This is a genomic window from Mesorhizobium sp. WSM3626 (assembly GCF_000513935.1).
GTDB lineage: Bacteria > Pseudomonadota > Alphaproteobacteria > Rhizobiales > Rhizobiaceae > Mesorhizobium > Mesorhizobium salmacidum.
The window spans coordinates 1-112,116 of record NZ_AZUY01000016.1 but is presented as its reverse complement, the minus strand read 5'-3'; the positions used below and the strand labels follow the sequence as shown (position 1 = coordinate 112,116).

112 protein-coding genes, 1 tRNA gene and 1 pseudogene (1 of these 114 only partly in view) are annotated in these 112,116 nt (G+C 63.9%); 67 read left to right on the top strand and 47 right to left on the bottom strand.

The window, feature by feature from the left end; all coding sequences use genetic code 11:
• A protein-coding gene (locus M653_RS0113880) for an AraC family transcriptional regulator (RefSeq protein WP_027143891.1) crosses the window boundary here: on the bottom strand, positions 1–353 show its 5' portion. 583 nt of this gene lie to the left of the window's left edge; the window shows 353 of its 936 coding nt (coding positions 1–353); it begins with the start codon at positions 351–353; the stop codon falls past the left edge of the window.
• 81 nt (positions 354–434) lie between these two features.
• Here M653_RS0113880 and M653_RS0113875 point away from each other — a divergent pair, with 81 nt between their 5' ends.
• Positions 435–1,262: an oxidoreductase gene (locus M653_RS0113875; RefSeq protein ID WP_027143890.1), complete on the top strand. Its 828-nt coding sequence runs from the start codon at positions 435–437 to the stop codon at positions 1,260–1,262.
• 36 nt (positions 1,263–1,298) lie between these two features.
• On the opposite strand, the gene M653_RS0113870 is transcribed toward M653_RS0113875, so the two are convergent.
• Positions 1,299–2,909, bottom strand: coding sequence for a phosphoenolpyruvate carboxykinase (locus M653_RS0113870; protein WP_027143889.1), 1,611 nt, complete (start codon positions 2,907–2,909; stop codon positions 1,299–1,301).
• Between the two features lie 345 nt (positions 2,910–3,254).
• On the opposite strand from M653_RS0113870, the gene M653_RS0113865 reads away from it, so the two are divergent.
• The 13 genes from M653_RS0113865 (at position 3,255) to M653_RS0113805 (ending at position 21,161) form a co-directional block, all read left to right on the top strand.
• The gene (locus M653_RS0113865) at positions 3,255–3,956 is read left to right on the top strand and encodes a response regulator transcription factor (RefSeq protein WP_010912942.1); all 702 of its coding nucleotides are present in this window, start codon (positions 3,255–3,257) and stop codon (positions 3,954–3,956) included.
• Positions 3,957–4,039: 83 nt separating this feature from the next.
• Positions 4,040–5,824 carry a sensor histidine kinase gene (locus tag M653_RS0113860; protein WP_027143888.1) on the top strand — a complete coding sequence of 595 codons (1,785 nt, stop codon included), beginning with the start codon at positions 4,040–4,042 and terminating at the stop codon, positions 5,822–5,824.
• Positions 5,825–5,836: 12 nt separating this feature from the next.
• Positions 5,837–6,295, top strand: a complete 459-nt coding sequence (locus M653_RS0113855) for a serine kinase (RefSeq protein WP_032935302.1) — start codon at positions 5,837–5,839, stop codon at positions 6,293–6,295.
• 164 nt (positions 6,296–6,459) lie between these two features.
• A complete protein-coding gene (locus M653_RS0113850; RefSeq protein ID WP_010912939.1) occupies positions 6,460–6,861 on the top strand; it encodes a PTS sugar transporter subunit IIA in 402 nt (133 codons plus the stop codon).
• Positions 6,858–7,154: an HPr family phosphocarrier protein gene (locus M653_RS0113845; RefSeq protein ID WP_015314359.1), complete on the top strand. Its 297-nt coding sequence runs from the start codon at positions 6,858–6,860 to the stop codon at positions 7,152–7,154. Before M653_RS0113850 ends, M653_RS0113845 begins: the two co-directional genes overlap by 4 nt.
• 172 nt (positions 7,155–7,326) lie before the next feature.
• Entirely contained in the window at positions 7,327–8,727 is a 1,401-nt protein-coding gene (ahcY, locus tag M653_RS0113840; protein WP_027143886.1) for an adenosylhomocysteinase, read from the top strand.
• 187 nt (positions 8,728–8,914) lie between these two features.
• Positions 8,915–11,470 carry a PAS domain-containing sensor histidine kinase gene (locus M653_RS0113835; protein ID WP_027143885.1) on the top strand — a complete coding sequence of 852 codons (2,556 nt, stop codon included), beginning with the start codon at positions 8,915–8,917 and terminating at the stop codon, positions 11,468–11,470.
• An 8-nt stretch (positions 11,471–11,478) separates the two neighbouring features.
• A complete protein-coding gene (tsaE, locus tag M653_RS0113830; protein WP_027143884.1) occupies positions 11,479–12,990 on the top strand; it encodes a tRNA (adenosine(37)-N6)-threonylcarbamoyltransferase complex ATPase subunit type 1 TsaE in 1,512 nt (503 codons plus the stop codon).
• Positions 12,987–13,715: a nucleotidyltransferase family protein gene (locus M653_RS0113825; RefSeq protein WP_027143883.1), complete on the top strand. Its 729-nt coding sequence runs from the start codon at positions 12,987–12,989 to the stop codon at positions 13,713–13,715. The genes tsaE and M653_RS0113825 overlap by 4 nt, the downstream gene beginning before the upstream one ends.
• Positions 13,712–16,846 (top strand): double-strand break repair protein AddB, encoded by a 3,135-nt coding sequence (gene addB, locus M653_RS0113820; protein ID WP_027143882.1) that lies wholly within the window; start codon positions 13,712–13,714, stop codon positions 16,844–16,846. The genes M653_RS0113825 and addB overlap by 4 nt, the downstream gene beginning before the upstream one ends.
• Positions 16,843–20,349 carry a double-strand break repair helicase AddA gene (gene addA / locus M653_RS0113815; RefSeq protein ID WP_027143881.1) on the top strand — a complete coding sequence of 1,169 codons (3,507 nt, stop codon included), beginning with the start codon at positions 16,843–16,845 and terminating at the stop codon, positions 20,347–20,349. The genes addB and addA overlap by 4 nt, the downstream gene beginning before the upstream one ends.
• 74 nt (positions 20,350–20,423) lie before the next feature.
• Positions 20,424–20,747 carry a thioredoxin gene (gene trxA / locus M653_RS0113810; RefSeq protein ID WP_027143880.1) on the top strand — a complete coding sequence of 108 codons (324 nt, stop codon included), beginning with the start codon at positions 20,424–20,426 and terminating at the stop codon, positions 20,745–20,747.
• Positions 20,748–20,879: 132 nt separating this feature from the next.
• On the top strand, positions 20,880–21,161 hold the full coding sequence (locus tag M653_RS0113805) for a cupin domain-containing protein (protein WP_027143879.1): 282 nt from the start codon (positions 20,880–20,882) through the stop codon (positions 21,159–21,161).
• 17 nt (positions 21,162–21,178) lie between these two features.
• Here M653_RS0113805 and M653_RS0113800 read toward each other — a convergent pair whose 3' ends face one another.
• The 5 genes from M653_RS0113800 to M653_RS0113780 all read right to left on the bottom strand — a co-directional run bounded on the left by M653_RS0113800 (position 21,179) and on the right by M653_RS0113780 (position 26,460).
• The gene (locus M653_RS0113800; RefSeq protein WP_027143878.1) at positions 21,179–22,504 is read right to left on the bottom strand and encodes a folylpolyglutamate synthase/dihydrofolate synthase family protein; all 1,326 of its coding nucleotides are present in this window, start codon (positions 22,502–22,504) and stop codon (positions 21,179–21,181) included.
• Positions 22,505–22,672: 168 nt separating this feature from the next.
• Positions 22,673–23,599 (bottom strand): acetyl-CoA carboxylase, carboxyltransferase subunit beta, encoded by a 927-nt coding sequence (gene accD / locus M653_RS0113795; RefSeq protein WP_027143877.1) that lies wholly within the window; start codon positions 23,597–23,599, stop codon positions 22,673–22,675.
• Between the two features lie 48 nt (positions 23,600–23,647).
• A complete protein-coding gene (trpA, locus tag M653_RS0113790) occupies positions 23,648–24,487 on the bottom strand; it encodes a tryptophan synthase subunit alpha (RefSeq protein ID WP_027143876.1) in 840 nt (279 codons plus the stop codon).
• Between the two features lie 2 nt (positions 24,488–24,489).
• Complete coding sequence (gene trpB / locus M653_RS0113785) at positions 24,490–25,710, bottom strand: tryptophan synthase subunit beta (RefSeq protein WP_027143875.1); 1,221 nt, start codon at positions 25,708–25,710, stop codon at positions 24,490–24,492.
• Positions 25,711–25,800: 90 nt separating this feature from the next.
• Positions 25,801–26,460, bottom strand: a complete 660-nt coding sequence (locus M653_RS0113780) for a phosphoribosylanthranilate isomerase (RefSeq protein ID WP_027143874.1) — start codon at positions 26,458–26,460, stop codon at positions 25,801–25,803.
• 112 nt (positions 26,461–26,572) lie between these two features.
• Here M653_RS0113780 and M653_RS0113775 point away from each other — a divergent pair, with 112 nt between their 5' ends.
• The gene (locus tag M653_RS0113775; protein ID WP_027143873.1) at positions 26,573–26,791 is read left to right on the top strand and encodes a hypothetical protein; all 219 of its coding nucleotides are present in this window, start codon (positions 26,573–26,575) and stop codon (positions 26,789–26,791) included.
• A gap of 125 nt (positions 26,792–26,916) precedes the next feature.
• Here the strand turns inward: M653_RS0113775 and M653_RS0113770 are convergent, their stop codons facing one another.
• The 4 genes from M653_RS0113770 to M653_RS0113755 all read right to left on the bottom strand — a co-directional run bounded on the left by M653_RS0113770 (position 26,917) and on the right by M653_RS0113755 (position 30,287).
• Complete coding sequence (locus tag M653_RS0113770) at positions 26,917–27,675, bottom strand: M48 family metallopeptidase (RefSeq protein WP_027143872.1); 759 nt, start codon at positions 27,673–27,675, stop codon at positions 26,917–26,919.
• Between the two features lie 99 nt (positions 27,676–27,774).
• A complete protein-coding gene (locus M653_RS0113765; protein WP_027143871.1) occupies positions 27,775–28,257 on the bottom strand; it encodes a DUF2852 domain-containing protein in 483 nt (160 codons plus the stop codon).
• A gap of 75 nt (positions 28,258–28,332) precedes the next feature.
• Positions 28,333–29,517 (bottom strand): benzoate/H(+) symporter BenE family transporter, encoded by a 1,185-nt coding sequence (locus tag M653_RS01000000132520; RefSeq protein ID WP_084636676.1) that lies wholly within the window; start codon positions 29,515–29,517, stop codon positions 28,333–28,335.
• A 2-nt stretch (positions 29,518–29,519) separates the two neighbouring features.
• Positions 29,520–30,287 carry an alpha/beta hydrolase gene (locus tag M653_RS0113755; protein WP_027143870.1) on the bottom strand — a complete coding sequence of 256 codons (768 nt, stop codon included), beginning with the start codon at positions 30,285–30,287 and terminating at the stop codon, positions 29,520–29,522.
• Positions 30,288–30,504: 217 nt separating this feature from the next.
• On the opposite strand from M653_RS0113755, the gene infC reads away from it, so the two are divergent.
• The 7 genes from infC to M653_RS0113720 all read left to right on the top strand — a co-directional run bounded on the left by infC (position 30,505) and on the right by M653_RS0113720 (position 37,242).
• Entirely contained in the window at positions 30,505–31,041 is a 537-nt protein-coding gene (infC, locus tag M653_RS0113750; RefSeq protein ID WP_010912915.1) for a translation initiation factor IF-3, read from the top strand.
• Between the two features lie 237 nt (positions 31,042–31,278).
• Positions 31,279–31,905: an isoprenylcysteine carboxylmethyltransferase family protein gene (locus M653_RS0113745; RefSeq protein WP_027143869.1), complete on the top strand. Its 627-nt coding sequence runs from the start codon at positions 31,279–31,281 to the stop codon at positions 31,903–31,905.
• Between the two features lie 183 nt (positions 31,906–32,088).
• Positions 32,089–32,292 (top strand): 50S ribosomal protein L35, encoded by a 204-nt coding sequence (gene rpmI, locus M653_RS0113740; RefSeq protein ID WP_006201248.1) that lies wholly within the window; start codon positions 32,089–32,091, stop codon positions 32,290–32,292.
• A gap of 94 nt (positions 32,293–32,386) precedes the next feature.
• Complete coding sequence (gene rplT / locus M653_RS0113735) at positions 32,387–32,788, top strand: 50S ribosomal protein L20 (RefSeq protein ID WP_006201247.1); 402 nt, start codon at positions 32,387–32,389, stop codon at positions 32,786–32,788.
• 300 nt (positions 32,789–33,088) lie between these two features.
• The gene (pheS, locus tag M653_RS0113730) at positions 33,089–34,141 is read left to right on the top strand and encodes a phenylalanine--tRNA ligase subunit alpha (protein ID WP_032935305.1); all 1,053 of its coding nucleotides are present in this window, start codon (positions 33,089–33,091) and stop codon (positions 34,139–34,141) included.
• 43 nt (positions 34,142–34,184) lie between these two features.
• On the top strand, positions 34,185–36,593 hold the full coding sequence (gene pheT / locus M653_RS0113725) for a phenylalanine--tRNA ligase subunit beta (RefSeq protein ID WP_027143867.1): 2,409 nt from the start codon (positions 34,185–34,187) through the stop codon (positions 36,591–36,593).
• Positions 36,594–36,639: 46 nt separating this feature from the next.
• Positions 36,640–37,242 (top strand): nucleotidyltransferase family protein, encoded by a 603-nt coding sequence (locus M653_RS0113720; protein ID WP_027143866.1) that lies wholly within the window; start codon positions 36,640–36,642, stop codon positions 37,240–37,242.
• Positions 37,243–37,448: 206 nt separating this feature from the next.
• Here M653_RS0113720 and M653_RS0113715 read toward each other — a convergent pair whose 3' ends face one another.
• The gene (locus tag M653_RS0113715; RefSeq protein ID WP_027143865.1) at positions 37,449–38,444 is read right to left on the bottom strand and encodes an aldo/keto reductase; all 996 of its coding nucleotides are present in this window, start codon (positions 38,442–38,444) and stop codon (positions 37,449–37,451) included.
• 96 nt (positions 38,445–38,540) lie between these two features.
• On the opposite strand from M653_RS0113715, the gene M653_RS0113710 reads away from it, so the two are divergent.
• From M653_RS0113710 to M653_RS0113690, 5 genes are all read left to right on the top strand, one after another.
• Positions 38,541–39,431 (top strand): LysR family transcriptional regulator, encoded by an 891-nt coding sequence (locus M653_RS0113710; protein ID WP_027143864.1) that lies wholly within the window; start codon positions 38,541–38,543, stop codon positions 39,429–39,431.
• 52 nt (positions 39,432–39,483) lie between these two features.
• Positions 39,484–40,053, top strand: a complete 570-nt coding sequence (locus M653_RS0113705) for a cytochrome b (protein ID WP_027143863.1) — start codon at positions 39,484–39,486, stop codon at positions 40,051–40,053.
• A gap of 69 nt (positions 40,054–40,122) precedes the next feature.
• Positions 40,123–40,698 carry a YceI family protein gene (locus M653_RS0113700; RefSeq protein ID WP_027143862.1) on the top strand — a complete coding sequence of 192 codons (576 nt, stop codon included), beginning with the start codon at positions 40,123–40,125 and terminating at the stop codon, positions 40,696–40,698.
• A gap of 124 nt (positions 40,699–40,822) precedes the next feature.
• The gene (locus M653_RS0113695; RefSeq protein WP_027143861.1) at positions 40,823–41,809 is read left to right on the top strand and encodes a Gfo/Idh/MocA family oxidoreductase; all 987 of its coding nucleotides are present in this window, start codon (positions 40,823–40,825) and stop codon (positions 41,807–41,809) included.
• Between the two features lie 109 nt (positions 41,810–41,918).
• The gene (locus M653_RS0113690; RefSeq protein WP_027143860.1) at positions 41,919–43,577 is read left to right on the top strand and encodes an FAD-binding dehydrogenase; all 1,659 of its coding nucleotides are present in this window, start codon (positions 41,919–41,921) and stop codon (positions 43,575–43,577) included.
• 65 nt (positions 43,578–43,642) lie between these two features.
• Here the strand turns inward: M653_RS0113690 and M653_RS0113685 are convergent.
• Positions 43,643–43,719: transfer RNA gene (locus tag M653_RS0113685), tRNA-Arg, on the bottom strand.
• 250 nt (positions 43,720–43,969) lie between these two features.
• Positions 43,970–45,457 (bottom strand): HAMP domain-containing sensor histidine kinase, encoded by a 1,488-nt coding sequence (locus M653_RS0113680; RefSeq protein WP_027143859.1) that lies wholly within the window; start codon positions 45,455–45,457, stop codon positions 43,970–43,972.
• Between the two features lie 277 nt (positions 45,458–45,734).
• On the opposite strand from M653_RS0113680, the gene rpmH reads away from it, so the two are divergent.
• From rpmH to M653_RS0113635, 9 genes are all read left to right on the top strand, one after another.
• Positions 45,735–45,869, top strand: a complete 135-nt coding sequence (rpmH, locus tag M653_RS0113675) for a 50S ribosomal protein L34 (protein ID WP_008833937.1) — start codon at positions 45,735–45,737, stop codon at positions 45,867–45,869.
• 14 nt (positions 45,870–45,883) lie between these two features.
• On the top strand, positions 45,884–46,237 hold the full coding sequence (gene rnpA / locus M653_RS0113670; protein ID WP_027143858.1) for a ribonuclease P protein component: 354 nt from the start codon (positions 45,884–45,886) through the stop codon (positions 46,235–46,237).
• A gap of 14 nt (positions 46,238–46,251) precedes the next feature.
• The gene (gene yidC / locus M653_RS0113665; protein ID WP_027143857.1) at positions 46,252–48,072 is read left to right on the top strand and encodes a membrane protein insertase YidC; all 1,821 of its coding nucleotides are present in this window, start codon (positions 46,252–46,254) and stop codon (positions 48,070–48,072) included.
• A 380-nt stretch (positions 48,073–48,452) separates the two neighbouring features.
• A complete protein-coding gene (locus M653_RS0113660; RefSeq protein WP_027143856.1) occupies positions 48,453–48,671 on the top strand; it encodes a hypothetical protein in 219 nt (72 codons plus the stop codon).
• 56 nt (positions 48,672–48,727) lie between these two features.
• Complete coding sequence (locus M653_RS0113655) at positions 48,728–50,695, top strand: protein-L-isoaspartate(D-aspartate) O-methyltransferase (protein ID WP_027143855.1); 1,968 nt, start codon at positions 48,728–48,730, stop codon at positions 50,693–50,695.
• A gap of 215 nt (positions 50,696–50,910) precedes the next feature.
• Positions 50,911–51,471: a fasciclin domain-containing protein gene (locus tag M653_RS0113650; protein ID WP_027143854.1), complete on the top strand. Its 561-nt coding sequence runs from the start codon at positions 50,911–50,913 to the stop codon at positions 51,469–51,471.
• Positions 51,472–51,826: 355 nt separating this feature from the next.
• On the top strand, positions 51,827–52,465 hold the full coding sequence (locus M653_RS0113645) for a CatB-related O-acetyltransferase (protein WP_027143853.1): 639 nt from the start codon (positions 51,827–51,829) through the stop codon (positions 52,463–52,465).
• Entirely contained in the window at positions 52,462–53,121 is a 660-nt protein-coding gene (gene yihA, locus M653_RS0113640) for a ribosome biogenesis GTP-binding protein YihA/YsxC (RefSeq protein ID WP_027143852.1), read from the top strand. The genes M653_RS0113645 and yihA overlap by 4 nt, the downstream gene beginning before the upstream one ends.
• A 71-nt stretch (positions 53,122–53,192) precedes the next feature.
• Positions 53,193–53,894: a hypothetical protein gene (locus M653_RS0113635; RefSeq protein ID WP_027143851.1), complete on the top strand. Its 702-nt coding sequence runs from the start codon at positions 53,193–53,195 to the stop codon at positions 53,892–53,894.
• Here the strand turns inward: M653_RS0113635 and M653_RS0113630 are convergent.
• Both M653_RS0113630 and M653_RS0113625 read right to left on the bottom strand, forming a co-directional pair.
• Positions 53,891–54,703: a tetratricopeptide repeat protein gene (locus M653_RS0113630; protein ID WP_027143850.1), complete on the bottom strand. Its 813-nt coding sequence runs from the start codon at positions 54,701–54,703 to the stop codon at positions 53,891–53,893. The genes M653_RS0113635 and M653_RS0113630 overlap by 4 nt on opposite strands.
• Before the next feature lie 140 nt (positions 54,704–54,843).
• Positions 54,844–55,563 (bottom strand): TetR/AcrR family transcriptional regulator, encoded by a 720-nt coding sequence (locus tag M653_RS0113625; RefSeq protein ID WP_027143849.1) that lies wholly within the window; start codon positions 55,561–55,563, stop codon positions 54,844–54,846.
• 127 nt (positions 55,564–55,690) lie between these two features.
• On the opposite strand from M653_RS0113625, the gene M653_RS0113620 reads away from it, so the two are divergent.
• Complete coding sequence (locus M653_RS0113620; protein WP_027143848.1) at positions 55,691–56,881, top strand: HlyD family secretion protein; 1,191 nt, start codon at positions 55,691–55,693, stop codon at positions 56,879–56,881.
• Between the two features lie 74 nt (positions 56,882–56,955).
• Positions 56,956–58,548 carry a DHA2 family efflux MFS transporter permease subunit gene (locus M653_RS0113615; RefSeq protein ID WP_032935299.1) on the top strand — a complete coding sequence of 531 codons (1,593 nt, stop codon included), beginning with the start codon at positions 56,956–56,958 and terminating at the stop codon, positions 58,546–58,548.
• A gap of 530 nt (positions 58,549–59,078) precedes the next feature.
• Here M653_RS0113615 and msrB read toward each other — a convergent pair.
• From msrB to M653_RS0113595, 3 genes are all read right to left on the bottom strand, one after another.
• On the bottom strand, positions 59,079–59,582 hold the full coding sequence (msrB, locus tag M653_RS0113605) for a peptide-methionine (R)-S-oxide reductase MsrB (protein ID WP_027143845.1): 504 nt from the start codon (positions 59,580–59,582) through the stop codon (positions 59,079–59,081).
• Positions 59,583–59,846: 264 nt separating this feature from the next.
• Complete coding sequence (locus M653_RS0113600) at positions 59,847–60,569, bottom strand: anti-sigma factor (protein ID WP_027143844.1); 723 nt, start codon at positions 60,567–60,569, stop codon at positions 59,847–59,849.
• Positions 60,566–61,105 (bottom strand): sigma-70 family RNA polymerase sigma factor, encoded by a 540-nt coding sequence (locus tag M653_RS0113595; protein WP_027143843.1) that lies wholly within the window; start codon positions 61,103–61,105, stop codon positions 60,566–60,568. The genes M653_RS0113600 and M653_RS0113595 overlap by 4 nt, the downstream gene beginning before the upstream one ends.
• A 183-nt stretch (positions 61,106–61,288) precedes the next feature.
• On the opposite strand from M653_RS0113595, the gene M653_RS0113590 reads away from it, so the two are divergent.
• The 3 genes from M653_RS0113590 to argB all read left to right on the top strand — a co-directional run bounded on the left by M653_RS0113590 (position 61,289) and on the right by argB (position 64,378).
• Complete coding sequence (locus tag M653_RS0113590; protein WP_027143842.1) at positions 61,289–61,720, top strand: SgcJ/EcaC family oxidoreductase; 432 nt, start codon at positions 61,289–61,291, stop codon at positions 61,718–61,720.
• A gap of 105 nt (positions 61,721–61,825) precedes the next feature.
• On the top strand, positions 61,826–63,322 hold the full coding sequence (locus M653_RS0113585; protein WP_027143841.1) for an amidase: 1,497 nt from the start codon (positions 61,826–61,828) through the stop codon (positions 63,320–63,322).
• A 162-nt stretch (positions 63,323–63,484) separates the two neighbouring features.
• Complete coding sequence (argB, locus tag M653_RS0113580) at positions 63,485–64,378, top strand: acetylglutamate kinase (protein WP_027143840.1); 894 nt, start codon at positions 63,485–63,487, stop codon at positions 64,376–64,378.
• 26 nt (positions 64,379–64,404) lie between these two features.
• Here argB and M653_RS0113575 read toward each other — a convergent pair whose 3' ends face one another.
• The 3 genes from M653_RS0113575 to M653_RS0113565 all read right to left on the bottom strand — a co-directional run bounded on the left by M653_RS0113575 (position 64,405) and on the right by M653_RS0113565 (position 67,110).
• Complete coding sequence (locus tag M653_RS0113575) at positions 64,405–64,863, bottom strand: RidA family protein (RefSeq protein WP_027143839.1); 459 nt, start codon at positions 64,861–64,863, stop codon at positions 64,405–64,407.
• A gap of 77 nt (positions 64,864–64,940) precedes the next feature.
• A complete protein-coding gene (gene bchE / locus M653_RS01000000132515) occupies positions 64,941–66,524 on the bottom strand; it encodes a magnesium-protoporphyrin IX monomethyl ester anaerobic oxidative cyclase (protein WP_051442674.1) in 1,584 nt (527 codons plus the stop codon).
• Positions 66,525–66,633: 109 nt separating this feature from the next.
• The gene (locus M653_RS0113565) at positions 66,634–67,110 is read right to left on the bottom strand and encodes an Lrp/AsnC family transcriptional regulator (protein WP_027143838.1); all 477 of its coding nucleotides are present in this window, start codon (positions 67,108–67,110) and stop codon (positions 66,634–66,636) included.
• A 139-nt stretch (positions 67,111–67,249) separates the two neighbouring features.
• Between M653_RS0113565 and phhA the strand changes: the two genes are divergently transcribed.
• Positions 67,250–68,086, top strand: coding sequence for a phenylalanine 4-monooxygenase (phhA, locus tag M653_RS0113560; RefSeq protein WP_027143837.1), 837 nt, complete (start codon positions 67,250–67,252; stop codon positions 68,084–68,086).
• A gap of 66 nt (positions 68,087–68,152) precedes the next feature.
• On the opposite strand, the gene M653_RS0113555 is transcribed toward phhA, so the two are convergent.
• Entirely contained in the window at positions 68,153–68,599 is a 447-nt protein-coding gene (locus M653_RS0113555; protein WP_198028776.1) for an Lrp/AsnC family transcriptional regulator, read from the bottom strand.
• 430 nt (positions 68,600–69,029) lie between these two features.
• On the opposite strand from M653_RS0113555, the gene M653_RS0113550 reads away from it, so the two are divergent.
• From M653_RS0113550 to M653_RS0113540, 3 genes are all read left to right on the top strand, one after another.
• A complete protein-coding gene (locus M653_RS0113550; protein ID WP_245262126.1) occupies positions 69,030–69,794 on the top strand; it encodes a transporter substrate-binding domain-containing protein in 765 nt (254 codons plus the stop codon).
• 72 nt (positions 69,795–69,866) lie between these two features.
• Complete coding sequence (locus tag M653_RS0113545) at positions 69,867–71,171, top strand: FAD-binding oxidoreductase (protein ID WP_027143834.1); 1,305 nt, start codon at positions 69,867–69,869, stop codon at positions 71,169–71,171.
• Entirely contained in the window at positions 71,168–72,136 is a 969-nt protein-coding gene (locus tag M653_RS0113540; RefSeq protein ID WP_027143833.1) for an amino acid ABC transporter permease, read from the top strand. The genes M653_RS0113545 and M653_RS0113540 overlap by 4 nt, the downstream gene beginning before the upstream one ends.
• On the opposite strand, the gene M653_RS0113535 is transcribed toward M653_RS0113540, so the two are convergent.
• Complete coding sequence (locus M653_RS0113535; protein ID WP_027143832.1) at positions 72,133–72,645, bottom strand: MarR family transcriptional regulator; 513 nt, start codon at positions 72,643–72,645, stop codon at positions 72,133–72,135. The genes M653_RS0113540 and M653_RS0113535 overlap by 4 nt on opposite strands.
• A 94-nt stretch (positions 72,646–72,739) precedes the next feature.
• Here M653_RS0113535 and M653_RS1000000137285 point away from each other — a divergent pair, with 94 nt between their 5' ends.
• A complete protein-coding gene (locus tag M653_RS1000000137285; protein WP_198028775.1) occupies positions 72,740–72,907 on the top strand; it encodes a hypothetical protein in 168 nt (55 codons plus the stop codon).
• Here the strand turns inward: M653_RS1000000137285 and M653_RS1000000136685 are convergent.
• Both M653_RS1000000136685 and M653_RS0113520 read right to left on the bottom strand, forming a co-directional pair.
• Positions 72,895–73,062: a hypothetical protein gene (locus M653_RS1000000136685; protein WP_156938193.1), complete on the bottom strand. Its 168-nt coding sequence runs from the start codon at positions 73,060–73,062 to the stop codon at positions 72,895–72,897. The genes M653_RS1000000137285 and M653_RS1000000136685 overlap by 13 nt on opposite strands.
• A gap of 10 nt (positions 73,063–73,072) precedes the next feature.
• The gene (locus M653_RS0113520; protein WP_027143831.1) at positions 73,073–73,834 is read right to left on the bottom strand and encodes a GGDEF domain-containing protein; all 762 of its coding nucleotides are present in this window, start codon (positions 73,832–73,834) and stop codon (positions 73,073–73,075) included.
• Positions 73,835–73,995: 161 nt separating this feature from the next.
• Between M653_RS0113520 and M653_RS0113515 the strand changes: the two genes are divergently transcribed.
• Entirely contained in the window at positions 73,996–74,700 is a 705-nt protein-coding gene (locus M653_RS0113515) for a pyrimidine 5'-nucleotidase (RefSeq protein WP_027143830.1), read from the top strand.
• A gap of 92 nt (positions 74,701–74,792) precedes the next feature.
• Here the strand turns inward: M653_RS0113515 and M653_RS0113510 are convergent, their stop codons facing one another.
• Positions 74,793–75,638: an LOG family protein gene (locus tag M653_RS0113510; protein ID WP_027143829.1), complete on the bottom strand. Its 846-nt coding sequence runs from the start codon at positions 75,636–75,638 to the stop codon at positions 74,793–74,795.
• Between the two features lie 143 nt (positions 75,639–75,781).
• Here M653_RS0113510 and dapD point away from each other — a divergent pair, with 143 nt between their 5' ends.
• From dapD to M653_RS1000000135555, 4 genes are all read left to right on the top strand, one after another.
• Entirely contained in the window at positions 75,782–76,636 is an 855-nt protein-coding gene (gene dapD / locus M653_RS0113505; RefSeq protein WP_027143828.1) for a 2,3,4,5-tetrahydropyridine-2,6-dicarboxylate N-succinyltransferase, read from the top strand.
• Between the two features lie 73 nt (positions 76,637–76,709).
• Positions 76,710–77,072 carry a DUF805 domain-containing protein gene (locus M653_RS0113500; protein WP_027143827.1) on the top strand — a complete coding sequence of 121 codons (363 nt, stop codon included), beginning with the start codon at positions 76,710–76,712 and terminating at the stop codon, positions 77,070–77,072.
• A complete protein-coding gene (locus tag M653_RS0113495) occupies positions 77,065–77,448 on the top strand; it encodes a DUF805 domain-containing protein (protein WP_027143826.1) in 384 nt (127 codons plus the stop codon). Before M653_RS0113500 ends, M653_RS0113495 begins: the two co-directional genes overlap by 8 nt.
• Positions 77,449–77,524: 76 nt before the next feature.
• Positions 77,525–78,301 carry a hypothetical protein gene (locus tag M653_RS1000000135555; protein WP_084636673.1) on the top strand — a complete coding sequence of 259 codons (777 nt, stop codon included), beginning with the start codon at positions 77,525–77,527 and terminating at the stop codon, positions 78,299–78,301.
• Here the strand turns inward: M653_RS1000000135555 and M653_RS0113485 are convergent.
• Positions 78,201–79,238 (bottom strand): 2-dehydropantoate 2-reductase, encoded by a 1,038-nt coding sequence (locus M653_RS0113485; RefSeq protein WP_027143824.1) that lies wholly within the window; start codon positions 79,236–79,238, stop codon positions 78,201–78,203. The genes M653_RS1000000135555 and M653_RS0113485 overlap by 101 nt on opposite strands.
• Positions 79,239–79,363: 125 nt before the next feature.
• On the opposite strand from M653_RS0113485, the gene dapE reads away from it, so the two are divergent.
• The gene (gene dapE / locus M653_RS0113480; protein WP_027143823.1) at positions 79,364–80,557 is read left to right on the top strand and encodes a succinyl-diaminopimelate desuccinylase; all 1,194 of its coding nucleotides are present in this window, start codon (positions 79,364–79,366) and stop codon (positions 80,555–80,557) included.
• Between the two features lie 2 nt (positions 80,558–80,559).
• Positions 80,560–81,192 carry a hypothetical protein gene (locus tag M653_RS0113475; protein WP_027143822.1) on the top strand — a complete coding sequence of 211 codons (633 nt, stop codon included), beginning with the start codon at positions 80,560–80,562 and terminating at the stop codon, positions 81,190–81,192.
• Between the two features lie 32 nt (positions 81,193–81,224).
• Here the strand turns inward: M653_RS0113475 and truA are convergent, their stop codons facing one another.
• The 6 genes from truA to def all read right to left on the bottom strand — a co-directional run bounded on the left by truA (position 81,225) and on the right by def (position 84,810).
• Entirely contained in the window at positions 81,225–81,974 is a 750-nt protein-coding gene (gene truA / locus M653_RS0113470; RefSeq protein WP_027143821.1) for a tRNA pseudouridine(38-40) synthase TruA, read from the bottom strand.
• Positions 81,975–81,997: 23 nt separating this feature from the next.
• Complete coding sequence (locus M653_RS0113465; RefSeq protein ID WP_027143820.1) at positions 81,998–82,504, bottom strand: N-acetyltransferase; 507 nt, start codon at positions 82,502–82,504, stop codon at positions 81,998–82,000.
• Positions 82,501–83,454 carry a methionyl-tRNA formyltransferase gene (gene fmt, locus M653_RS0113460; protein ID WP_027143819.1) on the bottom strand — a complete coding sequence of 318 codons (954 nt, stop codon included), beginning with the start codon at positions 83,452–83,454 and terminating at the stop codon, positions 82,501–82,503. Before fmt ends, M653_RS0113465 begins: the two co-directional genes overlap by 4 nt.
• A 40-nt stretch (positions 83,455–83,494) precedes the next feature.
• On the bottom strand, positions 83,495–83,920 hold the full coding sequence (locus tag M653_RS0113455) for a type II toxin-antitoxin system VapC family toxin (RefSeq protein ID WP_027143818.1): 426 nt from the start codon (positions 83,918–83,920) through the stop codon (positions 83,495–83,497).
• Positions 83,917–84,204 (bottom strand): hypothetical protein, encoded by a 288-nt coding sequence (locus M653_RS0113450; RefSeq protein ID WP_027143817.1) that lies wholly within the window; start codon positions 84,202–84,204, stop codon positions 83,917–83,919. The genes M653_RS0113455 and M653_RS0113450 overlap by 4 nt, the downstream gene beginning before the upstream one ends.
• Before the next feature lie 75 nt (positions 84,205–84,279).
• Entirely contained in the window at positions 84,280–84,810 is a 531-nt protein-coding gene (gene def / locus M653_RS0113445; RefSeq protein ID WP_027143816.1) for a peptide deformylase, read from the bottom strand.
• Between the two features lie 103 nt (positions 84,811–84,913).
• Between def and M653_RS0113440 the strand changes: the two genes are divergently transcribed.
• Positions 84,914–86,164, top strand: a complete 1,251-nt coding sequence (locus M653_RS0113440) for a DNA recombination protein RmuC (RefSeq protein ID WP_027143815.1) — start codon at positions 84,914–84,916, stop codon at positions 86,162–86,164.
• A 3-nt stretch (positions 86,165–86,167) separates the two neighbouring features.
• Here M653_RS0113440 and M653_RS0113435 read toward each other — a convergent pair whose 3' ends face one another.
• The 3 genes from M653_RS0113435 to M653_RS0113425 all read right to left on the bottom strand — a co-directional run bounded on the left by M653_RS0113435 (position 86,168) and on the right by M653_RS0113425 (position 88,580).
• Positions 86,168–86,572, bottom strand: a complete 405-nt coding sequence (locus M653_RS0113435) for a GFA family protein (RefSeq protein WP_027143814.1) — start codon at positions 86,570–86,572, stop codon at positions 86,168–86,170.
• A gap of 125 nt (positions 86,573–86,697) precedes the next feature.
• Positions 86,698–87,651 carry a cation diffusion facilitator family transporter gene (locus tag M653_RS0113430; protein ID WP_027143813.1) on the bottom strand — a complete coding sequence of 318 codons (954 nt, stop codon included), beginning with the start codon at positions 87,649–87,651 and terminating at the stop codon, positions 86,698–86,700.
• A 119-nt stretch (positions 87,652–87,770) separates the two neighbouring features.
• Positions 87,771–88,580: a transglutaminase family protein gene (locus tag M653_RS0113425; RefSeq protein ID WP_027143812.1), complete on the bottom strand. Its 810-nt coding sequence runs from the start codon at positions 88,578–88,580 to the stop codon at positions 87,771–87,773.
• Between the two features lie 211 nt (positions 88,581–88,791).
• Here M653_RS0113425 and M653_RS1000000138095 point away from each other — a divergent pair, with 211 nt between their 5' ends.
• Both M653_RS1000000138095 and sugE read left to right on the top strand, forming a co-directional pair.
• Positions 88,792–88,917: a hypothetical protein gene (locus tag M653_RS1000000138095; protein ID WP_023772267.1), complete on the top strand. Its 126-nt coding sequence runs from the start codon at positions 88,792–88,794 to the stop codon at positions 88,915–88,917.
• A gap of 201 nt (positions 88,918–89,118) precedes the next feature.
• A complete protein-coding gene (sugE, locus tag M653_RS0113415) occupies positions 89,119–89,433 on the top strand; it encodes a quaternary ammonium compound efflux SMR transporter SugE (RefSeq protein ID WP_027143811.1) in 315 nt (104 codons plus the stop codon).
• 204 nt (positions 89,434–89,637) lie between these two features.
• Here sugE and M653_RS0113405 read toward each other — a convergent pair whose 3' ends face one another.
• On the bottom strand, positions 89,638–90,066 hold the full coding sequence (locus M653_RS0113405; protein ID WP_027143810.1) for a DUF6481 family protein: 429 nt from the start codon (positions 90,064–90,066) through the stop codon (positions 89,638–89,640).
• A gap of 221 nt (positions 90,067–90,287) precedes the next feature.
• Here M653_RS0113405 and M653_RS0113400 point away from each other — a divergent pair, with 221 nt between their 5' ends.
• On the top strand, positions 90,288–91,349 hold the full coding sequence (locus M653_RS0113400) for an LLM class flavin-dependent oxidoreductase (protein ID WP_027143809.1): 1,062 nt from the start codon (positions 90,288–90,290) through the stop codon (positions 91,347–91,349).
• 58 nt (positions 91,350–91,407) lie between these two features.
• Here the strand turns inward: M653_RS0113400 and M653_RS0113395 are convergent, their stop codons facing one another.
• Together M653_RS0113395 and M653_RS0113390 are read right to left on the bottom strand one after the other, a co-directional pair.
• A complete protein-coding gene (locus M653_RS0113395; RefSeq protein ID WP_027143808.1) occupies positions 91,408–92,220 on the bottom strand; it encodes a helix-turn-helix transcriptional regulator in 813 nt (270 codons plus the stop codon).
• A 124-nt stretch (positions 92,221–92,344) separates the two neighbouring features.
• Complete coding sequence (locus M653_RS0113390) at positions 92,345–92,911, bottom strand: carboxymuconolactone decarboxylase family protein (RefSeq protein WP_027143807.1); 567 nt, start codon at positions 92,909–92,911, stop codon at positions 92,345–92,347.
• A gap of 297 nt (positions 92,912–93,208) precedes the next feature.
• Here M653_RS0113390 and M653_RS0113385 point away from each other — a divergent pair, with 297 nt between their 5' ends.
• The 4 genes and pseudogenes from M653_RS0113385 to M653_RS0113370 all read left to right on the top strand — a co-directional run bounded on the left by M653_RS0113385 (position 93,209) and on the right by M653_RS0113370 (position 97,157).
• On the top strand, positions 93,209–94,378 hold the full coding sequence (locus M653_RS0113385) for an AI-2E family transporter (RefSeq protein ID WP_027143806.1): 1,170 nt from the start codon (positions 93,209–93,211) through the stop codon (positions 94,376–94,378).
• Between the two features lie 71 nt (positions 94,379–94,449).
• Positions 94,450–95,160 (top strand): annotated as a pseudogene (locus M653_RS1000000134395) (arylamine N-acetyltransferase); the annotation flags it as partial.
• A 120-nt stretch (positions 95,161–95,280) separates the two neighbouring features.
• Positions 95,281–96,282, top strand: coding sequence for an LLM class flavin-dependent oxidoreductase (locus M653_RS0113375; RefSeq protein WP_027143805.1), 1,002 nt, complete (start codon positions 95,281–95,283; stop codon positions 96,280–96,282).
• Between the two features lie 80 nt (positions 96,283–96,362).
• Positions 96,363–97,157 carry an inositol monophosphatase family protein gene (locus tag M653_RS0113370; RefSeq protein WP_027143804.1) on the top strand — a complete coding sequence of 265 codons (795 nt, stop codon included), beginning with the start codon at positions 96,363–96,365 and terminating at the stop codon, positions 97,155–97,157.
• Between the two features lie 52 nt (positions 97,158–97,209).
• Here M653_RS0113370 and M653_RS0113365 read toward each other — a convergent pair whose 3' ends face one another.
• Positions 97,210–98,229 carry a LacI family DNA-binding transcriptional regulator gene (locus M653_RS0113365; RefSeq protein WP_027143803.1) on the bottom strand — a complete coding sequence of 340 codons (1,020 nt, stop codon included), beginning with the start codon at positions 98,227–98,229 and terminating at the stop codon, positions 97,210–97,212.
• Positions 98,230–98,448: 219 nt separating this feature from the next.
• On the opposite strand from M653_RS0113365, the gene M653_RS0113360 reads away from it, so the two are divergent.
• The 3 genes from M653_RS0113360 to M653_RS0113350 are packed head-to-tail and all read left to right on the top strand — an operon-like array spanning position 98,449 to position 102,310.
• On the top strand, positions 98,449–100,035 hold the full coding sequence (locus M653_RS0113360) for a sugar ABC transporter ATP-binding protein (protein ID WP_027143802.1): 1,587 nt from the start codon (positions 98,449–98,451) through the stop codon (positions 100,033–100,035).
• Positions 100,032–101,345: an ABC transporter permease gene (locus M653_RS0113355; RefSeq protein WP_027143801.1), complete on the top strand. Its 1,314-nt coding sequence runs from the start codon at positions 100,032–100,034 to the stop codon at positions 101,343–101,345. The genes M653_RS0113360 and M653_RS0113355 overlap by 4 nt, the downstream gene beginning before the upstream one ends.
• Positions 101,342–102,310, top strand: coding sequence for a substrate-binding domain-containing protein (locus tag M653_RS0113350; RefSeq protein ID WP_027143800.1), 969 nt, complete (start codon positions 101,342–101,344; stop codon positions 102,308–102,310). The genes M653_RS0113355 and M653_RS0113350 overlap by 4 nt, the downstream gene beginning before the upstream one ends.
• 46 nt (positions 102,311–102,356) lie before the next feature.
• On the opposite strand, the gene M653_RS0113345 is transcribed toward M653_RS0113350, so the two are convergent.
• From M653_RS0113345 to M653_RS0113320, 6 genes are read right to left on the bottom strand one after another with little or no spacing between them, the layout of a single operon-like run.
• On the bottom strand, positions 102,357–102,818 hold the full coding sequence (locus M653_RS0113345) for a MarR family transcriptional regulator (protein WP_027143799.1): 462 nt from the start codon (positions 102,816–102,818) through the stop codon (positions 102,357–102,359).
• Entirely contained in the window at positions 102,815–103,399 is a 585-nt protein-coding gene (locus M653_RS0113340; RefSeq protein ID WP_027143798.1) for an amino acid synthesis family protein, read from the bottom strand. The genes M653_RS0113345 and M653_RS0113340 overlap by 4 nt, the downstream gene beginning before the upstream one ends.
• Positions 103,392–104,276, bottom strand: a complete 885-nt coding sequence (locus tag M653_RS0113335) for a thiamine biosynthesis protein ApbE (protein ID WP_027143797.1) — start codon at positions 104,274–104,276, stop codon at positions 103,392–103,394. Before M653_RS0113335 ends, M653_RS0113340 begins: the two co-directional genes overlap by 8 nt.
• Positions 104,276–105,811 (bottom strand): hypothetical protein, encoded by a 1,536-nt coding sequence (locus tag M653_RS0113330; RefSeq protein WP_027143796.1) that lies wholly within the window; start codon positions 105,809–105,811, stop codon positions 104,276–104,278. Before M653_RS0113330 ends, M653_RS0113335 begins: the two co-directional genes overlap by 1 nt.
• Positions 105,808–108,561, bottom strand: coding sequence for a molybdopterin-dependent oxidoreductase (locus M653_RS0113325; RefSeq protein WP_027143795.1), 2,754 nt, complete (start codon positions 108,559–108,561; stop codon positions 105,808–105,810). The genes M653_RS0113330 and M653_RS0113325 overlap by 4 nt, the downstream gene beginning before the upstream one ends.
• Positions 108,558–109,412 (bottom strand): xanthine dehydrogenase family protein subunit M, encoded by an 855-nt coding sequence (locus M653_RS0113320; RefSeq protein WP_027143794.1) that lies wholly within the window; start codon positions 109,410–109,412, stop codon positions 108,558–108,560. Before M653_RS0113320 ends, M653_RS0113325 begins: the two co-directional genes overlap by 4 nt.
• 331 nt (positions 109,413–109,743) lie before the next feature.
• Between M653_RS0113320 and pncA the strand changes: the two genes are divergently transcribed.
• From pncA to M653_RS0113305, 3 genes are all read left to right on the top strand, one after another.
• Positions 109,744–110,358 carry a bifunctional nicotinamidase/pyrazinamidase gene (pncA, locus tag M653_RS0113315; RefSeq protein ID WP_027143793.1) on the top strand — a complete coding sequence of 205 codons (615 nt, stop codon included), beginning with the start codon at positions 109,744–109,746 and terminating at the stop codon, positions 110,356–110,358.
• Positions 110,359–110,392: 34 nt separating this feature from the next.
• Positions 110,393–111,811, top strand: a complete 1,419-nt coding sequence (locus tag M653_RS0113310) for a sodium:proton antiporter (protein WP_027143792.1) — start codon at positions 110,393–110,395, stop codon at positions 111,809–111,811.
• Positions 111,812–111,889: 78 nt separating this feature from the next.
• Positions 111,890–112,116: IS5/IS1182 family transposase (locus tag M653_RS0113305; RefSeq protein ID WP_027143791.1), on the top strand; the 227-nt coding region annotated here is incomplete at its 3' end.

The window sequence follows — 112,116 nt, the reverse complement described above, 5'->3', positions numbered from 1 at the left end:
TCGGCTGCCATCTGCATATCGAACTCAACATAGACCGCAAGCAATGGTCGCTCCGGACTGGCCGTCGATTTCATGCGGAATGGAACGGGCACCGAAACCGCCAGATAATGTTCCTCGTCGTAGAGGTAGATTTCCCTTTCGAGGATACCCTGCTTGCTCCCCTGTAATACGAACACCGCGCCTGGCTTATAGAGGACCGGGACGTCGTGAAGCACGGCTTCCGTCCGGAGTATGCGGACGCGGTTGAACGCGGTCGGATTGTAGCCGTGACGAGGGGCGAGAGCTCCGGCCAACTCGGCCAGCTCGTCTCGCCTGGATCGTTCGTGTTTGGTGGGAATAGGATTTGGCAACAAATTCAGAGAATCCGCGATCGAAACGCTGGGTTCCTCATAATATTTGTCAATCCATCACCAATCAAGGAAAGCTTGCGGATCATGTCACAGAAAACCTTCTTTATCACCGGCGCGAATTCCGGCTTCGGCTTGGCCATAGCTTCTGCGGCTATCCAGATCGGCCATAAGGTGATTGGCGCGGTTCGCTCGGAGACATCACGCGCAGCGCTCGCCGACGTTCTCCCCGCAGTTCGACCGGTACTGTGCGACGTAACGGAATTCGACATCATACCCGACGTCGTCGGGCAGGCGGAGAACGAACATGGACCGGTTGACGTGCTGATCAACAATGCCGGCTACGGCCACGAGGGAGTGCTTGAAGAGTCGCCGATCGAAGAGATGCGGCGTCAGTTCGACGTGAATGTCTTCGGCGCTGTCGCCGTCGCCAAGGCTTTCCTCCCCCGGTTTCGCGAGCGACGTCGTGGATTCATCGTCAATGTCACGTCGATGGGCGGCATGATTACCATGCCGGGCATCGCTTACTATTGCGGCAGCAAGTTTGCGCTCCAAGGCATATCGGAAGTGATGCGTTCGGAAATGGCCCCGTTCGGCGTCCGCGTGAGCGCGGTCTGCCCCGGATCCTTCCGGACGGATTGGGCTGGACGCTCAATGGTCCGCACAGAGAGATCAATCACCGACTATGACGCACTTTTTGATCCGATACGTGAGGCGCGACAGGTAAAGAGCGGCAAGCAGCTCGGTGACCCCGACAAACTGGCAGCCGCCGTTCTAAGCCTGGTCGAATCCAGTGACCCGCCGCCGCAGCTTCTGCTTGGCAGCGATGCCCTCAAGCTCGTGTCGGACAGAATCGAACGTCTCCAGCAGGAAATCGAGGTGTGGAAATCCGTCACCGTCTCGACCGACGGCTGACGGCATGCGGTCCGACATCGATGTTCTGCCCGGCGCCTATTCGGCGGCTTCCTGCATGCGGGGCGCCGCGCCCATGACGGTTGCATCGACATGGCTTTCGAATTTCTCGAAGTTGACGGCGAACATGCCGACCAGCCTTGCCGCCTGCCGGTCGTAGGCAGCCTTGTCGATCCAGGTGGAGCGCGGATCGAGAATGGCGCTGTCGACACCAGGCACCGCCACCGGCACCTCGAAGCCGAAGTTGGCATCCGTGCGGAACGCGCCTGCCTTCAGCGAGCTGTCGAGGGCGGCGGCGAGCAGCGCGCGCGTCGCCTTGATCGGCATGCGCTTGCCGGTGCCGTGGGCGCCGCCGGTCCAGCCGGTGTTGACCAGCCAGCAATCGGCGCCATGGCGCGCGATCAGTTCGCGCAGCAGATTGCCGTATTCCGAGGGATGGCGCGGCATGAACGGCGCGCCGAAACAGGTCGAGAAGGTCGCTTCGGGCTCGGTCACGCCCTTTTCGGTGCCGGCCACCTTGGCCGTGTAGCCGGAGAGGAAATGATACATCGCCTGCGCCGGCGTCAGCCGCGCGATCGGCGGCATCACACCGAAAGCGTCGGCGGTCAGCATGATGATGTTCTTCGGGTGATTGGCGCGCCCGGTCTTCGAGGCATTGGGGATGAAGTCGAGCGGATAGGCGCAGCGTGTGTTTTCGGTGAGCCGGCCGTCATTGAAGTCCGGCACGGCGTCGGCGTCGAGCACGACGTTTTCCAGCACCGTGCCGAAGCGCTGCGTGGTGGCGAAGATCTCCGGCTCGGCTTCCGCCGACAGCTTGATGGTCTTGGCGTAGCAGCCGCCTTCGAAATTGAAGATACCATGCGGACCCCAGCCATGTTCGTCGTCGCCGATCAAAGTGCGCGACGGATCGGCCGACAGCGTGGTCTTGCCGGTGCCCGACAGGCCGAAGAAGATGGCGGCATCACCGGCCGGTCCCTCATTGGCCGAGCAGTGCATCGGCATCACGGCCTTCTCCGGCAGGAGGTAGTTGAGCATGGTGAACACCGACTTCTTCATCTCGCCGGCGTAGGAGGTGCCGCCGATCAGCACGATCTTGCGCGTCAGGTCGACGGCAATCACGGTTTCGGTGCGGCTGCCGTGACGGGCGGGATCAGCGCGGAAGGACGGCAGGTCGATGATGGTCATCCCGGGCACGAACTGTTCGAGTTCGGCCGCGTCGGGACGGATGAGCAGGTTGCGGATGAACAGCGAGTGCCAGGCAAATTCGGTGATCACCCTGGTGCGCAGGTTGAGCTCGGCGTCGGCACCGCCGACCAGATCCTGCACGTAAAGGTCCTTGTCCGCGGCATGGGCCTGGAAATCGGCGAGCAAAACGTCGAATTGGGCCGGCGAGATCGCCTTGTTGTTGTCCCACCAGACTCGCGGTTCGGTGGCGCCGTCGCGAACGACGAACTTGTCCTTGGGAGAGCGACCGGTGTGCTGGCCGGTCTCGGCGACAAGCGCGCCATGCGCGGTCAGCCGGGCTTCACCGCGCCGGATCGATTCCTCATAGAGGGCGGCCGCGCCGAGATTGTAGCGCACCATGCCGGAAGTTTTCAGACCGATACGATCGATCGTGCAGGCAGGATTGCGTTTGCCGAATTCCGACATTTGGTGACCCTTCTCAAGATTTGCCGCATCTTTGCCGGCATATTTCCGGCACACCTACTAAGCAGGCTAGATGGTCAGAACCAGAAAAGGCAAATGATATCAAATATTTAATCGATTTAAATATTTTGAAAGTTGTTTAAATCGTTTATATATGCAAAAAGTTCGGTGGTTGCCCAAAGGATTGGCGGTGCTCGTTCGTCCAATCCGTGTCGAGGTAGAATTGTGGCCGCCGGCACGCCGCTCGTGACAGCGGACTAGGCCTATGCCACATTTTGTACCTAATTTGTCCTGCAAAAGCCCCTTCTCTTACGACAGAAGGGACAGCTCATGAGGGAGCCGCTTGAAATGGCAACAATCGCGCTTGTCGATGACGACCGCAACATTCTGACGTCGGTGTCGATCGCCCTCGAATCCGAGGGATATCGTGTCGAGACCTATACGGATGGTGCGTCCGCGCTGGAAGGCCTGGCGGCCCGGCCGCCGAATCTCGCCATCCTCGACATCAAGATGCCGCGCATGGACGGCATGGAGCTTCTGCGCCGGATGCGCCAGAAATCCGACCTGCCGGTGATCTTCCTGACCTCCAAGGACGACGAGATCGATGAATTGTTCGGTCTCAAGATGGGCGCCGACGACTTCATCCGCAAACCGTTCTCGCAGCGCCTGCTTGTCGAGCGGGTGCGCGCCGTATTGCGGCGGGCCAGCGCCCGCGAGGCCGCGGCAAAAGCGCCGAGCCAGCAGGCCCGCTCGCTCGAGCGCGGCCAGCTCGTCATGGACCAGGAGCGCCATACCTGCACCTGGAAGGGCGAACCGGTGACGCTCACCGTCACCGAGTTCCTGATCCTGCACTCGCTGGCGCAACGTCCCGGTGTGGTAAAAAGCCGTGATGCGCTGATGGATTCGGCCTATGATGAGCAGGTCTATGTCGATGACCGCACGATCGACAGCCACATCAAGCGGCTGCGCAAGAAATTCAAGGCTGTCGACGACGACTTCGAGATGATCGAAACCCTTTACGGAGTCGGATATCGGTTCCGCGAAGCGTAATTTGATGTATGTCGAGCAAAAGCGGCCCCCGGCTTGGGGCTGCGACATATTTCAAACCTGGGACTAGCGGGAGCTGCTATTCGATGGCAGTGGAAGCACAACGAAGCAGGCCGACGGGCGCCGCCAGGCGGCCGTCGCGCATCATGCCTTCCTTCGTGTCGAAAATCACGGTGCCGATGCGCCGGTTCCTCGGCCACCACATCTTTTCCAGCCTGACGCGGCGCATCCTCTTCCTCAACCTTGCCGGCCTGGCGGTGCTCGTCACCGGCATCCTCTACCTCAACACCTTCCGCGACGGGCTGATCGACGCGCGCGTCGAAAGCCTGATGACGCAAGGCGAGATCATCGCCGGGGCGATCGCGGCGTCGGCGACGGTCGAGACGGATTCGATCAGCATCGACCCGGAAAAGCTGCTCGAGCTACAGGCTGGCGAAAGTCTGGGGCCTGGCTCGGACCAGCTCGACAACCTCGATTTTCCGATCAATCCCGAGCGCGTGGCGCCGGTGCTGCGGCGACTGATCTCGCCGACCCGCACCCGCGCCCGCATCTATGACCGCGACGCCAACCTGCTGCTCGATTCGCGCCATCTCTATTCGCGCGGCCAGATCCTGCGCTATGACCTGCCGCCGGTGGACGAGGAAGAGCCGGACCTTGTCGAGCGCATCCAGAAGTTCATCTTCGACTTCTTCCGCAACACCGACCTGCCGGTCTATCACGAGCAGCCGGGCGGCAATGGCGCTGCCTTCCCGGAAGTGGTGAAGGCGCTGACCGGCAGTCCGTCGACCATCGTGCGCGTCTCGGAACAGGGCGAGCAGATCGTCTCGGTGGCGGTGCCGATCCAGCGTTTTCGCGCCGTTCTCGGTGTGCTGATGCTGTCGACCGAAGGCGGCGATATCGACAAGATCGTCGCGGCGGAACGCAAGGCGATCCTGCGCGTCTTCGGCATCGCGGCGCTGGTCACGGCCATCCTGTCGATGCTTTTGGCCTCCACCATCGCCAACCCGCTGCGCCGGCTGTCCGCCGCTGCCGTGCGGGTCAGGCGCGGCGTCAAGAGCCGCGAGGAAATCCCCGACTTTTCCGACCGCCAGGACGAGATCGGCAATCTGTCGATCGCCGTACGCGACATGACCAACGCGCTCTATGCGCGCATCGAGGCGATCGAGAGTTTCGCCGCCGACGTTTCGCATGAGCTGAAGAACCCGCTGACGTCGTTGCGCAGCGCCGTCGAAACATTGCCCCTGGCGAAAAACGACACCTCACGCGCGCGTCTGATGGAGATCATCCAGCATGACGTCAAACGGCTGGACCGTCTCATCACCGACATTTCTGATGCCTCCCGCCTCGACGCCGAACTGGCGCGCGAGGACGCGGGAACCGTCGACCTGAAGAAATTCGTTACCGACCTCGTCGCTGTTTCGCGTGAAACGACGCGCAACAAGAAGGCGGTCGAGATCGAGCTCAAGGTTGCCAAGCTGCCGCAGGGCGCCAAGGGCTATGTCGTCGTCGGCCATGATCTGCGCATCGGCCAGGTCATCACCAACCTGATCGAGAACGCCCGCTCCTTCGTGCCGGAGGACCATGGCNACATCAGCCTGTCGCTGGCGCGCGCCGGCAAGTTCAACATCCTGACCGTCGACGACAATGGTCCCGGCATCCGCGCCGACAACATCGACCGCATCTTCGAACGCTTCTACACCGACCGGCCCGCCGGCGAGGCGTTCGGCCAGAACTCGGGCCTTGGCCTGTCGATCTCCAGGCAGATCGTCGAGGCCCATGGCGGTACGCTGACCGCCGAAAACATTCCCGGCACCAAGCCCGGCGAGATCAAGGGCGCGCGCTTCGTCGTGACGCTGCCGGCCGAGGGATGACCGCCGATCGTTATGGATTGCGCCGTGCGGCCTGAGAACATTCATGCGACGGCACTGCTGATGGGCGAGCGCGGCATTCTCATCACCGGCTCACCCGGGTCGGGCAAGACAACGCTGGCACTGACGCTGATCGACCATTGCCTGCAACGCGGATTGTTCTCGCGGCTCGTCGGCGACGATCAGCTCTTCGTCGAAGCCCATGCAGGGCGGCTGGTATGCCGTGCGCCCGCCACCATCGAGGGCCTGGCCGAGGTTCCACGGCTTGGGCCACGACCCCTGCCATTCGAGCCGGCCTGCGTCGTCGACCTGCATGTGCGGCTGCTGCCGGCCGTCGAAATCGCACGCTTCCAGGAGGACGCCAGCGACGAGATCGCCGGCTGCGCGGTGGCGCGCATCGATCTGACCGAACGAAATGTCGCCGCCGCCTTGGCCGCCGTGATGGCGCGGCTGTCAATCGCGCCTTTTCTATGATCCGCCCTGCGTTTTTTGCTGCAATGCGTCAAAATGGCATGGGCCGGCGCAATTTTGGGCTTGTCAACGGGCCTCGCGTCGACAAGATAGCGCTCCCGCCGCCTGGATTGGCTGGCGAGCATAAAATGCGCCTGTGAAGCGGCGATGACGGGAGCCACCAAAGAATGATCGGACTCGTGCTTGTAACGCACGGTCAACTGGCCACCGAGTTCAGACATGCCGTCGAACATGTCGTCGGGCCACAAGACAATTTCGAAACCGTGGCGATCGGTGCCGACGACGATATGGAGCAGCGTCGCCGCGACATCGTCGATGCGGTCGCCCGTGTCGATACGGGGGCAGGTGTGATCGTGTTGACCGACATGTTCGGCGGCACGCCATCCAACCTTGCAATCTCGGTGATGGAGTCCGGCCGCACCGAAGTGATCGCCGGAATGAACCTGCCGATGCTGATCAAGCTGTCGTCGATCCGCAAGGGCGATAACATGGCGGCAGCGCTCGACGAAGCGCAGGCCGCGGGCCGCAAATACATCAACGTCGCCAGCCAGCTTTTGAGCAGCAAATGAGCACGCTGTCGCCTGACAAGGACCAGATCGTCCGGGAGTTTCCGATCGTCAACCAGCGCGGGCTGCATGCGCGCGCTTCGGCGAAATTCGTCCAGCTTGCCAGCGGCTTCAACGCTTCAGTCCATGTCGAGAAGGATGGCGTCAAGGTCGGCGGCACCTCGATCATGGGCCTGATGATGCTGGCCGCCAGCCCGGGATACTCGATCCGCGTCACCGCCAGCGGCCCCGAGGCGCTCGAGGTCATGGATGCGCTGGAGCAGCTTGTCGCCTCCCGTTTTGGCGAGGAGTGCTGACCCCTAAGTTCGGTCTCCGGGACATGCACGAATAAAGATTTCTTTATGTCCCATTGTCGTCTGAGGCCTGATCTGCTAGTCAGGCCGGCAATTCGCGCCCTTGGAAATGTCTTCCGGCACGGCGCATCCGCTAACAATTCGCAAATATGACAATTCGCATCGGAGCACTGCCATGACGGGTAGCAAGGACTATGTGGTCGCCGACATCTCGCTTGCCGGCTGGGGCCGCAAGGAACTCGATATCGCCGAAACCGAAATGCCGGGCCTTATGGCCTGCCGCGAGGAATTCGGCGCCAAGAAGCCGCTCAAGGGTGCGCGCATCACCGGCTCGCTGCACATGACCATCCAGACGGCGGTGCTGATCGAGACGCTGAAGGAGCTCGGCGCCGACATCCGCTGGGCTTCCTGCAACATCTTCTCGACCCAGGACCACGCCGCCGCGGCCATCGCCGAGGCCGGCATTCCGGTCTTCGCCGTCAAGGGCGAGAGCCTCGAGCAGTACTGGGACTACACCGACAGGATCTTCCAGTGGGCCGATGGCGGCCTCTCCAACATGATCCTCGACGATGGCGGCGACGCCACCATGTACATCCTGATCGGCGCCCGCGCCGAGGCCGGCGAGGACGTGCTGTCCAATCCGCAGAGCGAGGAAGAGGAATACTTCTACGCCCAGGTCAAGAAGCGCCTGAAGGCTTCGCCGGGCTTCTTCACCAAACAGAAAGCGGCGATCCGCGGCGTCACTGAAGAGACGACGACCGGCGTCAACCGGCTCTACCAGTTGCAGAAGAAGGGCCTGCTGCCCTTCCCGGCCATCAACGTCAATGACTCGGTCACCAAGTCGAAGTTCGACAACAAATATGGCTGCAAGGAATCGCTGGTCGACGGCATCCGTCGCGGCACCGACACGATGATGGCCGGCAAGGTCGCGGTCGTCTGCGGTTATGGCGACGTCGGCAAGGGTTCGTCGGCCTCGCTCAAGGGTGCGGGCGCCCGCGTCAAGGTCACCGAGGTCGATCCGATCTGCGCGCTGCAGGCCGCTATGGACGGCTTTGAAGTGGTCACGCTGGAAGAGGCGGCCCCGACCGCCGACATCGTCATCACCACCACCGGCAACAAGGATGTCGTTACCCTCGACCACATGCGTTCGATGAAGGACATGGTGATCGTCGGCAACATCGGCCATTTCGACAACGAGATCCAGGTCGCGTCGCTGCGCAATCTGAAGTGGACCAATGTCAAGCCGCAGGTCGACATGATCACCTTCCCGGACGGCAAGCGGATGATCCTCCTGTCGGAAGGCCGCCTGCTCAATCTCGGCAACGCGACCGGCCATCCGAGCTTCGTCATGTCGGCCTCTTTCACCAACCAGGTGCTGGCCCAGATCGAGCTGTTCACCAAGGGTGAGCAGTACCAGAACCAGGTCTATGTGCTGCCCAAGCATCTCGACGAGAAGGTCGCGCGCCTGCATCTCGACAAGCTCGGCGCCCGCCTGACCGAACTATCGGGCGAGCAGGCAGCCTATATCGGCGTCACACCGCAGGGTCCGTTCAAGCCGGAACACTACCGCTATTAACCAAATCCGGATTTACCACTAGATATTGACGCCGGGCGATTGACTTTTCGCCCGGCTTTATTTTTGCACCGAATGATTCTTCACGCCGATTCCGGCAGGCGCTATGTTGTGATTCGCGGGTCCGGGGACGAGGATCGGCGTACGCATCAGGGCGGTCTTGCATTCAGGCGGCGAAGAGGACCAAGACATGCCGGGGGATAACCCGCTTCAGGCGGGAAAGGCCGTTTCCGGCGGCCATGACGAGTCGAGGACCATGGGCTCCGCCCCGCGAGGCGAGCGCCTTTCATGGCGCGCCCGTGCGGGATTGTTTCTTGCCGGCTCCGCTCTCGCCTGCCCCTTGGCGGGCGCGGTCGCGCATGCCCAGACCGCCGGCGCCGCCGTGGCCAGTCTTTCGATCAGCACCATCGAGGTCGTACAACTGGCGGTGTTCGTCGGCGTGACGGGTACGGCATTCCTGTCGGCCATCGTTCTCATCCGCGAACGGGCGCGTACCTCGGCGGAGAATGTCGAGCTGAGAAGCCGCGTCGCCGACGTCAGCGCGGCGTTGCGGCGTTCGGAAGCGCTGCTCAACCTGCGCGATCAGCGTGTCGTCGTCTGGGCCTCGGAAAACAAGAAACCCGAACTCATCGGCACATTGCCGACCGAAAGCGGTGCGCCGGAGGACCGGGCCGCGTTCCTCGCCTTTGGCCGCTGGCTGATGCCGCGTTCGGCGGCGGCGCTCGAACATGCCGTGGCGGGTTTGCGCGAAAAAGGCAGGCCGTTCGACCTGGTGATCGAATCCCAGGCCGGCGCTCCACTGGAAGTGCATGGCCGCAAGAGCGCGGCTCATGTGCTGGTGCGGTTTGTCTCGCTTTCCGAGACGCAGCGCAGCCAGGCCCGGCTCAAGATCGACAACCAGCGGCTGGCCACCGATCATGACACCATGATCGGGCTGCTCGAGGCGCTGAAGATGCCGGCATGGCTGCGTGACGAGCACGGCCGCCTGAAGTGGGTCAACCGGGCCTACGCCGACGCGGTCGAAGCCGAGAGCGCGGAAGCCGCCGTGCGTGACGCCAAGGAATTCCTCGGCGGCCAGGCGCGCGAGGCCATCGCCACGCAGCACAAATCGCATCCGGTCTTCGAGCAGTCGCTTTCGACGGTGATCGAAGGCGACCGCCGCGTGTTCGCCGTGACCGACTTTGCCGGCGCCGACGGTTCGGCCGGCCTTGCCTGCGACACCAGCGCCATCGAGGCTATCCGTGGCGAATATGAGCGGACCGTGCGCAGCCACGCCGATACGCTCGACCAGCTCAACACCGCTGTCGCCATCTTCGACACCGACGAGAAGCTGCGCTTCTTCAACCAGGCTTTCCAGAAGCTGTGGGGGCTCGACAGCGGCTTCCTGCACAGCGCGCCCGACAACGCCCTTTTGCTCGACCGGCTGCGCAGCGAGGGCAAGATCGCCGAACAGCCGGAGTGGCGCCGCTGGAAGGAAGGCCTGCTCAGCGCCTATCGTGCGGTCGAATCGCAGGAACACTGGTGGCACCTGCCGGATGGCAAGACGATCCGTGTCGTCGCCAACCCGCAACCCAAGGGCGGCGTCACCTGGGTGTTCGAGAACCTGACCGAGAAGATGGATCTCGAAAGCCGCTACCGCACCGCGGTTCGGGTCCAGGGCGAAACGCTCGACAACCTCGCCGAAGGCGTCGCGGTGTTCGGCCCCGACGGCCGGCTGCGGCTGTCGAACCCGGCCTTTGCCACGCTGTGGGGATTGGACGCGGAAGCCGCCAAGCCCAATGTGCACGTATCGGCCATACGCGAGCTGTCCGATCGGCAAGCGGTCGAGAGCCCCTGGCCCGGCTTCGTCGCCGCCATCACCGGCTTCGACGACGAGCGCCGCGACCGCCACGGCCAGACCGAGCTCAACAACGGAACCGTGCTGCGTTACGCTGTGATTCCGCTGCCCAACGGGCAAGTGATGATGACCTTCGTCGACGTCACCGACAGCGTCCACATCGAGCGCGCGCTCAAGGACAGGAACGAGGCGCTCGAGAAATCAGACCAGCTCAAGAACGAATTCGTCCAGCATGTGTCCTATGAACTGCGGTCGCCGCTGACCAACATCATCGGCTTCACCGAGCTGCTGTCGCTGCCGGCGACCGGCCCGCTGACGCAGAAGCAGCGCGAATATGTCGAGCATGTCGGCTCGTCCTCATCGGTGCTGCTGACCATCGTCAACGACATACTCGACCTGGCGACGGTCGATGCCGGCATCATGCAGCTCGATATTTCCGAAGTGCATGTCGACCGCACCATCGCGGCCGCCGCCGAGCTTGTCGCCGACCGGCTGGAGGAGCATTCGATCCGGCTCGCGGTCGACGCCGCCGCCGCGCCAAAGACCTTCCATGGCGATGAAACCCGCATCCGCCAGATCCTCTACAATCTGCTGAGCAACGCCGCCAATTACGCGCCGGAGGCCAGCACCATCCGGCTGGCATGCCGCCAGCTGGCGGACGGAGTCGAGTTCTCGGTTCACGACGACGGGCCCGGCATGCCGCCCGACGTGCTCGATTCGGTGTTCCGCCGCTTCGAGCCGCGCGCCAATGGCGGCCGCCGGCGCGGCGCCGGCCTCGGCCTGTCGATCGTCAAGAGCTTTGTCGAACTGCATGGCGGCGCCGTTCGCATCGAAACCGGCAGGGACAAGGGCACGACCGTCATCTGCACCTTTCCCGACATGCCGGGTATCCGCGCAGCGGCCGAGTAGCGCGCTCGATGACGGAACCGGTGCTGGAGCGTTTGCTCGCCGACGAGACCCAGACAGCGCGGCTGGGCGAGGATCTTGCGCTGGCTCTGCGCGTGGGCGACGTGCTGGCGCTCAAGGGCGATCTCGGCGCCGGCAAGACGACGCTGGCAAGAGCGCTCATCCGGACGCTGGCCGACGATGCCGGTCTCGAAGTGCCGAGCCCGACCTTCACCCTGGTGCAGAGCTACGACACGCGCATCCCGGTCCATCATTTCGACCTCTATCGCCTGTCGTCGGCGGCCGAGCTGGACGAACTGGGCTTCGAGGAGACGCTGGCGCAAGGTGCAGCCCTTATCGAATGGCCGGAACGGGCTGACGGCTACCTGCCCAGGACGACGGTGCTGATCGAACTCGTCCAGCATGGCGAGGGCCGGCTGGCCCGACTGTCGGGGCAAGGCGCGACCTTCGACCGTGTCGCGCGCTCGCTGGCCATGCGCGGTTTTCTGGAGAGCGCCGGATGGGGGCAAGCGCGGCGCCGGTATTTCATCGGCGATGCCTCGCCCCGCTCCTACGAGATCGTCTCGCTTGCCGGCGAGGCGCCGCGCGTGCTGATGAACTCGCCGCGGCTGGTGCTCGGCCCTCCCGTGCGCGACGGCAAGCCCTATGCGGTGATCGCCCACACCGCGCAGTCGGTGTCCGCCTTCGTCGCCATCGACCGTGCGCTGCTGGCCGCCGGGGTCGCGGTGCCCAGGATCGACGCGCAGGATCTCGGCCAGGGTTTCCTGCTGCTCGAGCATCTAGGTTCGGAAGGCTTTCTCGACGGCAATGGCGGGCCGGTCGCCGAACGTTACGAGGCGGCAGCCGAACTGCTCGCCATGATGCACGGCAAGGCCTGGCCTCACCGGATGGAGGCGGCTCCCGGCGTCGTTCATGACGTGCCGCCCTTCGATCGCGACGCCATGCTGATCGAGGCGGACCTGCTGATCGACTGGTACGTGCCGGCGATATCGGGCGGCCCGGCGAGCGACGCGCTGCGTTCCGGCTACCACAAGACATGGAACGCGCTTCTCAACCGGCTGCAAGGCAGCGAATACACGCTGATGCTGCGCGACTTCCACTCACCCAACATCATCTGGCGCGGCGAACGGTCCGGCCTCGACCGGCTCGGCATCGTCGACGTCCAGGACGCGCTGATCGGGCCCGCCGCCTATGACGTCGCTTCGCTTGCCATGGACGCCCGCGTCACCATGGCACCCGAGATCGAGAAGCGGACGCTCGATGCCTATCTCGCGGCGCGTCATGCAGCGGGCGACTTCGATGAAGCAGGCTTCCTCGAAGCCTATGCAATCATGGCCGCGCAGCGCAATTCCAAGATTCTGGGCATTTTCGTGCGTCTCGAAAAACGCGACGGCAAACCCTATTATCTCAAGCACCTGCCGCGCATCCGCGACTATCTCAGGCGGGCGCTGTCGCATCCCGCGCTCGCCGACCTGCGGGATTTCTACAGCGCGCACGGGCTGCTGGAGGAACGAGCGCTGTGACAACAAGACCGGAGACCGCCATCGTTCTTGCCGCCGGGCTCGGCAAGCGCATGCGGCCGATCACCGACACCATCCCCAAGCCGCTGGTCCGCATCGCCGGCAAGACGCTGCTCGACTGGGGCCTCGACAGCCTGGCCGCGGCCGGCGTCGGCAAGGCGGTGGTCAATGTCCATTATCTTCCCGAACAGATCGTCGCTCATGTCGCCGCGCGCCGCTCGCCGCTCATCGTCATTTCCGATGAGAGCGACCGGCTGCTCGATTCCGCCGGCGGCATCGTCAAGGCGCTGCCGGAGCTCGGCCAGGAGCCGTTCTACATCCTCAACGCCGATACATTCTGGATCGACCACGGCTCCCTCAATCTCGGGCGGCTTGCCCTTGCATGGGACGCCGCGAAAATGGATATTCTGCTGATGCTGGCGGATCTCCATCAGGCGACGGGACACTGTGGCAGCACCGATTTCCTGGTGGCGCCGGATGGCGCCCTGCGGCGTTCAAAAGGCGATCCTGCCGGCCTGATCTATGCCGGCGCCGCGATCATCCACCCGCGCCTGTTCAAGCACGCACCCGCCGAACCGCATTCGCTCAACACCTATTTCGACAAGGCGATTGCCGGCGGCCGCCTGTTCGGCATGCCGATGCATGGCCACTGGATAACCGTCGGCACGCCCGATGCCATTCCGCTCGCCGAAGACGCGGTGGCCGGTGCACTCATCGGGTCGCAATGAGCGGCTCAAGCCGCGTTTTCTCCATTCCCTCCGGAGCGCCGTTTCTGCCGACGCTGGCCGAGGCGCTGCTTGACGGCCGTCTTGTCCCCGGGTTTCGTGTCGAAGGCGACCCGCTCGCCCTGGCCGATGTCACCATCTATGTGCCGACGCGCCGCGCCGCACGTGCCTTGCGCGGCGTCTTCGTCGACAGCCTGAAGGCGCGTGGCGGCGGTGGTTCGGCGATCCTGCCGGTGATCCGCCCGCTCGGCGAATTCGACGAGGATGAGGCCGCGTTCGATGCCGAGCCAACCGCGGCAATCGATCTCGCGCCACCGATCGCCGCCACCGAGCGGCTGTTACTGCTGACGCCGCTGGTGCGGGCGTGGAAACGCCGGCTGCCCGCCCATGTCGCGGCCCTCTTCGCCGAGGAGATCGTCGTCCCGGCCTCCACCGCCGACGCGATCTGGCTGGCGCGCGATCTGGCCGGGCTGATGGACGAGATCGAGACGGAAGGCACCGACTGGGCCAAACTCGCCGGCCTGGTGAGCGGGAACCTTGCCGGATGGTGGCAGGTGACGCTCGAATTCCTCGGCATCGTCACCGATGCCTGGCCGAGATTCCTCGAAGAGAGCGACCGCTCCAACCCGGCCGCGCATCGCAGCGCCCTGATCCGTGCCGAAGCGGCGCGGCTGCGGCGCAATCCGCCCGCCGGGCCGGTCATAGCAGCGGGGTCCACCGGCTCCATCCCCGCCACGGCGGAGCTGCTTGCGACCATTGCCGGCCTCTCCGGCGGCGCCATCGTACTGCCCGGGCTCGACCGGATGCTGGACGAAGCCTCCTTCCAGGCGCTCGTCGCACCCGGCGCGCGTCCAGCCGTGCTTGGCCATCCGCAATACGGCCTGGCGAAGCTGATCGGCAAGATCGGCGTGCTGCGCGGCGATGTCGAGGAGATCGGTGCGGCCGAGCCGAAGCTTGGGCTCCGCGCGGCCCTTGTCGGCGAGGCGCTGCGGCCGGCCGAGACCACCGAATTGTGGGCCGAGACGCGAAACGGGTTTTCGGCGTCCGATATTGCCGGCGCCTTCGCCGACGTGACGCTGCTCGAAGCGGCCAGCGAGCGCGATGAGGCCGTCGCCATCGCCGTCGCGCTCAAGCGCGCGGTCGAAGAACCGGGCCGGAGAGCGGCACTCGTCACCGGTGACCGCGCGCTGGCACGCCGCGTCAGCGTCGAGCTCAAGCGCTTCGGTGTCGTTGCAAACGATTCCGGCGGCACGCCGCTTTCCAACACCCCGGCAGCCAGCCTCCTCAGGCTGGCGCTCGAAGCGGTGTTCCGGCCGGGCGATCCGGTCGGCCTGTTGTCGCTGCTGAAGCATCCACTACTCGGCCTTGGTCTGGAGAGGTCCGATGTGCGCCATGCGGCGGAACTGGTCGAGCTGGTGGCGCTGCGCGGCGGCACCGGCCGCCCCGACATCGCTTCGCTGCCGGACCTTTTCGAGGCCCGCCTCACCGGGCTCGGCGGTGATAGCCGACCGCCCTTCTGGTTTGCCCGCCTGACCGTGCGCTCCATCGAAGGCGCGCTGAATTTGCTTGGGCGTCTCAAGCAAGCGCTGGCGCCGCTTTCGGGCTTTCGCGGCCAGGCGGAAGCCGACCTTGCCGCGCTGGTCGAAGCCAGCGTGGTCGCCCTGGAGAATCTCGGCCGTTCCGCTGACGGCAGCCTTGGCGAACTCTACACCGGTGACGCCGGCGAAAAGCTCGCCGAACTGCTGCGCGGGTTGGTCGCGGCTTCGGCATCGCTGTCGTTCGCGGCGAGCGAATGGCCCGATGTGATGGAGGCGCTGATCGCGCCCGAGACCGTCAAGCCGGCGCAAGGCACCGACAGGAACATCGCCATCTGGGGTGCACTCGAGGCGCGGTTGCAGGATGTCGATACGCTGGTCATCGGTGGGCTCAACGAAGGGGTCTGGCCGCGCAAGCCGGAGAGCGACCGCTTCATGTCGCGGCTGATGAAGACCGGCATCGATCTCGAGCCGCCGGAGCGGCGCATCGGTCTTGCCGCGCATGATTTCCAGATGGCCATGGGCGCGAGACACGTGGTGCTGGCGCGCTCGGCGCGTGCCGGCGACGCGCCCGCCGTGCCTTCGCGCTGGTTGCAGCGGCTGGTCACCTTCATCGGCAACGACCAGGCGGCGGCACTGCGCCGGCGCGGCGATGAGCTGCTTGCCTGGGCACGCGCGCTCGACACAGGGCCGAAGCGGGATTTCGCGCCACGGCCGCAGCCGAAGCCGCCGCTATCGGTGCGCCCCACGCATTTCTCCGTCACCGAGATCGAGACGCTGCGCCGCGACCCCTACGCCGTCTATGCCCGAAGGCTCCTCGGCCTGATGCCGCTCGATCCGCTCATCCGCGATCCGGGTGCGGCCGAGCGCGGCACGCTTTTTCACGCCATCCTGCATCTCTTCTCGTCCGAGGTGGCCGACCCTCGGGCGCCGGATGCGCTGGTCGGGCTCATCGCCGCCGGCCGCGCCTGTTTTGCCGAGGCGGCGCTTCCAGCCGATGTCGAGGCGGTGTGGTGGCCGCGTTTCGAAAAGCTCGCCGCCAACATCATCGAATGGGAGCGTACGCGCGCCGCCGCGGTGGTCCAGCGGCATGCCGAGGAGCGCGCCGGCAAGACCGTGGTCGGCCAGTCCGGCGTGACGCTGTCCGGCTATGCCGACCGAGTCGATCTGCTGGCCGGCGGCATGGCCGACATTCTGGACTACAAGACCGGCTCCTCGCCTTCCAAGGCGCAGGCGCATACGCTGCTGGCGCCTCAGCTGGCGCTGGAGGGCGCGCTGCTCAGGCGTGGCGCGTTCAAGGACCTGGGCACGCGCGAGCCGTCGCAACTGGCCTTCATCAGGCTGAAGCCGAATGGCGAGGTCTTCGAGGAGTCCATACTCGAACACAACCGCCAGCAACGCACCGCGGCCGATCTCGCCGAGGAAGCCTGGGCGCGGCTGGAGAAGCTGCTGATCCACTATGCCAATCCGGCGACCGGCTATCTGTCGCGCGCGCTGCCGTTTCGCGAAGGCGAAACCGATGGCGACTACGACCATCTCGCCCGCGTGCTCGAATGGTCCGCCGGCGGAGACGCCGGGGATGAGGGAGGGGAGGCATGAAGAAAGCCTATCCGATCCCGACCGATACCGCTTCGAGCCAGGCCCGCGCCGCCGATCCCGGCAATTCCGCCTGGGTGTCGGCCAATGCGGGATCGGGCAAGACCCATGTGCTTGCCCAGCGTGTCATCCGGCTGCTGCTCAACGGCACCGACCCGTCGAAGATATTGTGCCTGACCTATACGCGCGCCGCGGCCGCCAACATGTCGAACCGGGTTTTTTCGACGCTGTCGGAGTGGACGACGCTCAGTGACGCCGACCTGGCGTCCAAAGTCGAGGCGTTGGAGGGACGCCGGCCCGATCGCGACACCATGCGCAGAGCCCGCCGCCTGTTCGCCGAGGCCCTGGAAACGCCTGGCGGGCTAAAGATCCAGACGATCCACGCTTTCTGCGAATCCGTGCTGCACCAGTTCCCGCTGGAAGCCAACATTCCCGCCCATTTCGACATGCTCGACAGCCAGATGGAGGCCTCGCTTTTTGCCGCCGCGCGCCGCGAGATGATCTCCGCCGCCGGCGACAGGACTTTGGCCGAGGCCTTCGCCACTGTGCTGGAACGTGGGGGCGAGGCCGGTCTCGACGCGTTGCTTGGTGAAATCGTGCGCAAGCGCGACGGGTTGCGCCATTTCCTCGATGCCGTCGGGCGTGACGGCTTCCAGCCCTTGTTCGATGAATTCCATTTCCAGCCCGGCCAGGCCGCCGAAGGCATAGCGGCATCTGTATGGCCGCTGCCCGGCTTCCTGCCGGACTATTTTGCCGGCTTTACCCAGGCCGCCGAAGCCACCGACGCCAGATCGGCGCTGAACAACATCCTGCCTTATGCGCGCCTAGCCTTCGCCGAGAGCGACCCCGTTCGCCGGCTGCAGCTGCTGGCAAGAGCCTTCCTCAAGACCGATGGCGATCCCTACGACCCGGCAAAGGCCTTCAAGAAGGCGCTGACCGACCGGCTGCCAGATCTCGCCGAGCGCTATCTTTCGGCGGCCAGCGCCATCATGGAGACCGTCGACCGGCTGGCGCTGTTCCGGATGCTGGAAGGCACACGCGCGGCGCTGACCATCGCCGATTGGTTGATCGCGCGCTACGAAGTGTTGAAACGCAGCCGCGGCTTTCTCGACTTCAACGACCTGATCACCCGTACGGTAAACCTCTTGGCGCGGCCCGATGCCGGCCCTTGGGTGCAGTACAAGCTCGACCAGGGCATCGATCACATCCTGCTCGACGAAGCGCAGGACACCAGCCCGGATCAATGGGAGGTGGTGAAGCGGCTGGCGGAAGAATTCTTTGCCGGCTTCGGCGCCCGCGACCGGGTCCACCGCACGATCTTCGCCGTCGGCGACGAGAAGCAGTCGATCTATTCCTTCCAGGGCGCGGCACCGGATTCTTTCGCCGACAGCCGGTTGTTGTTCGCCGGGCGGGTGCGCGACGCCGAGGCGTCCTTCGCCGACCTCAAGCTGACGTGGTCGTTCCGCTCCACGGACGATGTGCTGGCCGCCGTCGACCGCGTCTTTGCCGATCCAATCGTGCGGCGCGGCATCAGCCACGACCCCGATCCGCTGAACCACAAGGCGATCCGCACCGATGCGCCGGGCTATGTCGAGGTCTGGCCATCGATCGGCGCCGAGGCCGTCGACGAGCCCGACGACTGGGCGCAAGCGATCGACCATGCCCATGCACCGGCGGTGCGCGTCGCCGGGAATGTCGCGGCCACCATTGCCGGCTGGATCGGCAAGGGCGAAATCATCGAGGGCCGTGGCAAGCGGCTGCGGCCGGGCGACGTGCTGGTGCTGGTGCGCAAGCGCGACAGCTTCGTCCATGCGTTGACACGAGCGCTCAAGCGGCGCGACATTCCGGTTGCCGGCGCCGACCGGCTGAGCCTGCCCGGACATATCGCGGTCAAGGACCTGATCGCGCTCGGCCATCTGCTGATCCAGCCGCAGGACGACCTGTCGCTGGCCGCCGTCCTGCGCAGCCCGGTCTTCGACCTGCCGGAGGAGACGCTGTTCACGCTCGCCGCACAGAGGCCGCCCGGCGTGTCGCTGGCGGTATCGCTGCGCCAGCATGCCGGCGAAAGCGAAGCGCTAGCGGCGATCGTTGCGCAGCTCGACGCCTGGGCTGACGAGGCCGCCTTCAAGCCGGTGTTCGAGTTCTATGCCGCCCTGCTGGCGCGCGATGGCGTGCGCCGCAAGATGATCGCGCGGCTCGGGCCGGAAGCCGGCGATATTCTCGACGAGTTCCTGAGTTTCTGCCTTGCCGAGGAGCGGACCGGCCTGCCCGGGCTGGAAGCCTTCCTGTCGACGCTGGAAAACGCCGGCCCCGAGATCAAACGCGAGATGGACCAGACCCGTGACGAGGTCAGGGTGATGACCGTGCACGCGGCCAAGGGCCTGGAGGCGCCGGTTGTGTTCCTGGTCGACGGCGGTTCCGCCCCGTTCAGCGACCAACATTTGCCGCGCCTGATGCCTTTCGACGGCTCGGGTCGACATTGGGACGGTAAGGGCTACCTCTGGCGTTCGGCCAGCGACGTCGCCAACGGCTTTTCGAAAACGGCCGCCGCTCGCGCCCACGAACTCGCCGACGACGAGTACCGCCGGCTGCTCTATGTCGGCATGACGCGCGCCGAGGACCGGTTGATCGTCTGCGGCTATCACGGCAAGCGGGCGCCGAACAGCGGCACCTGGCATTCGATCGTCAGCCGGGCGCTGAGCGGCGCGCCCGAAAGCGAACAGCGTCCGCATCCGGCCGGCGGCGAGCCTGTCTACCGTTTTCACGTCACCAAACTGCCGCCGGTTACGCCAAGCCTGGGCGAGCAGGCGCGGCAGGTCGATGCGTTCGGTCCGTTGCCGGCGACCTTGTTCCGGCCCTTGCCGCCTTTCGAGGACCTACCGCGTCCATTGTCGCCGTCGGGCGCCTCGGCGCTGATCAAGGAAGGCAAGGAAGCGGTGGTCGACAAGGCCTCGCCGGTGCTGGATGTCGATGCCGAGCCGGGTTTTGCCGTGCTGCGCGGGCTCGCCCTCCACAAACTGCTGCAGATGTTGCCCGGCATTGCCGAGAGCGACCGCCAAAGTGCGGCAGAGCGTTACCTCTCGCGAACGGGTGCGGCGTGGCCGCAAGCCGAGCGCCAAAAAGCCCTGGCATCGGTCGTGGCCATCCTTGCCGAGCCCGGCCTCGGTCAACTGTTCGCGCCGTCGTCACGTGCCGAGGTCGCGATCATGGGCAGCCTTGAGGTCAAGGGCAAAATCCGCTCCATCTCCGGCAAGATCGACCGGTTGGCGGTGACAGCGGATACGGTTTCGATCGTCGACTACAAGACCAACAGGCCCGCACCCGCTTCCCTGGCCGAAGTCCCGCCGGCCTACCTGCTCCAACTCGCGCTGTATCGCGCCCTGCTGCAGCCGCTTTATCCCGGGCGGGAGGTCAAGGCGGCCCTGCTGTTCACCGAAGCGCCAAGGCTGATCGACCTGCCGGCCCGGGCCATGGACGACGCCCTTGCCCGACTCACGGGAGCGTGACACAAGAACTGCTTGAAGAAGGGCGCGACAACCACCACATTTGGTGCGGTAAAAAATTTCGAAAGGATTTCCGCATGACCACCGTCAAGGTCGACAAGAACAATTTCCAGGCCGATGTGCTCAATGCCCAGGTACCGGTCGTGGTTGATTTCTGGGCGGAGTGGTGCGGCCCCTGCAAGATGATCGCACCGGCGCTTGAGGACATCGCCGCTGAACTCGGCGCCAAGGTCAAGATCGCCAAGCTGAACATCGACGAGAATCCCGAGCTTGCCGCCCAGTTTGGCGTGCGCTCGATCCCGACGCTGATGATCTTCAAGGGCGGCGAAGTGGCCGACATCAAGGTTGGCGCCGCGCCCAAGACCGCGCTGTCGCACTGGGTCAATGGCAATCTCGCCTGATCCATTCCGAATTTCGGATATCAAGCCCGGCCATCGCGCCGGGCTTTTTGTTGGCGCCATCGGTGCGCCGCCCTGGCACTCACGTCGGGGCTCTCCATGTCTTCTGTTGGCAGCAGAAGCATGGAGAGAGAAATGACCGGATCCGCCAAGGCCACAGTCTTCATCGACAATGAGCGTGTCATCGTCACCGAATACCGCTTCCAGCCGGGCGACAATACCGGCTGGCATCGCCACGGCCACGACTATGTCGTGGTCCCGCTGATGGACGGCAAGCTGAAGCTGGTGACCAACGACGGCGACACCTTCGCCGAAATGAAGAAAGGTTCCCCCTACTTCCGCAAGGAGGGCGTCGAACACGACGTCATCAGCGCCAATGAGGGCGAGTACGCTTTTATCGAGATCGAGCTGAAGTAACCGCGCCGAGGCGAACCTCAGGTTGGCGGCGTGCCGTTCTCGGCGAGAACCGCGCCGGCCAGGTAAAGCGACCCCCCGATCAGGATGCGCGGCGTCGGGCCGTCCCAGGTATCGCGCAGCAGCATCAGGGCGCTGGCGACGGAGTTTACCGGTTCGGCCGTCAGCCCGGCTTCCGTGGCGCGGATGGCAAGTTCGTCGTTTGGCACGCCGGCGTCGCTCTGGCTCACTGGCACCGTGTAGACATGCTTGACCAGGCCCTTGAAGGCGCGGAAATAGCCGCTCTGGTCCTTGGTGTTGATCATGCCCGAGATGAGGAACAGTGGGCGCGGGTTCTTTTCCTCCTGCTCGGCCAGCGCTTCGGCGACGACCACGCCGGCACCCGGATTGTGGCCGCCGTCGAGCCAGATGTCGGCGCCCTTCGGCGCAAGTTCCGCCAGCTTGCCCTGCACCAGCTTCTGCATACGGCCCGGCCAGGCAACGTTGGTCATCGCCTTCTCGGCGGCGCGGTGGCTGATCTCGAAACCGGCGGCCTTGACCGCGGCGATCGCCGCCGCCGCATTCGCAAATTGGTGGCGACCGGGCAGACGCGGTGATGGCAGGTCCATCAGGCCATCATCGTCCTGGTAGACCATGCGGCCGTTTTCCTCGAAAGCGAGAAAATCCTGGCCATAGACCAGGGTCGGACATTCCAGCCGCTCTGCGGTGTCGATCAGCGTCTGCAGCGCGGTCTCGCTTTCCTGCGCGCCGATGACCACCGGGCAGCCGCGTTTCATGATGCCGGCCTTTTCGGCGGCGATCAACTCGACACGGTCGCCGAGATAGGCCTCATGGTCCATCGACACCGGCATGATCACCGACACGGCCGGCCGCGCGATGACATTGGTGGCATCGAAGCGGCCGCCAAGACCGACCTCGATGATGGCGGCATCGGCCGGATGTTCCGAAAACAGGACGAAGGTGACGGCGGTGAGGATCTCGAAGACGGTGATCTTCTGGCCTGCATTGGCCTTGGCGACGCGGGCAATGGCCTCGGCGAAGATGTCATCGTCGACCAGCCTGCCGCCGCCCTCGGCCGCAAGCCTGTAGCGCTCGTGCCAGTTGACCAGATGCGGCGAGGTGTGGACATGGACGAGCCGGCCGGAAGCTTCCAGCAGCGCCCGCGAGAAGGCGGCGCAGGAACCCTTGCCGTTGGTGCCGGCGATGTGGATGACCGGCGGCAGCAGGTCCTGCGGATTGCCCAGCCGCTCCAGAAGCCGCGTGATGCGGTCGAGCGAAAGGTCAAAGCCTTTCGGGTGAAGCGCCATCAGGGCTTCGATTTCGCGGTCGGCGGCAAGCGTCGTCATGGCACAATCCCGGCGCATGGCCCGAGAGCCAGAATCGCTCCCGCAATGACCACGGCTATCAAAAGGCTACAGCGCGCCACGGATACCGCGCAATCGCTGTCCGCGGCGGCCAATGTCGCGTCAGGCCAGTCTCACGTCAGGCCGGAGTCGCGGCCGGCCATTGTAGCGTCAAGCTTGCGGCCGGGCTTCCGCGGCAAGCACGGCCGGCGGCATGATTTCCGGTTCCAGCGGCTTTTGCTCCTCGGGCATCTTGAGCAGCATTTTCAAAAGCCGCGCGATCGTCTGGCGCATTTCCAGCCTGGACACCACCATGTCTACCATGCCGTGCTCCATCAGATACTCGGAGCGTTGGAAGCCGTCCGGCAATTTCTCGCGGATGGTCTGCTCGATGACGCGCGGACCGGCAAAGCCGATCAACGCTCCTGGCTCGGCGATGTGCACATCGCCCAGCATGGCGTAGGAGGCGGTGACACCGCCGGTGGTCGGATTGGTCAGCACGACAATGTAGGGAAGGCCGGCTTCCTTCAGCCGGTCGACACCGACCGTGGTGCGCGGCAATTGCATCAGCGACAGGATACCTTCCTGCATGCGGGCGCCACCGGAAGCGGCGAACAGGATCAGCGGTCGCTTGCGCTGCAAGGCGACCTCGAAGCCATGCACGATGGCATCACCCGCCGCCATGCCGAGCGAGCCGCCCATGAAAGCGAAATCCTGCACCGTCACCACGACTGGCAGGCCCTCGACGGTCCCCAGCGCATTGATGATGGCGTCTTCCAGGCCAGTCTTGGCCTTGGCGTCCTTCAGCCGGTCGACATAGCGTTTCTCGTCGCGGAACTTCAGCGGATCCTGCATGACCTTGGGATTGTCCAGGGTCTCGTACTTGCCGTCATCAAAGAAGAATTTCAGCCGCTCCTTGGCCGAGATCTTCATGTGATGGCCGGAGGACGGGATGACGAACTGGTTGGATTCCAGGTCCTTGTGGAACACCATCTCGCCGGTCTCGGGATCCTTGATCCAGAGATTCTCGGGCATGTCGGTCCGCCGGCCGAGCATCGAGTTGATCTTCGGGCGAACGTAATTGGTGATCCAGTTCATCGCTTCGGCTCCTGTCCTGACGAAGAGTTGGGAAGAGAAGTAGGAAAACTATTCGGCAGCAGCAAGGCGGGCCGAGCGCACGCCTTGCGCAAGGCCGCTGACCAGCGTGGCGACCGCCTCGGCCGGATCAGCGGTCTTTTCGCCCTTCGGCCCCAGCACATTGGCAACCGCATTGACGATCGCCGTGCCGACGACCACGCCGTCGGCGTTGGCGCCGATGACGCGCGCCTGTTCGGCGGTCTTGACACCGAAACCGACGCAGACCGGCAGGTTGGTGTGACCCTTGATACGCTGGACCGCCGTGGCGACCTTGCCTGTGTCGGCAAGCGCCGAGCCGGTGATACCGGTCATCGACACGTAGTAGACGAAGCCGGACGTGTTCTGCAGCACCTTGGGCAGGCGCTTGTCGTCGGTGGTCGGCGTCGCCAGGCGGATGAAGTTGATGCCGGCCTTGAGAGCCGGGATGCAGAGTTCCTCGTCCATCTCCGGCGGCAGGTCGACGACGATCAGCCCGTCAATGCCGCTGGCAATCGCATCCTTCAGGAAGCGGTCGACGCCGTAGATGTAGATCGGGTTGTAGTAGCCCATCAGCACGATCGGCGTTTCATCGTCGCCGGCGCGGAAGTCCGACGCCATCTTCAGCGTCTTGACCAGCGTCTGGCCGCCTTTCAGCGCCCTGAGGCCGGCGGCTTGAATCGCCGGGCCGTCAGCCATCGGATCGGAAAACGGCATGCCGAGCTCGATGACGTCTGAGCCGGCGCCCGGCAGCGCCTTCATGATCGACAGCGAGGTTGCATAGTCGGGGTCGCCACCCATGAAATAGGTGACGAGCGCCGGACGGCCTTCGTTCCTGAGCTTCGCCATACGGCGGTCGATGCGGGTTGCCATGATCAGATCTCCATGCCCAACATCGAGGCCACCGTGTGCACGTCCTTGTCGCCACGGCCGGACAGGTTGACGATGACGATCTGGTCCTTGTCCATGGCGGGTACGATCTTGACGGCATGGGCGATGGCGTGCGCCGATTCCAGCGCCGGGATGATGCCTTCGACGCGCGTCGTCAGCTTGAAGGCCTCCAGCGCCTCGTCGTCGAGGATAGGCACATACTCGACACGGCCCGAGTCGCGCAGCCAGGAATGCTCCGGACCGACGCCGGGATAATCGAGGCCGGCCGAAATCGAATGGCCGTCCATGATCTGGCCGTCGGCGTTCTGCAGGAGATAGGTGCGGTTGCCGTGCAGCACACCGGGAGAACCGGCATTCATCGAAGCGCAATGCTCGATGCCGTCGAGGCCGCGCCCGCCCGCTTCGATGCCGATGATGCGAACGTCCTTGTCATCGAGGAAGGGATGGAACATGCCGATGGCGTTGGAACCGCCGCCGACAGCGGCGATGATGGTGTCGGGCAGCCGCCCCTCCTGTTCGAGGATCTGCGCGCGGGCCTCGGTACCGATCACCGACTGGAAGTCGCGCACCAGCTCCGGATAGGGGTGCGGACCAGCGGCGGTGCCGATCAGGTAATAGGTGTCCTCGACATTGGTCACCCAGTCACGAAGGGCTTCGTTCATGGCATCCTTCAGCGTGCCATGGCCCGCGGTCACCGGCCGCACTTCGGCGCCCAGCAGCTTCATGCGGAAGACATTGGGGCTTTGCCGGGCAACGTCGGTCGCGCCCATATAGACGACACAGGGAAAGCCGAAGCGGGCGGCGACGGTCGCGGACGCAACGCCATGCTGGCCGGCGCCGGTCTCGGCGATGATGCGCTTCTTGCCCATGCGCTTGGCCAGCAGGATCTGGCCGAGGCAATTGTTGATCTTGTGCGAGCCGGTGTGGTTCAGGTCCTCGCGCTTGAAATAGACTTTCGCGCCGCCAAGATGCTTCGTCAGGCCTTCGGCGAAATAGAGCTTCGAGGGCCGCCCGGCATAGTGGGTCGACAGATCGGTCAACTCAGCCCTGAAATCCGGATCGTTCTTGACCTCGTTCCAGTTCTTCTCGAGGTCGAGGATCAGCGGCATCAGCGTTTCGGCGACGAAACGACCGCCGAAAATGCCGAACATGCCCTGTTCGTCGGGTCCGGTGCGGAAGGAATTGGGTGTCGCCGGCTTGTTCATCGCCGATCTCCTAGATCTGTACTTTGAGCATGTCCCTGTCGGAAAACCGGTTCCCACTTTCCGGGACATGCTCAGGGTTCGAAATTTTGTTCAGGCGGCGCGGTCGTCCCGCGCGGCCCTGACGGCCCGGAAAAACTGTTCGATCAGCGCCGGATCCTTGACGCCCGGCACACTTTCCACGCCCGACGAAATGTCTATTGCGGGCGGATTGGCAAGCCGAAGGGCATCGCCGATGTTGGCGGCGTTGAGCCCACCGGAAAGCATGTAATCGATCCCGGCGTCAAGGCCGGCGAGAATGCGCCAGTCGAAGGCGACGCCGTTGCCGCCCGGCAGCTCGGAGCCCTTCGGCGGCTTGGCATCGAACAGGAAGCGGTCGGCAACGCCGATGAACGGCCTTATCCGGTCGAGATCGGCGGCCTCGCTGAGCGGCAACGCCTTCATCACCGGCAGCCCATGGCGGGCTTTCAGTTCGGTCACCCGCTCGGGGGCTTCGGAGCCGTGCAGTTGCAGCATGTCGGGCTGCATCTTTTCCACGATTTCATCGAGGACGGCGTCGCTGGCATCGACCGTGACGGCAACCGCCAAGGCCTTGCCGCGCGCCGCTTCGCGCAGACGGCCGGCTTCGACGGGCTCGACATAGCGCGGGCTTTTCGGAAAGAAAATGAAGCCGACATGGCTGGCGCCGCCGGCCAGGGCCGCGGCCATTGCCTGGTCGGTTTTCAAACCGCAGATCTTGATGTCGAGCGCCATGGCGCGGGAATTGGCACGAAAAGCGCCAAGAGTCGAGAAAAAGCATGCTGTTTGCCGGCAAGGTGAAAGGCGCTACCTATTGATGGACAGCATGCAAGGCGGGAGCACAGCCATGGCCGACCAGACCGTTGCCGAACTGAAGCAGAAGATCGCGCAGGCGCGCGAGGTCATCGCGCATCTGATGGACAAGGCGGCCTTCAACGGCGCCGAGGCGCATCGAGCGCTGGATTATTTCGGCGCCGACGCCTTCGACCGGAACTTTCTGCCCTGGCCGCATCAGGGCGAAGAGGGGCTGCGGCCGGAGGAGTTGAATGCGGCGAATGACGACTAGCGGCCTTCCCTGGGCGCCAACCATGCCTTCGTCACCTTAGGGCGGAGCGACGCGAAGCGGAGCGCAGACCCCGGGATGACGAAGTGGAGAAGCCTTCGCCTGACTCCAGGTGACTCCGCCGCACCCTATTCGAACACGATCGCCTGCAGGGCGCCGCCATTGCGCTTCAGCCAGTCCTTGCAGCGCTCGGTGTCGGGGCAGAGCTTTTCGCACAATTTCCAGAATTTCGGCCCGTGGTTCATCTCCTTGAGATGCGCCACTTCATGCGCAACGAGGTAGTTGATGACCGGCTGCGGCGCCATCATGATGCGCCAGGAGAAGGACAGATTGCCTTCGGAAGTGCAGGAGCCCCAGCGGCTGGAGGTGTCCTTGTAGCGGATCGCCTTGGCGCGCTTGCCGAGCGCCTCGGTGTGCCTGACGACCAGCTTCTCGATTTCCTTCTTGGCCTCGCGCTTCAAGAAATCGGCGATGCGGCGCGGCAGATGAATGCGCTCGCCATGCACGATCAGCAGCGGACCGCGCTCGTCGCGCGATATGGTTACGGTGCCGCGCTTTGACGGCTCGTGGACGATGCGGTGTGGCACGCCGCGCACCGGTATCTTGATGCCGGGCCGCACCTGCGGCCGCGTCGGCACCTTGGCCAGCCGCTGCTCCAGCCAGTCCTGATGGCGGTCGAGGAACCTGTCCACCTCGCCCCGGCGCAGGCCCGGCGGCACGGTGATGCGCAGGCCCTGACCGCCGGAATCGATGCGCAGCGTCAGGCGTTTTGCCCTGGCGCTCTCGACGATCTTGAGCGGCAGGGTGCGGCCGGCGACACAGTATTCCCGCTCCACCGCAGGCGTGGGTTTGGGCTTCGTCAGATTGCGGAAGAACCCGATGGTCATGGCGGGACGATACGCGATTCGAGGAAAACGAATAGAACAAAAAAGAAACGGCGCCGCTCGCGCGACGCCGTCATTACACCTTGGCCCTGTCGCCTGGCCTCAGTCGTCGAGCAGGTTCGAGCCTTTGCCACGCTTGGTGGGAGTCGTTCCGGTGCCCGGATCGGTCTTGGTCGGCGCGGTCGACTTGTTGCGGTTGGCCATGAACCGGTCGAACTCGTCCTGATCCTTGGCGCGGCGCAACTCGCGGGCATACTCGTCGAACTGCGTCAGCATCTCGTCGAGCTTGCGGCGCTCTTCGTTCAGGCGCTCAAGCTCCTTTTCGCGCCAGTCGTCGAAAGCGACGTTGCCGGTGCGGGCGGAGCCGTTGCCCCAGCGTGCGGCCTTGTCGGAACCACGGCGGCAGCCGGCGAAGATGCCGTCGGTTGCGCGGTTGACGTCACGCTTGAAGCCCTCAAGCCGGTCGCCCCAGATGATGTAGGCGAGCATGGCGAAGCCGAGCGGCCAGAACACCATGAAGCCGATCACCATCAACGCGATGGTCGCCGGCGTCCAGGCCGGGCGGATCAATGCAGATGTGTTCATTTTCTCCCATTCCTTCGGTTGGAGACAGCCAGAACCGGCTGCGTGGAACCGAAATGGGAAGGCGAAAACGGCGATTCAAGACAATGTCGGCCAAAACCGGACAAGCTTCTGAAATGATTGTCGCTTTTTGAGCATATCGAGGAAAAGCACGGCCAAACCGGCGATCAGGCCCCAAAATGCCGCACCGACACCGAACAGCGTCAACCCGGAGGCGGTGACGACGAAAGTGACGGTGGCTGCCATCCGGTCGCCCTCATCCCTAAGCGCGATCGCCAGCGCGTTGGCGAGCGAGGCCATCAGCGCGAGACCCGCCACCAGCACGATCAGGCTCTGCGGCAGGACGGCGAAGATCGCCACCAGCGAAGCGCCGAAAATCGCGAAGATCAGATAGGCAAGCGCATAGAACGGGCCGGTCTTCCAGCGTTCGGCCGGATCGGGATGGACGTCCGGCCCGGTGCATATCGCCGCCGAGATCGCCGCCAGATTGGTGGTCGCGGCCCCGAATGGCGCCGATAAGAGCGAAAACAGGCCGGTGACGCCGATCAGCGGGCCGGGCTCGGGGTGGTAGCCGGCGGCGCGCAGCACAGCGAGGCCGGAAAGGTTCTGCGAGGCCATGGTGACGAGATAGAGCGGCAGCGCGAGACCAATGATCGCCTTGGCGGTGAAATGGGGAGCAATGAACGTCAGTGTCGACAGTTCGGGCGCGGGCAAGCCGCCGACACGGCCGGTAAGGAAGGCGGCAAGGCCACCGCCAACCAGCACCGCCAGTACCGATAGCGCCGGATTGAACAGCCGGATGACAAAGAATGCGGCGATCAGCGGCAGCATGAGCCAAGGGTCAGCCGGGATGGCTTTCATGGCGTTGATGGCGAAGGTGACGACGATGCCGGCCAGCATGCCGGAAGCGACCGAAGCCGGTATTCTCGATATCAGCCGGGTCAGCGGCCCAAACAGGCCGGTCGTGACCAGCAGGACGCCGGTGATGATATAGGCGCCGACGGCCTCGCCCATCGAAAAGCCACTCGAGGCGGCGACCAGTGCCAGGCCCGGAGTCGACCAGGCGGTGATGACAGGCATTTTCGTGCGCCATGACAGCCACAGGCACTCGACCGTCATGGCCAGACAGATCGCCGTCACACCGCTTGCCGTCTCGACCTGCGTCGCGCCGACCGCCTTGGCGGCGGCGATGACGATGGCCAGCGTGCCGCCAAAGCCGACGATGGCCGCGACGAAGGCGGAGACCGGGATGGCAAGGCGCATGGTCATTTGCCTCGTCCGGCCATGTCACCGACGGCCCGCACCAGCATGTCGAGATCTTGCGGCCGCGACAGGCGATGGTCGCCGTCAGGAATCAGCGACAGCGTGACATCGTCGGCCGGCAGCAGGCTGACCAGCCTCAAGGCGTGGCTCGACGGCACGTCCGCATCGGCCAACCCCTGCAAGATGTGAACCGGGCAATGCGTGTCGATAGGCCCGGTCATCACCCGGTTATGGCGGCCATCCTCGATCAGCGCGCGCGTGTAGATGTAGGGTTCCGCGGAATAGTCCGACGGCTCCGCGAAGTAGCCCTTTTTGGCGAGGTCGCGCTTCTGCGCCTTTGTCAGCACCGGTTCGACCAATTCACTGGTAAAATCCGGCGCCGGCGCCAGCAGCACCATGCCGACGACGCTTGCGTCGCCCGCCTTGCGCAATTCCTGCACCATGCGCAGGGCGATCCAGGCACCCATCGACGAGCCGACCAGGACCTGATCGCCCCTGGCGAAATTCCGGAAAATCGCAAGGCTTTGCGCAAGCCATGTCGAAATCGTGCCGTCGGCAAAAGCGCCGCCGGATTCGCCATGGCCCGAATAGTCGTGCCGCAGGAAGGCGCGGCCTTCTCGTGCCGCCCAGTCCGACAGCGTCTCGGCCTTCGTGCCCAACATGTCCGACTTGTAGCCGCCTAGCCAGACGATGCCGGGCGTCGAGCCCGCTGAATGGCGCACGGCGATATCGGATCCATCAACATCGAGAAAGATCGGAGCGGCGGTCATGGCTGTGGGACGGTCCTGGTTTTTTTCACGCCTGCTTTTTGCACGGCCAAAGGCAAGGCGGAAAGTGCTCGCGATGTTTCTTTGCTTGGCACAGGCTCGTGATCAGGTGATTTCTTGAGAACGCTGTGCTATTGACTTGCGCCGCGCGCTTCCCACATTGGCGCGTCCACACAGATTTGTACGAACCCCGAACGAAACGGCCAAGGAGACCACGACCATTCGCAGACCTTTCAAAGCAGCGGCGCCGACCAAGGATGGGCCGCGCTCCAACCGTGATATCCGGGTTCCCCGGGTCCAGCTTATCGACGCCGAAGGCCAGAACCGCGGCGATGTTTCCATCAACGACGCATTGCTGCTCGCCGAAGAGGCCGGGCTCGATCTGGTTGAAATATCGCCCAACGCGGTGCCGCCCGTTGTAAAAATCCTCGATCTCGGCAAATTGAAATACGCCAACCAGAAGAAGGCGGCCGAGGCGCGCAAGAACCAGAAGGTCATCGAGATCAAGGAGATCAAGATGCGCCCGAACATCGACAGCCATGACTACGAGACCAAGATGAAGGCGGTCCGCCGCTTCTTCGAGGAAGGCGACAAGGTCAAGCTGACGCTGCGCTTCCGCGGCCGCGAGATGGCGCATATGGAACTCGGCATGCAGCTCCTGAACAAGGTGCGCGAGGAGGTGGCGACCATCGCCAAGGTGGAAGCCGAGCCGAAGCTCGAAGGCCGCCAGATGATGATGGTGCTGGCGCCGCGCTAAGCAGACTGCGCACGCTTCGCAATGCGTCTGCATAGTTTCCATGGTTGTCGCGGGTTCTCACCGCAAACCGTGAACGCTTTTGCGGAATCCGCTTGGATCACGATGACGTCAGGTCTAGTCATCGCGCTAAAATCCGCCTGAATTGTGCTACAGGGCGTCCCGACGACCGGCGGGACGCCTATTCCTGGCTAGAGCTGCGATCGCCGGCTAAGCTCCTCGACGATCGGAACCCCAAACTTGGACACAGAATACAAACACGGGCTGGGCAACTACCAGCAGATGCGCCGGCTGGTGCTTGCCGTGCTCGTCGCGGTGCTGTTTCTGGCACTTCTGTTCGGCCAATCGACGTTCCCGCCGGACACGCCGGTGCACGAATCGATCGAGATGTTCGGCGTGCTGTTGATTTTCCTCGGCATCGTCGGGCGCCTCTGGGCGACGCTCTATATAGGCGGGCGCAAATCCTCCGAAGTGGTCACTGGCGGGCCCTATTCGATCACCCGCAACCCGCTCTACGTGTTCTCGACCGTGGCCGCCGCCGGCGTCGGCGCGCAGATCGGTTCGTTCTCCGGCATCATCCTTTTCGCGGTTCTGTGCGCTGGTGCCTTCCATATCGTCATCCTGCGCGAGGAGAAATTCCTCAAGGAAGCGCTCGGCGCGCCGTATGCCGACTATCTGGCGCGCGTGCCGCGCTTCTTCCCCAAGCTTGCGCTCTACCAGGAAGGCGACACCGGCAGCTTCAAGCCGCGCCTGCTGTTGACCACGCTGCTCGACGGACTGGTGTTCCTGATCGCGCTGCCGGCTTTCGAACTGATCGACGGCGCGCAGTTGTCGGGCATGCTGCCGGTGTGGTTCAGGCTGCCCTGACCGGGGACAGTGCGTCGCACGGCCTGAGGTGTTGCGCCCGCGCCATCTTTGATCTATAGCACCGCCGTTCCAAGAAAACCGCCCGGCAGGGCATGCCGTGGCGGTTTCATTTGCTTTTCGGGCTTTGGTCGGCCTGAAGCGAACAAGAAGCGCGATCGTGCGCCAACATTACGGAGTAGCAAAATGCCCAAGATGAAGACCAAATCGGCCGCCAAGAAGCGGTTCAAGATCACAGGTACGGGTAAAGTCCTGTCGGCTGCGGCCGGCAAGCGTCACGGCATGATCAAGCGTTCCAACAAGTTCATTCGAAATGCCCGCGGCACGATGGTTCTGGCTGAACCGGATGGCAAGAAGGTCATCAAGAATTTTCTTCCGAACGGCCTCTAAGGCATTTCGGTCCGGACACGCATTTGTTTTACGCAATTCCGAACGGAAAACCGCAAGGCACTTTTCCTGGAATTGCTTTTAAGGAGATCATGACATGGCACGCGTAAAAAGAGGCGTCACCTCGCACGCCAAGCACAAGAAGGTCCTGAAAGCCGCGAAAGGCTTCTACGGCCGCCGCAAGAACACCATCCGCATCGCCAAGCAGGCGGTGGAAAAGTCGCTGCAGTACGCTTATCGCGACCGCAAGAACCGCAAGCGCTCGTTCCGCGCGCTGTGGATCCAGCGCATCAACGCCGCGACCCACGAGCATGGCCTGACCTATGGCCGCTTCATCGACGGTTTGAACAAGGCCGGCATCGAGATCGATCGCAAGATCCTGTCCGACATGGCCATCCACGAGCCGCAGGCTTTCGCCGCCCTGGTCGCCAAGGCCAAGGTCGCGCTCGAATATCTGAAGAACACCACGCCGAATGCTTTTGAGAGCGCTGTCGCCTAGAGCATGATGCCAAAGAGTTTCTGACTTTTTGGACAACATCATGCTCCAGGGAAATTAGCGAGGAGCGCGATCTTTTCCGAAAAGTCTGCAACTTTTCGGGATCGGGCTCCGAGCCCAGCGCTTCCCAAGCACTTTCGACACTTGATTTGGGGAACCCGCGCTGGCACGGCTGGCGCGGGTTTTTCTTATGCCTGAACTTTCACTCCAAACGTGACTTTCACGTCCAGAGCGATTTCCAACGCAGCGAGCTTGATCGTGAACGACGCAACCATTGGCCTTGATGCACTCGAAAATTCCCTGATGGCTGACATCGCCTCGGCCGCCGACGAGGCGTCGATCGAGGCCGTGCGTGTCTCGGCGCTTGGCAAGAAGGGTTCGGTCTCCGAAATGCTGAAGACGCTTGGCGCGATGAGCGTCGAGGAACGGCAGGTGAAGGGCCCGGCGATCAACGGCCTGAAGAACCGCGTCACCGATGCGCTTGCTTTGCGCAAGGCGGAATTGAAAGACGTGGCGATCGCCGCACGGCTTGCCGCCGAAAAGGTCGACGTGACGCTGCCGGTGCGGCAGTCGCCGGCCGAGCGCGGCCGCATCCATCCGATCAGCCAGGTCATCGACGAGATCGCGGCGATCTTCGGCGATCTCGGCTTTGCCATTGCCGAAGGACCTGACATCGAGACCGACTACTATAATTTCACCGCGCTGAATTTCCCGGAAGGCCATCCGGCGCGCGAGATGCACGACACCTTCTTCTTCCAGCCGGACGAGAAGGGCGAGCGCAAGCTGTTGCGCACCCACACCTCGCCGGTGCAGATCCGTACCATGGAGAAGCAGAAGCCGCCGATCCGCATCGTCATTCCCGGCAAGACCTACCGCCAGGATTCCGACGCCACCCATTCGCCTATGTTTCATCAGGTCGAGGGGCTGGTGATCGACAAGTCGGCCAACGTCGCCAACATGAAGTGGGTGCTGGAAGAGTTCTGCAAGGCCTTCTTCGAAGTGCCGCAGGTCAAGATGCGCTTCCGGCCGTCCTTCTTCCCGTTCACCGAGCCGAGCCTCGAGGTCGACATCCAGTGCGACCGCTCGCGGCCAGGCGAAGTGCGCTTCGGCGAAGGCTCCGACTGGATGGAGATCCTCGGCTGCGGCATGGTGCACCCCAACGTGCTCAGGGCCGGCGGGCTCGATCCCGACGAGTACCAGGGCTTTGCCTNGGGCATGGGCATCGACCGCATCGCCATGCTGAAATATGGCATGCCGGACCTGCGCGCCTTCTTCGACGCGGATGTGCGCTGGCTATCGCATTACGGCTTCCGGCCGCTCGACATGCCGACGCTGTTCGGAGGCCTGAGCGCGTGATGGTCCTGAAGCCTCCTGCTGCCAGCTATTACGGAACAATCCAATGAAATTCACCCTCTCCTGGCTCAAGGATCACCTTGAAACCGACGCCACGCTGGCCGAGATCGTCGAGCGGCTGACCTCGATCGGCCTCGAGGTCGAGCATGTCGACGACAAGGCAGGCCTGAAACCCTTCGTCATCGCCAAGGTGCTGACAGCGGTGCAGCATCCCGATGCCGACCGGCTGCGGCTGCTGACCGTCGATACCGGCGACGGCAAGCCGCCGGTGCAAGTGGTGTGCGGCGCGCCGAATGCCCGCGCCGGCCTGATCGGCGCCTTCGCCGCGCCCGGCACCTATGTGCCCGGCATCGACGTGACGCTGACGGTCGGCAAGATCAGGGGCGTCGAAAGCCACGGTATGATGTGCTCCGAGCGCGAGCTGGAACTGTCCGACGAGCACAATGGCATTATCGACCTGCCAGAGGATGCGCCGGTCGGCACCAGCTTTGCCGCTTACGCGCATCTCGACGATCCGGTCATCGAGATCAATCTGACGCCGAACCGGCCCGATGCCACCAGCGTCTACGGCATCGCCAGGGATCTCGCGGCGAGCGGACTTGGCCGCCTCGTCGGCGGTGCGATCATGCCGCATGTCGGCAGCGGCATGTGCCCGGTGAAGGTGACGATCGAGGCACCGGAGCTTTGTCCCGGATTCGCGCTCAGGCTGGTCAGGGGCGTCAAGAACGGCCCATCGCCGAAATGGCTGCAGCAGCGGCTGATCGCCATTGGGCTGAGGCCGATCAGCGCGCTGGTCGACATCACCAATTACGTCACCTTCGACCGCGGCCGGCCGCTGCACGTCTTCGATGCCGCCAAGGTCGCCGGCAATCTCGTCGTGCGCCGCGCCAAGAATGGCGAAACGGTGCAGGCGCTCGACGGGCGCGAATACAGGCTGACGCCGGAGATGTGCGTGATCGCGGACGACAATGGCGTCGAATCCATTGCCGGCATCATGGGTGGCGAACACTCCGGCTGTGACGAGACCACGACGGACGTGCTGATCGAATCCGCTCTTTGGGACCCGATCACCACGGCCCGCACCGGCCGCACGCTCGGCATCATCACCGACGCGCGCTACCGTTTCGAGCGCGGTGTCGATCCCGAATTCATGGTGCCGGGTATCGAGTTGGCGACGAAGCTGGTGATCGACTTCTGCGGCGGCACCCCGACAGAGACCGAGGTGGCCGGCTATGCCGGACATCAGCCGAAGATCGTTTCTCTTCCCTTGTCGGAAGTGAAACGGCTGACCGGCATCGAGGTGCCGAAGGCGGAGAGCCTCGACATCCTGTCCCGTCTCGGCTTCCACGCGCAGGGATCGGGCTACGTCGTCGACGTGACCGTGCCCTCCTGGCGTCCCGATGTCGACGGCAAGGCCGATCTGGTCGAGGAGGTCATGCGCATCCATGGCGTCGACAATATCGCGCCGCAGCCGCTCGGCGCGCATGACGTGGTCAACGGCAAGATCCTGACGACGCTGCAGATCCGCACCCGTGCCGCCAAGCGTTCGCTTGCCGTGCGCGGCATGATGGAGGCCGTTACCTGGTCGTTCATTCCGGCCAGGCACGCCGAATTGTTCGGTGGCGGCCAGACGGCGCTGAAGCTTGCCAACCCGATTGCAGCCGACATGTCCGACATGCGGCCCTCGCTCCTGCCAGGGCTGATTTCGGCCGCGCAGCGCAATGCCGACAAGGGCATTGGCGACGTTGCCTTGTTCGAGGTGTCGGGTACCTATGAAGGCGATGGCGCCGACCAGCAGCGGCGCGTCGCCGCCGGCGTGCGGCGCGGCACGGCCAAGCTCGACGGCTCAGGCCGCAACTGGGCCGGCAATTCCGGCCCAGTCGGCGTGTTCGACGCCAAGGCCGATGCCATCGCCGCGCTCGAAGCCTGCGGCGCGCCGGTCGACCGGCTGCAGATCGAGGCCGGCGGACCGGCCTGGTATCACCCCGGCCGTTCCGGCACGATCAAGCTCGGGCCCAAGACCGTGCTCGGCACGTTCGGCGAGTTCCATCCGAAGACGCTGGAAGGGCTCGATGTCTCCGGACCGCTATGCGGCTTCGAAGTGTTCGTCGATGCCGTGCCCGAGCCGAAGGCCAAGCCTACGAAAACCAAGCCCAGGCTGGAGCTGTCCGCTTTCCAGGCGGTGAAACGCGATTTCGCCTTCGTCGTCGACAGAGCCGTCGAGGCCGGCACGCTGATGCGCGCCGCACTTGCCGCCGACAAGAAGCTGATCACGGCTGTCTCGGTCTTCGACATCTTCGAAGGCGCGTCGCTCGGCGAGGGCAAGAAATCGATCGCCATCGAAGTGTCGATCCAGCCGGTCGAGAAGACGCTGACAGACGAGGATTTCGAGGCGCTGGCCAGGCGCATCGTCGACAATGTCGGCAAGCAGACGGGCGGCATGCTCAGGGTATAGAGAATTCAGGATTGCGGGCAGGTGGCGAATCGCCCTCCAAAGGGCGATGGACCATCTCTCGTATTCCGGGCTTCCTTTTGAGGCACAGCGTGCGGCGTTTCTCGACATCGTCGCGGCTGATCCGCTGCTGGGCGAAACGCTGGCGCGAGTGCGCGACCTTGCCTTGCCGGATTGGCTGGTGGTTTCCGGCGCGCTCTACAACAGCATCTGGAACCATCTGACCGGCAAGCCGTCGGGCTACGGCATCAGGGATATCGACCTTTTCTATTTCGATGACTCCGACCTGTCCTATGAGGCAGAGGACGGCGTGATCCGCAGGGCGGCGGCGCATTTCGAGGGACTGCCGCTGCCGGTCGAAGTGCGCAACCAGGCCCGCGTGCATCTGTGGTATCCGCAGAAGTTCGGGCAACCCTGCCCGCGCTATACGAGTGCCAGTGAGTCCGTCAGCTATTTCGCCTCGAAGACGCATGCGGTCGGGGTGCGGTTCGATGCCGATGGGCAATTGGAACTCGTGGCGCCGTTCGGGCTCGACGATCTCTTCTCGTTTCGCATCACACCGAACCGGGTGATGGACAACCGGCGGACGCATGAGACGAAGGGCAAGCGGGCAAAGGAGAACTGGCCGGAGATTTCAGTTGTGCCGTGGTGAGTGGCGGGAAATTTTGAATGTCGGCGGGACAGCGCCCCCCCTCTGCCCTGCCGGGCATCTCCCCCTCAAGGGGGGAGATCAGCCGCTTGGCGGTCTCAGCCTTCTTTCGACGCCGGCGATTAGCGAAAGCCGAGGTAATATCCAATCTCCCCCCTTGAGGGGGAGATGTCCGGCAGGACAGAGGGGGGCGCCTCACGCCTATCTATCTACCCATTCACCAGCGCCAGCAGCTCCTCGGTATAGCGCTTGCCCATCACCTTGTCGGGCGACAGCGCATCGCCGATCGATGCCACCTCGGCCGCGCTCAGCTCAATCCCGGCCGCCGCGGTGTTCTGCTCCAGATGGCCGATTTTTCGGGCACCCGGGATCGGCACGATGAAATCGCCCTGGTGCAGCACCCAGGCCAGCGCCAGCTGTGCCGAAGTCACGCCCTTTTCGGCCGCCATCCTATCCAGCGTGGCGATCACCTTGGCATTGGCGGCCATGGCGTCGGCCTGGAAGCGCGGCAGGCCACGGCGCCAGTCATCGTCGCTCAGGGTCTCCGGCTTGGCGATCGTGCCCGTGAGCAGGCCGCGGCCGAGCGGGCTGTAAGGCACGAAGCCGATGCCGAGTTGGCGGCAGACGGCAAAGACATCGTCTTCCGGGTCGCGGCTCCACAGAGAATATTCGCTCTGCACCGCCGCGATCGGGTGCACGGCGTGTGCCCGTCGGATGGTGGCCGCACTCGCCTCCGACAGGCCCAGCGCCCGCACCTTGCCCTCGCGCACCAGCTCGGCCATGGCGCCGACCGTATCCTCGATCGGCACGTTCGGGTCGACACGGTGCTGGTAGTAGAGGTCGATGACATCGGTGCCGAGCCGCTTCAGCGACGCCTCGGCAACAGCCTTGACGTGCTCGGGACGGCTGTCGACACCGGCCATGCGATCCATGCCGGTGCCTTCCTCCAGGATCTTGAAACCGAATTTGGTCGCGATCGTCACCTTGCCGCGAACCGATTTCAGCGCCTTGCCGAGCAGGATTTCGTTCTCGTAGGGTCCGTAGACTTCCGCCGTGTCGAAGAAGTTGACACCGATCTCGACGGCGCGGTGCAAGGTGGCGATCGCCTCGGCTTCCGGCTGGCCGCCGTAGGCAAAGCTCATGCCCATGCAGCCAAGTCCGACCGGGAAGACTTCGAGTTCAGTTCCTAGCTTGCGGGTTTTCATCACGCATCTCCTTGTTGTGATGCGGCAGACATAACGGCTTGCAGTCCGTTCGATAATCGGCTCTTCTTCGTACGGGTCGTTCCAAGAAATAGATCAATGAACCGAGCACATCTCTCACAGCTTGCGGTGCTGGCAACCGTTGCCCAATGCGGCAGTTTTCGCGGTGCGGCCAGGGAACTGGCTATCGCGCCTTCGGCGGTGAGCCATGCGGTCTCCAGCCTGGAAGCACGGCTTGGCGTGCGCCTTTTGGCGCGTAGCACGCGCAGTGTCGCTCCGACCGAGGAAGGCGCGCAGCTGCTGGAGCGATTGCGCCCGGCGCTTTCCGAGATCGATCTGGCGCTGGAGACAGCCGTCGAGGCGCGCGACCGGCCAGCCGGAAACCTGCGGCTCAGCGTGCCACGCACGTCAGCGCATCTGGTGCTGACGCCGCGGCTCAGCGCCTTTGCGTCAGCCTATCCCGACATCGTGCTGGAGATCGTCATCGAGGATCGCTTCACCGACGTGGTGGAAGGCGGTTTCGATGCGGGTGTGCGGCTCGGCGAAAGCCTGCAGCGCGACATGATCGCGGTGCGCATCGGGCCGGACATTCGTGGCGCCGTGGTGGGCGCGCCATCCTATTTCGAGACAAGCCCCAAGCCGCGCCATCCGCGCGATCTCGCCGACCATCGCTGCATCCGCTTCCGCTTCTCCAGCGGTGTCCTCTACCGCTGGGAGTTCGAGAAGGACGGCGAAGAGGTCGAGATCGCGGTGCAAGGACCGCTGATCCTCGACGAGGACCATCTGATCGCTCAGGCCGCCGTCGACGGCACCGGCCTTGCCTTCGTCTTCGAGGAGTATGTCCGCGCGCCGCTTGCCGACGGCCGGCTGATCCGCGTCCTGGAGGACTGGTGCCCGTCCTTCGACGGTTTCTTCGTCTACTATCCGAGCCGCCGGCAAATGCGGCCGGCGCTGAGGGCTTTCGTCGACTTCTTCAAGGTGAGCGGGTAGTCCACCCTCCCCAAGGGTGGAAGAAACCCAGCCTGGCATTCGTTCGCCTCCCATGCAGACCATCACCAACACCGCGACCCGCTATGGCTGGGCAACCATCGTCCTCCACTGGCTGATCGGGGTTATCTTCATCGGCCAGTTCATACTCGGCTTCGTCATGGTCAGGACCCAAAGCCAACGCACGGCCTTCGAATTGATCCAGCTGCACAAATCCCTGGGCTTTCTGCTGCTTGGCCTCGTCATCCTGCGTATCGCCTGGCGGCTCGGCGATGCGGTACCGCCCTTGCCGCCTTCAGTCGGCATCCTGGAACGGCGTACGGCACCGCTGGCACATCTGGCGCTCTATGTATTCCAGCTCGCCCTGCCTCTGTCCGGATGGGCGCTGGTGTCGGTTTCGACGCTGGAAATCCCCAGCATGCCGTTCAACCTGTTCGTCATGCCCAACCTGCCGCTGCCCGAATCCGACGCCGCCGAAAGTTTTTGGGCGTCGGCGCACTGGTATCTCGCCTATGCCGGCATCGGGCTCGTTGCGCTGCATGTCTGCGCGGCCCTGCGCCACCATTTCCTGCTGCGCGACAGCGTGCTCACGCGCATGATCACGCCTTCGTCAGCCGGGGAATAGAACGGGCGTTGGTCTCGTTTGTGAGGTGAGGACGCCAGAGAGCGTTGCCTCCTAACAAGGAACAACCCAATGCGTGCGCGAATCCTCGGATTGGCGGCTGCCGCCGCCTGCCTTGCCATGCCAGTCCATGCTGCAGTCGTGCTTAGCGATGCTGCCGGCAACTATACGATCAGCCAGGCTGGTTCCGCGATCCGCTTCACCATCGGCAAGGCCGGCGGCGGCGGCTTCGACGGCGCCTTTGCCCGTTTCAAGGGCACGATCCGCATCGACAACAAGGATGTCGGTCGCTCTAAGGTCGACCTCACCATCTATCCCGAAAGTGTCGGGACCGGCCAGGGCCGCATCGATGCCTTCCTGCGTTCCGACGCGGTGTTCGACGCGGCCAACAGCCCCGAAATCCAGTTCCGCTCGACCAGCGTGACCCGCACCGGCGACACGACGGCGCTCGTCACCGGCCGGCTGACGGCGCGCGGCAAGACGTTTCCGGAGAAATTCACCGCCGAGCTCGACGGGTTGAAGGGTGGCACGATAAAATTCCACGTCACCGGCAAGGTGCTGCGCTCGCGCTACGGCATGGATGTCGGCACGCCGCTCTATTCCAACGTCGTCGATTTCGATATGACGCTGACGGGGAAAAGGGGCTAAGCGCGGCTGCGGTACCTGGTTTCCTCGCCCACTTTCGTGGCGCGAGGAACAGAGCATCCGCATTGGCTTTTCCAGCGATTTCGGGCAAACCTCGTGGCCGGTAAAATCGACATGGAGAAGCGTGATGTTCCGATGGGGTGTGTTGTCGACGGCCAAGATCGGCCGGGAGCAATTGTTGCCGGCGATCGTCGGGGCGGAAAACGGCGTGCTCTCGGCGATCGCCAGCCGCGACCTGTCGAAGGCCAAGGCATTGGGCGACCGCTTCGGCGCGCGCCACGCCTTCGGCTCCTATGAGGAGTTGCTCGCTTCCGACGAGGTCGACGGCGTCTATATCCCGCTGCCGACCTCGCAGCACGTCGAATGGACGGCCAAAGCCATCGAAGCCGGCAAGCATGTACTGGTCGAGAAACCGCTGGCGCTCGACGCCAAGGACATCGCGCCGCTGATCAAGCTGCGCGACGCCAGGAAGGTGCTGGTCTGCGAAGCCTTCATGGTCATCTATCATCCGCAATGGATCAAGGTGCGTGATCTCATCGCCAGCGGCGCCATCGGCCGGCTGCGCCATGTGCAGGGCGCTTTCTCCTACTACAATGTCGACCCCAACAACATGCGCAACAAGCTTGATCTGGGCGGCGGCGCGCTGCCCGATATCGGCGTCTACCCGACCGTGTCGACACGCTTTTCGACCGGCAAGGAGCCGCTGCGTGTCCAGGCGACGATCGAGCGCGACAAGACATTCGGCACCGACATCTATTCCTCGATCCGCGCCGATTTCGGCGATTTCGAACTGTCCTTCTATCTGTCGACCCAGATGGCGGCACGCCAGGTGATGGTGTTCCACGGCGAGAAAGGATTCATCGAAGTGTTCTCGCCCTTCAATGCCGGGCTCTACGACCATCACCGCGTCGAACTGCACAACCAGAACCACACCGAGGCGCAGGTGTTCCGCTTCCCCGGCACGCAGCAATACAGGCTCGAGGTCGAGACCTTCGCGCGGGCAGCACTTGGCGGCAAGGAGCGGGTCTTCACACTCGAAGAATCCGTGCTCAACCAGAAAGTCATCGACGCCATCTTCCGCGCCGGAGACACAGGCGACTGGGAGGCCGTCTGAGCCATTGTTTGACGCAATTCCCTAGGGAGAGCGCTACGCGCTTTTCCCGGGAAAACCGCCTCACACTCTTCCTGGAATTGCTTGCTTAGCCGGTTAACTTGGAGGAAAAATGGCTGACGACGCGGATGTGATCATTGTCGGCGCCGGCCTTGCCGGGCTGGTTGCCGCCGCCGAGCTTGCCGAGGCCGGCAAGAAAATCATCATCGTCGACCAGGAGCCGGAGCAATCGCTGGGTGGTCAGGCGTTCTGGTCGTTCGGCGGGCTTTTCCTCGTCGATTCACCGGAGCAGCGGCGCATGCGCATCCGCGACTCCCATGATCTGGCGCTCGAGGACTGGATGGGCACCGCCGCTTTCGACCGGCCGGAAGACCACTGGCCGCGCAAATGGGCGGAGGCCTATGTCGGCTTTGCCGCCGGCGAGAAGCGCTCCTGGCTGATCGAGCGCGGCCTGAAGTTCTTTCCAGTCGTCGGCTGGGCCGAACGCGGCGGCGGCAATGCCATCGGCCACGGCAATTCGGTGCCGCGCTTCCACGTCACCTGGGGGACCGGCCCCGGCGTGCTGGAACCTTTCGTGCTGCGCGTGCGCGAGGCGCAAAAGCGTGGATTGGTCGACTTCAGGTTCCGCCATCGTGTCAATGCGCTGACGCGGACGGGTGCAGCCGTGACCGGGGTACAGGGCGATATCCTGCAGCCTAGCCCTGCCGAGCGGGGCCACAAGAGCTCGCGCGAGGTCTCAGGCGACTTCGAGCTTCATGCCCAAGCCGTAATCGTCGCCTCCGGCGGCATCGGCGCCAACCACCAGCTGGTGCGGGAAAACTGGCCCAAGCGGCTGGGCAACGCGCCGAAGCGCATGATCACCGGCGTGCCGGACCATGTCGATGGGCGCATGCTGGCCATATCGGAACAGGCCGGCGGCTCGATCATCAACCGCGACCGCATGTGGCACTATGTCGAGGGCATCAAGAACTGGGCGCCGATCTGGACCGATCACGCGATCCGCATCCTGCCCGGCCCGTCCTCGCTGTGGCTCGATGCGCGTGGGAAACGCCTGCCGGTGCCGCTCTATCCCGGCTTCGACACGCTGGGCACGCTCAGCCACATCATGAGCACCGGTTTCGACTATTCCTGGTTCATCCTGACGAAGAAAATCATCCAGAAAGAGTTCGCGCTGTCGGGCTCCGAACAGAACCCCGATTTGACGGGAAAAAGCTGGCGCCAGGTGCTCGGCCGCGCCACGTCGGGCATTCCCGGCCCCGTCAAGGCGTTCATGGAAAAGGGCGAGGATTTCATCGTCGAAGCCGAATTGCCAAAGCTGGTCGCCCGCATGAACGCGCTGGCCGGCGGCGAACCGCTGCTCGATGTGGCAGAGGTCGAGCGCGAAATCCGCGGCCGCGACAGGCAGCTCGACAATCCGTTCTCCAAGGACATGCAGATCACCGCGCTGCGCGGCGCCCGTGCCTATCTCGGCGACCGGCTGATCCGCACGGCAAAGCCGCACAAGATGCTCGCCCCCGCGAACGGACCGCTGATCGCGGTACGCCTCAACATCCTGACCCGCAAGACGTTGGGCGGCCTGCAGACCGATCTCGACAGCCGCGTGCTCGGACCCGACGGCCAGCCTGTGCCGGGCCTCTATGCCGTCGGCGAAGCCGCCGGTTTCGGCGGTGGCGGCGTGCATGGCTATGCCGCGCTCGAAGGCACGTTCCTGGGTGGTTGCATTTTCTCGGGCCGTGGCGCCGGCCGGGCGGCGGCACGCTCGGTGGGGTGAAGCGGCAGCGGCTTGCCCGCTCGGCCGAGCCGTTGCCATCGACGAACTGCAGGCTAGGAAAGTTTTGGCGCGCCCGAAGAGATTCGAACTCCTGACCCCCAGATTCGTAGTCTGGTGCTCTATCCAGCTGAGCTACGGGCGCGCATCAGGCCATGTTTTCGACGGCCCCGCGATCCGGTCCGAAAGACCGGCCGCGAATGTGTGCAGTTCCCTAACGACTGAATTTACGAAAAGCAAGCCGATCCGGCAAAAGTTTTGTCGCAAGCCTGTCACGCGGCGATGCCGGCGCCGATCCCGGCACTTCGAGCCGCTGTGGGGCCGGCCTAAATCCAGACAGCGGACGATCGGGAACGGTTGGGGAGAGCGACGGGGGAAGGCACGGCACGAAACCCTCAGGCCGGGCGGCGCAGGCCACCACGGGCCTGGTCGAGCCGCACCGGCTGGTCGGGGATGGTGACGGCGAATGTGGTGCGCCCGCCGATCGATTCGACCAATTCCACCGTGCCGCCATGCGCCCGGATCAGTTCGTGCGCGATCGCAAGGCCAAGGCCGGTGCCGCCGCTGCGCGCCGAGCCGCGGAAGGCCGCGAACAGGTTTTCGCGCGCCTTCGGCGGCAGGCCGGGACCTGTGTCGGTGACGGCGATGCGGCTGACACTGCCCATGCGCTCGGCCGAGACCGCCAACCGCCGCACCACGGCGCTTTCGGTGTCGGCCGCCATCGCCTGCACCGAGTTGCGGCAAAGATTGGTGAGCACCCGGAAGAGCTGGTCGGAATCGGCATCCACCTCGAAAGCCACCTCGACGGCGTTGATGAACTCGATGCCCTCCTCGATGTCGAGCAGGCCGTGCACGTCCTCGACCAGTTGGCGCAGCCTCACCCTGCGGCGCGAAGGTGGCGGCTCCTGCGTGCGGCCGTAATGAAGCACGCCCTCCGAATAGGAGACGGCGCGGTCGAGCGCGCGCAACAGTTTTGGCGCGAAGGCCTGCACGGTCGGATCCTTGACCTGGCGCAGGCGGTCCGACATCAGCTGGGCCGAGGCCAGGATGTTGCGCATGTCGTGGTTGATCTTCGATACCGCCAGGCCGAGGTCGGCAAGATGCTTCTGCTCGGCCAGCATCCTTTGCAGCCGCTCCTGCATCTGCGACAGTTCGCGCTCGGCCACGCCGATCTCGTCGGCGCGGTCGGCGGGGTGAATGATCCGCCCGGGGTCATCGGGAGCCTCGGAGAAGGACAGCATCGAGCGCGTCATGGTGCGGATCGGGCCGATCATGATCAGGTCGATCGCGGCATAGACCAGCATGGCCGTGAACAGCGAGATCAGGAGCGAGACGAAGGCGACGTTGCGTGAGTAGATGAGCATGGCCTTGCGCAGGGAATAGTCCGGCATGATCAGCTCGAACTCCTTGTCGCTGTCGCCGACCGGTCCGAAAACGCGCAGCATCCTGTCGCCGCCGAAAAACAGCGTGTCCAGCGCGCCGGTCATGCCCTTGACCATGCCGACGCTGGCGAGATCGATGTGTTCGTCGACCTGCGGCGGCATGTCGGCCACCACCAGAAGCCGCGAGACGCCGCCGTCGCGCACCGCGATCGCCTTGGCGCCGATGGCCATCAGCACGTCATTCTGGGCCGTTCGCGACAGCGAGGTCGAATCGCCCTGCACTAGCACGATCGACACGGCGGCGGCCGTGCTCAGCCTCTCCTTGAGCCAGCTCAGCCTGTAGCTGGCGATCCAGGGCAGGAAGATCAGTACTTCGGCCAGCAGCACGAAAACGATGGTGAGCAGCAGCAGTTTGGTCGACAGGCCGCGCGACAGGGGTACCGTGCGGACAGCGGCTGGCGCCGTTCCGGTCCCTTCCCCTGCTTGGCTGGCTTCGCTCATGCGACTCGATCTTCACAATCACTTGATCAGCCAAGATTAGGCGATTACGGCTTTTTTGCCAATTTCTCCCTTGGTCGGAAAAATAGATGCTCCAAAAGAGGTGCGTCTTTAGCGCGCCGACGCCGGATTGACTTCCAAAACCCTTCTTTCTATAAGCCCGCTCACGCTCGGGCCATTCGTCCCGGCGCGGTTTCGATCGCGCCAAAACCGGCCCGGCAAAGCTCCTGTTACAAAGTGACAGAATCAAGAAGGGCCGCACCCCGCGGTATTAAAACAAATGAAGCGTACCTACCAACCGTCCAAACTCGTCCGCAAACGCCGGCACGGCTTCCGTGCCCGCATGGCCACCAAGGGTGGTCGTGGCGTCGTCGCAGCTCGCCGCAACCGCGGCCGCAAGCGGCTCAGCGCCTAAGCGAGACGAGATCGTTGCCCGCAACCGGCAAGCCAGTGGGGCAAAATCCCAAGCGGCTTCTGAACCGCGCGGAATTCCTGGCCGTCCGTCGTGGTGAAAAGCGACGCGGACGGTTTTTCCTCGTCGAGGTCCTTGACCGCGGCGACGGCGGGGTGCCGCGCGTCGGCTACACCGTCACCAAGAAGGTCGGCAACGCTGTTGTGCGCAACCGCGTCAGGCGGCGGCTGAAAGAGGCCGTCCGCGTCCATGCGGCAGATGACATGGTGCCCGGCAATGATTATGTCATCGTCGGGCGCGATGATGCGCTGCGCGCGCCTTTCGGTCAGTTGAAGGCCGAACTCTCCCGCCGACTTCGCGGAACACGATAGGCCAAGGGCTCTCGATGGAAAACAACCGGAATTTCTTCATCACCATCGCATTGTCGGTGCTGATCCTGGCGGTATGGCAGTACTTCTACGTGCTGCCACGCAGCGAGGCCCAGCGCGAGGCCGCCAAGATCGAGCAGCAGCGCGTCGAGGAACAGAAGAAGGCGGCCGAAGCGGCCAATCCGGGCGCATCGACGCCGGCCCCAGGCACTACCGCCCCGGGCGCCATTCCCAACGCCCCCGGCGGTGACGTCGTCACCGCGGCCGGCCGCGATCAGGCACTGGCGGCATCCAAGCGCGTCAAGATCGACACGCCGAGCCTCGAGGGCTCGATCAATTTGACCGGCGCGCGGCTCGATGACCTCAAGCTCAAGCACTACACCGAGACCGTCGACAAGAATTCGCCCGAGATTGAGCTGCTCAACCCGCAGGCTCTGCCCACGGGCTATTTCGCCGAGATCGGCTTTGTCGGCAACGACAAGACCGGCGCGGTGCCGGGTGCCGAAACGGTGTGGAGCGTGGACGGCAATCCGACGCTGACCCCGTCGACGCCGGTGACGCTCACCTACACCAACGACAAGGGCCTGACCTTCAAGCGCACCTTCTCCGTCGACGTCAACTACATGTTCACGGTGTCGGACACTGTGCAGAATTCCGGCTCGAGGGCGGTTTCGCTGTTCAATTACGGCCGCGTCACGCGCTACGACAAGCCGGCCGTCGCCAGCACCTATGTGCTGCATGAAGGCCTGATCGGCTTCACCGGCACCGAAGGCCTGCAGGAACACAAATACGCGTCGGTCGAGAAGGACAAGCAGTACCAGCCCGGCAAGTCGACCGATGGCTGGCTGGGCATCACCGACAAATACTGGGCCGTCACGCTGGTGCCGACCGAGAAGCAGCCGTTCCAGCCGCGCTTTGCCTATTTCGAGGACGGCCGTCACCGCTACCAGTCCGACTTCCTGACCGACCCGATCAATGTCGAGGCCGGCCAGTCGGCGACCGTCGAGACCGAGGTCTTCGCCGGTGCCAAGGAAGTCGCCAAGATCAACGCCTATGCCGAAGACCGCCACATCAAGCGGTTCGACCTGCTGATCGACTGGGGCTGGTTCCACTTCATCACCAAGCCGATGTTCTGGCTGATCGACACGCTCTACAAATTCCTCGGCAATTTCGGCCTGGCGATTCTCGCCACCACCGTCATCGTCAAGGCGCTGTTCTTCCCGCTTGCCAACAAGTCCTACGCGTCGATGGCGAACATGAAGAAGGTGCAGCCCAAGATGCTCGAGATCCGCGAGAAATACGCGGATGACAAGATGAAGCAGCAGCAGGCGATGATGGAGCTGTACAAGACCGAGAAGATCAATCCGCTCGCCGGCTGCTGGCCGGTGGCGCTGCAGATCCCGGTCTTCTTCTCGCTCTACAAGGTGCTCTACATCACCATCGAGATGCGCCACGCGCCGTTCTTCGGCTGGGTCCAGGATCTGGCCGCGCCCGATCCGACATCGATCTTCAACCTTTTCGGGCTGGTGCCGGTCACGCTGCCGCACATGCTGATGATCGGCGTCTGGCCTCTGATCATGGGCGTCACCATGTTCCTGCAGATGCGCATGAACCCGACCCCGCCGGATCCGACGCAGGCCGCGATCTTCACCTGGATGCCCGTCATCTTCACCTTCATGATGGCGGGTTTTCCCGCCGGCCTGGTCATCTACTGGGCCTGGAACAACACGCTGTCGATCCTGCAGCAGGGCGTGATCATGAAGCGCCAGGGCGCCAAGATCGAGCTGTGGGACAATCTGGTGGCGCTGTTCCGCAAGAAACCCTCGCCGGCGGAATAGCCGGCGCCTCTTTGGCAAGAGCCCACCCGGTAGGCTGAACCGCAAAGTGGGCGGTTCAGACAGGGGCGGATTTGACGGCTGGGTCCTATGTTCCACAGGGCTCAGCTTTTATAGTGATGCAGCGTGCGATGCCGTGATCCGGCACGCGATAGGGACCAGGGACCCGAACCGGCATCCTCCTGGCCTCCCCTCATTGCCGGCGAACCAGCCGAACCTCGCTGCTGCCGGATTGCCCCGCATGGAACTTATCCTGCGTTCAAGAGTTCGCGCAAAAGGCTTCCTAAAGCTCCCGCGTGGGAGGATCAGGTCGACGCGTCTGTCCAAATTCAAGGCAGTGCAGCGGATCGGCCTCATCATGCTACTTGCAGCGAGGCATTCCGATGAGCAGCAACATTCACCCAAAGACACGCAAGCCCTCCGACAAGGATTTGAAGCAGAATCCCGGAATTGGCTCCTCCAGGGGCACGATCAAGGGTGGCAATCTTCTCGACGAGGACGAGGAACTGGACGGCGAGAATACTTTCAAGGGAGATGTCGATAACGACACCACGCCGCAAGGCGGGGTCAATCCCCGGCAGACCGGGCGAACCAACGAATAGGAGCCTGGCACGACCGGCGTCGAACGTGCAGAGGATCGCCCTGATTGGAGGCTGTCATGCTGGATTTCGAGCACGCCAGGCATCGGATGGTGGAGGCGCACATCGCGCGCCGCGGTGTGCATGACAAACGGGTTCTGAATGCGTTGCGCCAGGTCGCGCGGGAGCAATTCGTCGATGAGGGTTTTGAGGAATTCGCCTATGAGGACAGCCCTCTGCCGATCGGCAGCGGACAGACGATCTCGCAACCCTTCATCGTGGCGAAAATGGCTGAGATGGCCGAGATCGAGGCGACCGATCGCGTGCTGGAAATCGGCACCGGCTCGGGCTACGCGGCAGCCGTCCTGGCCGAACTTGCTGAACACGTCTTCACCGTCGAGCGGCATCGATCGCTCGCGCAACAGGCGGAACGGCGGCTCAATGCCGCCGGTTACCGAAACATCGAAGTCAGGGTCGGCGACGGCACGAAAGGCTGGCAGGATAAGGCACCCTTCGACGCTATCGTCGTCGCGGCCGCCGCCAAGTCCATTCCCCTCGGCTTGCAGGAGCAGTTGGAGATCGGCGGCAGGCTGATCATTCCGGTCGGTGAGGACCCTTACTCGCAGCGCCTCGTTCGCCTCACGCGGATTGCGGCAAACAAGTTCGAGGAGGAGGACCTCGGTGGCGTCATGTTCGTGCCGCTGATCGGCGAGCAAGGCGGGCACGACGAAAACGCGCCGTCGGCGCGCGAGGTACGCCCTCCTCCATTGCCGCGGCAAATCGCGCGGGCGGCCGAAGATTTGCCGGCGATCGACGATCCGGCCTTCGGCGCAATGTTCGACCGGTTCGGCAGCCGGCGCGTCGTCCTGCTCGGGGAAGCCAGCCACGGCACTTCGGAATTCTATCGTGCCCGCGCGGCCGTCACCCGACGCCTCCTCCAGCGACACGGGTTCACCATCGTGGCCGTCGAGGCGGACTGGCCGGATGCAGCACAGATCAACCGGTATGTGCGCGCAGAGGAACGGCAGTCGGAGGCGCAGCCGTTCCAGCGCTTCCCGACCTGGATGTGGCGCAACACCGAGGTGTCCGAATTCGTCGGCTGGCTCCATGAGTACAATCGGGACGTGCCCGATCACGCGAAGGCAGGCTTCTACGGACTCGATCTCTACAATATGAGCGGCTCGATCGCCACGGTGCTTGCCTATCTAGACAAGGTCGATGCCGAAGCGGCCGCCGTCGCGCGTGAGCGCTATGGCTGTCTGATGCCCTGGCAGAACGAGCCCACCACCTACGGGCGCGCGGCGCTGCGGTCGGGCTACAGAACCTGCGAAGAGGCCGTGGTGCGACAGTGCATGGATCTGTTCGAGCGATCCATGGCCGAAGGCGACGGCGCTCTCCTCGACGCCAAACAGAGTGCACGTCTGGTCGCATCGGCTGAGCGGTACTACCGCGTAATGTATTATGGCGGCGCCGAGACCTGGAATCTCCGCGATCGGCACATGTTCGAGACACTCGATCAGCTTCTCGAAGCGCATGGACCGGATTCGAAGGCCGTGGTGTGGGCGCATAACTCGCATATCGGCGACGCGCGGCATACCGTCATGGGTACCGTCCGCGACGAGTTGAACATCGGCCAGCTCTGCCGGGAACGCTTCGGTGCGCGGACGGCGCTGATCGGTTTCGGAACAGATACCGGTACTGTCGCCTGTGCCTCGGATTGGGACGGTGAGATGGAGGTGAAGGACGTGAATCCTTCGCTGCCGAACAGCTTCGAGCGACTGTGTCACGACAGCGGCAAACCATCGTTCCTGCTGGATTTTGGGCGCCATGGCCAGCTCGGCGACGATCTGGCGGCGCCGAGGCCGGAACGCTATATCGGCGTCATCTACCGGCCGGAGACCGAACGGCTCAGCCATTACATGGACTCGTCCGTCTCCCGCCAGTTCGACGCCTTCGTCTGGTTCGATCGAACGTCCGCTGTTACGCCGCTCACAATGTCGGCCGACAGCACCGGCAAGGTACCGGATACATTTCCGTTCGGCATCTGAATGTCCGGAACTCGATGACGGTGCATTGGCGGGTCAGACTGTCCTCAACCGCACGGCCTGTCGAAAGCGCCTGGCTCGTCCGGGCTTTTTCTCTGGGGCGGGCATCCGTTCACGTTCCCGTGATCGGCGAAACTGAAAGCGCTCGCGCGGCGTGACTGCTTGTGCGTTTCCAAAGGCTATCAATTCCGATCAGCCCTCACCCGGAGGAAGACCACATGCGCTTGCCCACATTCAGGACCATCGCCATATCAGCCCTCGTCGCCGGCATGGCGATTTCCGCTCCCGCCTATGCCAAGAACCCGAATGTCGGCGGCGCGCCGATGTACGCCACCAAGAACATCGTCGAGAACGCGGTCAAGTCGAAGGACCACACGACGCTGGTCGCCGCCGTCAAAGCGGCCGGCCTGGTCGACACGCTGCAGGGCGCTGGCCCCTTCACCGTCTTTGCCCCGACCAACGAAGCCTTCTCGGCACTGCCGAGCGGCACGGTCGACACGCTGCTCAAGCCCGAGAACAAGGACAAGCTCACCAAGGTGCTGACCGCGCATGTCGTGGCCGGCAAGATTTCAGGCGCCGAGATGATGGAGAAGGCCAAGGCGATGGGCGGCAAATACGAGATGAAGACCGTCTCGGGCGACACGCTCACCGCCGAGATCAAGAAAGGCAAGCTCTACATCATGGACGAGTCCGGCGGCGAGGCGAAGGTGACGATCCCCGACGTAAACCAGTCGAACGGCGTCATCCACGTCGTCAACAAGGTCCTGTTGCCGAAGTAGCGGCTTCCGGCGAAAAGGGGCGCTGGCGGGTCGTTGGGGCTTTCTCGGTCCGCCATCCCCGCCTCATGACGGGTGCCATGTTTCTTGGGAAGCCCTATCGGCGAGGCCGGGGTCCTGTCGTCCCTCACACCTTCGTGCTGCCGCCCGGAGCGTCGAACGTTCAGGTCTATCAGGGCAGTGGTTTCTACAGGCGCGCTGTCCAACCCGATCGTGATCCGCCGCGGCGACAAATCAGCTTGTCCGCCACGGAAGACTCGCTCCCCGGCCGATTGGTGCTATAGGGCGGATCACGCTATTTTGAGCAGGCGCCTCCGGTTACGGATGCGTCTGTCTGCCAGTTCCCGGACGAACCCACATGAACGGACCCAACCCCGGCATCAAGCACCCGATCCCGATGCACACGCGCGTCGGCTTCCTGAAACCGTTGGTGACAGCGCCGAATATCGAGATCGGCGACTTCACCTATTATGACGACCCGGACGGGCCGGACAAATTCGCCGAAAAATGCGTGCTGCATCACTATACCTTCATCGGCGACAAGCTCATCATCGGCAAGTTCTGCGCCATCGCCGAAGGCGCACGCTTCATCATGAACGGCGCCAACCACGCCATGTCCGGCTTTTCGACCTATCCGTTCAACATTTTCGGTCATGGCTGGGAAAACGGTTTTGACCCGGCGACCTGGTCGAAGGAAGTGCGCGGCGATACCGTGGTCGGCAGCGATGTCTGGATCGGCATGGAGGCGGTGATCCTGCCTGGCGTGGAAATAGGCCATGGCGCCATCGTCGCCGCCAAATCGGTGGTGACGCACGATGTGCCGCCCTATGCGATCGTCGCCGGCAACGCGGCGAAAGTGGTCAAGATGCGTTTCGACGACAGGACGATCCGGCGGCTGCTGGCGGTGGCATGGTGGGATTGGCCGGTGGACAAGGTCGGCCGCAACCTCGACGCTATCAGGGGCGCCGATATCTCTCTTCTGGAGGCAGCAGCTTGAACGTTCCCAACAGCACCGCGATCGGCACCGACCTGTTCACGCGCGGGTGGATCTTCATCCGTGGTGTGCCGGCCATGAAGTTCCTGCCGCCGGAAGGGCCGCCCGAAATCGCCTTTGCCGGCCGCTCCAATGTCGGCAAGTCGTCGCTGATCAATGCCCTGGTCAACCAGAAGGGGCTGGCGCGCACCTCCAACACGCCAGGGCGCACGCAGGAGCTCAACTATTTCGTGCCGGACGGGTTTTCCGGCGAGGGCGCCGACCTGCCGCCAATGGCGCTGGTCGACATGCCGGGCTACGGCTACGCCACGGCGCCCAAGGAGAAGGTCGACGAGTGGACGAAGCTGGTCTTCGATTATCTCAAGGGCCGGGTCACGCTGAAGCGGGTCTACGTGCTGATCGATGCCCGCCACGGCATCAAGGCCAAGGACGACGAGGTGCTGTCGCTGCTCGACAAGGCGGCGGTGTCCTACCAGATCGTGCTGACCAAGACCGACAAGATCAAGGCCGCCGGCGTGCCGCGGCTGATCGAGGAGACGCTGGCCAAGATCAAGAAGCGGCCGGCGGCGTTTCCATTCGTGCTGGCGACCTCATCGGAAAAAGGCGAAGGCCTCGAGGAACTGCAGGCCGCGATCGTGCTTGCGGCCAATGGCGGCTAGTCGTCCTGCGCGATCCGTTGACCGCGCCCTGGCAATCCGTCAACATCGCAATGCCGTTCGAGGGCAACCGGATGCGTATCGTTTTTCGTTGTGATCCCGCGCTTGCCGAAATGCTGCCCCGGCCGGTTCCCGCGCGCGGCGTCCTGCCCGACTGGCTCCGCAAGATGCCTCCGAAAGCCTATTCGGAAATCCATGGGCGAGAGATCAGGACGGTAAAACAGTGTCCGCCCTTCGTCGATGCCATGACGCATGGCTTCATGATCCTGCTGCCATGCGACGTGACCGTTGAGAACGGGGCCTTCGAATGGCGGTGGGACATCGCCGAGCCGTCAACGAAGGGCCACCCGCGTTCGCCGCTCAGCTTCCATGTCGCCGAACAGCTCGCCGGCGCACCGTTATCGAATGGGCTGGCGGCCATAAAATTCAACAGTTTCTGGACGATCGAGCTGGAGGAAGGCTGGTCCCTCTTCGCCACCCATCCGGTCAACCGCGATGATCTTCCTTTCCGCCTGGTGACTGGTGTCGTCGATTCAGATCACTTCCAGGACGCCGGCATCAATTTCCCGGCGGTTTGGACCGACCAGGGTTTCTCCGGCGTGCTGGCGAAGGGCACACCGGTTGCGCAATGCTTTCCCGTGCCGCGCGCCGCGCCCGAACTTGTCTTCGAAAGCTTCGATGCCGTGCGCAAGGCCTCCTATGAAAAAACCGTCGCCGATGTTCTTGCCGAACCCGGCGTCTACCGGAAGCAGTTTCGCGTAAAGCGCGCCCGCTAACCTCCAAGCAGGCCCTTCAACGTTTCGCGATCGATCCAAAGCTTGCCGTGCGGCGCTGACGTCAGGGCCATCGCGATGATGCCGAAGGTTGTGGCGCGCTGCTTGTAGGCCGTTCGATAGGCCTCGATCGCGGCGTCCATGTCGCCCGCTTCCTGAAGCACTACCCCTAGATTGACCGTCGCCTCGGCGTTGTCGGGGCGTATCTCCATCACTTTGCGATAGGCGGCCGCTGCCCCCACATGATCATGCAGATCCTGCCTGACAAGGGCGAGATCGAACCACGCCGATGCAGGCGCGTCTCCCTTTACAGCCCGCTCCAGCAAAGGTGCCGCATCGGCGGGCATTCCGTCCTCGAACAGCATGCGGCCCAAACGCGCTGCCGCCTCCGCCGACAAGGGATCGGCAAGTATCACCTGCCGCCATGCCTCGAGCGCCTGGGCCCGGTCGCCCGCCTCATCAAGTGTCCGCGCCTGCTCGATGAGCACAGCGGCGCCAGGCGCCAATTCGGCCGCGCGTGAGAAATGGAACAGCGCTTGGTCGAGGTCCCGTGCCGCCCGCGCCAAGCGGCCGGCGAGCAATTGAGCGGATGCGTTGTCAGCCCGGATCGCCAGACTTGCCTGAATATGGGCGCGGGCTCCCGAAATCTCTCCCTTGGCGAAAAGAACGGCGGCCATGAGGTGGTTGAGGGCAGGATCGTCCGCCGCCTGGCGAAGAGCCTCCTCGCAAAGCAGCCGTGCCTGCTCGTGGCGACCGGCGTTGAAGTCCGCCACGATGCGCCGCATCTCATTCTGGAGCTTCGGAACGCCCATCCCGATCTGCCTTCACACTCGCGAACGAGAACCATTCCCGCGGAATGATCGGTTCTACCCAGATCCAGACGTCGACGCTCAGCGCCTTGAGGTCAAGCCGGCCTCCGCAAAAAAATGGACGGCCGTTTCGGATAGTCCTGTCAGGATGAACGTAAGGTCTTTTCTCCCTCTGCCAGCCTTTCGGTGCCGTAGGCTTTCAGGAACATGTCGACGCCCGACCTGACGATGTGGTCGATCTCGTCCTGGGTCGGGGCCTTCGTGCGGTAGGCGAAGATGCACTGCCGGAAAAGACCGGCCAGGCACAATTCGGTGAACTGATAGGCGGCGAGATCGACATCTTCGATCTCGAGCAGGCCGCGTTCGATGGCGGCATTGAGGAAGGTCACGACCTTGTCATGGCCGCGCTTGGGCCCGCGTTCGTAAAAACGCGCGCCCATGTCCGGTATCCTGTCGGAGGCGCCGATAACCGTACGCTGCGCCTGGATGACCCTGGCGGAGGTGATCTTCATGGACAGCACTTTGCCGAACTTGATCAGCGTCTGGCGCAGGTCGTCGGCGCGGTCGAGCATGTCGTACATATTCTTGAAGATGGTGCCGCGCTCTTCCTCGATCAGCGCCTCGAACAGCTCTTCCTTGTTGGCGAAGTAGACATAGATGGTGCCCTTGGAGACGCCAGCCTCGCGCGTGATGTCGTTCATCGAGGCGGCCTCGAAGCCCTTTTCAATGAAGACACGACGGGCGCCGTCGATGATCTGGCTGCGCTTGACCGGGTCCTGTCCAGCCGCCGGCCGGCCGCGGCGCAGACCTTCCAGCAGGTCTTCGCACGGATCGGTCTCAGCGTTGCCCACAGTCTCACCCATATAAATCGCACCTCGAAATAATTCGAACCACCCGGTTCGATTTCCTCTTGATATGGTCCTCTTTACGCGCTATGTCAACGGCCAGATCGAACCGAACGGTTCAGTATTATAACATTAGAGAGATGTCATGTCCTCGAACACGCCTGCCACCGCCGAAGTCCGCCCTTTTCCCAATGCCAAGGTCGCCCCGGCGACGGAAGCGCCCGATGTGCATGTCCAGCCGGCTGTCGCACCGCCGCCGGAGGCTGAAGCTCCGGCCAAGAAGAAGCGCTCGGTGCGTTCCTTCCTGCTGCCGATCATCGGCCTTGCCCTTTTGAGCGGCGGCGCCTGGTACGGCTATGATTACTGGACCACGGGCCGCTTCATGATCTCGACGGACGATGCTTATGTCCAGGCCGACATGTCGTTCGTCTCGCCAAAAATTTCCGGCTATGTCGATCAGATCCTGGTCAGCGAAAACCAGCAGGTCAAGGCAGGCGATCCGCTGCTGACGATCGATGCCGGCGATTACAAGATCGCCGTTGCCCAGGCCGAGGCGCAGATCGCCACACTGGCCAAGACGCTCGACCGCATCGACGCGCAGACCAAGGCCGCGCAGGCCTCCCTGCAGCAGGCGCAGGCGCAGAAGGTCGCCGACCAGGCCGCCGCCGACAATGCCGGCCGTGCCCAGCAGCGCGCCGCGCAACTGGTCAAGACGCATGTCGGCACGCAGGCACAGCTGGACGACGCCCAGACCGCGCTCGACCAGGCCAAGGCCGCGCTCGTCGGCGCCGATGCGCAGATCGCCGCCGCGCAAGCCAATATCGGCGTGCTCGAGGCGCAGCGCGCAGAATCCGCCAGCACACTGGCATCGCTGCAGCTCGGCCGCGACAAGGCCGCGCGCGATCTCTCCTTCACCGTGCTCAAGGCGCCTTATGACGGCGTCGTCGGCAACCGCTCCGTCGAACAAGGCGATCTGGTCAGCCCCGGCCAGAAGCTCGCCGTGGTCGTGCCTATGGACAAGCTCTATATCGTCGCCAATTTCAAGGAGACGCAGCTTGCCCGGCTCGTGCCTGGCGAAAAGGTCAACATCGCGGTCGACGCCATCGACGGCCACCCCATCCAGGGGACCGTCTCCTCGCTGGCGCCGGCGTCAGGCGCGGTGTTCTCGCTGCTGCCGCCGGAAAACGCCACCGGCAACTTCACCAAGGTGGTGCAGCGCGTGCCGGTCCGCATCGAGGTGCCGGCCGACGCGCTGAAAACCGGCAAGCTGCGTGCCGGCTTGAGCGTCGTCGTCGCCGTCGACAGCCGCACCGCGCCTGCCGCGACAAGTAACTAATCGCTTTTCGGAGGGCGGCTTGGTGGCCGATTGAAGCACCGAGCCGTCCGGCCTGCCTCAAGGAGGCTCAGGACATGGCAACCGCAACCATCACCGCAGGATCGCCGCCGGCGATACCGGCAGCGCCCGACACCATCTCGACCCGACGCGTCATCGCCTTCCTGGCGATGGTGTTCGGCATGTTCATGGCGATCCTGGACATCCAGATCGTCTCGGCCTCGCTGGCCGAGATCCAGGCCGGCCTCAGCGCCAGCTCCGACGAGATCCCGTGGGTGCAGACGGCCTATTTGATCGCCGAGGTGGTCATGATCCCGCTGTCGGGCTTCCTCAGCCGGATGCTGTCGACGCGCGTGCTGTTCACCGTCGCGGCCGCCGGCTTCACCGCGGCCAGCGCCCTTGCCGCGACCGCCACCAACATCGACCAGATGATCGTCTACCGCGCCGTGCAGGGTTTCATCGGCGGCGGCATGATCCCGAGTGTCTTCGCGGCCGCCTTCACCATCTTCCCGCCCTCGCGCCGCGCCATCGTCTCGCCGATGATCGGCCTGGTGGCGACACTGGCGCCGACCATCGGCCCGACCGTCGGCGGCTATATCAGCCACGCCTTTTCATGGCACTGGCTGTTCCTGGTCAATGTCGTACCGGGCATTCTGGTGGCGACCGCGGCCTGGTCGCTGATCGATTTCGACAAGCCCAATCTCAAGCTGTTCTCGAAGTTCGACTGGTGGGGCCTCGCCGGCATGGCCGCCTTCCTCGGCTGCATGGAATATGTGCTCGAGGAGGGTCCGAACAACGACTGGCTGCAGGACCAGGCCGTGTTCATATGCGCCATCGTCATGACCATCGGCGCGGTGATCTTTTTCTGGCGTGTCTTCACGGCCGAGGAGCCGATCGTCGACCTCAAGGCGTTCAGCAACATCAATTTCGCCTTCGGCTCGCTGTTTTCCTTCGTCATCGGCATCGGCCTCTATGGCCTGACCTATCTCTACCCGGTCTTCCTCGGACGCATCCGCGGCTACGATTCGATGATGATCGGCGAAGCGCTGTTCGTCAGCGGCCTGGCCATGTTCTTCACCGCGCCCATCTCCGGCATCCTGTCGAGCAAGATGGATCTGCGGCTGATGATGATGATCGGCCTGTTCGGCTTCGCCACCGGCACTTGGTGGATGACGCATCTGACCGCCGACTGGGACTTTTACGAGCTGCTCATCCCGCAGATCCTGCGCGGCTGCTCGATGATGCTGTGCATGGTGCCGATCAACAATATCGCGCTCGGCACCTTGCCGCCGGACCGGTTGAAGAACGCGTCCGGACTGTTCAACCTCACCCGCAACCTTGGCGGCGCCGTCGGCCTTGCCCTCATCAACACCGTGCTGATCGATCGCAATGCCTTCCACTATGCCCGGCTCTCCGAGCATGTGCAGTGGGGCAGTGCCGCCGCGCAGACCAAGCTGCAGAACATGACGCTCAATTTCGAGCAGACCACCGGCCTGGACGCCACAAGTGCGGCGATCTCCAAGCTGTCGGGCATGGTCCACCAGCAGGCGGCGCTGCTGTCCTTCATGGATGTGTTCTATCTGCTGACCGTACTGTTCGGGACGCTGGGCTTCTTCACCATGCTGATCAGGAAGCCGGGCGCGCCCGGTGGTGGCGGCGGCGGGCACTGAAGCAACGAAAAAGTGGGCAGCGGTTTCGGGAAGCTCCTCCAGTCCACGCCCGAAAAGCTCTGACCACGCAAAAAACTCCGGGCCGCAAAGCCCGGAGTTTTTTATATCCGCTTGGACCTGGCGTAATTCCGAGACAAACTAGATATTTAGCAGCTCGCCTTAAGCTCGAATTGAGTGAAAGCTGGATGCAGGCAGCACGAATGATTAAAACTTCTGCGGATATCTTATTTTAATGGAGATTTGGGTTCTTGCCATTTTGCTGATGGCGTGTGTGATCGGCTGTCCATTGTGGGTTCGTGTTTGTTTGGCGAACTTGCGCGGATGGTTTGCAGCCGGTGTTGTCAGCCAAAGCACCGGCAACATTTCCCGAGAGACCCAGCCTGTCCGGTTCCACTGCATCCTTGCCATGATGGTGCTAGGCGCGGTTTTACCGATTGTCGTAACGATCACTCTGGCCTTTCAACTCATCTCGAGCATCTAGGCCAGCAATAGGGCAGCTCTGCGTTTCCTTGAAGCGTAGAACCATCTTGTTAGGCGGTCGTCGGTTTGAAGGTCAGCGCCACGCCGTTGATACAGTGGCGCAGGCCAGTCGGAGCCGGACCGTCGTCGAAGACATGGCCGAGGTGACCGCCGCAGCGGCGGCAATGCACTTCGGTGCGGGTCATGCCCAGCGACCGGTCCTCGGTCTTACCGATGCCATTGGCGATCTCCTGCCAGAAGCTCGGCCAGCCGGTGCCGGAATCGAATTTCGTCTCCGAGGGATAGACCGGGAGTTCGCAGCCGGCACAGGCGAAGATGCCCTTGCGGTGTTCGTTGAGCAGCGGGCTGGTGCCTGGATACTCCGTGCCTTCCTTGCGCAGCACGTCGAAGGCGGCCGGCGACAGGATGGCCTTCCATTCCTCGTCTGTCTTGGTGACCTCGAATTTCTCGGCGGCCTGCGCGGCCTGCGGGCTACCCATGCGCAGCATCGTTGCCGCGGCCCCGACGACGCCAATAGCGGCGGCACCGCTCAAAAGAAAGTCGCGACGGTTCATGACCAGTTCCTCCTGTCGTCTGTTTTGCCAAACTATGCCGCCGCCCGAAAGTCAAAAGCGGGTGACGGTGCCCTAAAACGAGACTCCGCGCCGTACACGGTTGACCGTGGGCGGCGCGGAGCACACGTGTCGATTGCGGATCACGGGAGCGAGACGACGCGATCGACGGAGGGCTCTTGCAGCGTCTTCGTCCACGGCAAGCGCCTTGTTACATCTCCTGCCCGATCACATCTTCGGGAGCAGAACCCTGTCCGGAGGGATCGGTCAGATGCCCTTCAAATCGCCTGCGGCGACGACGGGTCCGGTCGGCTGGCCGGTCGGCGAGCCTCCGGCAGGCTCAAGGCTGACGGCCAGCACGGCGCCCCGCGCGAGTTTCTGCTGCACCGCCGGCGCAACGGTCACATGCGCGGTTTGGCCGGCCGGGATGACGCCCATCGAGACCGGAGCATTCTTGCCCTCGATCATCCACAGCTCGAAGTCCTTGCCGGCGGCGCGCTCGCCGGAGACGAGAGAGAGACCGACATCGTGGCGGGCAGCGTCGTAGACCGCCAGATATTTGACGTCGCTGCCCTCGGCCGCGAGCGAGGCGACAAGGCGCGTCTGCGGCTGCGAGGCCGGTGGGTTGAGGTAGGGGACGGCGATGTAGAGCGCCAGAGCAGCGACAGCGGCCGCCGCAAGGCCGCGCCAGAAGGCGAGGCTGGACCACAGGCCGGCACGCGGCGCGGCGGGCGCGGCGGCGGTGGTTGAAAACAGCCGGCGATCGATCGCCGGCTTCACCGAAGCCGGCGGCTCGATTTCCGGATAGGCAGCGGCCAGCGACGACAGGCGAACTTCCCAATCGTCGACGAGCCGCGCAAAATCGGCTTCGGAATCGATGCGCCTGGATGCTATCTGCCGCTCTTCCGCCGACAGAACGCCAAGAACGTATTCGGCGGCGAACAGGTCGTCGCCCCCACGTTCCGGTCCGTTGTCCTCTGCCAGCGTCATCTTTCCAGACATTCCCTGAGTTTCATCAGGCTGCGGCGCAGCCAGGTACGCATCGTATTCAACGGCACGCCGTGGCGTTCCGCCAGTTCGGCATAGCTTTCGCCCTTGAGGTAAGCACCGCGGACGGCCGCCGCCCGGTCCGTTTCCAATTCATCGAGACAGTGGTGGATGCGTCCGAATTCATCGCCCGCCACCGCCATCGCTTCAGGTCCCGGCGCCGGATCGGCCACCTCGAGCGCGGCATCTATATCGACGGCAGGCTTGCGCCGCGCCCTGATGCGATCGATCGCATGATTGCGCGCGATTGCCACCAGCCAGGAGATCGGGCTCAGATCGGAGACAGCAAAACGGTCCGCCTTCGTCCAAATCTTGACGAAGACTTCCTGCAGCGCTTCTTCCGCATCTCCCCGGTCGTTCAATACACGAAGGCAAACGCCGAAAAGTTTCGCACTGGTCTGCCGGTAGAGCAGGTCGAATGCGGCCCGATCCTTCATCGAAGTCCGGACGATCAGCTTGGTGATGTCCTGCGGCGTCATGCGTGCCAAATTAGGCAAATGCGTTGTGTTTGCAACGCCCGAAATATTCCATGCACCTAAAGTTCGCGCTTCCGCACCATGCCTCGAAGCAGTGTCCCAGTTTGAAATTCAAAAGGCGGCGATCGCATTTGAGGCGATGACCCCGACATGCTACGCTTTAGCGGAAAGCAACGGAGATTTGTCATGGGATTGGTGGTCGCCAAACCTGAGGATGCCGCCACTGCCTTTGCCGATGCTTGGAACAGACATGATATGGACGACTTCGCAGCGTTGTTCGCCGACGACGCAAATTTCGTCAACGTCGTGGGCATGTGGTGGAAGAACCGCACCGAGATCGAACAGGCGCACCGCGCAACTCATGAAACCATGTTTCGTAACAGCCGATTGGAGGGTGTTGTCTCGTCGGTTGTTGAATTATCCTCGGGCCTTGCATCAGTGCACTATACATGGATCCTGACCGGCGCATCCACTCCGGACGGCTCATCCGCCGGAACACGAGAAGGCATTCTGCTTCTGGTTGTGAAGGAAGAACAATCGGGCTGGCGGATAAAGGTTGCCCAGAACACCGACATCGTTCCGGGGGCAATTGCTCCCCGTTCCAACTCTGGAAGATAGCCGACTTACAAAAAGTCGCTGCTCAAATTCCAAACTGAGACACTATCGGCCTGGATTGCCAAGGGAATCGCCGCTGGCTAGCTTGGCGGAGGTGGGGGAGCGCGCATGTCTGTCGAACGGATCCTGTGGGAAGAAGACGCAACCGGTCTTGCCGGTCTGGTGCGCAGGGGCGAACTGTCGGCGATCGAGTTGACCGAGGCGGCGATCGCCCGTGCCGAGGCCACCCGCCCCGAAATCAATGCAACGGCAGAGCCGCTCTATGAGTCCGCACGGATCCGCGCGAAGAGCATCGACCGCTCCTTGCCGCTGGCCGGCGTGCCCTTTGCCATCAAGGATCTCGGCATCGCCATCAAAGGGGTGCCGTCGCATGGCGGCAGCCGCATTCCGGCCTGGGTGCCCGATTTCAACTCGGTGATGACCGAGCGCTATCTCGCTGCCGGGCTGATCCCGATCGTCACCTCGACGTCGCCCGAGCACGGGCTGCGGCTGATGACCGAATCCAAAGCCTTCGGCATCACCCGCAATCCCTGGAATACCGGCCACACCACCGGCGGCTCGTCGGGCGGTTCGGCAGCGCTGGTCGCCGCCGGCGTCGTGCCGGTGGCGCACGCCTCGGATGGCGGCGGCTCGATCCGCGTGCCGTCGGCCTGCAGCGGGCTTGTGGGTCTCAAGACCTCGCGAGGCCGCGTCCCGCTGTCGCCGCTGGTGAGCGAAAGCTGGTACGGCATGGTCGTCGATCACGCCGTTACCCGTTCGGTGCGCGACTGCGCGCTGCTGCTCGACCTCACCCATGGTCCAGACACGCTGGCGCCTTATGCCGCGCTGCCGCCAAAGGGCACATTCGCCGCTGCCGCGGCGCGCGATCCCGGCAAGCTCAGGCTGGCGGTGTACCGCAAGTCGCCGCTTGGCCTGCCGATTTCGGCCGAGACGCTCAAGGCGCTCGACATTGCCGTGGCGCTCGCCCGTGAAGGCGGCCATTCGGTCGAGGATATCGAACTCCCTTTCATCGGCCGTGATTTCTTCGCCGACTTCTGCACGACTGTCGCCTCCGCCGTCGCCGGCTCGTTGCGGGCCGAAGCGCTGCGCGTCGGCCGTTCCGTGACGGGCGACATCGAGCGCGCCACACGCGTGCTCGGCCGGTTGGGCGAAATGGTCTCGGCCGGCGAGACCTATGCCGGCCTGCAGCGGCTGCACGCCGCCTCGCGGCAACTGATCGAGGAGACCGCGCGCTATGACGCGGTGCTGATGCCCATCATCGCGCACCCGCCGCTCGCCTGCGGTGCCATGGATCCCAAAAGCGCCGATGAACTGATCGAAAACCTGCTCGACAAGCTTCACCTCACCTCCTTGCTCAAGATCAAACCACTGTTCGGCCAGCTGATGGACAAGAGCCTTTGGTTCACGCATTGGCCCGCGATCCACAATGTCAGCGGCCAGCCGTCGATCGCGCTTCCCGTCCATGTCACGGATGCCGGCCTGCCGCTCGGCATCCAGGCCGCCGGCCGTCCGGGCGACGAGGAAACGCTTTTGTCGCTCGCCGCGCAGATGGAGAAAATCTCGGGCTGGCTGACACGGCGGGCGCCGCTGATGGTGCCGTCATAATGACGACATCGTGAACCGCTCGAATATGACAGCAATGCCATTTGCGGCTGGCGTCAATTGCCGCTAAGACGCCGCCGTCTCCACCTGATGCATGTCGCCCAAAAGTGCCCAGCGGTTTGGGACAACGGCATGCATAGAACCAGAAGCCAGGGAACCACGCCGATGACGGACGTCGCCGCCACCGCCGAAATGCAGGCCGCCCTCTTGTCGCGCGCGCTGCCCTACATGCAGCGCTATGAGCACAAGACGGTTGTGGTGAAATATGGCGGCCATGCCATGGGCGATCTCGAACTGGGCAAGGCTTTCGCGCGCGACATCGCCCTGTTGAAGCAGTCCGGCGTCAACCCGATCGTCGTCCATGGCGGCGGCCCGCAGATCGGCGCCATGCTGGCCAAGATGGGGATCGAATCCAAATTCGAGGGCGGCCTGCGCGTCACCGACCAGAAGACGGTCGAGATCGTCGAGATGGTGCTGGCCGGGTCGATCAACAAGGAGATCGTCGCGCTGATCAATGCCGAGGGCGAATGGGCGATCGGCCTGTGCGGCAAGGACGGCAACATGGTGTTCGCCGAAAAGGCGCGCAAGACCATGATCGACCCCGATTCCAACATCGAGCGTGTGCTCGATCTCGGCTTCGTCGGCGAACCGGTCGAGGTCGACCGTACGTTGCTCGACCTTCTGGCACGCTCCGAAATGATCCCGGTGCTGGCGCCGGTGGCGCCCGGCCGCGACGGTCACACCTACAACATCAACGCCGACACTTTCGCCGGCGCCATTGCCGGTGCCTGCAAGGCCTCGCGCCTCCTGTTCCTCACCGACGTGCCGGGCGTGCTCGACAAGGACAAGAAGCTGATCGACGAGCTGACGGTCGCCGAGGCCAGGGCGCTGATCAAGGACGGCACGGTCTCGGGCGGCATGATCCCAAAGGTCGAGACCTGCATCGAGGCCATCGAGCGCGGCGTCGAAGGCGTCGTCATCCTCAACGGCAAGACGCCGCATTCGGTGCTGCTCGAACTTTTCACCGAACACGGCGCCGGCACACTGATCGTGCCCTGACGTTTGCGCTTCGGCGCCTGGCGTCCTCAGTCCGGCAGAGCGGCGACGGCCACGATCTCGATGACGAGATCGGGATGCGCAAGTGCTGCAACCCCGATCACTTCCGATGGCGGCGGATTGTTGTAGCTGCAGTGCTTCGGGCAGTGCTCGGCGAAGAATTCGTCCATGACGTCCAGCCGGAAGTTGGGCGAGCTCAGCGCGCCGCCGTCTGGAAACGGCCCTTTGACGTACTGTGTGATCTTGAGGAGATATTCGAGCGAACTGCCGAGTTCTTCCAGGTCCGATTTGATGTTCTCCAATATGGATCGCCATTGCGTCGCCGCGTCGCCAACGGCGCCACCCTTGCCGCTCGACGGGTCATAGTTCTCGGCCGTGCCCGTATTGCCGGCAAGAAAGACATATCCCTTGGCGCCGGTCACGACGGCGCCTTTGCCCCAAGGCATAAGCCGGCCGCCCTTCATCTTCTTATGCGTGACAAGGTCCATCGCTTCCTCCTGCCGGTCACCATCGTCCGATCGCTGGAAATTAGCGCGTGCGCCGCTGACGGCCAGGGCGGGACGGGTCAGGCCGGCGGCGGCGAGATGCGAAAGGCACGCTGCTCCGGCGCCACATGCAGCACGGCGGCAGGCACCGTTGCAGGTCTCTTCGCCGGACGCTGGAAGACCATCGATTCCTCCTCGGCGTCCTGCGGCGCGCCCCAGAATTCGGCGAGCGTCGGGCCGCCTTTCATCCGGCGGTCTGTCACCAGAAAACCCCAGACTTCGCGGAACCAGACGCGGCGGCCCATTTTTGTGTACCAGCGCATCGAATGCCGCTGCTCGGGGTCGGGATGGAACAGGATGCGCGCCAGCGCCTTCGGCCGCGACTGCACCGCCAGTTCGATCAGCTTGACCGAAAAGAACAGCATCCACGGCTTGAGCCGGCTCATGTGCAGCACCTGGTGCTTGTAGTCCCACAGGCGGGCGTCCCTTTGGATGACCCTGCGGTCGCGAGCGATGCGGAAGAACGGCGTCCACCGATGCGGCGTCACATAGAGCGCCTGGATCTGGTCCGGGTCATAAGCGATGAGCTGGCGAAAGCCGCGCCAGAGATCGCGGAATCCCTCATCCTCGAAGCCGGCCACCCAGGTCGCCATCGACAGGATGCCGTGCGTTCGCAGCAGCCTTATCGCCTCGCGGTCGGACGAGGTGCTGCCGCCCTTGCGGATCAATTGCAACGTCTGCTCGTCGGTGTTCTCCATGCCGAGCAGCCAGCGGATGACACCGGCCTTGCGGTAGAGGTGCAGCATGTCGGCATCGCGCACGATGTCGTCGGCGCGGGTCGAACCGACGATCAGCACCGGCACGTCCTCGGCGATCATCGCCTCCAGGAAAGCGCGCCAGGCCTTCTTCGAGACGGTCGGGTTCTCGTCGGCGAGGTTGATCAGCTCGACGCCGTGCTGGCGGTGCAGCCAGGCGATCTCCTTGACGAACTTGACGGGGTCGCGATGCCGCCAGCGGGTCCAGAAACCGCGCTGGCCGCAATAGTTGCACAGATGCGGGCAGCCGCGCGAAAACTGCATGACCACGGCGCGCTTGCCGCCCCAGTAACTGTATCTGCGGTGGTCGATCAGTTCCCAACCGACGCGGTAGGCGTCGAGGTCGGCGATGGTCATCGCCGCTTGCGTGGCGATGGGATTGAGATCGTCGCGATAGGCGATGCCGGCAACGCTTGCCGGCGGCTGGCGCATTTCCACCGCCTCGACCAGCGCCACTACGGTCGCCTCGCCCTCGCCGCGCACGATGAAGTCGAAAACGTCCGTTTCGGCGAGGATGTCGCGCCAGTGATAGGTCGGGAACACGCCGCCGTAGAGGATGATCGTCGCCGGCTGGCGCGTCTTGATCATCCCGGCGATCAACGAGGCGGTCGGATGCGCCGAGGTCGATCCGGAATGGCCGATCAGGACGAAGTCGGGGCAGTCCTTCAGGGCTTCCGCGACGACCGAGGCGAGCGGCATCGGCCCGAACTCGGCATCGACGAGCCGCACCTCGTGGCCGGCGTCGATCAGCGGGGCGCCGATCGCCAGAAGACCAAGCGGCGGCAAATGATCGTCGGGCACGCGGCTGCCGATGGCTGTGTGCGGCGGATTGATCAGGACGATGTTCATGGCGGACCTCCAGGGAGTTGGTCCGCGCATGCTGGCCGGCGATAGTGCCGCCCGATTGGCCCGTTTCAGCAGTTTGCTTGCAGCTTTTCCGCAAAAACGAGGAATAGCATCAGCGTCTGAGATGCGCGAGCGGCACGTGGCCGGGTCCCTTGATGTTCTGCAGCACCAGTTGCGTGTGGACGTCGCGCACGCCGTCGAGCCGCATCAGCCGGTGCATGACGAAGGCGTTGAGCTCGTCGACCGACGGCACCATGACATGCAGCAGGAAATCGTGGTCGCCGGTCATCGTCCAGCACGACGACACCTCGTCCATGCGCTGCACCGCGGCGATGAAGCTTTCGGGCGAGCCGTCGCTGTGGCTGACGAGGCGCACCTGGATGAACACCTCGACCATCAAGCCGACCGCGCGGCGGCTGATCATTGCGGCAAATCCCTTGATGATGCCGGCTTCCTGCAACGCTTCGAAGCGCCGCGCGCAGGGCGTCGTGGAGAGGCCGATCTCCTGCGCCAGCTCGGAGACGGGCTTGCGCCCGTCGCGTTGCAGGACATCGAGCATCCTGATCTCGAAATCGTCGAATTGAGGCACTTTTACTCCTCCCATGCGGATTGTGAGTGAATGTTATCCCGAATATGGCGAGCGGTCCATCATCAAAACCGATTTGCCTCGGCAGATCCGGTTACGCTCCGCGTACGTTAGCCATTGATGATTTGCGAGGAGAAAAACCATGACGACGATGAGCGTTGCCGAATATGCCCGCGACTGCGCGGCGCAGGGGTTGCGCGGCGACTACTCGGTATGCCGCGCCGATTTTACCGTGGCGCAGGGTTATGACTATTCGGCCGAGGAGCAGGCGGTGTGGCGCACGCTGTGCGACCGTCAGACGAAGCTGACGCGCAAGCTCGCCCACCACTCCTACCTCGATGGCGTCGAGAAGCTCGGCCTTCTCGATCGCATCCCCGATTTCGAGGACGTCAGCGCCAAGCTACGCAAGCTGACCGGCTGGGAAATCGTCGCCGTGCCCGGCCTCATTCCGGCCGCCCCCTTCTTCGATCACCTCGCCAACCGCCGCTTCCCGGTCACCAACTGGCTGCGCACCAGGCAGGAACTCGACTACATCGTCGAGCCGGACATGTTCCATGACTTCTTCGGCCATGTGCCGGTGCTGTCGCAGCCGGTGTTCGCCGACTTCATGCAGATGTATGGCAAGAAGGCCGGCGACATCATCGCGCTCGGCGGCGACGAGATGATCACCCGGCTCTACTGGTATACGGCCGAATACGGCCTGATGCAGGAGCCTGGCCAGCCGCTGAAGGCGTTTGGCGCCGGGCTGATGTCATCGTTTACAGAGTTGCAGTTCGCGGTCGAGAGCAAGGACGCCCACCATGTGCCGTTCGATCTCGAGACGGTGATGCGCACCGGCTACGAGATCGACAAATTCCAGCGCGCCTATTTCGTGCTGCCGTCCTTCGATGCCTTGCGCGACGCCTTCCAGACCGCGGATTTCGAGGCGATCGTCGCGCGCCGCAAGGGCCAGCCGGCGCTCGACCCGGCGACGGTCTAGTCCGACTGCATGGCGGCCCCGGCTGGGGGAGCGTTCTCCTCCGCCGTCGGGACATCCCGCCACCTCCTACAATGCGTAGATGGTCCGGTTGAACTTCGTCTCCATCACCACATGGGAAGCGGTTTTGATGACGCCGCCGATTTCATTCAGCGCATTCACCTCCCGGTTCAGCTTCTCGAGCGTCTCGGCGGCAAGGTGGATGATCAGGTCCCATTCGCCGGTTATGGCGTAGACCGCCTGGATCGAAGGCATCGCCTTGATCTTTCTGGAGACGTCCGGATAGCTCTTGTTGTTCAGGGCGGCGAGCGTGAAACAGTGGACTGCGTTCTGGGCCGCCGCCTTGGTCAGCCGCACGGTATAGCCTTCGATGATGCCGCCGGCCTCCAGCTTCTGGATCCGCTCCTGCAACGCTGTCCGCGATACGCCGAGCTGACGCGCCAGTGACGCGACCGGCTCACGCGCATTCTTCTGCATCAGCGCGAGCAGCTGACGATCCTTCTCGGTCAATTCCACAAACAAATCCTCTCACTCGATCCGCGCTGCAACCATCACACCCGCCGCGCGATCCTATCGGCTGAACAGCCCCCGCGACAATCCGGAAGACGGGCCGGCGCGGACGGAACAAAGCGAACATATCCGGCACTTTGCCGTCTCAAGGCACGCAATGACTGCGCGATCGCCATTATCCCGCATTTCGCCGGGTAGAACCCTTCCTTTTGCGACCTGACTGTCTGGGGTCACAAACGCCGGTCCATCAGGGGAACCAGCTTCGGCTGTGGTGGGCACAAACCGAAACCGGTCCGCGTTGAAGCTGTGGCTGAAAGCGCTGAGATCCGACGTCAAGCATCCTATCAGTTTCAACCACAAGGGAGGGATAACTTTGAAAAAGCTACTCGATTTAGCCGTTCTTGCCGCAGCGACATTCGCGATCACAACGGCTGCCATGGCGGGGGAAACCCTGGACCGCGTCACGTCGAAAAAGGCGATGGTCATCGCCACCAACGCGGCCTGGCCACCACAGAGCTTTCTCAACGACAGCAACGAACTCGCCGGATTCGACATCGATGTCTCGCGCGAGATCGGCAAGCGGCTTGGCGTCGAGGTCTCGTTCGAAACGCCCGACTGGGCGACGCTGACCGGCGGGCGCTGGCAGGGACGCTACGACCTCGGTGTCGGATCGGTGACGCCGACGAAAGCCCGTTCCAAGGTGATCGACTTTGTCGGCATCTATTATTACAGCCCCTATGTCTACGTCCTGCACAAGGACAGCGGCGCGAAATCGGTCGCCGATCTCAACGGCAAGATCATCGGCGTCGAGACGGCTACCACGTCGGAGGATTTCATCCGCCGCAAGCTCGAAATCGACGCGCCCGGCCTGGCTCCCATCGAATACAAGCTCGAGCCGGGCGAGATCCGCACCTATGCGGATTCCATGCTTCCCTTCGATGACCTGCGGCTTGGCGACGGCGTGCGCCTGAACGCCGTGATCGCCCCGGAGCAGACGGCGCAGAATGCCATCAAGAACGGCTATCCCGTGAAGATCCTGGAAGGCGAGTACGCCTTCCGCGAGCCGCTCGTCGTCATCGCCGAGAAGAAGGATCCCGAGTGGACCGCAAAGGTCGCGGGCATCATCACCGGGATGAAGACGGACGGCACGCTCGCCGCGCTGACCACGAAGTGGTACGGCAAGGACTACAGCGCCAAGTAAAGTCATTCCGCCGGCTGTCCCTGGGCAGCCGGCGGTGTCACCAAACGCATGCCCTTCACCGCAAAGTCATCGATGGCCTATCCGGACACCTATTACGCCCGCACTCTGACCGACCGGAAGACGAGGCCTCCGCTGCAAGGGGAGGCGCAATGTGACGCGGCCGTCGTCGGCGCCGGACTGGCCGGGCTGACGACAGCGCTGCAGCTGGCGCGCGCCGGACTGCACGTCGCCGTGCTGGAAGCCCAGGTCGTCGGTTTCGGCGCTTCGGGCCGCAATGGCGGTTTCGTCACGCCCGGCTTCGCCACCGGCGGCGATAATATCGCCGCACGGGTCGGCGGGGAGGCGGCGCGCGACCTGCATCGGCTGTCGATCGAAGGCGTGGAATTCGTGCGCGACACCATCGAGACGCTCGGAATATCGGCCGCCCTGCCGCGTGCCGGCCTGCTCAGCGTCTTGCGCTACGACGACGGCGACGCGCTGAAGGCCTATGCCGACCAGATGGCCCGCGACCATGGCTATGAACTTCAGTATCTCGATAGAGAAGACGTCCGTGCGGTGCTGAAGTCCGTCCGTTACCACCAGGGCCTGCGCGACCCGAACGCCTTTCACATTCATCCGCTGAACTATCTGCGTTGCCTGGCTGACGAGATCGAGCGCCTGGGTGGCAAAATCCATGAAAGCTCGGAGGTCGTAGAATGCGATCTCTCGGGGTCGCAAAAGATGCTTCGCACCAGACAGGGCACGCTTCGGGCACCCCAGATCGTGCTCGCGACCGGCGGCTACACCGGCCCGGTGTTCGGCCAGCTCTACCGCGCCTTTCTGCCCATCGCGACCTATGTGATGGTTTCCGAGGCGGCTCCCCGCCTCATTGCGCAAGCCGTCGCCACCACGGATGCCGTCGGCGACAACAGGCGGGCCGGCGACTATTATCGCCTGGTCGAGGGCGGCAATCGCCTTTTGTGGGGCGGGCGCATCACCACGCGCGCCGCTTCCGCCGACGCGCTGGCGCACGAGTTGCGCCGTGAGATGGTCGGCACCTACCCGCAGCTTGCCGGCCTCAGGACCGAGCTGGCCTGGTCCGGACTGATGTCCTACGCCCGGCATCTGATGCCCCAGATCGGAGAGCTGCGATCAGGCGTCTGGTACTGCACCGCTTTCGGTGGCCATGGCCTCAACACCACGGCGATTGCCGGAAAAATTGTCGCGGAGGGCATTCTGGGCGTTTCCGACCGGTACCGGCAATTCGCGCCGTTCGGACTGAGCTGGGCCGGCGGCGCCGCCGGCCTGGCCGCCGCGCAGCTCACCTACTGGAGACTGCAGGCGCAGGACTGGTGGCGGGAACGCCGCGCCACCGCCAAAGACAGGGTGACGGCATGATCGGCAGGCTGATGCTCTCCTATCCAGGGCTCGTTCGCCACACGGCGGTGGCGCTTTTTCCGGCGCTGCTGGCCGCGGCTCTCTACGCCATGGGTATCAAGTCGAGCTGGATCGGCTCGTTGATGCCGCTTGCATCCGACTGGTTGCATGCCAACCCAGCCCTGTCGCGCGCCCTCTCGGCCGTGTTGATCGCGCTCCTGGTGCTGGTGAACTGCAAGCTGCTGCTGCTCCTGCCCCGACGCCAGCAGATCGTCGGCGTCTGGATCGAGCTGTTCGCGCTGCTGATGCTGTTCTTCTATTCCTTCGACCTCTCCTTTGCCTTCATCGCCAGGAAGGTCGGCTTCCTGATCACCCAGGGCGTTACCACGACGCTTTACATTTCGGCGATCTCGATCCTTATCGCGACCTTGATCGCGCTTGTCGGCGCCATCGCCAAACTGACCGGCAACGGCATCGTTTACGGACTGGCCACCTTCTACACGTCGCTGTTTCGCGGCCTGCCGTTGCTGATGCAGATCTACATCATCTATCTCGGCCTGCCGCAGGTCGGCTACGTGATCGGCGCGGTGCCGGCCGGCATAGTGGCGCTGTCGCTGTGTTATGGCGCCTACATGACCGAGATATTCCGCGCCGGCATCGAAAGCATTCCGCGCGGCCAAAGCGAAGGCGCAACGGCGCTCGGCCTGAGTCCGGGCCAGACCATGGCGCTGGTCATCCTGCCGCAGGCCATGCGCGTCATCATTCCGCCCACCGGCAACCAGTTCATCGCCATGCTGAAGGATTCCTCGCTGGTATCGGTCGTCGGCGTCTGGGAGATCATGTATCTCGCCCGCACGATGGGTCAGACGGAGTTCCGCCACATCGAGATGCTGATCACCGCCTCCATGATCTACTGGATCCTGTCGATCGCCCTGGAATTCGGCCAGGCCTATCTCGAACGGCGCTTCGGCCGATCGGAACGCTAGGCGATTGACGATTCAAATCGGCGCGCTTGTGGCGCCTCGGCCTTCAACCTCTCGAGCTGGTCGCGTTGCAGGTCGAGCGCGGCGGTGATAAAGCGCCGAATGGTGGCAAGCTCGGCGTCGCTGAACGTGGCAATGACCTTCTCGCCTTCCCGCGCGATGGCGCCGTAATATCGCGCCGACAGCTCCCGTGTTGCCTCCGTTGCCTCGATGACCACCTTGCGCCTGTCCTCGAGGTTGCGCTTGCGCGTCAACAGGCCGCGCGCCTCCAGCCGATCGATCAACGCCGTCACCGCGGCCGGCGTTAGTCCGGTCGCGGCCGCGATCGCACCGGCCGATTGCGGGCCGCCATAGAGCAAACCAATGCAATGGCGCTCAGCCATGTTGAGGCCGAGTCTCGCCCCCACCGCCTCGTCATAGGCCTGCGTCGCGTCCTGCCACTGCATGATGGCAAGTCCGATCGCGGCGGCCAGTTCGGTGCGATCTTCGCTTAACGAATTTATTTCGGTCATCTAACTATCAATCTGTCTAACATTTAGACCATTATATCAATATGCGGCCGCGGCTTGCGATAGGCAAGGGTCGGCCGCCAACGAGGAGTGGAAAATGAGCCCGATCCAACAGCATACGCCTCTCTCGCCTGAGGAAGAGTTCAAATACGCCAAGCTGGCGATGGAGTGGTATGGCTGGGGCTCGCCCATCGGCGTCGGCATCCTGCTGGTGTCGCTGGCCGCCGCCGCTGTGCTGGTGCGCATCGCCGTCTACGGGCTGTAATGATGGCTGCCGTCGCCACCGAGGCATTGCCGGTCGCCATCATTGGCGCCGGCGTCGCCGGGCAGGCTCTTGCGCCATGCTTCGTCGGCCTGGCGCCCACCATTGAGGACGCCGTGTTGCTGGCCGCCTGCCTCGTCGCGACGGCCGACGGTCATTCGTGATCAGTCACGCGGCGGCCGAGATATCCGTGCCCAGGATCGTCAGGTTGCGGCCCGCATGCTTGGCCTGGTAGAGACGCCGGTCCGCGGCGCGCATCAGCTCCGATACGTTGACATCCTCGCCGCAGACGGTGCCGCCTATGCTGACCGTCAACGGAATGGTCCGTTCATCGACAGGCCGGAAGCGGATCAACTCGACCTCGCGGCGGATCCGTTCGGCAACGCGCTTGGCCTCCTCTTCCGTGGCTCCGGTCAGAAACGCGCCGAACTCCTCGCCGCCGATGCGGCCGAGCACGTCGCCGCCGCGCACGCCGCGCTCGATGGCGCTGGCGATCAACAGCAGCGCGTCGTCGCCCGTCAGGTGGCCGAAATTGTCATTGATCGTCTTGAAATGATCGGCGTCGATGATCAGCAGCGCGCCGCGGTCGGACTTGCGCCGGGAGCCGTCCAGCGCGGCAAAGAAGCTCTCCCGGTTGAGCATGCCGGTCATGTCGTCGCGGCTCGCCTTTTCCGCCAGGCGGCGGTGCGCGGCGGCGAGCTGGGCATGGGCACGGGCAAGTTCGCGATGGGCGTTCTTCAGCCTGTCGCTCTGCCAGAACGTGCCGGCGCATGCCGTCCAGGCAAGGACCAACGGACAGAGCGTCGATGTCAGCCAGATCGTGCGGGTGACCGGAAACCCCATGGCCGGCACGATGATCAACGTCAGCAGGAGAGAGGCCGCGACGGAGGCGAAGGCGATGGCGGCGGCTTTGAGAATAATGCTGTTCATCGCAGGCTCCCCACAGGACTGTCTCTGTGCCAGCAAGCCCTGAAGGCTATCTTTCCGGGATGCATAAAATTTGAATCGTCAGGCTATTTCTGCAACTTCAACGCGCAGAAGTTGTGGATAAAGTCCCTTTCAGAATCCCTGTTTCATGCCATAAGGAGCGCATGACCACGCTTCCCGACCCCGCCCGCTTCGCCCATGTCACCGACTGGGTATTCGACCTCGACAACACGCTCTATCCGCACCACTCGAATCTGTTCTCGCAGATCGACGTCAAGATGACCGCCTATGTCGGGGAACTGCTGGCGCTGCCGCGCGAGGAGGCGCGCAAGCTGCAAAAGGAGCTGTATCGCGAATACGGCACGACGCTGAACGGCCTGATGACGCGCCACGGCATCGATCCCGACGACTTCCTCGAGAAGGTCCATGACATCGATTATTCGTGGCTGGTGCCCGATCCCGTTCTCGGCACCGCCATCCGCCAGCTTCCCGGCCGCAAATTCATCTTCACCAATGGCGACCGCAGACACGCCGAGCGCACCGCGCGCCAGCTCGGCATCCTCGAGCATTTCGATGACATCTTCGATATCGTCGCCGCCGGCCTCAACCCCAAGCCGGCGCGCCAGACCTACGAGAAGTTCGCAGAACTGCACGCCGTCACCGGCCACAATGCGGTGATGTTCGAGGATCTCGCCCGCAACCTTTCCGTGCCGAAGTCGCTCGGCATGACCACGGTTCTCGTGGTGCCGCGCAATTTCGAGCCGACCTTCTCGGAAATCTGGGAACGCGACCCGGCCAACGAGGATGACGTCGATTTCGTCACCGACGATCTCGCCACGTTCCTCACGACCATAGTCGTAATGGAGTGAGGAACTGGGGAATTGAGGAATTGTTCGGGACGCAAGACTGTGCCCTCATTTCGTCAATTCTTCATTTCCCCATTTCCCCGTTCCCGCAATTCCTATTCCCCTAGCTTGTAGAAGCGGCTGATGATGCTCCAGGCTTCGTCGGCTGTGTCGACGAAATCGATGATGTCCTGGTCGCCCGGGCTGATCGTGCCTTGCTCGGCGAGGAAGTCGAGGTCGATCGCCCGCTTCCAGAAGGACTTGCCGAACAGGATCACCGGCACGCGCTCCATGCGCCCGGTCTGGATCAGCGTCAGCGTCTCGAAGAACTCGTCCATCGTGCCGAAGCCGCCGGGAAACACCGCCACGGCCTTGGCGCGCATGACGAAGTGCATCTTGCGGATGGCAAAATAGTGAAAGTTGAAGCAGAGCTCCGGCGTAACATAGGGGTTCGGCGCCTGCTCGTGCGGCAACACGATGTTGAGCCCGATCGACGGCGCGCCGACATCGGCGGCGCCGCGGTTTCCCGCCTCCATCACGCCAGGCCCGCCGCCGGTCACCACGACATATTCGCGATAATATGACGTGGCCGACTGCTGCGAGCAGAGGCGGGCGAATTTGCGCGCCTCTTCGTAATATTTGCTGTTTTCCTCGAGGTTCTTCTTCTGCGTCTCGTTCTTGGCGGCCCAGGCCTCGCCGCCCGGTTCGGGCAGGCGCGCGCCGCCGAACAGGATCACCGTCGAACGGATGCCGCGCTCGGCCAGGATCATTTCCGGCTTCAGCAGTTCCAGTTGCAGCCTGACCGCTCGCAATTCGCGCCGCGTCATGAAGTCGGGATCGTTCCAGGCCAGGCGGTAGGTTTCGGCCCGCGTCTGCGGCGTGTCCGGCACGCTTTTCGACCGCTCCAGATCCTCGTCCGAATGCGGCAGCGGCGTCCATCCCGCCTTTTCCATGGGAGTCATCGAATCCACCCGTCCATTCCTTTACTTGCGTCGTCCCGTGACGCAGCCGCGATTGACCCCCATTGAGCCTTAACATAGGGTCCGCGCGACTTTTAAACAGGTTAAGGCGCAGCCCCTTAACAGCTTGGTAATGGAGCAAATTCATGTCGAAGCCCGATCTGACGAGCCTCGAAAAGACCATCGACAGGGCCTTCGAGGAACGCGACGCCATTTCGACCGCGACCCGCGGCGAGGTGCGCGACGCCATCCAGTCGGCACTCGACCTGCTCGACCGCGGCACCGCCCGCGTCGCCGAGCGGCAGGCCGACGGCAAATGGCACGTCAACCAGTGGCTGAAGAAGGCCGTGCTGCTCTCCTTCCGGCTCAATCCGATGGAGATCATCAAGGGCGGCCCCGGCGAGGCCGTGTGGTGGGACAAGGTGGCGTCCAAGTTCGACGGCTGGAGCGCCGTCGATTTCGAGAAGGCGGGCTTCCGCGCCGTGCCGTCATCGATCGTGCGCCGTTCGGCCTATGTCGCGCCCGGCGCCGTCTTGATGCCGTCCTTCGTCAATGTCGGCGCCTATGTCGATAGCGGCACCATGGTCGATACCTGGGCTTCGGTCGGCTCCTGTGCCCAGATCGGCAAGAATGTCCACCTTTCGGGCGGCGTCGGCATCGGCGGCGTGCTGGAGCCGATGCAGGCCGGCCCCACCATCATCGAGGACAATTGCTTCATCGGCGCGCGTTCCGAAGTGGTCGAGGGCTGCATCGTGCGCGAAGGCTCGGTGCTCGGCATGGGTGTCTTCATCGGCCAATCGACCAAGATCGTCGACCGCGCCACCGGCGAGGTCTTCTACGGCGAGGTGCCGCCGAATTCCGTTGTCGTCGCCGGATCGATGCCGGGCAAGGCGTTTCCCAACAACGAACCGGGCCCAGGCCTCTATTGCGCCGTCATCGTCAAGCGGGTCGACGCCAGGACCCGGTCCAAGACCTCGATCAACGAATTGCTGCGCGATTGATCTTTCAGCCGGGCAGGTGCACCTTCCGCCGGCGCGACGATCGGTCGCGCTGGGTTCAACATGGAGGGGTGACATGGACTGGAAATATCTGCTCACAAGCTTTGACGGTCGCATCAACCGGGGCAAGTTCTGGGCTGGCATCGGCGTATTCATCGTTATCGGCGTTATTGCTTTCATTCTCGACGCGATCCTCGGCACGCGTTTCACCACGGCCAGCGGTGCCCAGATCGGCATCATCGGCATCCTCTTCGCGCTGGCATCGATCTATTTCGCGATTGCCCTCTATGCCAAACGCTGGCACGACCGCAACAAGTCGGGCTGGTGGACGCTGATCGGCTTCGTACCCGTCATCGGCGGCATCTGGCTGCTGGTCGAACTCGGCATCCTCGAAGGCACCAGGGGTGCCAATCAATATGGATCGGACCCGCTTGCCTGAAAGATCGGATCTCAACTGGCTTTTCTTCAAGACCTCGGGCCGCGTCAGCCGCGCGGCCTATTTTCTCGGCGGATTGCTCGTCGCCATCATCCAGGCGTTCCCGCTGTACCGCTTCACGCTGGTGCCGGAGGGCTCGGCCGAGAGCAACATGTGGTCGTTCATCTTCTTCATCGCCTTCATCGCCTCGCTGTGGTCGAACATCGCGCTGGCGGTGAAGCGGCTGCACGACCTCGACAAGCCGGGCATCGCCGCGCTGATCCTGTTCGTGCCGGTCGTCTCGATCGTCGCCTTCCTTGTGTTGTGCCTGTTTCCAGGGCAGCCTGGGCCCAACCGCTACGGCCGGCGCACCAACGAGCCGGCTGAATCAAAGAAATAGAGCATGATGTCGTCCGAAAACCGCTTCACACTTTTCGGCATCACGCTCTAAAGGGGGGCCGATCGGATATCTCGCCATGCGCTACCGCACGCTTGATCCGAAACTGATCATCGAAACCGCCGAGCGGCTTGAAGGCCGCGTGGCCGACCGTTTCCCGGACGCCGGGTTGCGCGGCGTCGCCGCCGAACTGGTGTCGTTGTCGCGCGATCTGGCCAAGGCCGCCAAGGCCCTGGAAGCGCCGATCTGGTGGCTGCGTGGCATCATTGTCGCCGCCGTGATCGTCGGCGGGCTGATCTTCCTCTTCGTCGGCACCATCCTGCCGCTCATTCACATCTCCCAGGCTGACGACGCGGTGCAGTCGGTGCAAGGCATCGAAGCCACGATCAACATGATCATCCTCGCCGTACTCGGCTTCCTCGCCCTGATCCGCACCGAGGAGCGCATCAAGCGCAAGCAGGTGTTTCGCCAGTTGCACGGCCTGCGTTCGCTGATCCACGTCATCGACATGCATCAGCTCACCAAGGATCCGGCGGTGCTGTCGGCCAGTTTCAAACCGACCTCGCATTCGCCGGCCCGCATCACCAATGCCGCGGATCTCGCGCGCTATCTCGACTATTGCTCCGAAATGCTGTCGATCACCGGCAAGATCGCGGCGCTGTTCGCCCAGTCCGTCAATGACGCCGTCGTCATCGACGGCGTCAACGACGTCGAGAACCTGGCGTCCAACCTGTCGCGCAAAATCTGGCAGAAGATCACGTTGATCGACGGCCGGCCGGCGGCGCCACAATCTTCTCCGGCGGCAGGCCCGGCGAGCCGAGCCGCTCGGCTTCCGCCGCGCGCACCAGGGCGCTGATCCGCTGGACCGTCGGCGCCGGCGTGCCGGCTTTTTCAGCGAGCAGCAAAACAGCACCCTGCAGGTCGTCGATCTCGGTCGGCCGGCCGTGCCGCAGATCGTCCCACATCGACGAGCGCGCCTCGGGGTCGATCGCCAGCATGCGCCGCGCCAGCAATTTGAACAGCCAGTCGGGCAGCCTGAGCACCTTCGGCAGCAGCGCCGGCCGCAGGCCGGCGATGCGCGCCGGCTCGACGCCGGAGGCCTTCATGGCCCGCAGCGCCTCGTCGATCTGGTCGGCGAGGATCACCCGCCAGCGCCTGTCGGCGAGTTCGGTTGCCAACGGAAGGCCTGACAGCGCCACCAACGCATTGTTCAGGTTCATCAGAAGCTTGCCCCACAGCACGGCCTTCATGTCGCCATGCGCTTGGACCGCGAGGCCTTCGACGTCGAGAAGGCCGGCAAGGCCGGCATCTTCGACCATCACCTTGCCGTCGCTGGCGCGGTGGACGCGCAGCGGCAGCTCTCCATCGGTTGATTGCACGACATTGAACGGCACCATGCCGGCCAGCACCGTTTGCCGGCCAAGCGCCGCGCGCAGCCTGTCGGCATTGTCGACGCCGTTCTGCAGGCTCACCACCACGGCATCCGGACGGGCATGGGCCTTGATGAGTGCTGCCATATCCTGCGTCGCGCCGCTCTTGACGGTGACCAGGATCACGTCGGCATCCGGCAAGGCGGCGGCAGGATCGGTGGTGACGGCAAGCGCTTCCGGCTTGATCAGGCGATCGCGGCCGTCGAGGTCGCCGACGCGCAATCCGCCCTGCCGCAGCGCTGCCTGGACGCGCGGCCTGGCGAGCAGGACAACCCGCCGCCCGGCGAGCGCCAGGCAGCCGCCGGCATAACAGCCAATGCTGCCGGCGCCGGCAATGACGATCCTCTTTTCGCCGTTTGCCATCTCTTACTCCGCGTCGGCCAGAACTATACGACATGAAAACCATAATGTCGGCGGTATCATCGGCCATTGGCTTGGCCCTATGTCTGGCAGTGACAGGCCTTTCGCTTTCGACTATCGCTTTTGCCATGACGCTGCCGACTGACCCCGCCGCAAACCTCGTCTCTCTCATCCGCTGTGCCTCGGTGACGCCAGCCGAAGGCGGCGCCCTGAGCGCGCTGGAGGCTATGCTGAAACCGCTCGGCTTTCTGGTCGATCGGCCGGTGTTCTCCGAGGACGGCACGCCCGATATCGAGAACCTCTATGCACGGCGCTCCGGCAACGGCCCGCATCTGATGTTCGCGGGCCATACCGACGTCGTGCCCATCGGCGACGAAGCCGCCTGGACGCATCCGCCTTTCGCCGCCGAGATCGCCAATGGCGAGATGTATGGCCGGGGCGCCGTCGACATGAAGGGCGGCATTGCCTGTTTCATCGCCGCGGTGGCGCGCCATGTCGAGGCAAATGGCGGCCCGAAGGGCTCGGTGTCGCTGCTGATCACCGGCGACGAGGAAGGTCCGGCCATCAACGGCACGGTCAAGCTGCTCGAATGGGCCGCGTCCAAAGGCGAAAGGTGGGACGCCTCGATTGTTGGCGAGCCGACCAATCCGGACACGCTCGGCGACATGGTCAAGATCGGCCGGCGCGGCTCGATGTCGGGCAGCATCACCGTCAATGGCCGCCAGGGCCATGCCGCCTATCCGCAGCTTGCCGACAATCCGGTGCGCGGGCTGATGAGCCTGGTGGACGCCTTGCTGCATCCCGTCTTCGACAAGGGAACCCAGGATTTCCAGCCGACCAACCTGGAGGTGACCTCCATCGATGTCGGCAACCCGGCCACCAACGTCATTCCCGCCAAGGCGACCGCCACCTTCAACATCCGCTTCAACGACAGCTGGACGGCAGAGACGGTCCAGGCGGAAATCCACAACCGCCTCGATCAGGCCGCGGGGCGCAAGAAATACCGGCCAGGCAAGAAGACGCCGGTCGACTATGACCTCGTCTGGCGCGACCGGCCGAGCCATGTCTTCCTGACCCGCGACGACAGGCTGGTCGAGACGCTGAGCGGCTCGGTCAAGGCGGTGGTCGGCAAAAAGCCGGCGCTGTCCACCTCCGGCGGCACATCGGATGCGCGCTTCATCAAGGATTATTGCCCGGTGGTGGAATTCGGCCTGGTCGGCAAGACCATGCACATGGTCGACGAGCGCGTCGCCATCGCCGATCTGGAAACGCTGACGCGGATCTACCAGCGCTTCATCGACGACTGGTTCGGACAGGGCTGAGCATGCTTACCGCGGACGAAACCCAAGCTTCGCTGACCGGCGCCTGGCGGCTGATGCTCGGCAAGGTCGACGGGCTGCGCCTGCTCGACCTGTCAGCCGACGGCTTCTGGAATTCGTTCTTCGCCATCATCGTCGCGGCACCGGCGCTGATCGTCGGCTGGGTCGGCATCGCCAACGAGATCAGCGATCCCGATGCCTTCGCCGGCCGCTTCAGCATGCTGGTGCGGCTGGCGACGGTCGATATCGGCTCCTGGGTGCTGCCGCTGGTCGCGCTCGCCTTGGTGGCGCCGCGCGCCGGCATCGGCGGGCGCTTCGTCCACTATGTCGTCGCCAGCAACTGGGCTTCGGCCATCACCGCCTGGCTGATGCTGCCATCCGCGCTGATCAGGCTTTTCCTGTCGTCGACAAGCCAGGTCGCGAGCTTGGTGTCGCTGCTGTTGTTTTCCCTGTCGATGGTGCTGACCTGGCGCATGACCACCGCCACGATCGGCAGGGGCGCGGCGGTCGGCACCGCCGTTTTCGTCGGCATGTTCATCGCTTCGCTGCTGGCGCTGTTCGGGCTGCAGATGCTGCTTGGGATCAGCGTGCCGGACGATGTCGGGGCCCAGAGCCTTTCCGGGCTCTATTGGGGATAGAGCAAGGCTCTTATCCGGGATAGAACCGTGTTCTATCCGGGATAATCGACGCCTATCAGGAAAAGTCCATCGGGCGGCGCCACTTGCCCGCAGGCGGCGCGGTCTCGCGCCTCGAGCGCGGTCTTGAGATCGCCTGATGTCCAGCTTCCGTCGCCGACCCGCTTGAGCGAGCCGACCATGGAGCGCACCTGGTTGTGCAGGAAGGACCGCGCCGAGGCTCTCACCTCGATCACGTCGCCCGTCCGGCTCACATCGAGCCGCTCCAATGTCCTGACCGGGCTGTTGGCCTGGCACTGGGTGGAGCGGAAGGTGGTGAAGTCGTGCCGGCCGAGCAGGAGCTTCGCCGCCTCGTGCATGGCGGCGGCATCGAGCCGCTTCGGCACCCACCACACCTTACCCCTCTCCAGCGCCGAGGGCGCCCGCCGGTTGAGGATGCGGTAGAGATAGTGCCGCCCGATGGCCGAGAAACGGGCATCGAAATCGTCGGAGACGATCGTGGCCTTCAGGATGACGATGCGCGCGCCGGCCGCCTGCAGGTGTGCATTGATGGCGTCGCGCACCTTGTCGTCGGGCCACGCCTTGGCAAGGTCGGCATGCGCCACCTGCGCGGTCGCGTGCACGCCGGCATCGGTGCGGCCGGCGGCGCGCAAGCGGACCGCCTCGCCGCAGAATTTCTCGATCGCCTGTTCGATCGCCTGCTGCACCGAAGGCTGATCGGCCTGGTGCTGCCAGCCGGCAAACAGGCTGCCGTCATATTCGATATCGAGGCGAAAACGCGGCATGCCGGTCGGTTATACGCCCTCGCCTAGGCGGCGAGAGCGGTAAAGGCGGAGGCGTAGACCAGTCTGCCGGCTTCGGGTGCGTCGCCCCAGGCCAGCGCCTGCAGCGCTTCGCCTTGGTATTCGCTTTCGAACTTTTCAGCCCGGGCGTGGCTATAGCCGAAACGGCCGTAATAGGCCGGATCGCCCAGCACAACAGCCAGCGTCTCGCCGGCATCCCTGAGCCGGATATGGGCCTCGCGGATCAGCGCGCCGCCGATGCCGGAGCCGTGAAAAGACGGCTCCACCGCCAGCGGGGCAAGCGCCACGGCGGCAAAACTGTTGCCGCCGTTCTGCACGAACAGCCGCGAAAACAGGATGTGGCCAACGGCCTGGCCGTCCTCTTCCGCCACCAGTTCCACGACGGCGTCACCGCCGGTCACCAACGCGTCGACCAGCCCGGCCTCCGTCCGCTGGCCGAATGCGTGTTCTTCGACGAGGCGAATGGCCTCGCGGTCCCGCGGCGTCGCCGCGCGTATCGACATCATGCTCATGAGAATTTCAGTCCTTTTTCGATCTTGGCTCCGCGCAGGAACTCCGACGCGGCGGCGGGCCTTCCGCCCGCACGTTGAACTTCGACCACCCTGATCGCGCCTTTTCCGCAGGCGACCGTCAGCCGGTCATCGAGAATTCCTCCCGACTCGCCCAAATCTTCCGAAAGCGACAGGCCTTCGGACAGCGTCGAGCGAAGCAGTTTCAGCCGTTCCATGCGGCCGCCAATGTCAATCTCGGACCAGGCGCCAGGAAAGGGCGACAGGCCACGAATGTGGTTGTGGATCTCGGCCGCGGGCCGTGTCCACTCCACGCGCGTCTCGGATTTATCGATTTTCCTGGCGTAAGTCACCCCTTCGGCCGCTTGCGCGGTAAACGTCAGGACGTTCTGTTCCAGCCGTGCCAGCGCTTCCGCCATCAGGGCAGCGCCAACACTCATCAACCGATCATGCAGATCGCCGGCTGTCATATCGGGGTCGATGGCGCATTTTTCAACCAATCCCACCGGACCGGTGTCGAGGCCCTCCTCCATGCGCATCACCATCATGCCGGTCTCGGTGTCGCCGGCCATGATGGCGCGCTGGATGGGTGCCGCGCCGCGCCAGCGCGGCAAAAGCGAAGCGTGGCCGTTGACGCAGCCAAGCCGGGGTGCCTCCAGAACCGCCTTGGGCAGGAGCAAGCCATAGGCGACGACCACGGCGATATCGGCGCCAAAGGCGGCAAAAGCGGCCTGTTCGGCCTCGCCCTTCAACGATGTCGGCGTGCGCACCTCGATACCCAGCCGCTCGGCCTCGCGCTGCACGGGGGACGGCGTCAACTCCAGCCCGCGCCGGCCTGCGGCGCGCGGCGGCTGCGTATAAACAACTGCCATCTCATGTCCGGCTTCGGCGATGGCACGCAGCGTCGGCACCGAAAACTCCGGCGTGCCCATGAAGATGACGCGAAGGGGCATTTTCTTTTGCGGCCTTGTTCCTGCCTTGCCGTGACCCGGCTCAGGCACTCGTTTCAAATGGGTTTACGAGCTTAAGGTCAAGCCCGTCGAAGTCGCGAACATTGCGGGTTGCCAACGTGGCGTCATGCGCGAGACAGATCGCGGCGATCATGGCATCAGCAAGGCTGATTGGGCGCCCGAGCCGTTCCCGCGTCGCTCGGAGCTTGCCGGCAAGGCGAGGGATAGAACCAGCAAATTCCACAATGCGACCGGAGAACTGCTTCGAGATCAGGTGATCGAGAGCACGGACATGGCGATCGGAGCCGGTCTTGTTCAGAAATCGTTCGGCACCGAAGGATTGCTCCATGACGACAGGGCCGCACAGGTACAGGTCGAGCAACTCCTGTTTGCGAAACCATTCGACCACGTTCGCATCGGGTGCCGTCCTGCTCGTTTCGGAAATGATGTTGGTGTCGAGGACGATCACTCGAAATCCTCGGCCGGGCGCCCAAAGTCGCGTTTTCTATCCGCTTCGATCTTGTCCATGATCTCGGCGAATTCGTCGTCGATCGCATTCTCCGTCGCGAACGCGGAGCGTATATTGTCCCATGCCGACAGACCGGGCTCCGGCTTGGCCTCCTTTTCGGCGACCATGCCTTTGCGTAACAGATCGATTGCTTTTCCCGATAGGCTCTGGCCGCCGCTTCGTGCAGCCTGTTCGATTTCGCGTTTCAACGGCTCGGGGACGTCCCTGATCAGCATATCGCCCATGCAATTCTCCAAACGTAGATATCAATGATATCACGGCAAGGATCGCTGCTCAATGGATGCTGCGCTCGGGTGCGCCTATCCCGCCAGCTTGCCTGGCGCCTTGTCCCTGGCGAGCTTCTTGAACTTCTTCACCACCATGTCGCGCTTCAGCTTCGAGATGTGGTCGATGAACAGCACGCCGTTGAGATGGTCGATCTCGTGCTGCAGGCAGGTCGCCATCAGCCCTTCGGCCTCCATCTCCTGCAGCGTGCCGTCGCGGTCGAGATATTTGACCCGCACCGAGGCCGGGCGCTCGACCTCGGCATAGTAATCGGGGATCGACAGGCAGCCTTCCTCGTAGACGGACCGTGCGTCGGCGCTTTCGAGAATCTCCGGGTTGATGAAGACGTGCGGCGCCGGCGTTTCGTCTTCCTTGGCGAGGTCGATCACCAGCATGCGCAGCGGTTCGCCGATCTGGATAGCCGCCAGCCCGATGCCGGGTGCGTCATACATGGTCGCCAGCATGTCGTCGGCCAGTTTGCGCAAGGGCGCGTCGACGCGCTCCACCGGCTTGGAAACCTGGCGCAGGATGGGGTCAGGAAGGATGATGAGCGGCTTGATCGGCATGGGGTTTCACCTAAGACCTCAAAAGAAAGGCGTCAACCGGTGGGCCTGAGCCTCGTTCACGTTTTGATCTGTGCCGGCCTGCCGAATCGGCTATGCTGTCCACATGAATGATCTGAGCACCATCCTTTCGGAGCCTGTCGTACGGCTCGGCGCCTCGACAATCACGCTCGGCCACGCGCTGGCCTTCGGCGTCTTGCTGTTTCTCGGTCTGTTCGTGGCGCTCGTCGCTGCGCTGTGGCGGTCGGCCAAGGCGCGCGCGGTCGCCGCCGCGGAAGCCGCCGACCATGCCCGCGACGCCGAGACACGCATGGCTGGTATTTTGCAGGCGCAGGCGGAAATGCAGGGCCGCATGGGGGCTATTGCCGAAGTGTTCGGCGCCCGGCAGGCCGAATTGACGCAATCGATCGGCCAGCGGCTCGACGCCATGACCGGCCGCATCGGCCAGACCATGACCGAGCAGACCAAATCAACGCATGAGAGCCTGGCGAAGCTGCAGGAGCGGCTGGCGGTCATCGACACCGCGCAAGGCAACATCCAGTCGCTGGCCGGCCAGGTCGTGCAGTTGCAGGCGATCCTCTCCAACAAGCAGACGCGCGGCGCCTTCGGCCAGTCACGCATGGAGGCGATCGTCGCCGACGGCCTGCCGCATGGCGCCTATGAATTCCAGGCGACGCTGTCGAACGGCAGCCGGCCGGACTGCCTGGTGAAAATGCCGAACGGCGCGCCGTCGCTTGCCATCGATGCCAAATTTCCGCTGGAAGCCTGGAACGCCATCCGCGCCGCCGACGGGGCCGACCTGCAGAAGGTCGCGGCCCAGGCCTTTCGCCGCGACATCGAGGTCCATGTCCGCGACATTTCGGAAAAATACCTGCTCCAGGGCGAGACGCAGGACACGGCCTTCATGTTCGTGCCGTCGGAATCGGTGTTCGCCGAAATCCATGAGAATTTCGAAGCGATTGTCCAGAAGGCGCACCGCGCCCGGGTCATCATCGTCTCGCCTTCGCTGCTGATGCTGTCGATCCAGGTCATCCAGGCGATCCTCAAGGATGCCCGCATGCGCGAACAGGCGCATCTGATCCAGGGCGAAGTCATCAGGCTGATGGAAGACGTCCAGCGTGTCGACGAGCGGGTGCGCAAATTGCAGGGCCATTTCGGCCAATCGGCCAAGGACATCGAAGACATACTCGTCTCGACCTCGAAAGTGACCAAGCGCGGCCAGAAGATCGAGGCGCTGGAATTCGGAGAAGGCGAGCCCGACGCTCCACACGGCAGCGCCGGCAAGGAGGCAGCACCGCGCGTGGCCGATTCCAAGACGGGACAGCTGAGGCTGAGGGTCGTCGAAGGCGACGACTGAACGCTACTGCTCCTCCACCGTCGTCATGCCCTCGAATTCCGGAAGCCAGTGCAGCGCCGAGCGGTGCCATTTCTGGTGTCTCGGAACCAGGTCCTGGCGCTGCCGCGAGGTCCCGACCCTGATGCCATAGACCTTTGGACCGTCGCCGACCGAGGTCGCATAAAGATGCGAGCCGCAGTCGGCACAAAAAGCCTGGGCACGCTTGGCGCCGCTCGCCACGGTCTTGATATAGATTTTCGGCGCGCCCCTGGTGATCCGGTAGTGATCTTCCTGCGTGGGAACGGTGACGCGAAAGGCCGTACCGGTCAGCTGTTGGCAATCGGTACAGTGGCAGATCGAGGTCTTTTCCGGGTCGACCTCCGCCTCATAGGTGATGGCACCACAATGACAGCCGCCGTCGATCTTCATCGTCATTCCTCCAACATCGATCAGGTAATCTTAGCGGCGCGAGGCGACGCGAAGCAACGGCGCGGCGCTGGTCCAGAGGCCAAGGCATGATCAGGAAGAGGGGATTTTCGGATCATGGCCAAACTCTATCCGGACGCGGATTCGATCAGCTTGCGCCGCTTTTCCCAGGTGCCTGACGTCTGCGGCTTGACGAACAGCCGCGTGATCTCAGGCATTTCCTTCCTTAGCCGGGCCTCGAGACGCTCGACGCAGGCCTCGATGTCCGGCGCCGCCAGATGGTCCTCGAATTCGATGCTCAGGGCGGCAACGATCTCTTCCGGTCCCATATGCACGGTCAGCACACCGTTCGCCCGCTGCACCGCCGGATCCTGCTGGACGATCGCCAGCACCTTGCTCTGCACCTCGGGTGAGGCCGGCTCACCGATGAGCAGGCCCTTGCTTTCACGCGCCAGGAAGATCGCCGTCGCGCCGAGGATGAGCGCGATGCCGATCGAGGCGGCGCCGTCGAGTTCGGGCATCTCGAAAATCTCCGCCGCCGATATGCCGGCAAAGGCAACCGTCAGGCCGAGAAGGGCCGCGCTGTCTTCGAACAGCACCGTATAGACGCTCGGGTCCTTGCTCGATTGCACGGCTTCCAGCCAGCCTTGCTTGCCCTTTTGCTTGCGGAATTCCTTCAGCGCCACCAGCCAGGAACTGCCTTCGAACAGGAAGGACAGGCCGAGAACGACGTAGTTCACCTTGACGTTGGCGACCGGCTCCGGCGCCATGATGTGGATGATGCCCTCGTAGAACGACACGCCGGCGCCCAGCGCGAAGACCAGAAGGGCGACGATGAAGCTCCAGAAATAGAGTTCACGGCCGTGGCCGAGCGGATGGGTGGGGCTGGCCGGGCGTGCGGCCCGGTGCATGCCGTAAAGCAGCAGGCCGCCATTACCGGTATCGACCAGCGAATGCACGCCTTCCGACAGCATGGCCGAACTGCCGGTGAAAAAGGCCGCGGCGAACTTGGTCAGCGCTATGGCGAGGTTGCCGGCGAGCGCCGCATAGATGACCGTTCTGGAGCCGCCATGCCCTGCCATGCAGGTCTATCCTCTTTGAGGTACAATGTAGCGGCTCTGCCGCGGAGCTGCACAGCCATCACAACGCGCCAATCGTCGGGTCGTTCAACGTCTTCGAAACCTGCTGGCAGCAACGCCAGCTATTCCTGGATTTCGTCCGTCCATACCTTGAAGCCCGCAAGCATGCCTGGCCCGAAAATATGGGTCAGCGGCACGTCCGCCGCGTCACGGCCCGAGGCGATCAGGATGCGGCCGATACGTGGCGCGTTGTTGCGCGGATCGAAAGCGTGCCAGCGGCCGCCGAGATAGACCTCCATCCAGGCGCAGAAATCCATGCTCGCCCAGGGCTTCGGCATGCCGATGTCGCTGATGTAGCCTGTGCAGTAGCGCGTCGGGATATTGAGTGCCCGGCAGAATGTGACGGCGAGATGCGCGAAATCGCGGCACACGCCACTCCGTTCGCGCCAGGCTTCCGCGGCGGTGCGCGTCACCCGTGCGTTGCCGTAGTCGAAGGCGATGTGGTTGTGGACGAAATCGCACACCGCCTGCACGCGCGGGATGCCGGGCGGCGTATGGCCGAACAGCCGCCATGCCTCGCTTGCCAAGAGGTCGCTTTCGCAAAACCGGCTGGGCAGCAGGAACAGGAGCGTTTCCGCCGGCAGGTCGCGCACCTCGTGCTGCCACGCCATCAGCTCGCCCATCTCGAATGTGCCGGGGTCGCGGATCACCGCATCGGTGCCGAAAGTGAAACGCCCGGGCGGGGCGACGAACCGGTTGCACCAGTTTCCGAAACTGTCGCGATAACTTTCAATCGGCACCGGCGGGCTGGAGGTCAGGAAATCCGGACGCTCAAGATCGGAGGCGCGGGAATGGTGGATATTGAGCATTGCGATGAGCGGCGTCTCCTGCGGGAAGTCGAAGCTCATCTCGCAGCCGATGTGGATCCGCATTGTCGTCCTGACCGGCCTGCCTGACGATCACCCGGCGTTGCACGGGTCGATGCTGCAGTGCGAAGACAACCATGGCATGGACCGCCGGGGTTTACGAGCAAATTAGAAACCGGTTGAAAGCGGCCTGCCGGCGTTGGCAGCAAGCACTAGCCTCTTGCAGTCCGGCGTTTGTCTTGTTTCACTCCGTCTCCCGCAACAGGAGGAACGAATCATGGCCAAAGGTGCGATGAAGGCAGGCAAGGAAGCCCGCAAACCAAAGAAAGACGCCAAGAAGCCTGTAGCCGCTCCGGCCCTGAAGGCGCCGCCGGTCAAGGCAATGAGGATCAAGGAAAAGTAAGTCTCGGCAACCCGACGGGGCGGGACTTCACCGGCGGCATTCGACAATGCCGCCGGCACGTGTTGATCGGGCGTTCGGACAGCCCTATGTCGACGACGCGGGGACGACCTCGCACTTTCCGAAAAATTCGGTCGGGACGACCCGCCATGTCGACTGAGCATCCGAGGCCGGAGAGGCTGGATGTTCCGATGGAGCGTTGCGATGTCCTGGACTTTTCTGTTTTTCGCCGGCCTGTTCGAAATCGGGTGGGCGATCGGTCTCAAATATACCGACGGCTTCAGCAGGCTTGTCCCGACCGTGCTCACGGTCGCGTCGATGATCGTCAGCCTCACCTTGCTCGGCCTGGCGCTGAAGGCGCTGCCTGTCGGCACCGCCTATGCGGTGTGGACCGGTATCGGCACCGTCGGCACGGCGCTGCTCGGCATCTGGCTGCTGGGTGAGCCCACCACGGCGATCAGGCTCGGCTGCATCGCGTTGATCGTCTGCGGTATCATGGGGCTGAAATTCGCGGCTTGAACGGCCCTGTCCGCCGGCAGACGGTTTCGATCACGCCGACATCCCTGGACGGCAAGCCGACATCCCTGGACGGCAAGCGACATCCCTGGAGTCAAGCCGACATCCAGGAATGCAGGGGCTTCCGGTGGGCGACATGGACAAACGCGAAAAAGGGCCGCGCCTTGGCGCGTCCCTTGTTCATCATCCGTCGCGGCGAGTGCGCTCTTAGCGACCCGTAAAGCCGGGAGGCGTCCTGCCGGTGCGCTGCTTGCGTGCCGCATAGCGCGCGTCGCGCTTTGCCTTGCGCTCGGCTTCATCGGCAAGCAAACGAGCAATACGCTCGTTCTCTTCAGCTTCCCGAAGCTTGGCATCCGCTTGCGCTGCCTCTTCGGCGGCAATGCGCGCCGCTTCGGCTGCCGCCTCACGCTCGGCCTTCTCAACCGCTTCGCGCGCCAGCTTTTCCTGCTTCAGCTTGGCCTTCTCGGCCTCGCGGATCTCCCGCGCCGCAAGGATCGCCTTGCGTTCGGCCTGTCGTGCCAGCACCGCAGGATCGTCTGCCGCCGGCTTTGACTTGAAGCGCTCCAGAAGCGCCTTCTTTGCCTCGGTCGCGGCATTGCGCCGCTCGAAAATGTCTTTTTCCCTGTAGATAGCCAAGTCCACTTCCTTGAAGTCTATTCGCGACGCTTACATACGCGCGAAAACCGGGAGTTCAAGCGCCAAAACGGCATGCCAGCCATGAAATTCCGGGATGTTGCACCGGGGAGACGCATTTCTCGCCGAAATCGACATGCACTGTTCACAAGCCGCCCTCTGGCGGCGTCGCGGACAGGTCGCTACCTCTAGCGCGACAATCGACACACTGGGATGACATCCAAATGGAACTCGGCCTCTACACTTTCGCCGATGTGAGCCCCGTGCCGGGTCCCGGCGCCATCGGCCCGCATGAGCGGCTGCGCAACCTGATCGAGGAGATCGAACTGGCCGACCAAGTCGGCCTCGATGTCTTTGGCCTCGGCGAACACCATCGGCCGGACTATGCCGCCTCGGCGCCGGTCGTGGCTTTGGCCGCGGCGGCGGAGCGTTCGAAGCGCATCAGACTGACCAGCGCGGTCACCGTCCTGTCCTCCGACGATCCGGTGCGCGTTTTTCAGCAGTTTTCCACGCTCGACCTGTTGTCGGGCGGCCGCGCCGAGATCATAGCCGGGCGCGGATCGTTCATCGAATCCTTCCCGCTATTCGGCTACAATCTCGAAGACTATGACGAGCTGTTCGCCGAAAAGCTCGACTTGCTGCTCGCCATCCGCGATCAGGTGAAGGTGACCTGGTCAGGCAATCTGCGCGCGCCGATCAACGATCGCGGCGTCTATCCCAGGCCCTTCCAGGACAGGCTGCCGGTCTGGATCGCCATTGGCGGAACGCCGCAATCGGCCGCCCGCGCCGGCGCGCTCGGCCTGCCGCTGGCGCTTGCCATCATCGGCGGCGAACCAGCGCGCTTCGCGCCGCTGTTCGACCTCTACCGTGAGGCAGCCAAGCGGGCCGGCAGCGATCCGGCAGGGTTGGCCACCAGCATCAACGTGCATGGCTTCATCGCCGGGACGACCGAGCAGGCGGCGGACGACTTCTACGGCCCGCAGGCGGAAGTGATGAACCGCATCGGTCGAGAGCGCGGCTGGGGCCCGATATCGCGCGCGCATTTCGACCAGTCGCGTGGTCCCAATGGTGCCCTGTTCGTCGGCAATCCGGAGCAGGTGGCGGAAAAGATCGTCGCCCAGCACAGGATCTTCGGCAACGACCGCTTCCTGCTGCAAATGGCGATCGGCACCATGCCACACGCCAAGATCATGAAGGCGATCGAGCTTTACGGCACCAAGGTGGCGCCGGTCGTGCGCAAGGAAACGGCGAAACCCGCGCCGGCCGTGACGGCGCCTGTCGCGTGAACTTAATGACGCTCCGCAAGGATTGCCCCTGGTTCCATTGGCCCTCCGATAGGCTTGGTTATCGCTTTGCCCGGTGCGAGGCCGTATCCATCATCGCGGCATGATGGATTTCGGTCGCCTCGTCGGCCGGGAACATGCACTCGATGCGCAGCTCCTGGGCGGCGACGGTTTGGGGGGTACCCACCGTGGTGACCATCGAAAAATAGTTGAGGCGGCGACCGTCCTTGATGAAGCCGAGCGGAATGACCGGCATGAAGCCGATCGCCACCGGATTTTTCCAATCACTGTTCACGTCCGGATAGGCGAGCAGCGCCGCCAGCAACTCCTTGGTCTTTTCGTCGACGACGCGGCCGATGGATTCGCGATAGACCCGCTCGAACAGGCTCCGCGCCACGTCAGGCCAATTGGCGACGAACGGGCGCATGCCTTCGGGATCGAACATGAGGTGGAGCATGTTGCGCGGCCGTTCACGAGCGGCCATGTCGAGGAAACAGCCGAAGAAGAGCGGCGCGGCTTCGTTGGTCATCAGCACATTCCAGTACCGGTCCATGACCAGCGCCGGATAGGGTTCATGCTGCCGCAAGATGCGCGTCAGGGCATCGGTCACGCTCTTCATTTCCACGGAATCCCAGGCGCCTTCGGAAAACATCGGCGCGTAGCCTGCCGCCAGAAGCAAGGCGTTGCGCTCACGCAAAGGGACGTCGAGCGCCCGGGCGATCGCCATCAAGGTCTCGCGGCCGGGAACGCTGCGTCCGCTTTCAATGAAACTGATCTGCCTTTGCGAAATGCCGGTATCGAGAGACAGATCAAGCTGACTTCTGCCACGCACATCGCGCCAGTAACGCAAGAGCGTGCCCAGGTCGGGTGTCATGGCCGTTCCGGGATTTGTCTTCATAACCCGCTGTCCTCGCAGTCCCTCGAACGATACACGCCGATGCGATCACGCAGTGCTCGACGGCGCATGGCACCGGCCGGTCCATGCGCCGTCGATCGGGTCAGGCCGCCATCGCGGCGGCGGGAGACCATGCCTGCGGCTGGAAGCGTTCCTCGATCGGCGTGCCAGCCATGTTGGTCGTGGTCGCCGCCATGGTGGAGACGCCGACACCAGTTACCACTTCCAGGATCTGGGCCTTCGAATAGCCCGCCGAAGTAAACGCATCGATGTCCGCATCGCTCACGTTTCCCTTGTTTTCGATCAGCGCCCTCGTCAGCGCCGAGAGTGCCGCATATTTCGGGTCCGACGGCAACCTGCCATCCCGGATCGCCTTGACTTCGCTTTCGGCAATCCCGTCCTCGATGGCGAATGTCGAATGCGCGGCGACGGTCCAGGGGCATTTGATGGTGACCGCGTTGGTCAGCAGCAGCACCTGCTTCTCGATCTCGTCGAAGCTTCCGCCGTGAAAACTGCCGAAGCTGCTGACGAAACCGTTGAGGAGAACCGGATTGTTGGCCATCGTCGCCATGACGTTCGGAAGAAAGCCAAACCTCTCCTCAAGCGCCTTCAACGCTGGCCTGGATTTCTCCGGCGCCGACTCGGTTGTTTGAAGGGTAAATCTTTGCATCGTGATGTCCTCTTTTCAGGGTAGCGCGTAATCGCGCGGGCGATCTTCGCCACGCGCCAGCCTTGCGATCCACGGTTGCGAAGGCCTGCTCCCGTACTAGGCCCGCCACGTGCCCGGACTCAATTACACGGCATGTAATACGGAACACTCGCAGCCGAGCCGTCCGTTGAGCTATCGGCGGCAGGACCCCGCAACAGCGGCCCGTGCCGTCAGTGCCGGCTAACGGAACCTTGAAGCCATGCCGGCGTTTTCCGTCTGCGGATTGCATCAGTTGTGGTGTGCCGCCGAGGGACCACGATGAAAGCCGAATCCGCCGCTTTGGGCGCAGGCGTTGCCGAAGCTGAAGAGTCGCGTGTGGCGGCGCGCGCTGATACACGCCTGATGCGCTCGCTGCTCATCGGCATCTTCCTGTTCATGACGGTCTATGCGCTCTATTTCGCGCGCGCCTTTTTCATGCCGGTTATTCTGGCCTTCCTGCTGACACTGACACTGACGCCGATCGTGCGGCTGCTGCGCAAGCGCGGCATTCCCGAAGTGGTTTCGGCGACGCTTCTGGTGCTTGTGTCCATCATTGTCTTCGCGAGCGCCGGCTATGTGCTCAGTGGCCCCGTCATCGATCTCATCAACAACACCTCGTCCATCGGCCAGCAACTGACCGAACGCTTGGCGCAGCTGCGGCGGCCGGTCGAGAGGATCATGGACATCGCGCACCAGATCGAAGGGCTGACCGAGACAACGCAGGAACCGGGCGTGCAAAAGGTCGCGGTTGCGCAGTCAGGCTTCCTCTCATCGGCGGCGAGCAACATTCTGTCGGCCGGGACAAGCCTGACCATCATCTTCGTGTTGTCGCTGTTCCTGCTCGCCTCGGGCACGATGTTCTACGAAAAGATCATCCAGTCCTTCGCCAGCCTCACCGAGAAGAAGCGGGCGCTGCGCGTCGTCTACGATGTCGAGCGGGAAATCTCGCACTATCTGCTCACCGTCACCATCATCAACACCGGCCTCGGCACGGTCATCGGCCTCGGCCTGTGGGCGCTCGGCATGCCCAATCCGCTGGTCTGGGGCGCGGCGGCCGCCCTGCTCAATTTCCTACCCTATGTCGGGGCCATGATCACGCTTGTCCTGGTTACGGTCATCGCACTGATCAGCTTCGACACGATCGCCTATGCGTTATTGGCGCCTGCCTTCCTGGTGTTGTGTGATATCATCGAAGGCCAGTTCGTGACGCCGATGGTGGTCGGACGGCGGCTCGAGATCAACGCCGTGGCGATCTTCATCGCCATCGCATTCTGGTCATGGCTGTGGGGCTTCGTCGGCGCGCTGATGGCGGTGCCGCTGCTGGTCGTCGTCAAGGTGTTCTGCGACCATTTCGAGAGCCTTAGCCATGTCGGCAATTTTCTCGCCGCCCAACATACGGCGGTCATCGAGGAGGAAACCGACGAGCAGGACGGCACGGCCGCCGGCTGACCGGCGTACGGTTTGCGGCGGCGGGTTCGAATGCCTATATCCGCCCGATCAGTGCCCGGTGCCCCTTCCCGATGAACGACGCTCCCTTTGATCTCGACGCCTATTTCGCCCGGATCGGCCATGCCGGGTCCAGGGCTGTTTCGCTCGACACGTTGAAGACGCTTCATTTCCTGCATCCGCAGGCGATCCCCTTCGAGAACATGGATCCGTTTCTGGGGCGCCCGGTCCGATTGGACGCCGCATCGCTGCAGGACAAGATCGTCCTCGCCGGGCGTGGCGGCTATTGCTTCGAGCACAATCTCCTCTTCATGCACGCGCTGAAGGCGCTTGGCTTCGAGGTCGGTGGCCTTGCCGCGCGCGTGCTCTGGGGTCAGAGCGAGGACGCGATCACGGCGCGCAGCCACATGCTTTTGCGCATCGAGCTCGATGGCCGGACCTATATAGCCGATGTCGGCTTCGGCGGCCTGACCCTGACCGCCCCGCTGCTGTTCGAGCCTAGCCTCGAACAGACGACCCCGCACGAAACGTTCCGCATCGCCGAAACCGGCGATCACTTCCGCCTGCAGGCCGCCATCGGCGGCGACTGGCGCTCGCTGTATCGCTTCGACCTGCAGCCGCAATATGAGGTCGACTATTCCATCGCCAATTATTTCCTGTCGACCAATCCGGCATCGCATTTCCTGACCTCGGTTTCGGCGGCGCGCGCCGCGCCCGACCGGCGCTATGGGCTGCGCGGCGATCGCCTGTCCATCCATCACATCGATGGCCGCACCGAGCAGAAGCAGATTGCCACTGCCGCCGAGCTTGCCGACACGCTGGAAGGCCAGCTCGGCATCATCATTCCCGACCGCACGGCCTTCGAGGCCCCGGGTGCGCGAGAAGAAGATCGTGGAGACCAGCATATGACCGAACTTTCCGTTCTCGACCTGTCGCCGATCGTCGAAGGCAGCGATGCCTCGCACTCGCTTGCCAATTCGCTCGATCTCGCTCGCCACGCCGAGCGGCTCGGCTACAAGCGCTACTGGCTGGCCGAGCACCACAACATGCCAGGCATCGCCAGTGCCGCAACGGCTGTCGTCATCGCCCATGTCGCCGGCGGCACCAAGACCATTCGTGTCGGCGCCGGCGGCATCATGCTGCCCAATCATGCGCCGCTGGTGATCGCCGAGCAGTTCGGCACGCTGGCCGCCTTGTTTCCCGCGCGGATCGATCTTGGCCTCGGCCGGGCGCCCGGCACCGACATGAACACGGCGCGGGCGCTACGCCGCAACCTCGAGGCCGGCGTCGACAATTTCCCGCAGGATGTCGTCGAGCTGATGGGCTATTTCCTGCCCGCCGAGGAGGGCCAGCGCCTGCGCGCCGTGCCCGGCGAAGGCCAGACGGTGCCGATCTGGATTCTTGGGTCGAGCCTCTACGGCGCGCAGCTCGCCGCCATGCTCGGCCTGCCCTATGCCTTTGCCTCGCATTTCGCGCCGGCGGAACTGGACCACGCGCTGGACATCTACCGTTCGCGCTTCCAGCCGTCCGAGCAACTCGACAAGCCGCATGTCATGCTCGGCCTCAACGTCTTTGCAGCACCCACCGACGCCCAGGCACGGCTGCTGTTCTCCTCGCTGCAGCAGGCCTTCGTCAATCTGCGCACCGGCAGGCCCGGACGATTGCCGCCGCCCGTCGAGAATTATGATCGCGATCTCGACCCGATGGCCAAGACCATGCTCGGCCAGGCGCTGTCCTGCGCCGTCGTCGGCTCGCCGGAAACGGTCCGCCAGGGCATTGATGCCTTCGTGCGCCGTACCGGTGCCGACGAGCTGATGGTCACCGCGCAGATCTTCGATCATGCCGCCCGTGTGCGGTCGTTCGAGATTTTAGCCGAGGCTCACAAATCTCTGTCACAGGCCGCCTGAAGCGAATAAGCCGCCAGCCGCTTTTGCCGACGTCGATGCTCTGCTAAATGCGGGTATCCTTCGCAACAGCGAGCCTTGCCTTGCCCCATGATCTCGATAGACGCGAGCAGTTTGCCATTGATCTGGCGCGGCGTGCCGGCGAACTCGGCCTGAAATATTTCCGCGATCTCGACAGCCTGACCATCGAAAGCAAGGGCCATCAGGATTTGGTCTCGCAGGCGGACCGCGAGGTCGAGCTGTTCATCCGCGCGGCAATCGCCGCCGACTATCCGCAAGACGGCATCGTCGGCGAGGAGCACGCCTCGGTCGCCGGCTCGACAGGCCATGTCTGGGTGATCGACCCCATCGACGGCACCGCCAATTTCGTCCGCGGCATTCCGGCCTGGTGCGTGGTGATCGCCTGCGCCCGTGATGGAGAGACGATCGTCGGCGTCATCCACGAACCGTCGACCGGCGAGACCTTCCACGGAAGGCTGGGCGGCGGCGCCTTCGTCAACGGCAGGCCGGTCAAGACAAGTGCGGCGGCCAGCCTGGAAGAGGGCTCGGTGGGCACCGGCTTCTCAAACCGGGCGGAGGCCGAAAACATCGCCGTGCTGATCAAGAAAATCCTGGCCGAGGGCGGCGTCTTCTTCCGCAACGCGTCCGGCGCGCTGATGCTTGCCTATGTCGCCTCGGGGCGGCTGCTCGGCTATGTGGAAGAACACATGAACCCGTGGGACTGCGTGGCCGGCATGCTGCTGATCGAGGAAGCCGGCGGCACGATCCTGAGGGCGGATCCGAAGACGGTGCTGCAGAGCGGCACACAGGTCATCACGGGCGGCAAGGGCGTCTTTTCGAAACTGCAAGAACTGTGTTCTGGTGTTTTCACGTCCTGATCAATCTCAGGAAGCACGACGTTATCCGAAAACCGCTTCACGTTTTCGGCATTTAGGCACTCACGCTGTGCACCGCCGCGCCCAGCGGCCGGCATGAGTTGCGTATCATCAGCCGGCCCTTGAGGACAAGCTTGCGCGGTGGCGCATCCCGGTTGCCGGCGAGACGGTCGAGCAGCAGATTGGCCGCCTGTTCGCCGATCGCCTGCACAGGCTGCGCCACCGTGGTCAGTTGAGGCTGGAACACGTCGGACCATGGAAAATCGTCGAAGCAGGCTACCGAAATATCCTCCGGACAGGACAGCCCGATGTCGCGGATCGCCTTCATGGTTCCGATCACCATCGGGTTGTTGGCCGAGAAGATCGCGCTTGGCCGGTCATGCAGCGACAGCAGCTGCATGGTTGCGTTGTAGCCGTCGATCTCGTGGAAATTGCCGGAGCGAACCAGCTCTTCGGCCACCGGCAAGCCGGCGGCCTGGAGCGCCTCGCGATATCCGGTCATGCGGTCATGCATGGGTGAAATGTCCGAGGTGCCGGTAATGTAACCGATGCGGCGGTGGCCGAGATTGATCAAATAGCTCATGGCGTCGAATACCGCGCGCTGGTTGTCGAGAACCACGGCGTCGGTGTCGACGCCCTCGCACAGACGATCCATCAGCACGACCGGCACATTGGCGTCGGCGACGATCCGCTTGAGGATCGCGCCGTCCCCGACGCGCGCCACGATCAGCCCGTCGACCATGCGGTCGAGCAGCAGCCTGATCTGGTCGTCCTGGGTGTTCAAATCCTCGTCGGTGCAGCACAGCATGACCGCGTAGCCGGCGCGGTCGAAGGCCTGCTGGATGACCGAGACGACATCGGTGAAGAAGGGGTTGGTGATGTGCGGAACGGTCAGGCCGATGGTGCGCGTCGTGCCCATCTTCAGGCTGCGGGCGATGGCGTTGCGCTTGTAGCCGATATCGCGGATCGCCTGCTCGATGCGGGCGCTGAGCTCGGGGCTGACAGTCGCCGTGCCGTTGATCAGCGCCGACACGGTGGCGACCGAGACACGCGCCGCTTCAGCCACGTGAAGCATGGTGGGTGCGGTGGATTTGCGTTGTTTTTTTCGCCCTGACGCTGTCATTTTCGAAACGTTTCGCCACCCCTTGCCGCCAATACCTACGGAATCTTGCCGTTTTAGGCAAGAATCGAAATGCATCAAAGTTGCGTCACCGCCATATCGGCTTGACATGATCGAAACGTTTAGATTAGCGTTCGAGTAGCTGACGAGGACGGAAGGGAGGCCGCTATTGTCATGGAACAGAACAATTCCCTTTCCTCGACGCGCAGTGCGGCGTCGGATCGCTCGGACATCGTTCTGAGTGCCGAGCATATTTCCAAGAGTTTTGGCGGCATCGCCGCCCTGGTCGATGTCGGCTTCGAATTGCGGCGCGGCGAAGTCCATGCCTTGATGGGCGAGAACGGCGCCGGCAAGTCGACGCTGATGAAGATCCTGTCCGGCGTCTATACCGGCTACGAAGGCACGGTCAGTATCGACGGCCGGCCGGTCAGCTTCGCCGGCGTGCGCGATGCCGAGGACGCGGGCATTGCCATCATCCACCAGGAACTCAACCTGGTGCCGGAGCTGAGCGTCGCCGACAACATCTTTCTCGGCCGCGAGAAGCTGATCGCGGGACTGGTCGTCGACCGCAAGGCGAGCAGCCGCGCGGCAAGCGCCCTCCTGCAGCGGCTCGGCATCGAACTCGATCCGGACGCACGCGTCGGTGCCTTGCGTGTCGGCGAACAGCAACTGGTCGAGATCGCCAAGGCGCTGTCGATGTCGGCGCGCATGCTGATCATGGACGAACCGACCTCGGCGCTGTCGCCGGCCGAATGCCAGCGGCTGTTCCGCATCATCGGCCAGCTTGCCGATAGCGGCGTCGCCATCGTCTACATCTCGCACCGCATCGACGAGGTCATGCATCTGGCCGGCCGCGTCACCGTTTTCCGCGATGGACGCCATGTGCTGACGCAGCCGATGGCCGAGCTCGACGAGAATGCCATCATTTCGGCGATGGTCGGACGGGACCTGCTCGCATCCTCCCACGACGAGCGGGATCCCGGCGGCAGGACCGTGCTTTCGGTCAGCGACCTGTCGCTGTCGAAACCCGACCGCCAGGGCTGGCGGCAGGTGATCGGCGGCGTCAGCTTCGATCTCGCCGCCGGAGAGATTCTGGGCATTGGCGGCCTGCTGGGCTCCGGCCGCACCGAGATCATGGAAGCGATCTTCGGCGCGAGCGATGGCCGTGCCGGCGGCGAGATCAGGCTCGACGGCCAGCCGGTGGATATCCGCTCACCACGCGACGCGCGGCGGCTGGGCATCGCGCTGGTCACCGAGGACCGCAAGACGCAAGGCCTGCATCTGCAGGCCTCGATCTCGGACAATGTGGCGCTGCCGCTGGTCGGCGCGCTGGCCCGCTTCGGCATCCGTTCGCTGGCCGGCGAACAGGGGCTGGCGCGGCAGGCGGTCAAGGCGCTCGGCATTCGCTGCCGGGATATTGACCAGCCCGCCGGCACGCTGTCGGGCGGCAACCAGCAGAAGGTCGTCATCGGCAAATGGCTGGCGACGAGGCCAAGGGTGCTGTTGCTCGACGAGCCGACGCGCGGCATCGATGTCGGCGCCAAGCGCGAGATCTACGACCTCATCTTCCGGCTGGCGCGCGATGGCCTCGCCATCGCCGTCATCAGCTCCGAGCTGCCGGAATTGCTGCATCTTTCCGACCGCATCCTGGTGATGGCCGACGGCCGCCAGACAGGCATCCTTTCCCGTGACGCGGCGAGCGAGGAGGCCATCATGCGCCTCGCGGCGCCGCGCCGGACCCTATCGAGACCCGCCGCATGACCGCACTGAAACTCCTGTCCCGCACCAAGCTCTATTGGGGCCTGATCGCCATCTTCCTGATTGGCGTTCTCGGCTCGCCCGTGAGTTCCAAGGGCAACAACATCTTCCTCTCCTACGGCAATCTGCTCGACGTGCTGCGCCAGGTGTCGACCACCGGGCTGATCGCGACCGGCATGACGGCGGTGATCATCACCGGCGGCATCGATCTTTCCGTCGGCTCGCTGATGGCCATCTGCTCGGTGGTGTGCGCCATGCTGCTGACGGTTCCCGGCGTGACGCCCGGCGTCGTGCTGGGCGTGCCGACCGTTGCGCTGGTTGCGCTGTGCCTCGGCATCGTCGTCACGCGCTTCATCTTCCTCAATTTGGAGAAATCCCGCGCCGGCGCGGATGCCTCCGCCCGTGACGTCAGGCTGGACACCGCTCGCGGCCTGGTCACGCCGGCAATCGTCGGCGTCGTCCTGTGCTGCCTTTCGCTCTGGTACCTGCTGCCGCAGATCGAACCCAAATTCGGCGTTCTCGGCGTGCTGCTGGTGGCGCCCTGCGTCGGCCTGCTGTTCGGCGCCATCAACGGTTTCATCATCGTCGGCGGACGGCTGCAACCCTTCATCGTCACGCTGGCGATGATGGTGACGGCGCTCGGCATCGCCCGGCTCACCGCCGGCCAGAACAATGCCGTGCTGCCGGTCTATACCGGTTCCAACGCCACCGCCGACTTCGAGCTGCTGCGCTCGCTGGTGTTCGGCGTCATCCCTATGCCCGGCCTGTTCTTCCTCGGCGCCATCGTCATCTATGGCGCGGTGCTGCGCTTCACGCCGTTCGGCCGCTATGTCTATGCCATCGGCGGCAATGAGGAGGCGGCCCGGCTTTCCGGCATCGCCGCCGGGCGCGTCAAGATCGCCACCTACGCCATATCAGGTCTGCTCGCCGGCATTGCCGCCGTGCTCTACGTGGCACAGTACCGGCAAGGCAAGCCCGACGCCGGCGCCGGGCTGGAGCTCGACGCCATCGCCGCCGTGGTCATTGGCGGCACCAGCCTGATGGGCGGGCGCGGCAGCCTGATAGGCACCTTCTGCGGCGTGCTGATCTTCGGGCTACTCTCCAACATATTGCAGCTCCACAACATCAATTCGAACCTTCAGCTGGTGCTGAAGGGGATGATCATCATCGGCACCGTGCTCGTGCAGGAGCGCAATGCCGGTGATCTGCTGACCTATCTGCGCCTGCCTGGAGCGGCGCACAAGGAAACGGCCGCCGCAAAACGGCCGTCGCAAGAGACACCGTCTCTCAATCTCGGAGGAAACAAGAAATGAAACGACGTGACATGCTGAAGCTTGCCGCACTCGGCGCGGCATTGCTGACCACCACGGCACTGCTCTCCACCGGCCATGCCTTCGCCCAGGATAAGAAGTGGAAGATCGGCTTCTCGCAGGTGACCACCATCGAGCCCTGGCGCGCCCAGTTCAACAAGGACATCATTGCCGAGGCCGCCAAGCATCCGGAGGTCGAGCTGATCATCACCGATGGCGAGGACAAGACCGAGAAGCAGGTCGCCGACGTCGAGAACCTGATCCGCCAGGAGGTCGACGCGCTGCTGGTATCGCCGAAGGAATCGGCTGGCCTGACCGGCGTCGTGCAGCAGGCGATCGACGCCAAGATCCCGGTCTTCGTGCTCGACCGCAATGTCGACACCAAGGACTACACGCAGTTCGTCGGCGGTGACAACAAGCTGATCGGCCGTGCGGCCGGTGAATATGCCGTCGAACTGCTCGGCGGCAAGGGCAAGGCGGCAGGCAATGTGGTCGAGATCTGGGGCGGCATGGGCACCCAGCCGGCGCATGACCGTCATGACGGCTTCCATGAATTCACCGACAAAGAGCCGGGCATCAAATATCTGCTCGACCAGCAGTCGGGCGACTGGAAGCAGGACCAGGCCTACAATTTGATGGCCAACGCGCTGAAGACCAACGAGAAGATCGATCTCGTCTACGGCCATAACGACCCAATGGCCTACGGCGCCTATCTCGCCGCCAAGGATGTCGGCCGCGAGAAGGACATCAAGTTCATCGGCATCGATGGCCTGCCCAACGAAGGCGTGCAAATGGTGAACAAGGGTGAGCTGACGGCGACGTTCACCTATGTCACCCCAGGTGCCGAAGGCTTGCGCCAGGCGATCAAGTTCCTCAAGGGCGAGAAGGTGGAAAAGACCATCACCTTGCCGACGGAGAAGATCACCAAGGAAAACGCCGCCCAGGTGCTGAAGGACAACGGCCTCTGAGGCGAAGCTCTTCTGCCGGGCGCTGACGGCGCCCGGCGGAATCAATCTACGCCAGCTTCGCCAGCAGCTTCATGAAAGTGGCGGCCTCCTTGGCCGTGAGCGGCGCCAGCGTTTCCTGCGTGATCTCCCTTGCAAGCGGGATCAGGCGCTCGATCGCGTCGCGGCCCTCGGCCGTCAGGTTGACCAGCAGCCGCCTTTTGTCGACTTCATGCCTGGAAAGCTCGACAAGGCCCCGCGCCTTCAGCCGGTCGATGACGCCCTTCACCGTCGCCGCATCCATGGCGATCAGCGTGCCGAGCTGGTTCTGCGAGGTCTCGCCGACATCGCGCAGCTTGGCCAGGGCCGCGAATTGCGGCGGCGTCAGATCGGCGATACGGGCGGCGAAGATCGAGACATGGCGCTGGTGCGCCTTGCGCAGGATGAAGCCGACCTGTTCCTGCAGCAAGTAGTCGTGGTCGTCGGCGTCTTCGGCCTCGACCAGCTTGAGCAGGTTGTCCCCGCCGCTCACCGCAGCCCGTCCCAGGCTTTTATGTCGTCCGCCGCGAGGCCACCCATGCGGTTATGGACGCGAGGGCCGCAGGTCATGGCGAGGCAGAACAGGATCTCGTCAGGACGCGGGCCATCGCTGATGCCGACTTCCATGGCGTCGAAATGGCTCCGCACATAGGCGGCGTTGATATGGCCGAGCGGCACGTCGAGCTTTGAGCCGAAGGCGCCGACCTTCTTGGCCGAGGGCACGATCGCCTTGGCATCGCCCAGCCGATCGCGCATCGCGTAGCCGCCCGGCACGTGCCACAGCGCACCATGTTCCAGTTCGCCAGCCGTGCCGACGATGGCGCCCTTGCCGTAACCGTCAATCTGTTTGATGTCGCCGCCGAGTGCGGCGATCAGCCGGTCGGCGAGCAGCAGGCCGAGCGGCTTCAGATCGTCCATGGCGCTTTGCAGGTCCTCGACATAGCGCCCCGCGAACGGGTTCCTGACCACGGCCATGGCGGCGGCACGCCGGCGCGGCACTTCTGCGACTGGCCCGCCTTCGTGAAAGATCTCTTCGTTCAGCACTGCGATCTTGCGGATTGGAAATTCAGGCATGGGCAACTTCCTCCGGTTCATGCTTGTTGGACGCGGCCAGTGCAACGGAGCCGCTGATACGGGCTTCCCCGCCAAGAAACAGCGCCGATGCGGCAATCAGGCCGCGCCGGCGAAAATCTTCAGCGACGGCAAGACCATTGTCCAGCGCCCGCGCCACCTCATCAGGTGCAAGCGTGCCGACGCCTTGTGTCACCAGCCGCGCGCCAAGATCGCTGTCGGGCGACAGCTCGCGTGCGGGGATGCGCCTGATGGCGGCATTGCCGGGCAGGTCCACCGCGTTGGCGATGAGCGTCGCCGCCGCGTCGGCCTCGGCGCTGGTTCGCGCGAGCACGGTGACGGCATCGGCAATGCCAAGCGAGAAGGAGCGGCCACGCCAGCCGCTTGTTGCGACACCACGCACGCCATCTTGCGCGCGGATCGTGATCCGGTCGGCCATGCCGTTGCCGGTGCCGGCGACCGCCAAGCCAATCGACGTGCCCTTGTCGAGATGGAGGGCGCTGTCGCCGCCATTGTTGACATAGGCCCGGTCGAGCTTGCGGCCTGCAAGCAGCGCGGCGATCATTTCGTCGGCTACCGATCCGGCAACGGCGGCCATCGGTGTGATGAAGCATTCCGCCAGGGGCATGACGGCTGCTTCCATGCGGCGCGCCGTCGGGCCGGCGAAGGCGCGCGGCGCCAGGAAAAATGCGGGGAGCCGCAGTTCGGGAAGCTCCTCGACCAACTCGATCAGGATCGTCTGGAAACGCGCGACGGCCTGGGCATAGGCGGCGCGACACTCGTCGGCCTCGCCGAAGGCCTCGACGATCAGGTCGATCGGCCCATGGTTGAGATGCAGCCGCTTGCCGTCCTGCAGCCAATGCGCTTGCGGGCCTTCCATCATCCGGCTCCGCCCGCACGGCGCAACTGCGCCAGTGGCGGCCATGGATTTTGGGTTGCAGCACCCGTGCCGCGCCGGGGATTGAGATACTCGCCGCCCTTGGCGACGATGTCCGCGACGCTGCGTATCTCCGCCTCGTAGCCGCCGAGCCTGACGTAATCGTCGCGACGCAGGGTGAATTCGATCGGCGCCACCAGCGCCGGCGTCGGCACATAGCCGAAGGCGCCTTCCGGAACCCTGGTGACATCGACCATCAGCGTGATGCCGCCGCCCGGCCAGACATAGACCGGCGCGCCGCCCACGGTGACATAAGTTTTCAGGCCTTGCACGGAGCGGGTGAGATTGACCGGGTTTTCGGTGACGCCGGCACGCAGCGAGCCACCGGCGCCGCCAATGAACAGCACGGTGCACAAGGCCGGCTCGCAATTGTCCTCGATCAGGTTGACCGATTTCCGCAGCCGATCGGGAAACGGCTTCTGCACCGGTTTCAGCTCGTCGTCGAGCTCGTAATAGGCGAACTGCTCGCCGGTGGTCGAAACCATCAGCAGCGACAGGCCCGGGCGCGCGCCCTTCTTGGCATTCCACTCGCCGAGGATCGACAGCGGATCGGAAATGCTGGTGCCGCCCCAGCCTAGGCCTGGCTCCGAGACCTTGAAATAGCGGCCCGGTGTCGAGCGGCGGCCGATGATCTTGATGCCGGTATCCTGCCAGCCCAGCACCTTGCCGGCCTGGTGTTCGGAGACGACGCCGGTGATGTGGTCGTCGACCACCACGACCTCGTCGACCAGCCCGCGCCATTGCGTGGCGAACATGCCGATGGTCGCCGAGCCGCAGCCGACGCGCATGCGATGTTCCTGCTTGCCGTCGATGACGGGCGGTTTGCCCGCTTCGACAACGACCGTGGCGCCGCCGTCTATGCTGAGCTCCACCGGTTTGCGGTTGCACAGATTGAGCAGCGCGTCGCAGGTAGCGCGGCCTTCCGCCTTGGAGCCGCCGGTCAGATGATGCACGCCGCCCAGCGACAGCATCTGCGAGCCGTATTCTCCCGTCGTGACATGGCCGATCGCCTCACCCTCGGCCCGCACAATAGCCGTTTCGGGTCCGATATGGCGGTCGGTGTCGATCTTCACCTTGACGCCGCAATAGGAGAAGATGCCCTCGGTGACCACGGTGACGAGATCGACGCCCTCGACTTCCTGGCTGACGATGAAGGGAGCGGGCTTGTAGTCGGGATAGGTGGTGCCGGCGCCGATTGCCGTGACGAAGCGGCGGCCGGTGTTGACCAGCTCGCCATCCCACTGCTCGCCCTCGGCGACAAAGGGCACCATGGCGGCGCCGGTCTCGGCCGCATGGTCCAGGATGGTCAGCGGGTCCATGCGCACGATCCGGCCCGCGACATTGCCATAGCGATCGCAGGCGCCGGTGCGGCCGTCAGCGATGTAGCACATGACGGGACAGGCATCGCAGCGGATCTTTTCCGCCACCAGCTTCTCGCCGGGATCATGGGTTTCGAAGCGTTCGGCAAGCTCGCTCATGTGCGTGCCTCCTTCTCGCGGATGGCCGCCAGGATGCGGCTCGGCGTTGCCGGCACCTTGGTGACGGGCACGCCGGTGGCGTGACGGATGGCGTTGAGGATCGCCGGCGCCGTCGGGATCAGCACGTGCTCGCCCAGGCCCTTGGCGCCGAATGGCCCTTCAGGATCGGGGACCTCGATAAGGATGGTCTCTATCGGGGGCACATCGCCAATGGTCGGGATGAGATAGTCGTGCAGGTTCTCGGTGCGGCCGGGTATGTATTCTTCCATCAACGCCATGCCTATGCCTTGCGCGATGCCGCCTTCGATCTGGCCCTCGACCAGCAGCGGATTGATCGCCTTGCCGACGTCATGCGCGGCGATGATCCTGATCAGCTTGACCGTGCCGAGCTTCAGGTCGACCTCGAGTTCGGCAATCTGCGCGCCATAGCCATAGACCGCATAGGGCTTGCCCTGCCCCTTGGCATCGAGCGGCAGCGTTGGCGGGTCATAGGTCTCCTCGGCGCGGAAGACGAAGTCGTCGGCGTCCATTTCGAGCGAGGCAAGATCAATACGGCGCGTCGCCTCGCCTTCACGGATAACGATCGCCGGGCCATCCAGTTGAAGGGAAGCCTTGTCCGAGACATTGGCAAAGCGCAGGATTGTTTCACGCAGGGCGCGGCCCGCCTTCTCGGCCGCCTTGCCGGTCACGAAAGTCTGTCGCGAGGCCGAAGTCTTGCCGGCGTCGGGGCTGATCGCCGTATCGGCGCTCTTCAACTGGAATTTTTCCAGAGGCAGGCCGAGCGCGTCGGCGCAAATCTGCGTGATGACGGTGTTGGAGCCCTGGCCGATATCGACCGCGCCCTGGTGCAGGATGACCGCGCCCTCAGCCGCGATACCGACCCGGATGGTCGACGGGTTGGGCAGTGATGTGTTGCCGCAGCCATACCAGCACGAGGCGATGCCGACGCCACGCTTTCTATCGACACCGGCACTGTTGAAAGCATCCGCATCGGCCGTCGCCCGCGCCCAATGCGGCCGCAGCGCTTGAAGGCATTCGGCAATGCCGACGCCAGTCTCCAGAAGCTGCCCGGTAACCGTTTCGGAGCCGTTCCGAAGACAGTTCTTCAGGCGAAAGTCGAGCCGGTCCATGCCGAGCTTGCCGGCGAGTTCGTCATACAGCGTCTCTTGCATGATCGTCGCCTGCGGCACGCCGAAGCCACGGAAGGCCCCGGCAATCGGGCCATGGGTGTGGATTGCGCGGCCCTCGGCGCGGTAGTTCGGCGTCGCATAGGGGCCGGAGGCGTGCACCGGCACGCGGTTGGCGACCGTTGGCCCCCAGCTGGCATAGGCACCGGTGTTGAAATCGCCTTCGAAGACCATGCCGGTGACGTAGCCGTGGGCGTCGGCGCCGATGGTGGCCTTCATCCGCGCCGGATGGCGCTTGGTGGTCGACATCATGGATTCGTTGCGGGTGTAGGCGAGCGCCGCCGCCCGCCCGGTCTTCAGCGCCACAAGGCCGATGAGAGGCTGCAGGGAAACGTCGAGCTTGGAGCCAAAGCCGCCGCCGGTCGCGGTCGGCACGATGCGCACCTTGTCGACGGCAAGGCCAAGCACCTTCGCCGTCTCGTCGCGGTCCATATAGGGCGCCTGTGTGCAGGCGACGACGACCAGCGTGTCGCCGTCGAGATAGGCATAGCCGGCTTCCGGTTCGATATAGGCGTGCTCGACATAGGAGGTGTCGATCGTGCCGCTCGCGGTGAAGGCCGCACTGGCAAGTGCTAACTCGGGATCGCCGCGTTCGACGAAGCCCTTGGTCAACAAATTGGCCGGGCGGCTTTCGTGGATCAGCGCCGCACCTGCGGCCTGCGCGTCGCAAGGCTGGAGAACATGTGGCAGCTCGGTCCAGCGGACAGGGAAATCCGACAGATCGAGATCGAGCATCGCCTCGCGCTCGCCGGCGACCAGGGCGACCGCCTCGCCGCGAAGCCGGGCAACGCCCTCGGCCAGCGCCGGCTGGTCGGCGAACGGGCCGATAACGCCAAAGCAGTTCTTGCCCGGGATATCGGCGGCCGTGAAGACGCCCGCAATACCGGGATGGCGGCTTGCCCAGCCATCGATGTCGCCGAAGGCGAAGCCGGCATGATAATGCGGCGAGCGGATCACCAGCACGGCAAGCGCATCGACCGGGAAAGAATCGCCACCGAATTTCTCGGCCCCGGTCACTTTTGGCACACCGTCGAGCCTGACCGGTGACGCGCCGATGGCGTGGCCGGACCGAGGCAGACGGAAATCCAGGCTCGCGGCCTGGAGAGAAGCCTCCATCACCGCCGCGATGATCTTCCGGTAGCCGGTGCAGCGGCAGAGGATCCCGCCCAGCGCATCCTGCACCTCGGTCTCGGTCGGCCTGGGTTTCGTGTCCAGCAGCGCGGTTGCCGCGACCAGCAGTGCCGGCGTGCAGATGCCGCATTGCGCGGCGCCATGCGCCAGGAACGAGGCTTGCAGAGCCGACAGCCGGCCATTGGCGAGGCCCTCGACCGTTGTCACCCCGGTGCCGGCAGCGGAGGCCGCCGGCATCAGGCAGGCGCAGACAGGGTCGCCGTCGACCAGCACCGTGCAGGCGCCGCAGTCGCCGGCGTCGCAGCCGACCTTTGTTCCCGTCAGTCGCAATTCGTCACGCAGCACCGAGGACAGCCGGCGCAGCGGCGGCACGTTGACCGAGACGGCGGCGCCATTGACCGCGAAGGCGATATCGGCGCGATCCATGCTCATGCGGCCACCTTGTCGCCTGCCGGCTTTCCAGCGGCCTCGAGCACGGCGCGGGCAACGATCTCGCGCACCGCGTCCAGCCTGTATTCGGCGCTGCCGCGCACATCGGCGATCGGCGACAGCTCAGCCATCGGCGCCGAACGGACCGCGGCAACAAGCCCGGCGTCCAGGGGAAGCCCGCGCAACGCCGCCTCGATACCGGCAAGCCGCCTGGCAACGGCGGAACAGGAGCCGACGGCGACGGCCGCATCCGCGACAGTGGCATTCTCGACAACCAGACGCACCGCCACCATGGCGATGGAGATGACGAGATAGCGCCGGGCGCCAAGCTTGACGAAGGCCGATGTGCCGGTGGGTTTCGGCACGCGGATGGCCGTCACCATCTCGCCAGGCCGCAAGGCCGTACTGCGGTTGCCCAGGATGAACTCCGACAAGGGCAGATGGCGCGTCGCCGCCGCCGAGCGCAGCTCGACCTCGGCGTCGAGCACGAGCAGCCCCGGCACGCCGTCGGCGGCCGGCGAAGCGTTGCAGAGATTGCCGGCGACCGAGGCAACGTTCTGGATCTGCGCCGAGCCGACCTCGCGCGCGGCCTGTTTCAGCGCATCGAAGGCCGGGTGCAAGGGATGGCGGATGATGTCGGTCCAGGTCGCGCGCGCGCCGATAATCCAGTGACTGCCGGTCTCGGTGATGCCGCGCAGCGCCGTCAGGCCGTTGATATCGAGCACATTGTCGCGAAACGGCTTGCTGCCTTGCGCCGGAAAGAAATCCGTGCCGCCCGCAAGGATACGCCAGGCGCCCCCGCCAAGCAGCGCGAGCGCCTCGTCGACCGTGGTGGGTTTCACGTAACGGATCACTTTTTGCCTTCCAACAAGATGGCCCTTCCCAACAAGATGGGGCTTTCCCGGAAACCGGCCCTCCCAAGGCGCTTACCCTCGGGGATATCTTGCCGGTTTCAATCCGGCAAATTCATTCGTATGCAAATGATATCAAGACGGCGGAAATTGTCAAAGCCAGAGTTTACGCCGGTACTCATGTGGCTGGCATCGCCACGCATTTGTTATGCCGCTGGAGGTTGACGCGGCCCGCCATCTGGTCAAGTTTCTCCCTCCGGTCGCGCCAGCGGCTTTTTCTTTCGCCGAGCCCCTCATTCGGAGCCCGACCCTAGCCTGACAGGAAGGAAGCCCCATGGCCGACGAAGCGCTCGTTGTCATCGACCTGCAGAACGATTTTTGCCCGGGCGGCGCGCTGGCGGTGGCCGGCGGCGACGAGATCGTTCCGCTGGTCAATGACATGATCCGGCGAACCGACCATGTCGTGCTGACGCAGGACTGGCACCCCGCCGGCCATTCCAGCTTTGCCTCCAGCCATCCCGGCGCGCAGCCCTTTTCGACGATCGAGATGCCATATGGTCCGCAGACGCTGTGGCCGGACCATTGCATTCAGGGCAGTCTCGGCTCGGATTTCCATTCCGGCCTTGCCTGGACCAAGGCCGAGCTCGTCATCCGCAAGGGTTTTCGGTCCGCCATCGACAGCTACTCGGCCTTTTTCGAGAACGATCACACGACGCCGACCGGGCTCGCCGGCTATCTCCGGGAGCGCGGCATCGACACGCTGACCCTGGTCGGCCTGGCGACCGATTTCTGTGTCGCCTTCTCGGCGTTGGATGCGGTCAAACAGGGTTTTAGAACCATGGTCAGGCTCGATGCCTGCCGTGGCATCGATCTCAACGGGTCGCTCGAGACAATGCTGGCGAAAATGCGCGATGCCGGCGTGACGCTCGAAGATCACACGTCCGGCTGACCGCATCGTGGGGGGCAGAAGGGGATCTTTGCCGATGGCGATCGGGACGGCCGGTGCGATCGCCGTCGCGATGCTGTTTCCGGTATCGGCATTCGCGGCTGAAGAACACGGCCTGCCTGGCGCCACGATGTCGCTCTGGTGGGCGCTGCCTTTTGCCGGGCTGCTCTTGTCGATCGCGTCCGGTCCCCTGCTGTTCCACCATGTCTGGGAACACCACTACGGCAAGATCACCGCCTTGTGGGCGGCGCTGGTGATCGTGCCGCTCGCGGTCGCCTTCGGTGCCCCGGCGGCAACCGAGGCGGTGCTGCACGCGCTGCTCACCGAATACATGTCGTTCATCGTCCTGCTGTTTGCGCTCTACACGATTTCGGGCGGCATCCTGCTTACCGGCAATATCCACGGCACACCGCTGGTCAATGCCGGACTGCTGATCGTCGGGGCGCTGCTTGCCTCGGTGATCGGCACGACCGGCGCCTCGATGATCCTGATCCGGCCGATCCTGCGCGCCAACGACAACAGGCGTTTCAATGCCCATGTCGTCATCTTCTTCATTTTCCTGGTGTCCAACATTGGCGGCTCGCTGACGCCGCTCGGCGACCCGCCGCTGTTCGTCGGCTTCCTGCGCGGCGTCGATTTCTTCTGGACGACCAACAATCTCTACCGGGAGACGCTGTTCGTCGGCATCGTCGTGCTGGCGGCGTTCCTGGCGATCGACCTCATCCTGCACCGGCGCGAGGCCGGCGCGCCGAAGATCAAGGATCCGACCCCGGATACGAAGGTGCGCCTGCGCGGCCTGGCCAACCTTCCGCTGCTGGCCGGTGTGATCGGCGCCATCCTGCTGTCGGCCGCCTGGAAACCGGGCGTGAGCTTTTTGGTGTTCGGCGTCAGTCTCGAGTTGCAGAACCTGATACGCGACGCGATCATCCTCGCGCTGGCTCTGCTATCGCTTCCCCTCTCGTATAAGAGCTACCGCGAAGCGAACGGCTTCAACTGGGGTCCGATCGCGGAAGTGGCCAAATTGTTCGCCGGCATCTTCACCTGCATCGTTCCGGTCGTCGCCATTTTGAGGGCCGGCCATGACGGCGCGCTGGCGCCGCTGGTCGCGCTCGTCACGTCGGCACAAGGCACGCCCAACGACCTCGCCTATTTCTGGCTGACCGGGGCGCTGTCGTCCTTCCTCGACAATGCGCCGACTTATCTGGTGTTCTTCGAGTTGGCGGGCGGCGACCCTCAGCACCTGATGACCGAGTTCGCCTCGACGCTTGCCGCGATCTCGGCGGGTGCCGTGTTCATGGGGGCCAACACCTATATCGGCAACGCACCCAATTTCATGGTCTATGCCATTGCCAGGCATCGCGGCGTCAAGATGCCGGGCTTCTTCGGGTATATGCTGTGGTCCGGGCTGGTGCTGATCCCGACCTTTTTGATCGCGGGTTTTCTGTTCTTTGGCTAGGGCGTAGTGACGATTTAACGGGTTGGGATTCCCAAGGAAGGGCAAATCAGATTCAACGCTGATTTTTGGAGGTCAGCGATGGACTGCGATGCGCTTCGAGAGGATCAGTGGGAACGGATCAAGGGCTTTGTGCCTGGCGGTACGAAGGGCAAGCGCGGCCCGCGCACCGACAACCGGAAGTTCCTTGATGCCCTGCTGTGGATGGCCCGCTCGGGTGGGCGCTGGCGTGATCTACCCGAGCGGCTCGGCGACTATCGATCCGTGAAGCGGCGCTACTATCGCTGGATCGAAATGGGCGTTCTCGA

Coding starts and splice junctions, on each gene's coding strand:
- M653_RS0113755 (WP_027143870.1), bottom strand. CDS start 30,287: ATGACCGCCGCTCCGATCTTTCTCGATGTTGATGGATCCGATATCGCC.
- bchE (WP_051442674.1), bottom strand. CDS start 66,524: ATGAACATCGTCCTGATCAATCCGCCGCACACAGCCATCGGCAGCCGC.
- M653_RS0113765 (WP_027143871.1), bottom strand. CDS start 28,257: ATGAACACATCTGCATTGATCCGCCCGGCCTGGACGCCGGCGACCATC.
- addB (WP_027143882.1), top strand. CDS start 13,712: ATGAGCGGCTCAAGCCGCGTTTTCTCCATTCCCTCCGGAGCGCCGTTT.
- M653_RS0113450 (WP_027143817.1), bottom strand. CDS start 84,204: ATGGGCGATATGCTGATCAGGGACGTCCCCGAGCCGTTGAAACGCGAA.
- M653_RS0113440 (WP_027143815.1), top strand. CDS start 84,914: ATGAATGATCTGAGCACCATCCTTTCGGAGCCTGTCGTACGGCTCGGC.
- pncA (WP_027143793.1), top strand. CDS start 109,744: ATGGCCGACGAAGCGCTCGTTGTCATCGACCTGCAGAACGATTTTTGC.
- M653_RS0113690 (WP_027143860.1), top strand. CDS start 41,919: ATGGCTGACGACGCGGATGTGATCATTGTCGGCGCCGGCCTTGCCGGG.
- yidC (WP_027143857.1), top strand. CDS start 46,252: ATGGAAAACAACCGGAATTTCTTCATCACCATCGCATTGTCGGTGCTG.
- M653_RS1000000135555 (WP_084636673.1), top strand. CDS start 77,525: ATGCGCTACCGCACGCTTGATCCGAAACTGATCATCGAAACCGCCGAG.
- M653_RS0113340 (WP_027143798.1), bottom strand. CDS start 103,399: ATGCCTGAATTTCCAATCCGCAAGATCGCAGTGCTGAACGAAGAGATC.
- M653_RS0113325 (WP_027143795.1), bottom strand. CDS start 108,561: ATGAGCATGGATCGCGCCGATATCGCCTTCGCGGTCAATGGCGCCGCC.
- M653_RS0113535 (WP_027143832.1), bottom strand. CDS start 72,645: ATGACCGAAATAAATTCGTTAAGCGAAGATCGCACCGAACTGGCCGCC.
- M653_RS0113310 (WP_027143792.1), top strand. CDS start 110,393: ATGGCGATCGGGACGGCCGGTGCGATCGCCGTCGCGATGCTGTTTCCG.
- msrB (WP_027143845.1), bottom strand. CDS start 59,582: ATGAACCGTCGCGACTTTCTTTTGAGCGGTGCCGCCGCTATTGGCGTC.
- M653_RS0113590 (WP_027143842.1), top strand. CDS start 61,289: ATGGGATTGGTGGTCGCCAAACCTGAGGATGCCGCCACTGCCTTTGCC.
- M653_RS0113775 (WP_027143873.1), top strand. CDS start 26,573: ATGGCCGACCAGACCGTTGCCGAACTGAAGCAGAAGATCGCGCAGGCG.
- M653_RS0113475 (WP_027143822.1), top strand. CDS start 80,560: ATGCTTACCGCGGACGAAACCCAAGCTTCGCTGACCGGCGCCTGGCGG.
- M653_RS0113770 (WP_027143872.1), bottom strand. CDS start 27,675: ATGACCATCGGGTTCTTCCGCAATCTGACGAAGCCCAAACCCACGCCT.
- M653_RS01000000132520 (WP_084636676.1), bottom strand. CDS start 29,517: ATGCGCCTTGCCATCCCGGTCTCCGCCTTCGTCGCGGCCATCGTCGGC.
- phhA (WP_027143837.1), top strand. CDS start 67,250: ATGACGACGATGAGCGTTGCCGAATATGCCCGCGACTGCGCGGCGCAG.
- rpmI (WP_006201248.1), top strand. CDS start 32,089: ATGCCCAAGATGAAGACCAAATCGGCCGCCAAGAAGCGGTTCAAGATC.
- M653_RS0113395 (WP_027143808.1), bottom strand. CDS start 92,220: ATGACACCCGACCTGGGCACGCTCTTGCGTTACTGGCGCGATGTGCGT.
- M653_RS0113365 (WP_027143803.1), bottom strand. CDS start 98,229: ATGCTTCACGTGGCTGAAGCGGCGCGTGTCTCGGTCGCCACCGTGTCG.
- M653_RS0113705 (WP_027143863.1), top strand. CDS start 39,484: ATGCAGACCATCACCAACACCGCGACCCGCTATGGCTGGGCAACCATC.
- pheT (WP_027143867.1), top strand. CDS start 34,185: ATGAAATTCACCCTCTCCTGGCTCAAGGATCACCTTGAAACCGACGCC.
- M653_RS0113720 (WP_027143866.1), top strand. CDS start 36,640: ATGGACCATCTCTCGTATTCCGGGCTTCCTTTTGAGGCACAGCGTGCG.
- M653_RS0113850 (WP_010912939.1), top strand. CDS start 6,460: ATGATCGGACTCGTGCTTGTAACGCACGGTCAACTGGCCACCGAGTTC.
- M653_RS0113335 (WP_027143797.1), bottom strand. CDS start 104,276: ATGGAAGGCCCGCAAGCGCATTGGCTGCAGGACGGCAAGCGGCTGCAT.
- trpB (WP_027143875.1), bottom strand. CDS start 25,710: ATGAACAAGCCGGCGACACCCAATTCCTTCCGCACCGGACCCGACGAA.
- M653_RS0113870 (WP_027143889.1), bottom strand. CDS start 2,909: ATGTCGGAATTCGGCAAACGCAATCCTGCCTGCACGATCGATCGTATC.
- M653_RS0113715 (WP_027143865.1), bottom strand. CDS start 38,444: ATGAAAACCCGCAAGCTAGGAACTGAACTCGAAGTCTTCCCGGTCGGA.
- M653_RS0113430 (WP_027143813.1), bottom strand. CDS start 87,651: ATGGCAGGGCATGGCGGCTCCAGAACGGTCATCTATGCGGCGCTCGCC.
- M653_RS0113845 (WP_015314359.1), top strand. CDS start 6,858: ATGAGCACGCTGTCGCCTGACAAGGACCAGATCGTCCGGGAGTTTCCG.
- argB (WP_027143840.1), top strand. CDS start 63,485: ATGACGGACGTCGCCGCCACCGCCGAAATGCAGGCCGCCCTCTTGTCG.
- M653_RS0113375 (WP_027143805.1), top strand. CDS start 95,281: ATGACCGAACTTTCCGTTCTCGACCTGTCGCCGATCGTCGAAGGCAGC.
- M653_RS0113540 (WP_027143833.1), top strand. CDS start 71,168: ATGATCGGCAGGCTGATGCTCTCCTATCCAGGGCTCGTTCGCCACACG.
- M653_RS0113435 (WP_027143814.1), bottom strand. CDS start 86,572: ATGAAGATCGACGGCGGCTGTCATTGTGGTGCCATCACCTATGAGGCG.
- M653_RS0113780 (WP_027143874.1), bottom strand. CDS start 26,460: ATGGCGCTCGACATCAAGATCTGCGGTTTGAAAACCGACCAGGCAATG.
- M653_RS0113465 (WP_027143820.1), bottom strand. CDS start 82,504: ATGAGCATGATGTCGATACGCGCGGCGACGCCGCGGGACCGCGAGGCC.
- M653_RS0113650 (WP_027143854.1), top strand. CDS start 50,911: ATGCGCTTGCCCACATTCAGGACCATCGCCATATCAGCCCTCGTCGCC.
- M653_RS0113595 (WP_027143843.1), bottom strand. CDS start 61,105: ATGACGCCGCAGGACATCACCAAGCTGATCGTCCGGACTTCGATGAAG.
- M653_RS0113625 (WP_027143849.1), bottom strand. CDS start 55,563: ATGGGTGAGACTGTGGGCAACGCTGAGACCGATCCGTGCGAAGACCTG.
- M653_RS0113800 (WP_027143878.1), bottom strand. CDS start 22,504: ATGACGACGCTTGCCGCCGACCGCGAAATCGAAGCCCTGATGGCGCTT.
- M653_RS0113500 (WP_027143827.1), top strand. CDS start 76,710: ATGGACTGGAAATATCTGCTCACAAGCTTTGACGGTCGCATCAACCGG.
- trpA (WP_027143876.1), bottom strand. CDS start 24,487: ATGGCAACCCGCATCGACCGCCGTATGGCGAAGCTCAGGAACGAAGGC.
- tsaE (WP_027143884.1), top strand. CDS start 11,479: ATGACGGAACCGGTGCTGGAGCGTTTGCTCGCCGACGAGACCCAGACA.
- M653_RS1000000138095 (WP_023772267.1), top strand. CDS start 88,792: ATGGCCAAAGGTGCGATGAAGGCAGGCAAGGAAGCCCGCAAACCAAAG.
- rplT (WP_006201247.1), top strand. CDS start 32,387: ATGGCACGCGTAAAAAGAGGCGTCACCTCGCACGCCAAGCACAAGAAG.
- M653_RS0113645 (WP_027143853.1), top strand. CDS start 51,827: ATGAACGGACCCAACCCCGGCATCAAGCACCCGATCCCGATGCACACG.
- M653_RS0113855 (WP_032935302.1), top strand. CDS start 5,837: ATGGATTGCGCCGTGCGGCCTGAGAACATTCATGCGACGGCACTGCTG.
- rpmH (WP_008833937.1), top strand. CDS start 45,735: ATGAAGCGTACCTACCAACCGTCCAAACTCGTCCGCAAACGCCGGCAC.
- M653_RS0113805 (WP_027143879.1), top strand. CDS start 20,880: ATGACCGGATCCGCCAAGGCCACAGTCTTCATCGACAATGAGCGTGTC.
- M653_RS0113360 (WP_027143802.1), top strand. CDS start 98,449: ATGGAACAGAACAATTCCCTTTCCTCGACGCGCAGTGCGGCGTCGGAT.
- fmt (WP_027143819.1), bottom strand. CDS start 83,454: ATGCCCCTTCGCGTCATCTTCATGGGCACGCCGGAGTTTTCGGTGCCG.
- M653_RS0113710 (WP_027143864.1), top strand. CDS start 38,541: ATGAACCGAGCACATCTCTCACAGCTTGCGGTGCTGGCAACCGTTGCC.
- M653_RS0113635 (WP_027143851.1), top strand. CDS start 53,193: ATGCGTATCGTTTTTCGTTGTGATCCCGCGCTTGCCGAAATGCTGCCC.
- M653_RS0113385 (WP_027143806.1), top strand. CDS start 93,209: ATGAAAGCCGAATCCGCCGCTTTGGGCGCAGGCGTTGCCGAAGCTGAA.
- accD (WP_027143877.1), bottom strand. CDS start 23,599: ATGAACTGGATCACCAATTACGTTCGCCCGAAGATCAACTCGATGCTC.
- truA (WP_027143821.1), bottom strand. CDS start 81,974: ATGCCGCGTTTTCGCCTCGATATCGAATATGACGGCAGCCTGTTTGCC.
- M653_RS0113575 (WP_027143839.1), bottom strand. CDS start 64,863: ATGGACCTTGTCACGCATAAGAAGATGAAGGGCGGCCGGCTTATGCCT.
- M653_RS0113350 (WP_027143800.1), top strand. CDS start 101,342: ATGAAACGACGTGACATGCTGAAGCTTGCCGCACTCGGCGCGGCATTG.
- M653_RS0113630 (WP_027143850.1), bottom strand. CDS start 54,703: ATGGGCGTTCCGAAGCTCCAGAATGAGATGCGGCGCATCGTGGCGGAC.
- dapE (WP_027143823.1), top strand. CDS start 79,364: ATGACGCTGCCGACTGACCCCGCCGCAAACCTCGTCTCTCTCATCCGC.
- M653_RS0113330 (WP_027143796.1), bottom strand. CDS start 105,811: ATGAGCGAGCTTGCCGAACGCTTCGAAACCCATGATCCCGGCGAGAAG.
- M653_RS0113695 (WP_027143861.1), top strand. CDS start 40,823: ATGTTCCGATGGGGTGTGTTGTCGACGGCCAAGATCGGCCGGGAGCAA.
- M653_RS0113585 (WP_027143841.1), top strand. CDS start 61,826: ATGTCTGTCGAACGGATCCTGTGGGAAGAAGACGCAACCGGTCTTGCC.
- M653_RS1000000137285 (WP_198028775.1), top strand. CDS start 72,740: ATGAGCCCGATCCAACAGCATACGCCTCTCTCGCCTGAGGAAGAGTTC.
- M653_RS0113655 (WP_027143855.1), top strand. CDS start 48,728: ATGCTGGATTTCGAGCACGCCAGGCATCGGATGGTGGAGGCGCACATC.
- M653_RS0113600 (WP_027143844.1), bottom strand. CDS start 60,569: ATGACGCTGGCAGAGGACAACGGACCGGAACGTGGGGGCGACGACCTG.
- def (WP_027143816.1), bottom strand. CDS start 84,810: ATGCCGATCAAGCCGCTCATCATCCTTCCTGACCCCATCCTGCGCCAG.
- M653_RS0113660 (WP_027143856.1), top strand. CDS start 48,453: ATGAGCAGCAACATTCACCCAAAGACACGCAAGCCCTCCGACAAGGAT.
- M653_RS0113545 (WP_027143834.1), top strand. CDS start 69,867: ATGGCCTATCCGGACACCTATTACGCCCGCACTCTGACCGACCGGAAG.
- M653_RS0113615 (WP_032935299.1), top strand. CDS start 56,956: ATGGCAACCGCAACCATCACCGCAGGATCGCCGCCGGCGATACCGGCA.
- M653_RS0113550 (WP_245262126.1), top strand. CDS start 69,030: ATGGCGGGGGAAACCCTGGACCGCGTCACGTCGAAAAAGGCGATGGTC.
- trxA (WP_027143880.1), top strand. CDS start 20,424: ATGACCACCGTCAAGGTCGACAAGAACAATTTCCAGGCCGATGTGCTC.
- M653_RS0113390 (WP_027143807.1), bottom strand. CDS start 92,911: ATGCAAAGATTTACCCTTCAAACAACCGAGTCGGCGCCGGAGAAATCC.
- M653_RS1000000136685 (WP_156938193.1), bottom strand. CDS start 73,062: ATGACCGTCGGCCGTCGCGACGAGGCAGGCGGCCAGCAACACGGCGTC.
- dapD (WP_027143828.1), top strand. CDS start 75,782: ATGTCGAAGCCCGATCTGACGAGCCTCGAAAAGACCATCGACAGGGCC.
- M653_RS0113400 (WP_027143809.1), top strand. CDS start 90,288: ATGGAACTCGGCCTCTACACTTTCGCCGATGTGAGCCCCGTGCCGGGT.
- M653_RS0113515 (WP_027143830.1), top strand. CDS start 73,996: ATGACCACGCTTCCCGACCCCGCCCGCTTCGCCCATGTCACCGACTGG.
- M653_RS0113520 (WP_027143831.1), bottom strand. CDS start 73,834: ATGAACAGCATTATTCTCAAAGCCGCCGCCATCGCCTTCGCCTCCGTC.
- M653_RS0113875 (WP_027143890.1), top strand. CDS start 435: ATGTCACAGAAAACCTTCTTTATCACCGGCGCGAATTCCGGCTTCGGC.
- M653_RS0113485 (WP_027143824.1), bottom strand. CDS start 79,238: ATGGCAAACGGCGAAAAGAGGATCGTCATTGCCGGCGCCGGCAGCATT.
- addA (WP_027143881.1), top strand. CDS start 16,843: ATGAAGAAAGCCTATCCGATCCCGACCGATACCGCTTCGAGCCAGGCC.
- ahcY (WP_027143886.1), top strand. CDS start 7,327: ATGACGGGTAGCAAGGACTATGTGGTCGCCGACATCTCGCTTGCCGGC.
- M653_RS0113835 (WP_027143885.1), top strand. CDS start 8,915: ATGCCGGGGGATAACCCGCTTCAGGCGGGAAAGGCCGTTTCCGGCGGC.
- M653_RS0113425 (WP_027143812.1), bottom strand. CDS start 88,580: ATGCGGATCCACATCGGCTGCGAGATGAGCTTCGACTTCCCGCAGGAG.
- sugE (WP_027143811.1), top strand. CDS start 89,119: ATGTCCTGGACTTTTCTGTTTTTCGCCGGCCTGTTCGAAATCGGGTGG.
- M653_RS0113680 (WP_027143859.1), bottom strand. CDS start 45,457: ATGAGCGAAGCCAGCCAAGCAGGGGAAGGGACCGGAACGGCGCCAGCC.
- M653_RS0113700 (WP_027143862.1), top strand. CDS start 40,123: ATGCGTGCGCGAATCCTCGGATTGGCGGCTGCCGCCGCCTGCCTTGCC.
- M653_RS0113865 (WP_010912942.1), top strand. CDS start 3,255: ATGGCAACAATCGCGCTTGTCGATGACGACCGCAACATTCTGACGTCG.
- M653_RS0113510 (WP_027143829.1), bottom strand. CDS start 75,638: ATGACTCCCATGGAAAAGGCGGGATGGACGCCGCTGCCGCATTCGGAC.
- M653_RS0113620 (WP_027143848.1), top strand. CDS start 55,691: ATGTCCTCGAACACGCCTGCCACCGCCGAAGTCCGCCCTTTTCCCAAT.
- M653_RS0113355 (WP_027143801.1), top strand. CDS start 100,032: ATGACCGCACTGAAACTCCTGTCCCGCACCAAGCTCTATTGGGGCCTG.